Source organism: Pseudomonas sp. 10(2024) (genome assembly GCF_045164175.1).
GTDB lineage: Bacteria > Pseudomonadota > Gammaproteobacteria > Pseudomonadales > Pseudomonadaceae > Aquipseudomonas > Aquipseudomonas alloputida.
In genome coordinates, this window is record NZ_CP174006.1 from 5,001,311 (window position 1) to 5,116,653 (window position 115,343).

Here is a 115,343-nt window from a genome sequence, read left to right on the forward strand (position 1 = left end):
GCCAAGGGCTTCATCCGTGAGTGCCACGGTGACATCCACCTGGGCAATGCCACCTTGATCGATGGCAAGGTGGTGATCTTCGATTGCATCGAGTTCAACGAGCCTTTCCGACTGACCGACGTCTACGCCGACACCGCCTTCCTGGCCATGGACCTGGAAGACCGCGGCCTGAAGTGCCTGGCCCGACGCTTCATCAGCCAGTACCTGGAACTGACAGGGGACTACGAAGGCCTGGAACTGCTCAACTTCTACAAAGCCTACCGCGCGCTGGTGCGGGCCAAGGTCGCACTGTTCAGCATGCCGGCCGACGCTGATGGCGTTCAGCGTGCCACCACCCTGCGCACCTACCGCAACTACGCCAACCTGGCCGAAAGCTACAGCGCCATCCCGTCGCGCCTGCTGGCCATCACCCATGGCGTTTCGGCGGTGGGCAAAAGTCACGTGGCCATGCGCCTGGTCGAGGCCCTGGGTGCAGTGCGCGTGCGTTCGGACGTAGAGCGTAAGCGCCTGTTCGGCGAACAACCGCAGGCCGACGCCGGCCAGCTGAGTACCGGCATATACGACCAGGACGCCAGCGCAGCGACCTATCAGCGCCTGCACGAGGTAGCAGCGACCGTGCTGCGCGCCGGCTTCCCGGTGGTGCTGGACGCCACCTACCTCAAGCGTGAACAACGCCAGGCTGCGGCAGACGTTGCCAGCCAGACCGGCGTGCCGTTCCTCATCCTCGACTGCCACGCGCCAGAGGCGGTCATCGCCAGTTGGCTGGAGCAGCGCCAGGCCGAAAACAGCGACCCGTCGGATGCCACGCTGGAGGTGATCAAGGCCCAACAGGCCAGCCGTGAGGCGCTGGATGCGCAGGAGCTGGTGCACAGCACCCGCGTCGATACCCAGGCTGCCGGCAGCATGGATCAGGTGATCGAGCAGATTCGCCAGCGGTTGCCTGGCCTGTAAGTTCGTCACCTTCCTGTGCCTGCCCGCCAAGGGGCAGGCACAGGCCGCTCACCCCCCGATGGCAAAAAGCCGCATATTTCCCAACGCCCGCTACACTCCTCTCAGACCTGCTCGCGATTTATCCCCCCATTCCCGTTCAGCCATCGCAAGGAGGCTCGATGAACGATGAATTGCAGCATCTGAAGAACCTTGGCAAGACTTCTGCGCAGTGGCTGCATGCGGCCGGCATCCACAGTGCATCGGATTTGCGCCGCCTGGGCGCTGTGGGTGCGTACCAGGCCGTGAAGACACGAGGGTTCCGTGCATCGAAGGTGCTGTTGTATGCCATTGAAGGCGCCCTGCTGGACATGCACTGGAACGATTTGCCGCTCGAACGCAAGGAAGCACTCAACCAACAATTGGACGCGAAAAACCCTACGCAAAAAAAACCCAAATAATCGGGGTAAAGGGATTGACGGCTAAATGAGAATTGTTATGATTATCGCAACTGGTCGCGAGACTGGTTGGATAAGCTAAGAGCCCCTGGTTCGGACTCTCAGATTATCTCCTCATCAGGCTAATCACGGTTATTGACCCGGCAATTTGCCGGGTCTTTTTTTGCCTGTGCCTTTTCAGGATCAGCGCCGCAGCTGCGCACAATAATCCTGCTCCGGCATCGCTGCCGTGTACCACACATAATCAGCCTCGCCAGGCTCGATTCGCTCGCCCACCTCAGCCAGCAGCAATACCTTGCTCTCCCCCGATGCCCCCAGGTCAGCCAGATGCAAGGGTATGCCCAGGTCCTTGCGCACATGGTAAGCCCCGGCAAACAGCAGTGCCGGTTGCGGTGCCGCCTGCAAGCGCTCGGCCATGCGCCGGTCGCGCTGCTGCTGAACGGCCAGCATCGCCGGTAACTGGCTTTCCGGCAGCATCCCGCAATGCCCGGCGCGCACCTGCTCCAGCAAGGCAGCCTTTACCGCAGGTGCATTGGACTTTTCGCCCTGCACCGGAGCCGGCTGTCGATAGGCCTGACGCATCTCGGCAGGCGAAAGGTTGGCTGCCAGCAACGTCACCCGATGCTGCAAGGCTTCGGTGACAATCGGCCCGTACAACTGCCAATCCCAGCCCTCCTGCCAGGCCAGCGCCTTGGGCAAGTCTTCCGGCAAAGGCTGCCCCGCCAGCTTGTCTACCCGTGATTGCTGTTCGGGCTGCAGCATCTCCAGCAGCAGGCTGCCCTGCGTACGCTGGCCTTGCAGAGCGCGCAACAGCCACAGTTGCAGCGCGTGATGGTCAGGGTTGTCGTGCTTCTCGCCGACAAGTACTCGGGGTGCGTCCGCCAGGCGCTCCACCAGCGTTTCAGGGCTTATGACCTGCTCACTGGCCAGGTCGACAATCGTTCCCAGCTCGGCGTGCGTGCGACCTTCACTGCTCTGCCAGGCGGGCAACGGCGGCAGGCTGGCCTGACAGCCGCCTATCGCCAGTACCAGGCACAGCGAGAAACCGGACAGCAGCGGGTGTCGCATCGGCAGTTACTCCATGTCATCCACAATTTGAATGGCCTGCCCCGGGGGCGGACCTGTCGCGAGACAAGGTCGCTTCCACAAAGGCCGTGCACGGTTCGAGAATCAACGGGTGATGATCAGCGGATGCCCACGCTCGGGGTGCGCCTGCACCAGTACGTCGATACCGTACACCGCCTTCAGGCCCGCTGGGGTCAGTGCCGCTTCGGGCGTGGCAAACGCATGGCAGCGCCCCTGCTCCAGCAACAGGATACGGTCACAGTAACGCGCCGCCAGGTTCAGGTCATGCAGGATCACCAACACTGCAGCACCGCAGTCGGCGAAACGGCGTACGGCTTCCAGGGTGGTGTGCTGATGCAGCGGGTCGAGCATCGAGGTCGGTTCGTCGAGCAGCAACGTGCTGCCCTCCTCGCCCGGCCATAGCTGCGCCAGCACGCGGGCCAGGTGCACCCGTTGCCGCTCGCCACCGGAAAGCGCCAGGTAACTGCGCGCCACCAGGTGCCAGGCATCTGCCGCCCGCAACGCCGCTTCGACAATTTCCGCATCGCGCCGCTGACCGGTGCCATGAGGCATGCGCCCCATGCCCACCACTTCCTCCACCCGAAACGAGAAACCCAAACTGGACACCTGTGGCAACACTGCCAGGCGCCTTGCCCGTTCCTGCCCGGCCCAATCGGCCAGGGGGCGGCCCTGCAGCGTTACCCGCCCGCGGTCGGGCGCCAGTTCACCGCACAGCACACTCAGCAGGCTGCTCTTGCCGGCACCGTTTGGGCCAAGCACACCCACGACCTGCCCCGGAGGCAACTGCAGGTGAATGTCGTGCAGCACCTCATTGCTGCCCCTGCACAGATACAGGCCCTCAACTTGCAACATCAGCCGCGCCCTCGCATCAGCAGGAACAGGAAGAACGGCGCACCGATGAAGGCCGTGACGATACCAATCGGCAGCTCGGCAGGCGCCAGCAGCAGCCGCGCCGCCAGGTCGGCGAACAACATCAGCACACCGCCGGCCAGCAGCGAGGCTGGCAGCACCACACGGTGATCGGGCCCGGCCAGCAGGCGAACCAGGTGCGGCACTACCAGGCCAATGAAGCCGATCAACCCGGCTGCTGCCACTGCCGCCCCCACCCCCAGCGCCGTGCAGAACACCAATTCACGCTTGAGCCGCTCCACGTCAACGCCCAGGTGGCGCGCCTCCGACTCCCCCAGCAACAGGGCATTCAGTGCCTTGGCCCGGCGCGGCAACCACACCGCTACCCCTGTCGCCACCAGCAACAATGGCCACAGCCGCTCATAGCTGGCGCCATTGAGGCTGCCAAGGTTCCAGAACGTCAGCGTGCGCAAGGTGGCATCATCGGCCAGGTAAGAGAACAGCCCCACGGCCGCGCCACCTAGCGCGGTCATGGCCACGCCAGCCAATAGCATCGTGGCGACGTTGGTCTGGCCATCGCGGCGCCCCAGGCGGTAGACCAGCGCAGTTACCCCAAGCCCGCCGACAAAAGCGCAGAACGACAGCAGATAAGGCGCGAAAGCATCCGGCATGCCGCCAAACCAGGCGCCGCCGACAATGGCAACCGCTGCCCCCACTGCGGCGCCAGCGGCAACCCCTACCAGCCCGGGGTCGGCCAGCGGGTTGCGGAACAGCCCCTGCATGGCCACCCCGGACAGAGCCAGCACCGCGCCCACCGCCAACCCCAACAGGGTGCGCGGCAGGCGGATCTGACCAAGGATCATCTCGGCCTGCTGCAGGCCATCCTCGGAAACGGGCAGCCCCAACAGGCGCAGGCCAGCGCGCAGCGTATCGAACATCGGCAGGCTGACTGGCCCCAGCGCCAGTGACAGCCAGATTGCCAACAGGCACAGCAGGCTCAGGCCAATGAACAACGTACGTGACTGGACCCGTTGTTTCATTGTGCGAAGCTGGCCTGAGCAGCCGGGTAGAAGGTGGCTGCCAGCGACTGCAAGGTCGCCGGTAGCCGAGGCCCGAGCCCGCCGACCAGCAGCGTTGGGTCCAGTGAGACCAGGCGTTTCTCACGCACGGCCCGCGAGGCAGCCAGCGCAGGGTTTTCTTTCAACAGCGCCTGCAAGGCCTGCTCATCGGCCAGCGCCCGGTCGGAAAACACGATCACATCCGGGTCAAGCGCCGCCAACGCTTCGTTGGAGAAGTTCTTGTAACCTTGGTGCGCGGCCAGGTTACGCCCACCCGCCTGGCCCAGCAGCCAGTCACCGGCAGTGCCTTGCCCGGCGATCAGCGGCTTGGCCCCGGCATGGCCGACCAGCAGCAACACCCCAGGAGCCTGCTGCCCGGCCTGGGCCCGCTTGACGTTGGCATGCAACGCATCGAGCCTCTGGCGGTAGTCCGCTGCAAGCGCGGACGCTTGCTGCTCTGCACCGAGCAACTGCCCCAGGTGCCTGAGGTTTTCATCCACTGCCGACAGCTCGGCCTTGCTGGAGAACAACTCGACCCGCACGCCGGCCTTGCGGATTTGCGCCAGTACCGGTGGCGGCCCCATTTCCTCGGTGCCCACCAGCACATCCGGGCGCAGGCTGAGGATGCCTTCGGCCGACAGTTGCCGCTGATACCCCACACTGGGCAAGGCTTTCAACGAGGCCGGGTGCTGACTGGTAGTGTCCACACCGACCAGGCGCGCTTCACCTCCCAATGCGGTTATCCACTCGCTCAAGGCGCCACCCGCGCTGACCCAGCGTTGCGGCAGCTCGGCTGCCAAGGCTTGGGTAGAGAGCACAAGGCTTGCACACAGAGCGAGAAAAGCAGCTGGACGGCGCATCATCGGGTTCCTTCTGAAGACGGGCTACACGCCTTGTGGCGAGCGGCGGAACTGCGCACCATAGGCAGCCGGGCGCAGCGAATGCGATCAATTTGATAATTATTCGCATTGGAGCGTCAAGCCATCACGTGTTTCACGGGTCATCCTTGCCATGCACTTCCTTTGTACATCCCTCGGCCTCGCCGAGGGCCAAAGCCGCGCCTTCAGCGTAGACGGCCTCGAACTGTTCGGCGTGCGTCGCCAAGGCCAGGTGTACCTGTACCGCAACCGCTGCCCGCACCGGGACATCCCGCTGAACTGGGCAGAGGACGCGTTTCTGGATGACAGCGCCAGCCTCATCCACTGCGCCCATCACGGAGCCCTGTTCCTGATAGAAAGCGGCGAATGCGTGGCAGGCCCCTGTGAGGGTGAGCAGCTGCAGCCCCTGGGCTGCCACGAAGACAGCCAGGGCATCTGGTTCAAGGGGTAAGCAGCACCGGCAAGCGGCGATCGATGACGATACCCTCGGCGTCCAGCCGAGTGCCATAGGCCAGCACCTCCACCCCGTCCGCTACGGCAGCGCGCAGCGCCTGGGCGTAGGCCGTATCGATTTCTTCAGCCGGGCGCACAGCGTCGATACCGGTCAGGTTCACGCAATACAGCTGCACGGCCCGCACGCCCTGCCGGGCCAGCTTTGCCAGCTCGCGCAGGTGTTTCGCACCGCGTTGAGTCACCGCATCAGGGAAGGCCGCAACTGCAGTGTCGGGGTAGCCCAGCGTCACACTCTTGACCTCGACATAGGCCGGGGCACCCTCGAATTCCAGGCGAAAGTCGATACGGCTGCCTTCCTCGCCATAGGCCACTTCGCGCTTGAGTGCAGTGAAACCGGCCAGTTCAGTGATTGTACCGGCGCGCAGGGCCTCTTCGACCAACGCATTGGCCCGCCCGGTATTCACGCAGGCCAACCGCCCCTGGGGGGTTTCGCTGATTTCCCAGGTCCCTGGCAGCTTGCGCTTGGGGTCGTTGGAGCGGCTGAACCACACCTGCCCACCTTCACGCATGCAGTTGAGCATGGAGCCGGTATTCGGGCAGTGGATAGTCATCTGCTCGCCGCTGGCCAGTTCGATATCGGCCAGAAAGCGCTTGTAGCGACGCAACAGGCGCCCCTGCTCGAGTGAAGGAGAGAAACGCATCAGCCTTGCCAGCTCTGCAGGCCACGGGCAATACGCTGCACCGCTTCTTCCAGGCGCGGCAGGCTCTGGGTGTAAGCGAAGCGCACATGGTGCCCGGCCAGGTGGCGACCGAAGTCCAGGCCCGGCGTGAACGCCACGTGCTGGGTTTCCAGGAAGTGCCGGCAGAATGCGAACGCGTCCCCGCCAAAAGCGCTGATATCGGCATACAGGTAGAACGCACCTTGCGGCTCGACGGCAATGCGGAAGCCCAGTTCACGCAGGGCGGGCAGCAGGTAGTCGCGACGGCGGGCGAATTCGGCGCGGCGCTCCTCGAAAATGGCCAGCGCCTCGGGCTGGAAACAGGCCAGCGCGGCATGCTGGGCCATGCTCGGCGCACTGATGTACAGGTTCTGCGCCAGTTTCTCCAGGTCGGCGACCGCACCGGGCGGGGCCACCAGCCAGCCAAGGCGCCAACCGGTCATGCCGAAATACTTGGAAAAACTATTCAGGACGAATGCCGAGTCGTCGACTTCCAGCACGCTCGGCGCGTCCATGCCATAGGTGAGGCCGTGGTAGATCTCGTCCACCACCAGATGGCCATGCCGCTCGTGGGTGGTTCTGGCCAGGCAGGCCAACGCCTCGCGCCCCAGCACGGTACCGGTCGGGTTGGCCGGCGAAGCGACCAGGGCTCCGACGGTGTCCTTGTCCCAGTAGCGCTCAACCAGGTCGGCAGTCAGCTGATAGTTCACTTCCGGGCCCACCGGTACCAATTGGGCCCCGCCCTCGACCAGGCGCAGGAAGTGGCGATTGCACGGGTAACCCGGATCGGCCAGCAGCCAGTGCTTGCCCGGGTCCACCAGCAGGCTGCTGGCCAGCAGCAGCGCGCCGGAGCCACCGGGGGTAATAAGGATGCGTTCCGGGTCGATGTTCAGGCCATAGCGCTGCCCATAAAAACCGGCAATTGCCTCACGCAGGGCCGGCAGACCGCGTGCGGCGGTGTAGCGAGTGTGCCCGGCGGCCAGCGCGGCCTGGCCAGCCGCGACGATGGGTGCGGCCGTGGTGAAGTCCGGCTCGCCGATTTCCAGGTGGATCACGTCGTGCCCGGCCGCCTGCAGCTCGTTGGCCCGGGCCAGCAGCGCCATGACGTGGAAAGGTTCGATGGCGCGGCTGCGCGCACTGTAGGGTTGGGCCATGACCTTCTCTCAAATGGGTCTAAACTGGAGATTCTACCTCTGCACACCACCGAACGTACCGCTCAGGCCGGTGTCAACTAGCAGGATCGGGCGGGGTAGCGCACCCCCGATCTATCTGGTAAGTTCGGCGGCTCGCAGTCGCAGGGCCGGCGGTCGCCGGAGATGGAGCATCCTGCGCATTGGATCAGATGAGTGAGAGGCGGTCTATTCATGTCCACCCTAGAAAAGCAAAAAGCCAACCAGAATCTTTATGGGGTTGCACCCTATCAGGAGACCAAGGGTGAGGAGTACATGGGTGAGCCCATGCGCAAGCACTTCACCAAGATCCTCACTGGCTGGAAGCAAGAGCTGATGGTCGGCGTCGACAAGACCGTTGACCATATGAAAGAAGAAGCAGCCAACTTTGCAGATCCCGCAGACCGCGCATCCCAGGAAGAGGAATTCGCCCTCGAACTGCGCAACCGCGACCGCGAGCGCAAGTTGATCAAGAAAATCGATAAAACCCTGCAGAAGATTCAGGACGAAGAGTACGGCTGGTGCGAGTCGTGCGGCATCGAGATCGGCCTGCGCCGCCTGGAAGCCCGCCCTACCGCCGACCTGTGCTTCGACTGCAAGGAAATTGCCGAGAAAAAGGAAAAAACGGTCGGCAAAGGCTGATCTTTCTTCCACCTGAACGGGGCGCATCATGCGCCCCGTTTCATTTATATGCCCAGCCTGACCATGACCGACTCCAGCTACATCGGGCGCTTCGCCCCCACCCCCAGCGGCTTCCTGCACTTCGGCTCGCTGGTCGCCGCCCTCGCCTCCTGGCTCGATGCCCGCGCCGTCAACGGCCGCTGGCTGCTGCGCATGGAAGACACCGATCCGCCCCGGGAGATGCCCGGCGCCCGCGATGCCATCCTTCAGACGCTGGAACGTTACGGCCTGCACTGGGATGGCGAGGTGGTATTCCAGAGCCAGCGCCACGATGCCTATGCTGCCGTGGTAGACCGCCTGTTCAACATGGGCCTGGCGTACGCATGCACCTGCTCGCGCAAGCAGCTGGAAAGCTACAACGGCATCTACCCAGGCTTTTGCCGCAACGCCGGGCATGCCCGTGAAGGGGCAGCCATCCGCTTGCGGGTGCCGGAGCTGATCTACCGCTTTACCGACCGAGTGCAGGGTGAGTACCAGCAACACCTGGGGCGTGAGGTGGGCGACTTCGTCATCCAGCGTCGTGACGGGCTGTACGCCTATCAGCTGGCCGTGGTGCTGGACGATGCCTGGCAGGGTGTTACCGACATCGTGCGTGGTGCCGACCTGCTCGACAACACCCCGCGCCAGCTGTACCTGCAGGAACTGCTGGGCTTCTCACAGCCGCGTTACCTGCATATTCCGCTGATCGTGCAGCCGGATGGGCACAAGCTGGGCAAGTCTTACCGTTCGCCGCCACTGCAGGCGGAGCATGCTACCCCCCTGCTGCTGCGGGCATTGCGGGCGCTGGGGCAGGAGACAGACCCGGAACTGCTGTTGGCGACGCCAGCAGAGGTGCTGGCAGTCGCGCGCACGCAGTGGCGGCCGGAAGCGATCGCGCAGCGGACCACCGTGCCGGAGGCTGATTTGCGCTGAACCTTTACCGGCCTCTTCGCGGGCGCGCCCGCTCCCACAGGGTCCTCAATAAACCTAGAGGCAACGCTTTACCTGTAGGAGCGGGTTCACCCGCGAAGAGGCCGGCACATTCATTCCACCTCTCAAAAACAAAAGCCCAGTAAATTCAAACCCTTGGCGAACGCTGTGGATTCCCGCTAGCATCCCCCCTGCCATTTGCGCCAATAATAAGTTCAAGCCCGTAGCGCCCAACCATCGAGGCCAGCATGTACATCTATCGTTTGGTCCTGCTTCTGGTCGTGGGGATCTACCTGTTCTCCCCGGCCATCATGGACTGGTGGATCGAACCGACCGGAGCCTGGTACCGCCCCTACCTGCTCTGGCTGATCCTGATCGTCGTCACCTTCATCCTGCAGAGCCAACGAGATGCCGATGAGCTTTAGCCTGACCCAGATGATCCTGATCAGCGCCGGGTACCTCATGGTGCTTTTCGGCGTGGCCTGGATCAGCGAGCGCGGGCTGATCCCGCGTTCGATCATTCGCCACCCACTTACCTACACCCTGTCGCTGGGCGTTTACGCCAGTGCCTGGGCCTTCTATGGCTCGGTTGGCCTGGCCTACCAGTACGGCTACGGCTTCCTTGCCTGTTACCTGGGGGTGTCTGGCGCATTCCTGCTAGCGCCGGTGCTGCTCTACCCGATCCTCAAGATCACCCGCACCTACCAGCTGTCATCGCTGGCCGACCTGCTGGCCTTCCGCTTCCGCAGTACCTGGGCCGGAGCCTTGACCACCATCATCATGCTGATTGGCGTGCTGCCGTTGCTGGCCCTGCAGATCCAGGCAGTGGCCGACTCGATCAGCATACTTACCGGTGAACCGGTCAAGGCCCGGGTGGCCTTTGCCTTTTGCACGCTGATCATTCTGTTCACCATCTTCTTCGGCTCGCGGCACATCGCCACGCGCGAAAAACATGAGGGGTTGGTATTCGCCATCGCCTTCGAGTCGGTGATCAAGCTGCTGGCCCTGGGCGGTATCGGCCTGTATGCCTTGTATGGCGTATTCGGCGGCCCGCACGAGCTGGAAGTCTGGCTGCTGCAGAACCAGACCGCCCTCGCCGCCCTGCACACCCCACTGCAGGAAGGCCCATGGCGCACCCTGCTGCTGGTGTTCTTCGCCTCGGCCATCGTCATGCCGCACATGTACCACATGGCCTTTACCGAAAACCTCAACCCGCGCTCGCTGGTCAGCGCCAGCTGGGGCCTGCCGCTGTTCCTGCTGCTGATGAGTCTTGCCGTGCCGCTGGTGCTGTGGGCTGGCCTGCGCCTGGGCGCCAGCACCAACCCCGAGTACTTCACCTTGGGCCTGGGCATCGCCGCCAACAACCAGGCATTGGCACTGCTGGCCTACATTGGCGGCCTGTCGGCAGCCAGCGGCCTGATCATCGTCACCACCCTGGCGCTGTCGGGCATGGCCCTGAACCACCTGGTGCTGCCGCTTTACCAGCCGCCGGCCGAGGGCAACATCTACCGTTGGCTGAAGTGGACCCGCCGTGCACTGATCGTCGCCATCATCACCGCCGGCTTCATGTTCTACCTGAGCCAGAACTACCACCAGAGCCTGGCCAACCTGGGCATCGTCGCCTTCGTCGCCACCTTGCAGTTCCTGCCCGGAGTGCTGTCGGTACTCTACTGGCCAACCGCCAACCGCCGCGGTTTCATCGCCGGGCTGCTTGCCGGCACCCTGGTGTGGATGGTGACCATGCTGCTGCCGCTTCTCGGCAACTTGCAGGGCTTCTACATCCCGCTGCTGGACATGATCTATGTGCTGGACGATACCAGCTGGCACATGGCAGCCATCGCCTCGCTGGCGGCCAACGTGCTGCTGTTCACCCTGATCTCATTGTTCACCAACGCCAGCAACGAAGAAGTCAGCGCGGCAGAAGCCTGTGCCGTGGATAACGTGCGCCGCCCACAGCGCCGCGAGCTGCACGCCGCCTCGCCGCAGGAATTCGCCACCCAGCTGGCCAAGCCGCTGGGCGCCAAGGCCGCGCAAAAGGAAGTCGAGCAAGCGCTGCGCGACCTCTACCTGCCGTTCGACGAACGCCGCCCCTATGCCCTGCGCCGCCTGCGCGACCGCATCGAAGCCAACCTGTCCGGCCTGATGGGGCCGAGCGTGGCCCAGGACATGGTCGAGACTTTCCTGCCGTACAAGTCCGGTAACGAAAACTACGTGACCGAAGACATCCACTTCATCGAAAGCCGCCTGGAAGACTACCACTCGCGCCTGACCGGGTTGGCCGCCGAGCTCGATGCCTTGCGCCGCTACCATCGCCAGACCCTGCAGGAGTTGCCCATGGGCGTCTGCTCGCTGGCCAAGGACCAGGAAATCCTGATGTGGAACAAGGCCATGGAAGAGCTCACCGGCATCGCCGCCAAGCATGTGGTCGGCTCGCGCCTGGTCACCATCGACGAGCCTTGGCGCGGCCTGCTGCAAGGCTTCATCAACGTGCCCGACGAGCACCTGCACAAGCAGCGCCTGGCGCTGGACGGCCAGCCGCGCTGGCTGAACCTGCACAAGGCAGCCATCGACGAGCCACTGGCCCCCGGTAACAGCGGGCTGGTACTGCTGGTGGAAGACCTTACCGAAACCCAGGCACTGGAAGACAAGCTGGTGCACTCCGAGCGCCTGGCCAGCATCGGCCGCCTGGCCGCCGGCGTGGCCCACGAGATCGGCAACCCGATCACCGGCATCGCCTGCCTGGCGCAAAACCTGCGCGAGGAACGCGAAGACGATGGCGAAATCATCGAGTTGTCCAGCCAGATCCTTGACCAGACCAAGCGCGTATCGCGCATCGTCCAGTCGCTGATGAGCTTCGCCCATGCCGGCGGCAGCCACCAGAACAGCGAGGAGCCCGTGTGCCTGGCTGAAGTGGCACAAGATGCCATCGGTCTGCTGGCGTTGAACCGGCGCAATTTCGAAGTACAGTTCTTCAACCTTTGCGACCCGGACCATTGGGCCGAAGGTGACCCGCAGCGCCTGGCCCAGGTGCTGATCAACCTGCTCTCCAACGCCCGCGATGCCTCGCCGCCCGGCAGCGCCGTGCGCGTGCGCAGCGAGGTTAACGAGCACACCGTCGACCTGATCGTCGAAGACGAAGGCAGCGGGATTCCGAAGAACATCATGGACCGCCTGTTCGAACCCTTCTTCACCACCAAGGACCCGGGCGAAGGAACCGGACTGGGGCTCGCTCTGGTCTATTCCATCGTGGAAGAGCATTATGGGCAAATCACCATCGACAGCCCGGCCGATATCGAACGGCAACGTGGCACCCGGATCCGCGTGACCCTGCCCCGGCATGTCGTAGCGACGTCCCCTGAAATTCGAGACCGTCGAGAGAATTGAATCAATGCCGCACATTCTGATCGTCGAAGACGAAACCATCATCCGCTCGGCCCTGCGTCGCCTGCTTGAGCGGAACCAGTACCAGGTCAGCGAGGCCGGCTCGGTGCAGGAAGCCCAGGAACGCTTCAGCATTGCCACTTTCGACCTCATTGTCAGCGACCTGCGCCTGCCAGGCGCGCCCGGCACCGAGCTGATCAAGCTCGGCCAGGGCACCCCGGTGCTGATCATGACCAGTTACGCCAGCCTGCGCTCAGCGGTGGACTCGATGAAAATGGGCGCGGTGGACTACATCGCCAAGCCCTTCGACCACGACGAGATGCTGCAGGCAGTAGCGCGTATTCTGCGTGACCGGCAGAACGCCCCCGCTGCTGCACCGCCTGCCGAGCCACGCGCCAGCAATGGCAAGGCTACAGCGCCCGACAAAGGCAGCGCGGCAACGGCCAATGGCGAGATCGGCATCATCGGCTCGTGCCAGCCCATGCAGGACATGTACAGCAAGATCCGCAAGGTCGCGCCTACCGACTCCAATGTGCTGATCCAGGGCGAGTCGGGCACCGGTAAAGAGCTGGTGGCCCGCGCCCTGCACAACCTGTCTCGCCGGGCCAAGGCACCGATGATCTCGGTGAACTGCGCGGCCATCCCCGAAACGCTGATCGAATCCGAACTGTTCGGCCACGAAAAAGGCGCGTTCACCGGCGCCAGCGCCGGGCGCGCCGGCTTGGTGGAGGCCGCCGATGGCGGGACGCTGTTCCTCGATGAAATTGGCGAACTGCCGCTCGAAGCCCAGGCTCGCCTGCTGCGTGTGCTGCAGGAAGGCGAGATACGCCGGGTAGGTTCGGTGCAGTCGCAAAAGGTCGATGTGCGCCTGATCGCCGCGACCCACCGCGACCTGAAAAACCTGGCCAAGGCCGGCCAGTTCCGTGAAGACTTGTATTACCGACTGCACGTCATCGCCCTGAAGCTGCCGGCTCTGCGCGAGCGTGGCAGCGACGTCAACGAGATCGCCAACGTCTTCCTCGCCCGCCAGAGCGCTCGCATCGGCCGCGACGACCTGCACTTCTCGGCCGAGGCCGAGCAAGCCATTCGTCACTACAGCTGGCCCGGTAACGTGCGTGAACTGGAAAACGCCGTGGAGCGCGCGGTGATCCTCAGCGAGAGCGCAGAAATTTCCGCCGAGCTGCTGGGCATCGACATCGAGCTGAGCGACCTGGAAGAGGACGACATCCTCGACAATGCCCTGGTGGTGGCCAACGCGGGCAATGCCAGCCACGAGCCGACCGAAGACCTGTCGCTGGAAGACTACTTCCAGCACTTCGTGCTTGAACACCAGGACCACATGACCGAGACCGAATTGGCACGCAAGCTCGGCGTCAGCCGCAAGTGCCTGTGGGAACGCCGCCAGCGCCTGGGCATCCCACGGCGCAAGAGCAACGCTACCAGCGAATAACCCACCTGCGCACCGCACGCCGCAGCCTAAGCGGCGTCGGTGAGATCGAGCGCCGCCCGCGCGGCGCTTCGCGGCTAAAGCCGCTCCTACATTTGTTTCGGGCCAGTCCCTCCTGCGCCACACGCGCGCGACCGCCTTGTTGTACGACGCAATCTCGAGCCATGCGCCAAGGCGCTCGCGCGCAAATCCCACAGAAAAAATTGGCCCGAACAAATGTAGGAGCGGCTTTAGCCGCGAAGCGCCGCGCGGGCGGCGCTCGGTCTCACCGGCGCTGAACGTGTCACGGCGAACACCCCAGGTAACACCTCACCTCCCGTAAAAATCTGTTACCCAAGCTTTCCGCCGTAACAGTCCCCGAGGCGTACGGTAACGAAATTGCGACATTTTCGACCTGCCAAAAACTGCAGAACCCGCTCAACCCCTTGATTTTATTGAGTTTTGAAAAGTTGGCACGGCACCTGCTATATGTTTGGTACAAGAACAATAACAACCACTGCAACTCAGAATAAGAACAAGACGAAACGGCTCACGCACAATAAAAACAAGATGGCGGAGGCGCAGCTAACTGATTCTTTTGGAGAGGATGCGTGTTTGGGGCTTGCCCCACAACCAGGCAGAGAACAACAAAAACTGCACTAAAAGCAGCGCCTGAACTGGTTGGATCGACAGATCAACGTGTCATCAGCGGCCAAAGCAATCCGTTTGCTCTTTACCCCCGGTTTGGGGGTCGTCCACAAGTTTCGAGATTTGTGGGCAGGGCACTCAACAAAAACAAGAAGCCCAGCAAAAAAACAATAAGAGCACGCAACGACTTCTTGGGGAGCTTAGGCTCCCCTTGTCGTTTCTACCCTTCTGGCAGGCATCCTGCTACCCGCCTACACCATTCCCCGAGTAAATGCTAGAATCCCCGCCCATCATGCGGCCATTCTCCTATTCTTGGCCGAACATTCCTTCACACAGTGCATCCCATGCTGAAGAAGCTGTTCCAGTCTTTCCGCCCGCCCGTACCGGGCCCGCACCACAGGCGCACCACGCCCGAGGTGATCAACAAGAGCCAGCACTCGCTGCAGCGCCACCAGTTCAGCCGTCATGCGGTAAACATCGTGGAGCGGCTGCAAAGCGCCGGCTACCAGGCTTACCTGGTCGGTGGCTGTGTCCGCGACCTGATGCTGGGCATCACGCCCAAGGACTTCGACGTCGCCACCAGCGCCACCCCCGAACAGGTCCGTGCCGAGTTCCGCAACGCCCGCATCATTGGTCGTCGCTTCAAATTGGTCCATGTGCATTTCGGCCGTGAGATCATTGAAGTCGCCACCTTCCGCGCCCACCACTCCGAGGACGACCAGGGCGATGCCCACCGTTCGTCGCATAACGCCAGTGGCCGCATTCTGCGAGACAACGTGTACGGCACCCTGGAAGAGGACGCGCAACGCCGCGACTTCACCATCAACGCCCTGTACTACGATCCGGTCAGCGAGCGCATTCTCGATTACGCCAACGGTGTGCACGACGTGCGCAATCGCCTGCTGCGGCTGATCGGAGACCCGACCCACCGCTACCAGGAAGACCCGGTGCGCATGCTGCGCGCGGTGCGCTTTGCCGCCAAGCTCGACTTTGGCATCGAAAAGCACACTTACCTGCCGATTCGCGGCCTGGCCCCGATGCTGCGCGAGATTCCACCCGCGCGCCTGTTCGAGGAATGCCTCAAGCTGTTCCTCAGCGGCCAAGGTGCCATCGCCTTCGAAATGCTGGTTGACCTGGAGTTGTTCGAACCGCTGTTCCCGGCCAGTGCCCACGCGCTGGACGAGCGGCCGACCTACACCCACACGCTGATCAGCCAGGCATTGAACAACACCGACCTGCGCGTGAAGCAGGGCAAGCCGGTGACGCCAGCCTTCCTGTTTGCTGCTTTGCTCTGGCCAGCCCTGCCGGCCCGTGTGCTGCACCTGCAGAACCAGGGCGTGCCGCCGATCCCGGCCATGAACGGTGCGGCCCACGACCTGATCGCCGAGCAGTGCGCGCGCATTGCCATCCCCAAGCGTTTTACCCTGCCGATCCGCGAGATCTGGGACATGCAGGAGCGCCTGCCGCGCCGCAGCGGCAAGCGCGCCGACATGCTGCTGGACAACCCGCGTTTCCGCGCCGGTTACGACTTCCTGCTGCTGCGTGAAAGCGCCGGGGAAGAAACCGACGACCTGGGCCAGTGGTGGACCGATTACCAGGACGCAAACGACAGCGAGCGCCGCGAGATGATCCGCGAGCTTGGCAGCCGTGATGAAAGCGCCGGCCCGCGCAAGCGCAAGCGCAGCAGCAGCAAACGCAAGCGCAGTGGCGACGAGGCGTTCGAGTGACCATTCGCGCCTACGTAGGTCTGGGCAGCAACCTGGACGCACCTGCCGAGCAGCTGCGTAGCGCCTTTCAGGCGCTGGACCAGGTCGAAGCCACGCGCCTGGTAGCCGCCTCGGCCCTGTACACCAGCGATTCGCTGCTGCCCGGCCAACCGCGCTACACCAATGCTGTCGCCGCCCTGGATACCGCCCTGGCACCACTGGCATTGCTCGATGCGCTGCAGGCCATCGAAAACGACCAGGGCCGCGTGCGCAAAGAGCGCTGGGGCCCACGCACGCTGGACCTGGACATCCTGCTGTTCGGTGACCAGGTACTCGACCAGCCACGCCTGAAAGTGCCGCATTACCACATGCATGCCCGCCCGTTCGTGCTGTATCCGTTGGCCGAACTGGTACCGGGGGATTTCCGCCTGGCCGATGGCCGCGCCCTCGCGCAACTGCTCGACGAATGCCCGTTCGTCGGCCTGGAACGCCTGTAGACCGGGCGTTCCAGCCTGCATCGCCACCTCGGTAACGCCAGTAACACCCTGATCGTAACAATGCGGTAACAGGGTGATTGACTTCCCACACCTCGCTCACGACTATAGGCGTCCCGTGTGGCACCAAAGTGCCGCATACCCGTATTTAGGCCCGGACGGACCTGTGCCCGAACATCACGCGCGATGATGTGCCGCTCCGGAAGATGACTACACGCGTTGAATGCAGTCGTTTTTTACAGCGCCTGAACGAGGAATTTCCTACATGCCTGAAGTAACCCTTACCACCCTTAACGGCCTCAAGGCCAAGGGTGAAAAAATCACCATGCTGACCTGCTACGACGCGACCTTCGCCAAGGCCGCCAGCCAGGCCGGCGTTGAAGTGTTGCTGGTGGGCGACTCGCTGGGGATGGTCCTGCAGGGCCACGACAGCACCTTGCCGGTCACCACAGCGGAGATGGCCTACCACACCGCCAGCGTCAAACGCGGCAACGACGGCGCGCTGATCCTCACCGACCTGCCGTTCATGGCCCACGCCACCCCCGAGCAGGCCTTTGCCAACAGCGCCACACTGATGCAGGCCGGCGCCCACATGGTCAAGATCGAAGGCGCAGCCTGGCTGGCCGAAACCATCCGCTTGCTGGCCGAACGTGGTGTGCCGGTGTGCGCGCACATGGGCCTGACCCCGCAAACCGTCAACGTGTTGGGCGGCTACAAAGTGCAGGGCCGCCAGGAGGCCCAGGCCCGGCAGATGCGCGCCGACGCCATTGCCCTGGAACAGGCCGGTGCGGCCATGCTGCTGCTCGAGTGCGTACCCAGCGAACTGGCGGCGGAAATCACCAATGCCGTTGGCATCCCGGTAATCGGCATTGGCGCCGGCAGCGCCACCGATGGCCAGGTACTGGTACTGCACGACATGCTCGGCCTGTCGCTGAGCGGCCGGGTACCGAAGTTCGTGAAGAACTTCATGCAGGGCCAGCCGGATATCCATAGCGCCCTCGTCGCTTACGTCGAGGCGGTCAAGCAAGTCAGTTTCCCAGGCAGCGAACACGGGTTCAGTGCATGAATACAGTCAAGACCGTCCGCGAACTGCGCGCGGCAGTGGCCCGCGCGCGCGGTGAGGGCAAACGCATCGGTTTCGTGCCGACCATGGGCAACCTGCACAGCGGCCATGCGGCCTTGGTGGCCAAGGCTGCCCAGCGCGCCGATTTCGTGGTCGCCAGTATCTTCGTCAACCCGCTGCAGTTCGGCGCCAACGAAGACCTCGACAAATACCCACGCACCCTGGCAGCCGACCAGGAGCGCCTGGTGCAGGCCGGCTGCAACCTGCTGTTCGCGCCCACGGTGGAAGAGATGTACCCCGACGGCATGAGCGTGCAAACCCGCGTCAGCGTGCCCCAGCTTTCCGAAGGCCTGTGCGGCGCCAGCCGGCCTGGGCATTTCGAGGGTGTGGCCACCGTGGTGAACAAGCTGTTCAACATGGTCCAGCCAGACCTTGCCGTGTTCGGCGAGAAGGACTATCAGCAGTTGGCGGTGATCCGCGCCATGGTGCGCGACCTGAACATGCCGATCCAGATCATCGGCGAACCCACCGTGCGTGCCGAAGATGGCTTGGCGCTGTCGTCGCGCAATGGCTACCTCACGCCAGAGCAGCGTACTGCTGCGCCAGCGCTGTACCGCACACTGCAGCACATTGCAGCGGGCATCGGCCGTGGCCAGCGGGATTTTGCCGCGCTGGTCGCTGAAGGCCAGGCGCAACTGAGCGCAGCGGGTTTCCGTCCGGATTACCTGGAAGTACGCCATGCCGTAAGTTTGCGCCCGGCAGTGATCGATGATCGAGACCTGGTGGTGATTGCGGCGGCTTACCTGGGTAACACACGGTTGATCGACAATCTCTACCTGCATTTGGAAGAGAAGACCGCATAACGGTCTTGGGCTGCCTTGCAGCCCATTCGCGGGCAAGCCCGCTCCTGCGCGTTTATCTGTAGGGGCGGGCTTGCTTGCAATGCCCCACCAAAATCCCCCTGCCATACCCATTCCCAGCACGTGGCCTTTGCCTATAATGGTGCCAGCCTGAACCCGGCATCGACTGCCGTGTCCAAGCCCTCACCACGCACCAAGGGAACCCCGCGCAATGGCGTATTACCGTACACCCCACGATGTGACGGCCCTGCCCGCCTGGCAGGCGCTTCAGAAACACCGCGACGCCATGCAAAGCTTCAGCATGCGCGAAGCCTTCGCCGCCGATGCCAAGCGCTTCGACCAGTTTTCCCTCAGCGCTTGCGGCCTGTTCCTCGACTACTCGAAAAACCTGATCACCGAGCAAAGCCGCGATCTGCTGGTCAACCTGGCCAATGAAGTGGGCCTGCAGGACGCCATCAAGTCGATGTTCGGTGGTGAGATCATCAATGCCTCCGAAGGCCGCCCGGTGCTGCACACCGCCTTGCGCCGGCCTGTAGGTGACAAACTCAGTGTCAACGGCGTGAACGTCATGCCGGAAGTGCACAAGGTGCTCAACCAGATTACCGAACTGGTTGGTCGCATTCACGATGGCCTGTGGCGCGGCTACAGCGAAAAGCCGATCACCGACGTGGTCAACATTGGCATTGGCGGTTCGTTCCTCGGCCCCGAGCTGGTTTCCGAAGCGCTGCTACCCTACGCCCAGCGCGGCGTGCGCTGCCACTACCTGGCCAATATCGACGGCAGCGAGTTCCACGAGCTGTCGGCCAACCTGCGCGCCGAAACCACCCTGTTCATCGTCTCGTCGAAGTCGTTCAACACCCTCGAGACACTGAAAAACGCCATGGCCGCGCGGACCTGGTACCTGGCCCAAGGCGGCTCGGAAGCCGAGCTGTACCGCCATTTCATTGCCGTATCCAGCAACAAGGCCGCTGCTGTAGCGTTCGGTATCCGCGAAGAAAACATCTTCCCGATGTGGGACTGGGTAGGTGGGCGCTACTCGCTGTGGTCGGCCATCGGCCTGCCGATCGCCCTGGCCATCGGCACTGCCAACTTCAAGGAACTGCTGTCCGGTGCCTACACCATGGACCAGCACTTCCAGACCGCACCGTTCGACAAGAACATGCCGGTGCTACTGGCCCTGCTGGGCGTGTGGTATGGCAACTTCTGGGACGCGAACAGCCACGCGATCCTGCCGTACGACCACTACCTGCGCAACATCACCAAGCACCTGCAGCAGCTGGACATGGAATCCAACGGCAAGAGCGTGCTGCAAGACGGTACCCCGGTGAAGACCGACACCGGGCCGGTGATCTGGGGCGGCGTGGGCTGCAACGGCCAGCATGCCTACCACCAGTTGCTGCACCAGGGCACCCAGTTGATTCCGGCCGATTTCATCGTGCCGGTGGTGAGCTTCAACCCGGTGGCCGACCACCACCAGTGGCTGTACGCCAACTGCCTGTCGCAGAGCCAGGCGCTGATGCTGGGCAAAACCCGCGAGGAAGCCGAAGCCGAATTGCGCGCTAAAGGCCTCAACGAAGCAGACATCGAAAAGCTGGCCCCGCACAAGGTGATCCCGGGTAACCGCCCGAGCAACACGTTGGTGGTCGAGCGCATCAGCCCGCGGCGCCTGGGCGCGTTGGTGGCGATGTACGAGCACAAGGTGTTCGTACAGAGCGTTATCTGGGGTATCAACGCCTTCGATCAGTGGGGCGTCGAGCTGGGTAAGGAACTGGGCAAGGGCGTTTACCAGCGCTTGGTCGGCAGCCTGGAAGACAGCGCCGAAGACGGTTCCACCCAAGGCCTGATCAACTACTTCCGCGGCCGTCACCGCGGTTGATCCGAAGCTTGTGCCGGCCTCTTCGCGGGTAAACCCGCCTACCAGGCAACGCGTTACCTCGTAGGAGCGGGTTTACCCGCGAAGAGGCCGGCCCAGGTTGAACACCGCTCCCAGCTACACTGTCCTATCGAATAGCCGTTGCAGTCCATCGCCCCTTACAAGAGCAGGACCACCCGCCATGTTCGATATCCGCAAATACCCCCAGGCCCTGGCCGTCAGCCAGTCCGCCGCCCTCACCCCCGAAGACTACCGCCGCCTCTACCGCCAGTCGGTCGAAGACCCAGACACCTTCTGGGCCGAACAGGCCAAACGCCTGGACTGGATCAAACCGTGGTCAAGCGTGCAGCAATGCGACCTGCTTACCGGCAAGGCCCGCTGGTTCGACGGCGCGCAACTCAACGTCAGCTACAACTGCATCGACCGTCACCTGGCCCAGCGAGGCGAGCAAACGGCCCTGCAGTGGGAAGGCGACGATCCCAAGGACTCCAAGGCCATCACCTACCGCGAACTGCACCGTCAGGTCTGCCGCCTGGCCAATGCAATGAAAGCGCGCGGTGTGAAGAAAGGCGACCGGGTGTGCATCTACATGCCAATGATTCCCGAGGCCGCCTTCGCCATGCTCGCCTGCACCCGCATCGGCGCCATCCACTCGGTGGTGTTCGGCGGTTTCTCCCCCGATGCCTTGCGAGACCGCATTCTCGATGCCGACTGCCGCACCGTGATCACCGCCGATGAAGGCGTGCGTGGCGGCAAACGCATCCCGCTGAAACAGAACGTCGACAAGGCCCTGGCCAGCTGCCCAGCGGTCAGTAGCGTGTTGGTGGTGCGCCGCACTGGCGGCGATGTTGCCTGGACCGAGGGCCGCGACCTCTGGTATCACGAAGCGACGAAGGATGCCGGCGACGACTGCCCCCCAGAACCGATGGAGGCCGAAGACCCGTTGTTCATCCTCTACACCTCCGGCAGCACCGGCAAACCCAAAGGAGTGCTGCATACCACCGGCGGCTACCTGCTGCAGGCAACGATGACCTTCAAGGTGGTGTTCGATTATCGTGACGGCGAGGTGTTCTGGTGCACCGCCGATGTCGGCTGGGTGACCGGCCACAGCTACATCGTCTATGGCCCGCTGGCCAATGGTGCAATCTCGCTGATGTTCGAAGGCGTGCCCAACTACCCCGACACCTCGCGCTTCTGGCAGGTGGTGGACAAGCACCAGGTGAACATCTTCTACACCGCCCCGACCGCCCTGCGCGCACTGATGCGTGAGGGCTCCGCGCCACTGCAGAGCACCTCACGCAAAAGCCTGCGTCTGCTGGGCAGCGTCGGCGAGCCGATCAACCCGGAAGCCTGGGAATGGTACTTCGAGGAGGTCGGGCAAAAGCGCTGCCCGATTGTGGATACCTGGTGGCAGACCGAAACCGGCGGCATCATGCTCACCCCACTGCCCGGCACACAGTCACTCAAACCCGGCTGCGCCACCCAGCCGATGTTCGGCGTGCAACCGGTGCTGCTGGACGAAAAAGGCAAACTGATCGAAGGCCCCGGCGCCGGCGTGCTGGCGATCAAAGCCAGCTGGCCCGGGCAGATCCGCAGCGTCTACGGCGACCACCAACGGATGGTCGACACCTACTTCAAGCCCTTGCCCGGCTACTACTTCACTGGCGACGGTGCCCGTCGCGATGCCGATGGCGACTACTGGATCACCGGGCGCATCGACGATGTGATCAACGTGTCCGGGCACCGCATCGGCACCGCTGAAGTGGAAAGCGCACTGGTGCTGCATGACAGCGTGGCCGAAGCCGCGGTGGTCGGCTACCCCCACGACCTCAAGGGCCAAGGCGTCTACGCCTTCGTCACGACCATGAATGGCGTGACACCAGATGACACGCTCAAGGCCGAGCTGCTGGCCCTGGTCAGCAAGGAAATCGGCAGCTTCGCCAAGCCTGAGCTGATTCAGTGGGCGCCAGCGCTACCCAAGACGCGCTCAGGCAAGATCATGCGGCGTATACTGCGCAAAATCGCCTGCAATGAGCTGGAAAACCTGGGCGATACCTCGACCCTGGCCGACCCAAGCGTGGTACAGGGCCTGATCGACAAACGCCTCAACCAGTAACCGGCGGCCAGCAATCATGGCCGCCCTGCACAGCAGGTCGCCATGGAAGCCCTTCGTCGCCGCATCGAAACCCAGGTCATGAGCCTCACCGGGCTGGCCCTCGGCCAGCTCGACCTGGAATCGCCCAAGGGCGACCCCGGCCTGTTCGGCCCGCACAGCATCAGCTGGCGCGTCCATGGCGACTTCCCGAGCATGCTGGTCGGTGGCATCAGCGCGCTGATGCTGCAGTTGTTGCATCCCCTGGCCCTGGCCGGTGTGTGGGACCACTCCAACTTTCGTGAAGACCTGCTCGGCCGCTTGCGCCGCACCAGCCAGTTCATTTCCGGCACCACCTTCGGCGCCACGGGCGATGCCGAGTGGCTGATCGACAAAGTGCGCACCATTCACCTGCAGGTCACCGGCACGGCACCAGATGGCCGCCCCTATGCGGCCAGCGACCCGGATCTGTTGACCTGGGTGCATGTAGCGGAGGTCAGCCGTTTCCTCGCTGCCCACCTGCGTTACCGCAACCCACGCCTGCCACGCGCCGAGCAGGATGCCTATTACAACGAAATCGCCCTGATCGCCGAGCGCCTTGGCGCCCGTGACGTGCCGCGCTCGTGTCAGCAAGTTGAAGACTATCTGCAACACATACGCCCGCAGCTGCATTGTGATGCGCGCAGCCATGAGGTGATACGAATCCTGCTCGACGCCCCTGCCCCCAGCCGCCTGGCACAGCCGGTTGGCAAACTGATGCTGCACGCGGGTATCGACTTGCTGCCCGGCTGGGCCCAGGCCCTGCTCGGCCTGCAGCACGGGCCTCTGCAACAGCGCCTGATTCGCCTGGGCCTGCGACGCACCGCGCCGGTACTGCGCTGGGCAATGCGCGACGGCTCGGCACACCGGGCCAAACGGCGCATGGGCATTGATTGAGCGCAAAGGGTGGCCCCTGCGGAACTGATTTAACGTGCCATACTCCAAGCACTCCTGCTTAGACTGACGAAGCGACACATGTACAAAGGATTGACTCGCGCCGCTGGCGCAATCGTGGCCTTGGTAGCCCTGTATAGCCTGCTTGGCTTTCTCATTCTTCCTGGTGTCGCACTGCGCATTGCCAACCAGCAGTTGGCCCAATACGCCACCGTGCCGGCTCACCTCGAACGGATCGAACTCAACCCCTTCAGCCTTGAGCTGACGCTGTGGGGCCTGCAGATCGGCGAGCCGGGCAAGGAGCAGGTCGGCTTCGAGCGTCTTTACGCTAACGCCTCGCTCGACAGCCTGTGGACCAAAGCCCTGCATCTGGAAGCGGTGGAACTCGACAAGCCGCGCAACGAAGTGCTGTTCGCCAAGGACGGTACCCTCAACCTGACCGGGTTGTTCAAACTACCGGCCAGCGAAGCCAAACCCGAAGAGCCGCCCAGCGACCCGTTCCCGCTGCGTATTGGCAGCATCAAACTCGTCGACGGCTACCTGCACTTCGAAGACCTGCGCCCCAGCGAGCCGATCGAATTCCTCTACGACAACATGAATCTGGAGCTGAAAAACCTCAGCACCCTGCCCAACGACAATGCCGACATGACCTTGGTGGCCAGCGGCCCGCACGGCGGACGCATCGACTGGAAGGGCACCCTGAGCCTGTCGCCGATCGCCTCCGAAGGCACACTGAAGGTCACTGACGGCAAGATGAAGCTGTTCTGGCCCTACGTGCGCGATGCCGTGCCACTGGTGCTGGAAGACGGCGTGGTAAGCCTCGATACGCATTACAAGCTCAACCTCGCCAAACAGACCGAGCTGCTGCTGGATAACCTCTCCGTGCGCATCGCGCCATTCGCCATCAAGGCGCCGGATGGCCGACCGTTGGCACGTCTGGCCAGCCTGGAGGTTAGCGAAACCTCCATCGATCTGGTCAAGCAGCAGGTCACCGTGGGCAAGGTCCGCAGCGAAAAGCTCGAAACCTGGGCGGCGCTGGAAAAAGATGGCCAGCTCGACTGGCAGAAGCTGTTCGCCAGCCAACCCGCCAAGGCCACGCCGAAGGAAAAGGCCGAGCCGGCTGCCGCGGAACCTACGCCTGAAGAGAAAGCTGCCAAAGAGCCAAGCAAGCCTTGGCAAGTGCTGCTCAAGGACGTGCAGTTGCGCAACTACCTGGTGCATCTGGCAGATCGCAGCCAGAAGGAACCGGTAGCCTTGGACATTGGCCCTCTCAACGCCGACCTGCAAGGTTTCGACAGCCTCAACCAGTCGCCCTTCACCCTCAAACTCGATACCGGTGTGGGCAAGCAAGGCAAGCTGCAGGCCGCAGGCCAGGTCAACCTGGCACCGATATGGGCAAAGCTGGATGTGAGCACCCGCGACATCGACCTGCGTGTGGCCCAGGCCTACATCAGCCCGTTCATCCTGCTGGAGCTGCGCAGCGGCATGCTCTCCAGCGACCTCAAGGTCGACCTGAAGAACACCGCGCCGCTGGCCTTCAATGTGACCGGCAAGGCGCAGGTCAGCCAGTTGCACACCCTCGACACCATCAAGAGCCGAGACTTCGTCAAATGGCAGCAGGTGAACGTCGACGGCTTGTCCTACGTGCACGGCGATGCTCTGTCGATCGACAAGGTGACCCTGCTGCAGCCCTATGCACGCTTCATCATCAACGAAGACCGCACCACCAATGTCAATGACCTGCTGATCCCGCAACCGGCCGACGCCCCGGCGAGCAGCCAGCCCAAGCCGACCACGGCCAGCAACAACAAGCCGCTTGGCATCCATATCGGACAGATCGACATCAACGACGGCTCGGCCAACTTTGCCGACCTGTCGCTTACCCCCAACTTCGCCACGGCCATCCAGCAACTCAACGGCCAGATCGGCACCATCGACAACCGCAAGCCACAGCCGGCCAAGGTCGACGTCAAAGGCAAGGTAGACCGCTACGCACCGGTCACCATCAAGGGCGCACTCAACCCGTTCAACCCACTGGCCAGCCTGGACATTGCCACCAGCTTCAAGCGTGTCGAACTGACCACGCTGACGCCCTACTCCGGCAAGTTCGCCGGTTTCCGCATCCGCAAAGGGCGGCTGAACCTGGACCTGCACTACTTGATCACCAACGGCCAGCTCAAGGCCGAGAACAAGGTAGTAGTGGAGCAACTGCAGCTGGGCGAGAAAGTCGACAGCCCGGATGCGGTCGACCTGCCGATCCGCCTGGCGGTGGCATTGCTGAAGGATACCGAGGGCAAGATCTCGATCGAGCTGCCGGTGTCTGGCGACCTCAACAACCCGCAATTCAGCGTGATGCCGATTGTTTGGCAAACCCTGCGCAACCTGGTGCTGCGCGCGGCGCAGGCGCCATTCAAATTCATTGGCGGGCTGATCAGCGGCGGCAGCTCGGAAGACCTTGGCAACGTGGCGTTCGCCCCCGGCTCCAGCGAACTCAGCAGCGAGGCCCAGTCGTCCCTGGACAAGCTGGCATCCGCGCTGAAAGAGCGCCCGGAACTGCGCCTGGAAATCGAAGGCACCAGCGCCCAGGCCAGCGATGGCCCGCTGATTGCCCAACAGCGCCTTGAGCGTGAGTACCAGGCCACCTGGTACAAGATCCTGCAGCGACGGGGTGACAAGGTGCCGGCCAATGCCTCGATGCTGGTGGTGGACGACAGCGACAAGCCCGCGATGCTCGAAGGCATTTACCGCACCCGCCTGAAACAGCAGCCGCCAGCAGAATGGGAGCAACTGAGCCGTGACGAGCGTACCGCCAAGCTGCGCGCCGCGGTGATCAAGTCTTGGGCTGAGAGTACCGCCTTGCTGCGTACATTGGGCCAGGAGCGGGCCAGCAGCATCAAGGACTACCTCGTGGACAAGGGCAAGCTTGAAGATGACCGGGTGTACTTCATCGACACCAGCCTGGGGCAGCCTGAAAGCGATGGGCGGGTGATTACGCCGATGCATCTGGATGCCGAGTAATCCCCTCCGGCAGGCCTGGCCTCTTCGCAAGCACGCCCGCCCCCACAGGCCTGCGCAATACCTGTGGGAACGAGCGTGCCCGCGAAGAGGGCAGTACGGGCTTCAAACCAACCGTTGCCCCGACACCGCCGGGTGATACAGCGGTTGAACCTTGTTCCCGGCCGGGTCCAGCAGGTGGAAGCTGCGTGCGCCGTCACCATGGTTGAACGGCCGGTCGAGCAAGGTCACGCCATGAGCCTTGAAGTACTGGTACCAGGCTTCCAACTCCTCCACGCTGTCGACAATGAACCCGTAGTGATCCAGGGTCTGCAACCCGTTGGCCGCCCCTGCCCCACGCCCCAATGACAGGTTGTCGTTACCGCAGGTGAGGTACACCAGGTCCTCATTGGCGCGGTTCAGCACTTCCATGCCCAGCACATCGACGTAGAAACGCTCACATTCCTCAAGGTTGGGCACCAGCAGGGCGATATGGCGCAGGCCGTTCAGGCGGCCAGGACGGGCGGGCAATTCGGACATTGGCGAAGCTCCATTTTTGTATACAATTCATTATTGAATTTAAAACAAAAGGAGAGATTTGTGTATAGCCTGTTCATCAAGACCCGAGTGAAGCCTGGATGCGCCGAAGCTTTCCTCAGTGCAATCAAGGACAATGCTGCAGCCTCCGTGGCGAGTGAGCCAGGCTGCCTGGTGTTCGATGTGTCGCAGGACCGGGCCGACCCGGAGGTGATCTACCTGTACGAAATCTACCGCGATGATGCGGCGTATGACGCGCATACCCAGACCGCGCATTTTCGCGACAGCCGTCCATTGGTGGAGCCTCTGATCCTTGAGCAGGAATGCTTCGAAAGCGATGTGATCGCGCGCAACCCGGTGTATTGAGCGCAAGAAAAAGCCCTGGCACGGGCCAGGGCTTCGATGAAAGTGGCCAAATCCATTTGGCCGACGGGACATTCCTTATTCGGCTTTCAGGCCGTCAGACATTACGCTCTTGACGCCTTTGATGTTCTTGGTAATGCGCACCGCTTCTGCTTTCTGCGATTCGGTAACCTTCACATCAGAAGACAGCGAAACAACACCTTGGCTGGTCTCGACTTTGATGTCGCTGCCTGGGATGCCTTTTTCAGTCAGCAGATCAGCTTTGACCTTGGTAGTGATCCAAGTGTCGGAGCCTTCTTGCTTGGCGTTGTCGACGGTGTTGGCCGCCAACATGACTGGAGCCTGGGTTGGCTCAGCGGCGAATGCACCGTTAGCCATGGTCAGGGTCAGAGCGGTAGCAGTAGCGGCAGCAATGGCGAACTTCTTCATGTGGGTCACTCCTGTTTTTCGAAAGGTCTGCGCCGTATGTCCTGGCGTCAGGTATGAAGGTAGTTGCACGGGCTGTGCCAGCTTTGCTGCTTCTGTTATTTCCTTTTAAATCAATAAGTTAGCAAATATCTATCACTTCGGTGGTCGTGCATTTTGCAATCAGCGCGGTAAACCTGCATGCAAGATGCAAGTCCGCAAAAGGTTCCCGTCCCCATGAAAAAAGGGCCCCGAAGGGCCCTTTCTCTATAGCGTGACGGTCGCTTAGACGCCCGAGGCCTTGGCCGCAGCGACGTCCTTGATCGACAGCTTGATACGGCCGCGGTTGTCCACGTCCAGTACCAGCACTTCAACTTCCTGGCCTTCCTTGAGGATGTCGGTGACTTTCTCGACGCGAGCATCGCTCAGCATGGAGATGTGCACCAAACCGTCCTTGCCAGGCAGGATGTTGACGAAGGCGCCGAAGTCGACAATGCGCTCAACCTTGCCGACGTAGATCTTGCCGATCTCGGCCTCAGCGGTGATGCCCAGGATGCGCTGCTTGGCAGCATCCGCCGCTTCCTTGGTTTCGCCGAAGATCTTGATCGAGCCGTCGTCTTCGATGTCGATCGAAGCCTTGGTCTCTTCGCAGATGGCGCGAATGGTGGCGCCGCCTTTACCGATGACGTCGCGGATCTTGTCGGTGTCGATCTTCATCGCGATCATGGTCGGGGCGTTGGCCGACAGTTCGGTACGCGACTGGCCAATGACCTGGTTCATCTGGCCGAGGATGTTCAGGCGCGCTTCCAGGGCTTGGCCCAGGGCGATTTCCATGATCTCTTCGGTGATGCCGTTGATCTTGATGTCCATCTGTAGCGCGGTGACGCCCTTGGCGGTACCGGCTACCTTGAAGTCCATGTCGCCCAGGTGGTCTTCGTCACCCAGGATGTCAGTCAGGACTGCGAACTTCTCGCCTTCCTTGACCAGGCCCATGGCGATACCGGCAACCGGCGCCTTCATCGGCACACCGGCGTCCATCAGGGCCAGGGATGCACCGCAGACCGAAGCCATGGAACTGGAACCGTTGGATTCGGTGATTTCCGAAACCACGCGGATGGTGTACGGGAACACGTCAGCAGCAGGCAGCATGGCCTGAACCGAACGGCGGGCCAGACGGCCGTGGCCGATTTCGCGACGGCCGGCACCGCCCATGCGGCCACACTCACCTACCGAGAACGGTGGGAAGTTGTAGTGCAGCATGAAGGGGTCTTTCTTCTCGCCTTCGAGGGTGTCCAGCAGCTGGGCATCACGGGCAGTACCCAGGGTCGCAACGACCAGGGCCTGGGTTTCGCCACGGGTGAACAGTGCCGAACCGTGAGTTTTTGGCAGCACACCCACTTCGATGTTCAGCGGGCGTACAGTCTTGGTGTCGCGGCCGTCGATACGTGGCTTGCCGTTGACGATGTTTTCGCGAACGGTGCGGTATTCGATTTCGCCGAAGATCTCTTTTACTTCGGAAGCCGAAGGCTGGCCTTCTTCACCGGAGAACTTGGCAACCGCCTGGTCACGCAGCTCACCCAGACGCGCGTAGCGGTCGGCTTTGACGGTGATGGTGTAACCCTGCGAAACCGCTTCGCCGAACTCGGCGCGGATAGCATTGAACAGCTCGGTGTTGGCAACGGCAGGTTTCCAGTCCCAAGTCGGCTTGCCAGCTTCGGCAGCCAGCTCTTTGACAGCCTGGATAACAGCCTGGAATTCGTCGTGGGCGAACAGTACGGCACCCAGCATCTGGTCTTCGGTCAGCTCTTGAGCTTCCGATTCAACCATCAGTACAGCGTCGGAGGTACCGGCAACGACCATGTCCAGGCTCGAGGCAGCCAGTTGCTCGTAGGTCGGGTTCAGCAGGTAGCCAGTGCTTTCGTGGAAGGCAACGCGGGCAGCGCCGATCGGGCCTTCGAACGGAATGCCGGAAATGGCCAGGGCAGCCGAGGTACCGATCATCGCAGCGATGTCCGGGTCGGTCTTCTTGCTGGTGGAAACCACGGTGCAGACGACCTGCACTTCGTTCATGAAGCCTTCCGGGAACAGCGGACGGATCGGACGGTCGATCAGGCGCGAGGTCAGCGTCTCTTTCTCGGAAGGACGGCCTTCACGCTTGAAGAAGCCACCTGGGATCTTGCCAGCGGCGTAGGTCTTTTCCTGGTAGTGAACCGACAGCGGGAAGAAACCCTTGCCTGGATCAGCCTGTTTGGCGCCTACCACAGTCACCAGCACGGTGACGTCGTTGTCGACGGTAACCAGCACGGCGCCGGTTGCCTGACGGGCAATACGGCCCGTTTCGAGAGTGACGGTCGATTGACCGAACTGGAAAGTCTTGATTACCGGGTTCACGGTTTCCTACCTTTTTCAGTGGCTCTTGGGGGAACTGGTTTCTTGCGAATTCTTGGGCAGAACGGGGAATCGGCCCCATTGACCGTCCAGATACAACACGAGGCTGGGAGCCTGGCACCAAGCGGAAAAACCGCTCAGCATTGCCAGGCTGCCAACCTCGGAGATACGCGTGAAGTGCCCAACGGCAGCGCTGCAAAACAGCCCTGCCGAAGCCTGCGACACCCCACGCACACCACTGACCAGGCCGCTATTAGCGACGCAGGCCCAGGCGACCGATCAGGGCGCTGTAACGAGTGGTGTCTTTGCCCTTCAGGTAATCCAGCAGCTTACGACGCTGGTTGACCATACGGATCAGACCACGACGGGAGTGGTGGTCTTTGTCGTTGGCCTTGAAGTGGCCTTGCAGCTTGTTGATGTTGGCGGTCAGCAGAGCAACCTGCACTTCCGGGCTACCGGTATCGCCGGCGGCTTGCTGATATTCGGCAACGATCTGAGCTTTTTCTTCAACGCTGAGGGCCATGTGGCTTCTCCTGATAACGGATCCCGCATGCGGGGTCCAATAGGCCAGGGACAAATCCCTGTATTAATAAAAAAGGTGTGACCGTGCCTACTGACAGCCACCCTTGATGCCGTGGGGCTCGGCAACTGCCTGACCCCGCGGTTTCGGTCATTCCGACCGAATCAGCCGACGCGGCGCAATGCGCCCGTCTTCGCTCACTTCACCGATACCGATGAAGCGTGCATTGTGATCCTGTACCCGAACCATGCCAAATTGTGGCGCGTCCGGCGCGCGTACCGCCTGGCCATGCAGCCAGTAGAACGCACTGTGTTCCGACAGGCTGACCAACGGCCAGTCCTGCAGCCCGCTGTCCGATGGCATCAGGAAGCGGTCGAGCGCTTCGTTGCCACCTTCGGCATGGGCCTGTTCGAGTTCCTCGAGGGTGACCGTCTGTGCCAGCGCAAAGGGCCCTGCCTGGGTCCTGCGCAGCTCGGCGACATAGGCGCCGCAACCAAGGGCTTCACCGATATCCTCCACCAGCGTGCGGATATAGGTGCCTTTGCTGCATCCTACGCTCAGCCGTGCACGGGTGCCTTCGCACTCGAGCAACTCCAAGCGGTTAATAGTAACAGAACGCGCCTCGCGCTCCACTACCTCTCCTGCACGTGCCAGCTTGTACAACGGCTGGCCGTCACGCTTGAGCGCCGAGTACATAGGCGGTATCTGGCTGATCGGGCCGCGAAAACGTGGCAGCAGTGCCTCGATGTCGGCGCGACCAACGGTCACCTCGCGGGTCTGCAGCACCTCACCCTCGGCATCGCCGGTGTTGGTAGTCTGCCCCATCTGCATGACGGTTTCGTAGCCCTTGTCGGAATCCAGCAAGTACTGCGAAAACTTGGTCGCTTCACCGAAGCACAGCGGCAACACGCCGGTCGCCAGCGGGTCGAGGCTACCGGTATGGCCGGCCTTTTCCGCGTTCAGCAGCCAACGCACTTTCTGCAAGGCGGCATTGGAAGTGAAGCCCAGCGGCTTGTCGAGCAGGATGATGCCGCTGACATTGCGGCGGATACGTTTGACCTGGGCCACCGCTTACTCCTTGGTGTCCGACTCGTCGGCATCCTTGTGCAGGCGGTCTTCGGCCACTGCACGCTCGATCAGCGCCGACAGGTGCACACCACGGCTGACACTTTCATCGAAATGGAAGTGCAGCTGCGGCACGCTGCGCAGTTGCATCGAACGCCCCAGGTGCAGACGCAGGAAGCTGGCGGCGCTATTCAATGCCTTGAGCGACTGCTGCACGGCATCCGGGGTTTCCTCGCCCATGACAGTGATGAACACCTTGGCATGGCCCAGGTCACGGCTCACGTCCACGGCGGTGATAGTCACCAGACCGACACGCGGATCCTTGACTTCGCGACGGATCAGCTCGGCCAGCTCGCGCTGCATCTGATCGCCAATACGTTGGGTACGGCTATATTCTTTGGCCATTCTTGCTACCTGTAACTTAAAGCGGCAAACGCCCGGACAGACGAATGCCTGACCGGGCGCTACCTGAAGAGGTACCGCAAGCCGCCCTGTAGCAGGCGCTTGCGGCTCGCTCGCCCTTAAAGGGTACGAGCCACCTGGACTTTCTCGAAGACTTCGATCTTGTCGCCGACCTTGACGTCGTTGTAGCTCTTGACGCCAATACCGCACTCCATGCCCGAACGGACTTCGGAAGCATCGTCCTTGAAGCGACGCAGCGATTCCAGCTCGCCTTCGAAGATCACAACGTCATCACGCAGTACGCGAATCGGACGGTTGCGGTACACGGTACCCTCGATGACCATACAGCCAGCGATGGCGCCGAACTTCGGCGAACGGAACACGTCACGTACTTCGGCGACACCCAGGATGTTCTCGCGAACATCGCTGCCGAGCATGCCGGTCAGGGCCTTCTTGACGTCTTCGATGATGTCGTAGATCACGTTGTAATAACGCATATCCAGACCTTCCTGCTCGACGATCTTGCGCGCACCGGCATCGGCACGCACGTTGAAGCCGAACAGTACTGCATTCGAAGCCAGCGCCAGGTTGGCATCGCTCTCGGTGATACCACCGACGCCACCACCAATCACGCGCACTTGCACTTCGTCGTTGCCCAGGCCGCCGAGCGAACCCTGCAGCGCTTCCAGAGAACCACGCACATCGGTCTTGAGAACGATGTTGAGGGTTTTCTTCTCTTCCTGACCCATGGTCTCGAAGATGTTTTCCAGCTTGCCGGCGTGAGCACGGGCCAGCTTGACCTCGCGATACTTGCCTTGACGGAACAGGGCAACTTCACGGGCTTTCTTCTCGTCGGCAACCACGGACAGCTCGTCACCGGCTTCCGGAGTACCGTCCAGGCCGAGGATCTCGACCGGGATCGACGGGCCAGCTTCCTTCACAGGCTTGCCGTTCTCGTCGAGCATGGCGCGAACGCGGCCATAGTTGGAACCGCACAGGACCATGTCGCCCTGACGCAGGGTACCGTCCTGAACCAGGATGGTCGCCACCGGGCCACGGCCCTTGTCCAGGCGCGATTCGACGACCACACCACGACCTGGCGCGGTTGGGGTAGCGGTCAGTTCGAGGATCTCGGCCTGCAGCAGAACGGCTTCGAGCAGCTCGTCGACACCGGTACCCATCTTCGCCGAAACCTTGACGAACGGCGTGTCACCACCCCAGTCCTCAGAGGTAACGCCTTCGACGGACAGCTCGTTACGGATGCGATCGAGGTCAGCACCTGGCTTGTCGATCTTGTTCACCGCAACGACCAGCGGAACACCGGCTGCCTTGGCATGCTGAACGGCTTCGCGGGTTTGTGGCATCACACCGTCGTCCGCCGCCACCACCAGGATGACAATGTCGGTTGCCTTGGCACCACGGGCACGCATCTGGGTAAACGCAGCGTGACCTGGGGTATCGAGGAAGGTGACCATGCCGCGGTCGGTTTCCACGTGGTAGGCACCGATGTGCTGGGTGATACCACCGGCCTCGCCAGCGGCAACCTTGGCACGACGGATGTAGTCGAGCAGCGAGGTCTTACCATGGTCAACGTGACCCATGACGGTAACCACCGGCGCACGCGACTCGGTCTGGCCTTCGAACTTCAGCGATTCGGCCAGGGAGTCTTCCAGGGCGGTATCGCTGACCAGAGTGACCTTGTGGCCCAGCTCTTCGGCGATCAGCTGAGCGGTTTCCTGGTCGAGCACCTGGTTGATGGTAACCGGGGTCCCCATCTTGAACATGAACTTGACCACTTCAGCGCCCTTGACGGACATCTGGTTGGCCAGCTCGGAGACCGTGATGGTCTCGCCGATGGTCACGTCACGGATGACGGGGCCAGTCGGGTTCTGGAAGCCGTGCTGATTACGCTTTTTCAGCTTGCTCTTGCCACCACGACCACGACGAGCGCCATCGCTCTCTTCGTCGGTAGTGCGCGGAGCGGCACGCGGAGTCGGCGCCTTTTCCTTCTCCTTGACCTTGACCTTGATCGACACGCGAGGTGCCTCGCCACGACGACGGTCGTCATCACGGGTACGGCTTTCGTTGCGACGGGTCTCGTCTTTCTTGCGCTCGGCAGCACGGGCTGCGGCGTCTTCAGAGGCCGGGGCGTCTGCGACTACCGGGGCCGGAGCAGCGACCGGAGCAGCGGCAGGAGCCGGCTCTGGCTTGGCAGCAGGCGCAGGGGCGGCGGCTGCGGAGCCGGCGGCCTGACGGCGAGCCTGCTCTTCGTTGCGCTGGCGAACTTCGGCCTCGACCTTGTCGCGAGCGGCATTTTCAGCCGCGCGGCGCTCATCCAGCTCACGCTTCTGCTCAGCCTGGATTTCTTCAGGGCTGCGCTGAACGAAAACTTTCTTCTTGCGTACTTCTACGCTGATGCTCTTGCTACCGGCGACACGCAGGGTGCTGGTGGTTTTGCGCTGCAAGGTAATCTTGCGCGGCTCTTCCGCCTTGCTCTTGTGGCTGCTTTTCAAATGAGTCAGCAAGGTCTGCTTCTCATTGTCGGTCACTACCTGACCGGCGTCGGTGTGCGGCAGACCTGCCTCACGCATCTGCTGCAGCAGGCGCTCTACCGGTGCCTCGACCTCTTGGGCCAGTTCTTTCACCGTGACTTGCGTCATGCACTTCTCTCCTCAGGCCGCGCCTAATTACTCGAACCAGTGGGCTCGGGCGGCCATGATCAACTTGCCGGCACGCTCTTCGTCGATGCCGTCGATGTCGAGCAGATCGTCGATCGACTGCTCGGCCAGGTCTTCGCGGTTAACCACGCCGCGCACCGCCAGTTCAGCCGCCAGGTCTTTGTCCATGCCCTCAAGGGAGAGCAGGTCTTCGGCCGGGTGGGCGTCTGCCAGTTTTTCTTCGGTAGCGATGGCCTTGGTCAACAAACGGTCCTTGGCTCGAGCGCGGAGCTCATTGACGATGTCTTCGTCAAAGCCATCGATGTTGAGCATTTCTTCCAACGGTACGTAGGCAATTTCTTCAAGGCTGGTGAAGCCTTCGTCGACCAGCACTTGGGCCAGCTCCTCGTCGACTTCCAGTTCCTCGATGAAATTGCGCAGGATGTCACCGGTTTCGGCCTGTTGCTTGGCCTGGATGTCCTTCTCGGTCATCACGTTCAGGGTCCAGCCGGTCAACTGACTGGCCAGGCGAACGTTCTGACCGCCACGGCCAATGGCCTGGGCCAGGTTGTCCTCGGCGACGGCGATGTCCATGGCATGGGCATCTTCATCAACGATGATCGCCGCGACTTCAGCCGGCGACATGGCGTTGATGACGAACTGCGCCGGGTTATCGTCCCACAGGACGATATCCACACGCTCACCACCCAACTCCCCGGATACGGCCTGGACGCGCGAACCACGCATGCCGATACAGGCACCTTGCGGATCGATACGCTTGTCCTTGGAGCGGACGGCAATCTTGGCTCGCGAACCCGGATCACGGGAAGCAGCCATGACTTCGATGAGGCCCTCGGCAATTTCCGGCACTTCAATGCGGAAAAGCTCGATCAGCATCTGCGGCGCGGTGCGCGACAGAATCAGCTGTGGGCCACGGTTTTCGGTGCGAATTTCCTTGAGCAGCGCACGCAGGCGCACGCCAACACGGAAGGTTTCGCGCGGAATGATGTCTTCGCGAGCCAACAAGGCCTCGGCGTTGTTGCCCAGGTCAACGATGACGTTGTCGCGGGTAACCTTTTTCACGGTACCGGAGATGATCTCGCCAACGCGCTCACGGTAGGCATCGACCACCTGGGCACGCTCGGCCTCACGGACCTTCTGCACGATGACCTGCTTGGCGGTCTGGGCGGCAATACGACCGAACTCGATGGACTCGATCTTCTCTTCGATCACGTCACCAACCTTGGCTTCAGGGTGGGTGTCCTTGATCTTGTCCAGCCAGGTCTCGATCGCCGGATCATCAAGATCGGCTTCGTCGACCACGGTCCAGCGACGGAAAGTCTCGTAGCTACCGGTGTGGCGGTTGATTTCCACACGTAGGTCGACTTCGTCTTCAAAACGTTTTTTGGTTGCAGTGGCCAGGGCCACTTCCAGCGCTTCGAAAATGACGCCGGGCGGTACACCTTTTTCGTTGGATACCGATTCAACAACCAGCAGTACTTCTTTGCTCATCGTACGCCTCGCCTTGCGCAAGCCATTGGGCCCGGATAGTCCGCCGGGCCCGGCACGTCTCAGTCAAAACTGGGAATAATATTGGCCTTGTCGATCGAGTCGATCGGTAACAGGAACTCCTGGTTGTCCACTTGGACCACCACATCCTGCTCCTCCACACCGCGGAGAAGGCCCTGGAAGTTACGACGACCCTCGAAGGGTGAGCGCAGCTTGATCTTCACTTGTTCGCCGGCATGCGAGGCAAACTGTTCCAGCGTGAACAGTGGGCGATCCATGCCTGGAGAAGACACCTCGAGGGTGTACTCACTGCTGATTGGATCTTCCACATCGAGGATTGCGCTGGCCTGACGGCTGACTGCTTCGCAGTCGTCCACCAGAATACCGCCTTCCTTGTCGATGTAGATGCGCAGTACCGAATGCTTACCCTGGGAAACGTATTCGATCCCCCAGCACTGATAGCCCAGACCCTCGACAACCGGGGCCAACAAGGCCTGCAACTGTTCTAGCTTGCTCGACACCTGAACCCCCTCGTGCATGCTGTGCAAATAAAAAATGGGCGAAGCGCCCATCCCTGAAAGCGCCGTAGGACAACGACGCCGAAACTGTTCGGTTAGCAAAAAGCCCCTGAAAAGGGGCTCCGCTGAAGCTGGTTGCGGGGGCTGGATTTGAACCAACGACCTTCGGGTTATGAGCCCGACGAGCTACCAAGCTGCTCCACCCCGCGACAAAGCTGGGGCAAAAGTATAAGACCGAACCCTGTTGAGGGTCAAATCCAAACATTCACCTACAAGAAAGCCCGCTAAAGCGGGCTCTCAAGCTTTAATTGGTACCGAGAAGGGGACTCGAACCCCTACACCCTATGGGCACAACCACCTCAAGGTTGCGTGTCTACCAATTCCACCACCTCGGCAATACTACTACTTGAAACCCGTTACTTCTGCTCTTGAGCCGGAGGAGGTACATCACCCGTATTATTGGTGGTTTCGCTCTTCTGCTGTTGGAGCACCGGTACATCATCATTAACTGCCGGTTTTTGCGGCTCTTTCACTTCTAGCACTGCTGGATCTGGAAGACCTGCTTGGCTAAGCTGGTGAGCTTGTTGCTTCGCGAAGTATCCTAACCCAAGTGCTGTCAAAAAGAAAGTGGCAGCGAGTATAGCAGTTAATTTACTTAGGAACGTTGCAGAGCCTTGGCTCCCGAACACGGTGTTTGAGGCCCCCGCGCCGAAAGATGCACCTGCTTCAGCACCTTTACCCTGTTGCAACAGAACCAGCACTACAAGCGACAGCGCTGCCAACAGATGAAAAACAACGATGACTGTTTCCAGCATTTGTTCAGTTTCCTGCGGCGCGACAAATTGCACCGAATTCGTCTGCGTTCAGGGAAGCCCCACCAATGAGACCCCCATCGATATCCGGCATGCCGAACAGTTCGGCCGCATTGGCCGCCTTCACGCTGCCGCCGTATAGCAACTGCACCTTCGCAGCCACTTCAGCATCTTCTGCCGCCAACTGGCCGCGGATGGCGGCATGCACATCCTGGGCCTGCTGTGGCGTGGCCGTAAGGCCCGTACCGATGGCCCATACAGGCTCATAGGCAATTACTGCATCGGCAAAAGCCTTAACACCGAATGCTTCGATGATACTGCTTAGTTGACGCCCGACAACTTCGAGCGTCTTGCCAGCCTCGCGCTCCTCAAGGGTTTCCCCTATGCAAAGCACTGGCTTCAAGCCTTTGGCCTGGGCTGCTGCAAACTTGCGATTGAGCACTTCGTCGGTTTCACCAATAATCTGGCGACGCTCCGAATGGCCAATCAACACCAACTTGCAACCTGCTTCAACCAGCTGCTCGGGAGCAACTTCCCCGGTCAGCGCACCCTGTTCGGGTTGTACAGCAGAATTCTGTGCGCCGACAGTAATTTCTTTACCTGCCAGGCCATCAATCACCTGATTGATGAACAAGGCCGGTGGAAATACGGCGACTTCCACTCCGCTCGGCAAGGCGAGATTACTCAAGCCTTTGGTCAGCTCAGCGACGCTAGCGCGGGTACCGTGCATTTTCCAGTTACCAGCTACCATAGGGCGACGCATGCTTTACCTCGTCGGTCAAAGTGGGCGCAGATCTTACCCAACCAGATCTGCGCTGGCAAGCGCCTTCAGACACAAACTTCGCCGACCAGTTTGGCCAGCGCTTCAGCATGGGCCCGCACCTGGCTTTCGTCCTCGCCCTCAACCATGACCCGCACCAGCGGCTCGGTACCGGACTTGCGCAACAGCACACGACCCCGCCCCGCCAGCGCTTCGGTAACCTTGGCACTGGCTTCCTTGACGGCGGGGTGCTCCAGCGGGTCGACCTTGCTGGCGCCAAAGCGCACATTGATCAGCACCTGCGGGCACTTGCGCAGGGCCTGACGGGCCTGGGCCAGGGTTTCGCCCCGGCGCTTGAGCGCCATCAACACCTGCAGCGCGGCAATGATCGCGTCGCCCGTTGTGGTGTGGTTGCAGCACACGACGTGACCGGAGTTTTCACCGCCGACCAGCCATTCACGCTCCAACAGCTCGGCCATGACGTAACGGTCGCCGACCTTGGCCCGCACAAACGGGATGTCCAGGTCCTTGAGCGCCAGCTCCAGGCCCAGGTTACTCATCAGCGTGCCGACCACCCCGCCTTGCAGCTTGCCATGTTCCTGCAGGTCGCGAGCAATGATGAACAGCAGCTCGTCACCGTCGACGATGGCGCCCGTGTGGTCGACCATCAGCACGCGATCGCCGTCACCGTCAAAGGCAATGCCGAGATCGGCATGCCCGACCAGTACAGCGGCCTGCAGCGATTCGATGTGTGTCGAGCCGCAACCTTCGTTGATGTTCAGGCCGTCCGGTTGCGCATGCAGCACGGTCACGTCGGCACCCAGCTCACGGAATACGCTGGGCGCAACCTTGTAGGTAGCACCATGGGCGCAGTCGACCACCAGCTTGAGGCCGTCGAAGCTGGTGCTGCTCGGCACGCTGCTCTTGCAGAATTCGATGTAGCGGCCGGCGGCATCGTTGATACGCGAAACCTTGCCCAGCTTGCCCGACTCGACAACGGTCATCGGTTGGTCGAGCAGCTCTTCGATCATCAGCTCGACCTCGTCCGGCAGCTTGGTGCCCTGGCCCGAGAAGAACTTGATGCCGTTGTCATCGTGCGGGTTGTGCGAGGCACTGATGACGATGCCGGCTTCGGCGTGGAAGGTACGCGTGAGGTAAGCGATGGCCGGTGTCGGCATCGGCCCGAGCAGCATCACATCGGCACCTGCCGCGGAAAGCCCGGCTTCCAGTGCGGACTCGAACATGTAGCCGGAGATACGCGTGTCCTTGCCCACCAGCACGCGGCAATGGCCCTGCTTGCGGAAGGCCATGCCGGCCGCCCAGCCAAGCTTCAGCATGAAGTCAGGCGTGATCGGGTATTCGCCGACGCGGCCACGAATGCCGTCGGTACCAAAGTATTTTCTGCTCATAGGGACTCCAATGTTCTTATTCGGCGTTTTGCACCGCAGCGATCATGCGTACCACATCAACGGTTTCGGCCACGTCATGTACCCGAAGGATGCTCGCCCCTTTGGTCATGGCCAACGCCGCCAGCGCAAGGCTGCCGTACAAGCGCTCGCCGACCGGACGTTCCAGCGTCAGGCCGATCATGCTCTTTCGTGAAACGCCCACCAGCAGTGGGCGCCCAAGGCGATAGAGCGCTTCCATGTGCTTGAACAGGCTCAGATTGTGCGCCAGTGTCTTGGCGAAACCGAAGCCCGGGTCAAGGATGATTCTATCAGCGTCGATGCCTGCTGCTGCGCAGGCGGCCATCCGCTGTTCAAGATAACGGGCGACGTCGGCGGTCACGTCCTGGTACTGCGGATCGTCCTGCATGTTGCCTGGCTCGCCACGCATGTGCATGAGGCACACCGGCAGACCTGTATCCGCCGCAGCGTCCAGGGCGCCATCGCGCTCCAGGGCCCGCACGTCGTTGATCAGCCCGGCCCCCAGGCGCGCGGCTTCACGCATGACAGCAGGCGTGGAGGTATCGACCGAAATGACCACGTCGAGGCGACTGTTGATGGCCTCGACCATTGGCGCCACACGCTCCAGCTCCTCGGTCACCGAGACTGCACGCGCACCCGGGCGCGTGGACTCGCCACCGATATCGATCAGCGTTGCGCCGGCGGCAACCATCGCTTCGGCGTGGCGCAGGGCCTCGTCGCGCTGACTGAAGCGACCGCCATCGGAGAAGGAATCGGGGGTGATATTGAGAATACCCATGACATGGGTATGCGACAAATCAAGAACCCGGCTGCCGCAAGGCAACCGGGTGGGGTACTGCACTGAGCTCATAGATGCCCTTAGTGTTCAGCCGCTGGGCCGCCGATTGGCGATTCCGGACGCTCATCCTGGGCCGCAGGCGTGCCCGAGTGCTTGTCATCGTCCCAATCACGTGGCTCACGTGGTGTGCGCCCAGCCATGATGTCGTCAATCTGATCGGCATCGATGGTCTCGTACTTCATCAGCGCTTCGGTCATCGCCTCGAGCTTGTCGCGGTTGTCGATCAGCAACTGCTTGGCAGTGGCATAGCACTGATCGATGATGCTGCGCACCTCGGAGTCGATCAATTTGGCAGTCTCGCCGGACACGCTGGCATGCTGGCTACCGGCACTGCGGCCGAGGAACACCTCGCCCTCTTCCTCTGCATACATCAGCGGGCCGAGCTTCTCGGACAGGCCCCATTTGGTCACCATGTTACGAGCGAGCTGGCTGGCGCGCATGATGTCGTTGGACGCGCCAGTGGTCACGCCATCGAAGCCCAAGGTCATCTCCTCGGCGATACGGCCGCCATACAGCGAGCAGATCTGGCTGATCAGCGCACGCTTGGAGAGGCTGTAGCGGTCTTCTTCCGGCAGGAACATGGTCACACCCAAGGCACGACCACGCGGGATGATCGAAACCTTGTAGACCGGGTCGTGCTCAGGCACCAGGCGACCTACAATGGCGTGGCCAGCCTCGTGATAAGCCGTGTTTCTCTTTTCCTTTTCGGACATGACCATGGTCTTGCGCTCGGCGCCCATCATGATCTTGTCCTTGGCCAGCTCGAACTCTTTCATTTCGACCAGGCGCTTGTTGGAACGCGCGGCAAACAGCGAAGCCTCGTTGACCAGGTTGGCCAGGTCGGCGCCGGAGAAGCCTGGGGTACCCCGCGCGATGACCGCCGGGTTGACGTTCTCGCCGATCGGCACCTTGCGCATGTGCACCTTGAGGATCTGCTCGCGACCACGAATGTCCGGCAGGCCAACCACCACCTGGCGGTCGAAGCGGCCGGGGCGCAGCAGCGCAGGGTCGAGCACATCCGGACGGTTGGTGGCGGCGATGACGATGATGCCATCGTTCATCTCGAAGCCGTCCATCTCCACCAGCAACTGGTTGAGGGTTTGCTCACGCTCGTCGTGACCGCCGCCCATGCCGGCGCCACGATGGCGACCAACGGCGTCGATTTCGTCGATGAAGATGATGCACGGGGCATGCTTCTTGGCCTGTTCGAACATGTCGCGCACACGGCTGGCACCGACACCCACGAACATTTCCACGAAGTCCGAACCGGAAATGGTGAAGAACGGTACTTTCGCCTCGCCCGCGATGGCCTTGGCCAGCAGGGTCTTACCGGTACCGGGTGGGCCGACCATCAGCACACCGCGCGGGATACGGCCGCCCAGGCGCTGGAACTTGCCCGGATCACGCAGGAACTCGACCAGCTCGCCAACCTCTTCCTTGGCCTCGTCGCATCCCGCAACGTCAGCCAGCGTGGTCTTGACCTGGTCTTCGGACAGCAGGCGTGCCTTGCTCTTGCCGAAGCTCATCGGCCCGCCTTTGCCGCCCGCGCCCCCTTGCATCTGGCGCATGAAGAACATGAACACGGCAATGATCACCAGGATCGGGAAGCTTGCCACCAGCAACTGCGTCCAGATGCTCTGTTGCTCAGGCTGCTTGCCTTCGACGACCACGTGGTTGTCGACCAGATCGCCGATCAGGCCATTGTCGGTGATGGCCGGGCGCACAGTCTTGAAGTTGTCGCCATCGGTGCGCTTGCCAGTAATGATGTAGCCATCGACGGTCACACGCTCGACCTTGCCATCCTTGACCTGCTGGATGAAGTCGGAGTAGTTGAGGGTCTGCGGCTCGTTAGGGCTGGAGAAGTTGTTCATCACTGTCACCAGGACAGCTGCGATGATCAACCACAGGATCAGATTCTTTGCCATGTCGTTCAATTAGCTACCCTCTGAGGCCGGCGCACGACGCAGCCGTGCCTCGCATGATATTCATCGCCCTAACTTACTACATTACCTACGCAGCCGCAGGCACCGTCTGTAACCCTTTGTGAAAGCTAGACTACACGAAGTTCGGACGATCCTGACGCAGTGGCCGATTGGAATTAACTATCGACCACCCCGCTTCACACCTTTCATTACCCTTTGAAGCCCCTGCCCAACAGGTATTGCTCGCGGGAACGGTCCCGTGACGACGATGGCTTGCGCATTTGCACCTTGTCGAACTTGCTGCGCACGTCCTTCAGGTACACGTCAAAACCTTCGCCCTGAAAAATCTTGATCAGGAAGTCGCCCCCGGGCTTGAGTACGCGGGTCGCCAGATCGAGGGCCAGCTCGCAGAGGAACATGGCACGCGGAATGTCCACCGCGGGCGTACCACTCATATTGGGGGCCATGTCGGAAATCACAAGGTCTACATGCGAATCGCCCACCGCTTCGAGAATGCGCTGCAGCACTTCGTCGTGGGTGAAGTCACCCTGAATGAAGGTCACGTCGGCGATCGAGTCCATTTCCAGAATGTCGGAAGCGATCAGGCGACCCTGGCCACCAATCAGACGACTGGTCACCTGAGACCAGCCACCAGGGGCCGCGCCGAGGTCGATCACGCTCATGCCTGGGCGGATAAGGCGGTCCTTCTCCTGGATCTCCAGCAGTTTGTAGCTCGCACGCGAGCGATACCCATCCTTCTGCGCCTGCTTCACAAAAGGGTCGTTGAAATGCTCTCGCAGCCAGTTTGCGCTGCTTTTGGAACGTTGTACCACGGGGCACCTCGATGATATGCGTCGTGATTGACTGGGCGGAGCCGGTGGCCCTCGGGTAAAATGCCGGTCAATTTTACAGAATCAGACGGAAAGGGTCAGATTATGCCGCTCAATAACGAGCAGAAGAAGCAATACAAGTCCATTGGTCATGACCTGAAGCCGGTCCTGATCGTTGCTGGCAACGGTTTGAATGAAGGCGTGATCGCCGAACTGGAGCGCGCTCTGGTCGACCATGAGCTGATCAAGGTCGAAATTCGCTCGGAAGACCGCGAAGAACGCGCCGAGACCATCGCCGAGCTGTGCAAGGCCGGCCGTGCCGAGCTGGTGCAGACCATCGGCAAGAAAGCCCTGATCTACCGCAAGAACCCACAGCCGAACAAGCAGCTGTCCAACATCCACCGTTACAAGTAACGGTAGCTCCGATCAGTGGCGCGGTGAACGCGCCCTGACCGGTACCGGCTGGGCCACCAGCACGATGCCGGAAAAGCCCAGCACCAGGAAGCAGAACATCTGCCAGCGCTCGCCCACGGAAATACCGTAGCGCAAGGTGTAATACCCCACGCAGGCACCGAAGCCGAGCAACAGCATCTGGCCGCGGAACTGCCGCCACCAGGCCGCCAGGCCGTCCACCCTCGCCAGCACTGCCAGCTGGGTCAACAAGCCAAGCAACGCCACGCCGATCAACCAGCGGTCGATCTGCCCGGCGATATCCTGCACCAGCAGCGGGGCCAGGCCACTGACCTTGAGCGCAGGCACCAGCCCGACATGGAACACCCACAGGCCACCGACCCAGAAAACCTGGGCCAGTTGCCAGAGGATCCCCTCGAGGGACGGCGCCCGCAGGCGTCGGTCAGATGTGCTTGACTTCGACAATCTCGTACTCGACCGTGCCACTAGGCGTCTTGACGACGACAGTATCACCTTCTTCCTTGCCGATGATGGCACGGGCAATGGGTGCGCCGCTCGACAGCTTGCCCTGCTTCACGTCAGCTTCATCCTCGCCAACGATCTGGTAGGTCACCTCTTCATCGGTTTCGGTGTTGGCCAGTACCACGGTGGTACCGAAAATCACCTTGCCGGTGTGAGGGATGGTGGTCACATCGATGACCACCGAATTCTGCAGACGGCCTTCGATATCACGGATACGCGCTTCGACCATGCCCTGCTCCTCACGGGCGGCATGGTATTCGGCGTTTTCCTTGAGGTCACCCAGCTCACGCGCTTCACCAATGGCCTGACTCAGGCGCGGGCGCTCGGTCTTGCTCAGGAACAGGTGCTCTTCTTCCAGGGCGCGAGCGCCCTGGACGGTCATCGGGTATTTGGTAATGCTCATGCTTTCAGTCCTGCATGCAGATCCTGCAAGCGACGAACGGTCTTTTCCGGACCGAATTTCAGCGCTTCGCAGATGGCTTCACCAGCCGCAATGGTAGTGGTGCAGTAAATCTTGTGCTGCAGCGCATTGCGACGAATCGAGTAGGAGTCGGCGATCGACTGGCGACCTTCGGTGGTATTGATGATCAGCGACACTTCGTCGTTCTTGATCATGTCGACCACGTGCGGGCGACCTTCGGTCACTTTGTTCACACGGCGCACTTTCAGGCCAGCCGCCTCGATAACCTTGGCGGTGCCGGCAGTGGCAACCACTTCGAAGCCCAGGGCGATCAGGTCGCGGGCAACGCCGGCCACTTGAGGCTTGTCGTCGTCGCGCACGCTGATGAACGCGGTACCGCCAGTCGGCAGCACTTCGCTGGCACCCATCTGGGCTTTGGCGAAGGCTTCACCGAAGCTGTCACCGACACCCATGACTTCACCGGTCGATTTCATCTCAGGGCCGAGGATCGGGTCAACCCCTGGGAACTTGGCGAACGGGAAGACGGCTTCCTTCACGCTGTAGAAGTTCGGGATGATTTCCTGGGTGAAGCCCAGCTCTTTCAGGGTTTTACCCGCCATGACACGGGCTGCGATCATCGCCAGGGACGTGCCGATGCACTTGGACACGAACGGTACGGTACGCGAGGCACGCGGGTTGACTTCGATCACGTAGATCTTGTCGCCCTGCAGGGCCAGCTGCACGTTCATCAGGCCGACTACGCCCAGCTCCAGCGCCATTTTCTTGACCTGAACGCGGACTTCGTCCTGCACTTCCTTGCTCAGCGAGTAAGGTGGCAGCGAGCACGCCGAGTCGCCGGAGTGTACGCCAGCCTGCTCGATGTGCTGCATGATCGCGCCGATGACCACGTCGGTGCCGTCGCACACCGCATCCACGTCCATCTCGATGGCGCAGTTGAGGAAGTGGTCGAGCAGTACCGGGCTGTCGTTCGACACTTGTACCGCTTCACGCAGGTAGCGCTTGAGCTCGTCCAGCTCGTAGACGATCTCCATGGCACGGCCGCCCAGCACGTAGGACGGACGCACGACCAGCGGGTAGCCGATGCTGCCGGCAGCACGGATGGCTTCTTCTTCGCTGCGCACGGTGGCGTTTGGCGGCTGCAGCAGGCTCAGGCGCTGAACCATCTGCTGGAAGCGCTCGCGGTCTTCGGCGCGGTCGATGGCGTCAGGGCTGGTACCGATGATCGGCACGCCAGCTTCTTCCAGAGCACGGGCCAGCTTCAGCGGGGTCTGGCCGCCGTAGTGAACGATCACGCCCTTCGGCTTCTCGACGCGGCAGACTTCCAGCACGTCTTCCAGGGTCAACGGCTCGAAGTACAGGCGGTCGGAAGTGTCGTAGTCGGTGGAGACGGTTTCCGGGTTGCAGTTGACCATGATGGTCTCGTAACCGTCTTCACGCAGCGCCAGGGCGGCGTGTACGCAGCAGTAGTCGAACTCGATACCTTGGCCGATACGGTTCGGGCCGCCACCCAGGATCATGATCTTGTCGCGGGTCGACGGATTGGCCTCGCACTCTTCCTCGTAGGTGGAGTACAGGTAGGCGGTGTCGGTGGCGAACTCGGCGGCGCAGGTGTCGACGCGCTTGTACACCGGGAACACTTCCAGCTTGTGGCGGTGGCGACGCAGGTTCTTGTCGGTGATACCCAGCAGTACTGCCAGGCGCTGGTCCGAGAAGCCCTTGCGCTTGAGGCGCAGCATGTAGTCCTTGTCGATTGCCGACAGGGCCAAGGTCTTGACCTTCTCTTCTTCCTTGATCAGGTCTTCCATCTGCACCAGGAACCACATGTCGATGCCGGTCAGATTGAAGATTTCTTCGCAGGTCATGCCCGAACGCATGGCGTCAGCCACGTACCAGATACGCTCTGCACCCGGCACGGTCAGTTCGCGCTTGAGGATGCTGGCGGCTTCCGGGCTGGCCAGGTCGACTTTCGGGTCGAGGCCGCAGGCGCCGACTTCCAGGCCGCGCAGGGCTTTCTGCAGGGATTCCTGGAAAGTACGGCCGATGGCCATGACTTCACCCACGGATTTCATCTGGGTGGTCAGGCGGGCGTCGGCTTTCGGGAATTTCTCGAAGGCGAAGCGTGGCAGCTTGGTGACGACGTAGTCGATCGACGGCTCGAAGGACGCCGGGGTGCGACCGCCGGTGATGTCGTTCTGCAGCTCGTCGAGGGTATAACCAATGGCCAGCTTGGCGGCGATCTTGGCGATCGGGAAGCCGGTGGCCTTGGAAGCCAGGGCGGACGAACGCGACACGCGCGGGTTCATCTCGATGACGACCATGCGGCCGGTGTTCGGGCAAATGCCGAACTGGACGTTGGAACCGCCGGTTTCCACACCGATTTCACGCAGCACCGCCAGCGAGGCGTTGCGCATGATCTGGTATTCCTTGTCGGTCAGGGTCTGTGCCGGGGCAACAGTGATCGAGTCACCGGTGTGCACACCCATCGGGTCGAAGTTTTCGATCGAGCAGACGATGATGCAGTTGTCCTTCTTGTCGCGGACCACCTCCATCTCGTATTCCTTCCAGCCGATCAGCGATTCGTCGATCAGCAGCTCTTTGGTCGGCGACAGGTCCAGACCACGGGTGCAGATTTCTTCGAACTCTTCACGGTTGTAAGCGATACCGCCGCCGGTGCCGCCCATGGTGAACGACGGGCGAATGATGCACGGGAAGCCGAGCTTCTCGAGGACCGCATTGGCCTCTTCCATGCTGTGGGCGATACCGGAGCGCGGGCACTCCAGGCCGATGTCCTTCATGGCCTTGTCGAAGCGCGAACGGTCTTCGGCCTTGTCGATGGTGTCAGCGTTGGCACCGATCATCTCCACGCCGAACTTCTCCAGAACGCCGTGGCGCTCCAGGTCCAGGGCGCAGTTCAGGGCGGTCTGGCCACCCATGGTCGGCAGCACGGCGTCCGGGCGCTCTTTCTCGATGATCTTGGCCACCGATTGCCACTTGATCGGCTCGATGTAGGTGGCGTCGGCCATGGCCGGGTCGGTCATGATGGTGGCTGGGTTGGAGTTCACCAGGATGACGCGGAAACCTTCCTCGCGCAGGGCTTTACAGGCCTGGGCGCCGGAGTAGTCGAATTCGCAGGCCTGGCCGATCACGATCGGGCCAGCGCCGAGAATCAGGATGCTTTTGATGTCTGTACGTTTTGGCATGGTGGTCACTCAAATCCGGGGTCAGTCGGCAAGCCGCTTTGAACAATCTGGGTCAGGCGCTGCCGGGCGCGGCGTGTGCCGGCCCGGGGCCTTGAAGCAGGATGCTCAGCGGCGCTTGGCCATGGCATCGGTGAAACGATCGAACAGAGGCGCGACGTCGGTCGGGCCCGGGCTCGCTTCAGGGTGGCCCTGGAAGCTGAACGCGCTCTTGTCGGTACGCTCGATACCCTGCAGGGTGCCGTCGAACAGCGACTTGTGAATGGCGCGAACGTTACCCGGCAGGGTCGCCTCGTCAACGGCGAAGCCGTGGTTCTGGCTGGTGATCATGACCACACCGGTATCCAGGTCCTGGACCGGGTGGTTGGCACCGTGGTGGCCGTGGCCCATTTTCACGGTCTTGGCGCCGGAAGCCAGGGCCAGCAGCTGGTGGCCGAGGCAGATGCCGAATACCGGAATCTCGGTTTCGAGGATTTCCTTGATCGCCTGGATCGCGTAGTCGCACGGCTCGGGGTCACCAGGGCCGTTGGACAGGAACACGCCGTCCGGGTTGAGTGCCAGCACTTCGCTGGCCGGGGTCTGGGCTGGTACCACGGTCACGCGGCAGCCGCGGGCCACCAGCATGCGCAGGATGTTCAGCTTGACGCCATAGTCGAAGGCAACCACGTGGTACGGCAGGTCGGCAGCGTCGATGGTCGGGTGGCTGTCGGTTTTCAGCTCCCACACACTGGAGCGCCACTCGTAACGTTCCTTGGTGGAGACGACCTTGGCCAGGTCCATGCCCTTCAGGCCCGGGAAGCCGCGGGCAGCAGCGATGGCAGCTTCTTCGCTGATGTTGTCACCCGCCAGAATGCAGCCGTTCTGGGCGCCCTTTTCACGCAGGATACGGGTCAGGCGACGGGTGTCGATGCCGGCGATGGCGACGACGTTGTTGGCCTTGAGGTACTCAGGCAGCGACTGGGTGTTACGCCAGTTGCTGGCCAGCAGCGGCAGGTCACGGATGACCAGGCCAGCGGACCAGACGCGGTTCGACTCGGCGTCTTCCGGGGTAGTACCGGTGTTGCCGATGTGCGGGTAGGTCAGGGTAACGATTTGCTGCGCGTAGGAAGGGTCTGTAAGGATTTCCTGGTAGCCGGTCATAGCGGTGTTGAATACCACCTCACCAACGGTCTGACCGTCGGCACCGATGGCTTCACCGCGGAAAATACTGCCGTCGGCAAGGGCGAGTATGGCTGGCTTTGTCAAGAAGACCTCCCGTAAATCAAGCATGAAAGGGCGATCGCAGGTTGCAAAAAAGCGGAGTGACGTATGGACACGTCACCCCGCTTTCATGTGCTGAATTCAATTCGCTGCGCGCTTTTAGTGGACACACTAAAGCTGTAGCTTACAGAAAAGTGTGTTTTCGGTCTACCGTGGATGTGTCTCTAAAACACATCAATGCGACAGACTGACATCTGTGTTGGCTTCTACGCGGGCTGGTGCGCTTCCACAGGGATCGCACCCGCCCAAGAGCAACGCCGCACCTGTGGGAGCGGGCAAGCCCGCGAAGAAGCCCACACCACACTCACGGCTTAACGCAGCTCAAGCACATCCTGCATGTCGTACAGCCCCGGCTCGCGCCCATCCAGCCACAGCGCCGCACGCACGGCACCCTTGGCGAAGGTCATGCGGCTGGAGGCCTTGTGGGTGATTTCCAGGCGCTCGCCTTCGGCAGCGAACAACACGGTGTGATCGCCCACCACATCGCCGGCACGCACGGTGGCGAAACCGATGGTTTTGCGATCACGCGCGCCGGTTTGCCCTTCACGGCCATACACGGCCACTTCCTGCAGATCACGGCCCAGCGCATTGGCAACCACTTCACCCATGCGCAGTGCAGTACCCGACGGCGCATCGACCTTGTGCCGGTGGTGCGCCTCGATGATTTCGATATCGACATCATCGCCCAGCACCCGCGCAGCCATATCCAGCAGCTTGAGGCTAAGGTTGACACCCACGCTGAAGTTGGCGGCGAACACGATTGGAATGTCCTTGCCGGCCTCCGCCAACAACTGCTTCTCTTCGACTGTAAAACCGGTCGTGCCGATGATCATCGCCTTGCCATGCTTGCGGCAGAACGCGAGGTTTTTCAGGGTCACCGAGGGGTGAGTGAAATCGATCAGCACATCGAACTCGTCAGCAACCTTGGCCAGGTCGTCGGACAACAGCACGCCAATTCGGCCAAGTGCCGCCAGTTCTCCGGCATCAGCCCCGACCAACGAGCTGTCAGGGCGATCGATCGCCGCAGTCAGCCCCGCGCCCGGGGTTTGTTGCACGGCTTCGATGAGGGTTTTGCCCATCCGCCCCGCCGCGCCCATCACTGCAATACGTCGCATAACCTGTTCCTTGTCAGAGATCGCCAAAGAAGCGCTTCACACCATCGAACCAGCCGCTGGCCTTGGGCGAGTGGGAACTGTCACCTTCCAGCGAATCACGCAGCTCTTCGAGCAGCTCGCGCTGACGGCGACTGAGATTGACCGGGGTTTCTACGGCCACACGGCACAGCAGGTCACCCGCACCACCGCCACGCACCGGGGCAACGCCCTTGCCACGCAGACGGAACTGCTTGCCGGTCTGGGTGCCTTCCGGAATCTTCAGCTTCACGCGACCATCCAGGGTCGGCACTTCCAGCTCGCCACCCAAGGCAGCATCGGTGTAGCTGATCGGCACTTCACAGTACAAATGCTTGCCGTCGCGCTGGAAAATCTCGTGCTCACGCACGCTGATCACCACGTACAGGTCGCCAGTCGGGCCACCATGAGTACCGGCCTCGCCCTCACCCGACAGACGAATGCGGTCGCCGGTATCGACACCTGCCGGCACTTTGACCGACAGCGTCTTGTATTCCTCGACACGACCTTCACCATGGCACGAAGTGCACGGGTCGGTGATGATCTTGCCTTGGCCATGGCAGCGCGGGCAGGTCTGCTGCACCGAGAAGAAGCCTTGCTGCATGCGCACCTGGCCGATGCCGCCACAGGTCGGGCAGGTCGACGGGGTCGAACCCTTCTTGGCACCGGAACCGTCGCAAGGCTTGCAGTTGACCAGGGTGGGCACGCGGATACTGACCGTGGTGCCACGCACCGCTTCTTCCAGGTTCAGCTCCAGGGTGTAGCGCAGGTCGCTGCCGCGCTGGGCACCGCCTCGACCGCCACCGCGACCACCGCCGCCGAAGAAGTCGCTGAACACATCGCCGAAGATGTCGGAGAAGTTGGCACCACCAAAGCCGGCACCACCGCCACCCATGCTTGGGTCGACACCTGCATGGCCATACTGGTCGAAGGCCGCACGCTTGCTAGCGTCCGACAGCACTTCGTAGGCCTCGTTGGCCTCCTTGAACTTGTCTTCCGATTCTTTATCGCCCGGGTTGCGGTCCGGGTGGTACTTCATCGCCAAACGGCGGTAAGCCTTCTTGAGGTCCGCTTCAGTGGCGCCGCGCTCGACACCCAGGACCTCATAATAATCACGCTTGGACATAGGTCATTTGCACCTTGTTGGGCGTGTGGCATCTGCGCCACGCCATCAGCACCCGCGTGCGGCCCTCAAGAGCCGCTGACAGATGCTGTAAAAATTCTCGAATTCCAGATACGCCAACGCGGGAGCAAGCCCCCGCGCGGCGACATCCTACCAGCTCACCGGCAAACGACGGTGAACCGGCCGACAACATGCAGGGATTACTGCTTGTTGTTGTCTTTCACTTCTTCGAACTCGGCGTCAACCACGTCATCGTGCTTGGCTTCCGGCTCGGCCTGCTGCGCGCCACCCTGAGGCTGTTCAGCCGACTGCTCGGCGTACATCTTCTGGGCAACCGGGGCAGAGACCTTGGACAGCTCTTCAACCTTGGCGTCGATGGCAGCCTTGTCGTCGCCTTTGACAGCGGCTTCCAGGGCAACAACGGCGGCCTCGATGGCGGTTTTCTCTTCAGCGGTAACCTTGTCACCTGCGTCAGCGACCATCTTGCGGGTCGAGTGTACCAGCGCGTCACCCTGGTTACGGGCAGCAGCCAGCTCTTCGAACTTGCGGTCTTCCTCGGCGTTGGCCTCGGCGTCACGCACCATGCGCTCGATCTCTTCGTCCGACAGGCCGGAGTTGGCCTTGATCACGATCGACTGAGTCTTGCCGGTGGCCTTGTCTTTCGCACCTACGTGCAGGATGCCGTTGGCGTCGATGTCGAAGGTCACTTCGATTTGCGGCACGCCGCGCGGTGCTGGCGGAATGTCAGCCAGGTCGAACTTGCCCAGCGACTTGTTCTGCGCAGCCTGCTTACGCTCACCTTGCAGCACGTGAATGGTCACGGCGCTCTGGTTGTCGTCGGCAGTCGAGAACACCTGCGACTTCTTGGTCGGGATGGTGGTGTTCTTCTCGATCAGCGCGGTCATCACGCCGCCCATGGTTTCGATACCCAGGGTCAGCGGGCTTACGTCCAGCAGCAGGACGTCTTTCACGTCACCGGCCAGTACCGCACCCTGGATGGCAGCGCCCATGGCAACCGCTTCGTCCGGGTTGACGTCCTTGCGCGCTTCTTTACCGAAGAAGTCGGCCACTTCTTTCTGCACCAGCGGCATGCGGGTCTGACCACCGACCAGGATCACGTCGTCGATCTTGCTGGCGTCGATGCCGGCGTCTTTCAGGGCGATGCGGCAAGGCTCGATGGTACGCTTGACCAGGTCTTCGACCAGCGACTCCAGCTTGGCGCGGGAGATCTTCACGTTCAGGTGCTTAGGACCGGTGGCATCTGCAGTGATGTACGGCAGGTTGACGTCGGTCGACTGAGCGGACGACAGCTCGATCTTGGCTTTTTCTGCGGCTTCTTTCAGACGCTGCAGGGCCAGAGGATCGTTCTTCAGGTCCATGCCCGACTCTTTCTTGAACTCGTCGACAAGGTAGTCGATCAGGCGCATGTCGAAGTCTTCGCCACCCAGGAAGGTGTCGCCGTTGGTAGCCAGTACTTCGAACTGGTGTTCACCGTCGACTTCGGCGATTTCGATGACCGAAACGTCGAAGGTACCACCACCCAGGTCATAAACGATGACGGTGTGGTCGCCCTTGGCCTTGTCCATACCGTAAGCCAGTGCAGCGGCAGTCGGCTCGTTGATGATGCGTTTTACGTCCAGGCCAGCGATGCGGCCGGCGTCTTTGGTCGCCTGACGCTGGCTGTCGTTGAAGTAGGCCGGAACGGTGATGACCGCTTCGGTGACTGGCTCGCCGAGGTAGTCTTCGGCGGTCTTCTTCATTTTCTTCAGGACTTCGGCGCTGATCTGCGGCGGAGCCATTTCCTTGCCAGCAGCCTCGACCCAGGCGTCACCGTTGTTCGCCTTGACGATCTTGTACGGCACCAGCTTGATGTCTTTCTGCACGACATCTTCTTCGAAGCGGCGGCCAATCAGGCGCTTCACTGCAAACAGGGTGTTGTGCGGGTTGGTGACTGCCTGGCGCTTGGCCGACTGGCCGACCAGGATTTCGCCATCGTTGGCGTAGGCCACGATCGAAGGGGTAGTACGCGCACCTTCGGCGTTTTCGATGACTTTGACGTTACCGTTTTCCAGAATGGAGACGCACGAGTTGGTGGTCCCCAGGTCGATACCGATGATTTTACCCATGTTAACTCTCCCGAAACTTGAATTTGGTAGCAGCGACTACTTTGGCCAACTGCGGTAATACTTGAAGGCTTGACACCTAGATGGGGATGCCCCGAAGGATTTCAAGCCTTTTCATTGATCGAGGGTTGCGCCGCGCTCGGCGCCTTGCTGACCACCACCATGGCGGGGCGCAGCAGGCGGCCGTTCAGCAGGTAACCCTTCTGGAACACGTTCAACACGCTGTTTGGCTCGACCTCGGCGTTTTCCTGCATGGCCATGGCCTGGTGGTGCTCAGGGTTGAACGGCTGGCCGTGCGGGTCGACGGCTTCAAGGTTGTAGCGCTTGAGGGTGTCCTGGAACATCTTCAGGGTCAGCTCGACACCCTCGCGGATCTGCTTGACGTGCTCATCGTCGGCACTGGAGTGAGCCAGGGCCAGTTCCAGGCTGTCGATCACCGGCAGCAAGTCGCTGGAGAACTTCTCCAGGGCGAACTTGTGGGCTTTCTCCACATCCTGCTCGGCACGACGGCGTACGTTCTGCAGGTCGGCAACGGCGCGCAGCGCCTGGTCCTTGGCTGCGGCCAGCTGTTCCTCGAGCTCCAGAACACGGGTATCAGCTGCATTGCCTGCACCGGTTTCTTCCACGTTAAGGTCTTTCTCGTTCAGCTGCTCATCAGCCATGGGGTCTCTCCTGCGCAATTTTGTGGACTGCGAGCCAGGCTCGCCTTGGATGTCGGCTATATGGGGCCGGAAAAACCAGGTTCAAGGGGCAAGGTGGTTTTCAAGGCTGCAACAGAATCTGCGAAGGGGCATTGGCAGGCCCGAAAAAAGTACTGTATAAATAACCAGACCTGATTTCCGGGAGCCGACCCCATGCTGGTGCACCTGTCCATTCACAACTACGCCATCGTCGAGCACCTCGACCTCGAAATCGCCCGTGGCATGTCCGTCATCACTGGCGAGACCGGCGCCGGCAAATCGATCATGCTCGACGCCCTCGGCCTTGCCCTGGGCGACCGTGCCGACAGCGGCGTGGTGCGCCCCGGCACCGACAAGGCGGACATCCTGGCCACCTTCGACCTGGTGGACATTCCCGAAGCGCACGCCTGGCTGGCCGAGCGCGACCTGGACAACGAAGGCCTGTGCATCTTGCGCCGGGTGATTACCGCCGAAGGCCGCAGCCGCGGTTACATCAACGGCACGCCCTGCCCCCTCGGCGACCTCAAGGCGCTGGGCGAACTGCTGATCGATATCCACAGCCAGCACGAGCACCAGTCCCTGCTCAAGACCGACACCCACCGTCGCCTGCTTGACGAGTATGCCGGCGCCGTCGACCTGGCCCGCCAGGTACAGCTTGCAGCCAAGCGCTGGAACCAGACCCGCCTGGAGCTGGAGCGCCTGTCCAACTCGGGCGACGAGCAGCGCGCCCGCCACCAGTTGCTCAGTTACCAGCTGGAAGAACTGGACAACCTCGGCCTGGGCGAGCACGAACTGGAGCAGCTGGAACAGGAACACAAGAACCTGACCAGCGCCGAAGCGCTGTTCGGCATCTGCCGCCAGGTCATCGACCAGTGCAGCGAAAGCGATTCGGGCAATGTGCTCAGCGCCCTCACCTCCAGCCTCAACCGCCTGGGTGCCGCCACCAACTCGCCCAAGGCGCTGAGCGAAGCGGCCAACCTGATCGCCAGCGCGCAGATTCAGGTCGAGGAAGCCGTGGGCGAACTCAACCGCTTCCTCGACAACTTCGACGCCGACCCGATGCGCCTGCAAGCCTTGGAAGAGCGCCTGGACACCATCTACACCCTGGCGCGCAAACACCGGGTGCACCCCACCGAACTGCCCCACCTGCAACAGCAACTGATGGAGGAGCTGGAAGGCCTTAACGCCAGTGACGAGTCGATCGAGCGGCTGGGCGAAGAGCTTGCCGCCTACGCCCAGCACTATAAAGAGAAGGCACGCGAACTCAGCGGCCTGCGCCAGCAAGCGGCGCAGCAGCTGGCGGGCGCGGTGGAGCAGGAAATCCAGCGCCTGGGCATGCCTGGCGGGCGCTTCTGCATCGAACTGACAGCGAACGAAGGCACCGAACTGTCACCCCATGGCCTGGAGCAGATCGAACTGCTGGTCAGCGCCAACCCTGGCCAGCCGCTCAAGGCCCTGGCGAAGGTGGCGTCGGGTGGCGAACTGTCGCGTATCAGCCTGGCGATCCAGGTCATTACCGCGCAGACCTCGCGCATTCCTACCCTGGTGTTCGACGAAGTCGACGTGGGCATTGGCGGGCCAACGGCAGAAATCGTCGGCCAACTGCTGCGGCGCCTGGGCGAGCGCGGCCAGGTACTGACCGTGACCCACCTGCCGCAGGTGGCGGCGCAGGGGCATCACCATTTGTTCGTGCACAAGGTGCGCAACAGCGACACCACCCACACCGCCGTGGCTAGCCTTGGCAAGCGTGAGCGCGTGGAAGAAGTGGCGCGGATGCTCGGCGGGATCGACCTGACCAAGGAGTCCCTGGCCCATGCACGCAAGATGGTGGTGAGCGGCAAGGCCTGAGCCTTGCTTTTCCAGGACGATTCGCGGGCACGTCCGCTCCCACAGGGTGATCACAGGATCTGAAACCTGAGGTGTACCTGTGGGAGCGGGCGCGCCCGCGAAGAGGCCGGCACGGACAACAAATCTTTTAGCCCCAGAAAGCACAAAGGCGACCCGAAGGTCGCCTTTGCTATCCATAACGAAAAATCGTTACTTCTTCTTACGCACGTACAGGACCAGATTGTGGTCCACCAGCTCGAAGCCATGCTCGGCCACGATTTCGCGCTGGCGCTTCTCGATTTCGGCATCCATGAATTCGATGACTTCACTGGTATCCACGTTCACCATGTGGTCGTGGTGACCGCCATCGGCCAGTTCGAATACTGCATGACCGCCGTCGAAGTTGTGGCGAACCACCAGACCCGCCGCCTCGAACTGGGTCAGCACGCGATAGACGGTGGCCAGGCCTACATCCTCGCCAGCCTCCATCAGCGCCTTGTAGACATCCTCTGCACTCATGTGACGCTGCTCGGTAGAGTCGAGCATCTCCCACAGGGTGATCACAGGATCTGAAACCTGAGGTGTACCTGTGGGAGCGGGCGCGCCCGCGAAGAGGCCGGCACGGACAACAAATCTTTTAGCCCCAGAAAGCACAAAGGCGACCCGAAGGTCGCCTTTGCTATCCATAACGAAAAATCGTTACTTCTTCTTACGCACGTACAGGACCAGATTGTGGTCCACCAGCTCGAAGCCATGCTCGGCCACGATTTCGCGCTGGCGCTTCTCGATTTCGGCATCCATGAATTCGATGACTTCACTGGTATCCACGTTCACCATGTGGTCGTGGTGACCGCCATCGGCCAGTTCGAATACTGCATGACCGCCGTCGAAGTTGTGGCGAACCACCAGACCCGCCGCCTCGAACTGGGTCAGCACGCGATAGACGGTGGCCAGGCCTACATCCTCGCCAGCCTCCATCAGCGCCTTGTAGACATCCTCTGCACTCATGTGACGCTGCTCGGTAGAGTCGAGCATCTGAAGGATCTTGACTCGAGGCAGGGTCACCTTGAGACCGGCTTTGCGCAATTCGCTATTTTCAACCATGGTCAGCTTTCTCGCCGATGCTGCTTCGCAGCTTCTCTTAATACGGGTATGATCGGGGTTTACGTTGTCCAGCCAAGATAGTGGAAGTCGCCCACCGATGCAAAACACCAAGCTCTTGCTAACCAGCCTCACCCTAGTGGGACTGCTCGCACTCGCCGGTTGCTCGTTTCCCGGGGTTTACAAAATCGACATCCAGCAGGGCAATGTCGTCACGCAAGACATGATAGACCAATTACGCCCGGGAATGACCCGCCGGCAAGTAAGGTTTATCATGGGCAACCCGCTTATTCAGGACACCTTCAACACCAATCGTTGGGATTACCTGTACAGCCTGCAGCCTGGTGGCGGTAAGCGCCAGCAAGAACGCATGAGTGTATTTTTCAACGAAAGCGATCAACTGGTCAGCCTGTCTGGCGACTTCATGCCAGGCGTAAGCCGCGATCAGGAAATCCTCGGCGGCAGCAGCGATACCACCGTCAGCCCGGCCACCGAGCCAGGCCAGACCGAGCAGCCGGCAGCGCAACCTGAAGAAAAACCGGCCAAGCCTGGTTCGACCGAAGAGTCCATCCAGCGCGAGATCGACACCATCGAGACCACCCCGGTCCCGACCCCGGCACCGCTGGAAACCCGCTAAGCGGGAACAGCAGATGCAAAAAAGCCCGGACCTGGTCCGGGCTTTTTGTTTGTGCCGTCAGGCATTCAATTGCTTGGCACGCTGGCAGAACGCATCGACCAGTGTGTTAGCCGCCTGATTGAACAGCGGGCCCAACGTGGCGCGCACAATCGGCCCAGCATAATCGAAGGACAGGTCCAGGCTGATCTTGCAGGCTTTTTCACCCAGCGCCTTGAACACCCAAACACCATGCAGCTGGGTGAACGGCCCTTCTTCGAGGTTCATCTCGATGGACTGCCCCGGCACCAGCACGTTACGCGTCACGAAGTGCTGGCTCATGCCCCCCTTGGCCACTTCGAGCTTGGCACGCATGTGTGTATCGCTGGTTTCGATCACCGTCGAGGCCGAGCACCACGGCAAAAATTCAGGGTAGCTGGCCACATCGTTGACCAGATCGTAAAGCGCCTGGGCGGGGTATGGCAGCAGGGCGGAGCGTTGAATATGGGTAGTCATCCAGGCGTCACTTCCAAGGCTGGGTGGCGGCGCTTCGCAGCGTGCCGAAAACAGGTTCTGTGCGTATGACAGGGTTTGTATTGTCCGGTATTCATTCCAGTGGCTCAAGCACACCGAAATCCCATAGCGGACGACGCGCGGACTTGCCTATAATGCCGCCCCTATGGCTAAGCAAAAAAAACATCCGACCGGGACCATCGCGCAAAACAAGAAAGCGCGACACGATTACTTCATCGAACACAAGTTCGAGGCCGGGCTGGTCCTGTCCGGCTGGGAAGTAAAAAGCCTGCGAGCCGGCAAGGCGCACCTGACTGACAGCTACGTGCTGCTCAAGGACGGTGAGGCCTGGCTGTTCGGCAGCCACATCACCCCGCTGACCACGGCCAGCACCCACGTCATCGCCGACCCTACACGCACCCGCAAGCTGCTGCTGAACAAGCGCGAGCTCGAGCGCGTGGAAGCGGCCGTGGCGCAAAAAGGCTACACCTGTGTGGCTTTGGCGCTGTACTGGAGCAAGCACCTGATCAAGTGCGAAATCGCACTGGGCAAGGGCAAGAAGGAATTCGACAAGCGCGACACCATGCGCGAACGCGATTCCAACCGCGAGCTGCAGCGGGCTGTGCGGAACAAGGGCAAGGAAGAGTAACCAGCCTGCCTGGCCACTGTGGGAGCGGCCTTGTGTCGCGAAAGGGCTGCGAAGCAGCCCCAGCAATCTGCGCATCGACGCCGATCCTGGGGTCGCTCTGCGACCCTTTCGCGACGCAAGGCCGCTCCCACAGGGCCCGCGTTACAGCTCAAAGAGCGTGCCCTCAGCGCCCGCTGCGCCGCTCTGCCCGCGCCACCCGCTGCGCTTCTTCGTGCGCCTCATGCAGCACCTCCTGCACATACAAAATGTGCCGGCTGGACACCTCTCGCGCATCCTCCGCCCTGCCCTCGACAATCGCCAGGTACAGTTCCCGGTGCTGGCTGATCAGCATGTCCCGGGTTTCGGTGCGCTGCTGGTACATGCCGCCGATGTTGGTCACCACGTTACGCTTGAGCAGGTCGAACAACCCCCGGATGGTGTGCAGCAACACCGCGTTATGGCTGGCCTCGGCGATCGCCAGGTGGAAGCGCGCATCAGCCGCGCCCTCTTCCGCACGGGTCACCTCGTCGACCCTGGCATAGCAGTCCTGCAGCGCATCGAAGGCCGCCTTCAACCGTGCCCGGTCCGGCTCGGTGGCACGCTGGGCAGCGTAATAGGCGCAGGACGCCTCCAGGGTATGGCGAAACTCGAGCAGGTCACGCTGCGCTTCGGCACTGTGCTCGAGCAACTGCAGCAACGGGTCGCTGAAGGTGGACCCCAACGACTCCGCCACAAAATTGCCCCCGCCCTGACGGCTGACCAGCAGCCCCTTGGCCACCAGCTTCTGGATCGCCTCACGCAGTGACGGGCGGGACACACCAAACTGCTCGGCCAGGACGCGCTCGGCCGGCAGCCGCTGCCCCGAGGTCAGCGTGCCTTCCAGAATCATCCCTTCCAGCCGATCGACAATGTCGTCGGACAGGCGCCGTTGGCGTACCTGATCAAAAACCATCACATGCTCTCCACAAACCCCCGGCAAATTTCAGGGGGTGCCTATTCTCGCCGATCCAGGCCACGCAAACACCCATCAAGCCGCGATTTTCCCAGCACATCAGATGCCCGCTCATCGGTACGCGACCAAAGTTTTGCACAGGACAAATTGACACACCCACGGCAGCGCTTTTAACCTAGCGCCCAGCCATTGTAAATTGGTCTTACCAATTATCCAATGCCAGTGCCTGACCAACAACAATTAGGGGCCACCCCATATGCAAACCTGGCAACAACTCTATAGCCCGCTTGGTAGTCTCGGCCTGTCCGCACTGGCGGCGGTCATCCCTATCGTGTTCTTCTTCCTGGCCCTCGCCGTGTTCCGCCTCAAGGGCCACGTAGCGGGCAGCATCACCCTCGCGCTGTCGATCCTGGTGGCGATCTTCGCCTTCCAGATGCCTGTCGACATGGCCCTCGCCGCCGCGGGTTACGGCTTCCTCTATGGCCTCTGGCCAATTGCCTGGATCATCGTTGCCGCGGTGTTCCTGTACAAACTCACGGTCAAGAGCGGCCAGTTCGAAGTGATCCGCAGCTCGGTGCTGTCGATTACCGACGACCAGCGCCTGCAAGTGCTGCTGATCGGCTTCTGCTTCGGCGCCTTCCTCGAAGGTGCGGCAGGCTTTGGCGCACCGGTGGCCATCACGGCCGCACTGCTGGTGGGCCTGGGCTTCAACCCGCTGTACGCTGCCGGCTTGTGCCTGATCGCCAACACCGCGCCAGTGGCCTTCGGCGCCCTGGGCATCCCGATCATCGTGGCCGGCCAGGTCACCGGTATCGACGCCTTCCACATCGGCGCCATGACCGGCCGCCAGCTGCCGCTGCTGTCGCTGTTCGTGCCGTTCTGGCTGGTGTTCATGATGGACGGCCTGCGTGGCGTGAAGGAAACCTGGCCTGCCGCCCTGGTCGCCGGCCTGAGCTTTGCCGTCACCCAGTACTTCACCTCGAACTTCATCGGCCCGGAACTGCCAGACATCACCTCGGCACTGGCCAGCCTGATCTGCCTTACCCTGTTCCTGAAAGTCTGGCAGCCCAAGCGTGCGTTCAGCGAGGCCAAAGGCAGTGTCGGCGCAGCCGTTGTGCAGCCAAGCGGCAGCCAGCCTAGCCCGTACAGCTTTGCCGAGATCTTCAAGGCCTGGTCGCCGTTCCTGATCCTCACCGTGCTGGTCACCATCTGGACCCTGAAGCCGTTCAAGGCGGCTTTCGCTCCGGGCGGCGCGATGTACAACTTCGTGTTCAACTTCGCCATCCCGCACCTCGACCAGCTGGTGATCAAGACCGCACCGATCGTTGCCGCGCCGACCGCCATGCCGGCGGTGTTCAAGCTGGACCCGATCTCCGCCACCGGCACCGCGATCTTCCTCTCGGCGCTGATCTCGATGGCGGTGCTGAAGATCAACTTCAAAACTGGTCTTACCACTTTCAAAGAAACCTTCTGGGAACTGCGCTGGCCGATTCTGTCGATCGGCATGGTGTTGGCCTTCGCCTTCGTCACCAACTACTCGGGCATGTCCTCGACCATGGCCCTGGTGCTGGCCGGTACCGGCGCCGCGTTCCCGTTCTTCTCGCCGTTCCTCGGCTGGCTGGGCGTGTTCCTGACCGGCTCGGACACCTCGTCCAACGCCCTGTTCAGCTCGCTGCAGGCCACCACCGCGCACCAGATCGGGGTCAACGACACCCTGCTGGTGGCGGCCAACACCAGCGGCGGCGTAACCGGCAAGATGATCTCGCCGCAATCGATCGCCGTGGCCTGCGCCGCTACCGGCCTGGTCGGCAAGGAATCCGACCTGTTCCGCTTCACCGTCAAGCACAGCCTGTTCTTCGCCACCATCGTCGGCCTGATCACCCTGGTCCAGGCTTACTGGCTGACCGGCATGCTGGTTCATCACTAAAGTGAAAGGGGCCGGGCGCCGTCGCGCGCCCGGCACTCCCACAAGCAACGCTGCGAGAATCCATGATCATTTCTGCCTCTACCGACTATCGCGCCGCGGCCCAACGCAAGCTGCCCCCCTTCCTGTTCCACTACGCTGACGGCGGCGCCTACGCCGAGCACACCCTGCGCCACAACGTCTCGGACCTGGCCGGCATCGCCCTGCGCCAGCGCGTGCTGAACAACATGTCCGAGCTCAGCCTGGAAACCAAGCTGTTCGACGAAACCCTGAGCATGCCGGTGGCCCTGGCCCCGGTCGGCCTCACCGGCATGTACGCCCGCCGTGGCGAAGTGCAGGCCGCACGCGCGGCGGCCGCCCATGGCATCCCGTTCACCATGTCGACTGTGTCGGTGTGCCCGATCGAAGAAGTGGCGCCCGCCATCAACCGGCCAATGTGGTTCCAGCTGTATGTGCTCAAGGACCGCGGCTTCATGCGTAATGCCCTGGAGCGGGCCAAGGCCGCCGGCGTCAAGACCCTGGTGTTCACCGTGGACATGCCCGTACCCGGTGCCCGCTACCGCGACGCCCACTCTGGCATGAGCGGCAAGAACGGCCCGCTGCGCCGCGTGCTGCAAGCCATGACCCACCCCGAGTGGGCATGGGACGTGGGCGTGATGGGCCGCCCGCATGACCTGGGCAACATCTCCAAATACCGTGGCAACCCCACCGGCCTTGCCGACTACATCGGCTGGCTGGGCAACAACTTCGACCCGTCCATTTCCTGGAAAGACCTGGAGTGGATCCGCGAGTTCTGGGACGGCCCGATGATCATCAAGGGCATTCTCGATGCCGATGACGCCCGCGATGCGGTCAAGTTCGGTGCCGACGGTATCGTGGTGTCCAACCACGGCGGCCGCCAGCTCGACGGCGTGCTGTCCAGCGCCCGCGCCCTGCCGGCGATTGCCGACGCGGTCAAAGGCGACCTGAAGATTCTGGCCGACTCGGGCATTCGCAGTGGCCTGGACGTGGTGCGCATGATTGCCCTGGGTGCCGACACCGTACTGATCGGCCGCGCCTTCCTCTACGCCCTTGCCGTGCATGGCCAGGCCGGCGTGAAAAACCTGCTTGAGCTGTTCGAAAAGGAAATGCGCGTGGCCATGGTGCTGACCGGTGCCAAGTCGATCAGCGAGATCACCCGCGACTCGCTGGTACGCGAACTGGGCGCCTGAACGCCTGCAAGAACCACCGCCTGAATGACCCGGGGCATGTAGCGCACAGACGCCACAGCCCCGCGAGGAGACTGCATGAGCCTGCCCGCCGCGTTCCTGCGTGATGCCGAGCGCCTGATCCCCGCCGAACGCCGCTTCGACGACCCCACCTCCACCCTGGCCTTCGGCACCGACGCCAGCTTCTACCGCTTGATCCCCAAGCTGGTGGTGCGCGTCGAGTCCGAGGACGAAGTGGTCGGCCTGATCAAACTGGCCCAGCGCGAGCGGGTGCCGGTCACCTTCCGTGCTGCCGGCACCAGCCTGTCTGGCCAGGCCATCAGCGACTCGGTGCTGATCGTGCTTGGCGATAACTGGAACGGCCGCGAAATCCGTCGCCAGGGCGAGCAGATTCGCCTGCAACCCGGCGTGATCGGCGCCCAGGCCAACGCCTGGCTGGCCCCCTTCGGGCGCAAGATCGGCCCCGACCCGGCCTCGATCAACGCCTGCAAGATCGGCGGCATCGTCGCCAACAACGCCAGTGGCATGTGCTGCGGCACCGCTCAGAACACCTACCACACCCTAGCGGGCCTGCGCCTGGTGCTGGCCGACGGCACCCGCCTGGACAGCGAAGACCCGGCCAGCGTCGCCGCCTTCGAAAGCAGCCACGCCGAACTGCTGGAAGCACTGGCCCGCCTGGGCCGCGAAACCCGCGCCAACACCGCGCTGGCCGAGCGCATCCGGCACAAATACCGGCTGAAGAACACCACCGGCCTGTCACTGAACGCACTGGTGGACTACGACCAGCCGCTGGACATCCTGCAGCACCTGCTGGTCGGCTCGGAAGGCACCCTCGGCTTCATCAGCGCCGTCACGTACGACACCGTGCCCGACCACCCGCACAAGGCCAGCGCCCTGCTGGTGTTCCCCAGCGTCGAAAGCTGCTGCCGCGCGGTACCCGTGCTCAAGCAGCAGCCGGTCTCGGCCGTGGAACTGCTCGACCGCCGCAGCCTGCGCTCGGTGCAGAACATGCCCGGCATGCCGCTGTGGGTAAAAGGCCTGTCGGACAATGCCTGCGCCCTGCTGATCGAATCCCGCGCCGCCAGCCAGAGCCTGCTGCACGAGCAACTGCAGCAGATCATGGCCTCGATCGCCGACTTCCCGCTGGAACAGCAGGTGGACTTCAGCGAAGACCCGGCCGTGTACAACCAGCTGTGGAAAATCCGCAAGGACACCTTCCCCGCCGTCGGTGCCGTGCGCCAGACCGGCACCACGGTCATCATCGAAGACGTGACCTTCCCCGTCGAGCAACTGGCCGAAGGCGTCAACCGCCTGATCCAGCTGTTCGACAAGCATCACTATGACGAAGCGATCATTTTCGGCCACGCGCTGGAAGGCAACCTGCACTTCGTCTTTACCCAAGGTTTCAACAGCGCCGAAGAAGTCGCCCGTTACCAGGCGTTCATGGACGACGTGGCGCAGCTGGTGGCGGTGGAGTTTGGCGGCTCGCTCAAGGCCGAACACGGCACCGGGCGCAACATGGCGCCCTTCGTGGAGCTGGAGTGGGGGCACGACGCCTACCAGCTGATGTGGAAGCTCAAGCGCCTGCTCGACCCCAACGGCATCCTCAACCCCGACGTGGTGTTGAGCGACGACCCGGATATCCACCTGAAAAACCTCAAGCCGCTGCCTGCCGCCGACGAAATCGTCGACAAGTGCATCGAGTGCGGCTTCTGCGAACCGGTGTGCCCGTCCAAGGGCCTGACCCTCAGCCCGCGCCAGCGCATCGTCATGTGGCGTGACATCCAGGCCAAGCAGCGCGCCGGCATCGATACCCGCGCACTTATGCAAAGCTACCAGTACCAGGGTATCGACACCTGCGCCGCTACCGGCCTGTGCGCCCAGCGCTGCCCGGTCGGCATCAACACCGGCGAGCTGGTGAAGAAACTGCGCAGCCAGGCCGCCGACCACGCTAAAACCGCCGACTGGCTGGCCGAGCATTTCCACACCGCCCTAAGCGGTGCGCGCCTGACCCTGACCGCCGCCAACACCGCACGCAAGCTGCTAGGCGCCCCGCGCCTGGGCCGCCTGAGCGCTTCGCTGAGCAAAGCCAGCAAAGGCCGCCTGCCCCAATGGACCCCGGCCATGCCGCAACCGCTGCGCCCCCTGGCCTTCGGCGCCACCAGCAACGACGCCCGCCCCCGCGTGGTGTACCTGGCCGCCTGCGTTTCCCGGGTCATGGGCCCGGCCTATGCCGACCGCGAGCAAAGCTCGCTGCTGGACAAAACCCGCGCCCTGCTGGAAAAGGCCGGTTACCAGGTGGTGTTCCCCGACAACGCCGACAGCCTGTGCTGCGGCCAACCGTTCGCCTCCAAGGGCTACCCCGAGCAGGCCGAACACAAGCGCCAGGAGCTGATCACCGCCCTGCTGCACGCCAGCCGCGGCGGCCTCGACCCGATCTATTGCGACACCAGCCCCTGCACCCTGCGCCTGGTGCAGGACCTGGGCGAAACCCGGCTGGACCTGTACGACCCGGTGCGCTTCATCCGCACTCACTTGCTCGAACGACTGGAGTTCACCCCCCAGGACGAACCGGTAGCCGTGCACGTGACCTGTAGCACCCAGCACCTGGGCGAAAGCCAGGCCTTGATCGACCTGGCGCGGCGTTGCAGCAAACAGGTGGTGATCCCGGAAGGCATCCATTGCTGCGGGTTTGCCGGTGACAAAGGCTTTACCACCCCCGAGTTGAACGCCCACTCGCTGCGCAGCCTGAAGGACGCCGTGCAGTATTGCAGCGAAGGTATTTCCACCAGCCGCACCTGCGAGATAGGCCTGTCGAGCCACAGCGGCATCGACTACCACGGCCTGGTCTACCTGGTAGACCGCGTCACCCGGCCACGCAGCCTCTAACGCGTTGATATAGGTGGGGAGCGCTGTGTAGGAGCGGGTTTACCCGCGAAGAGGCCGGCCCTGCTGGCCAATCCCCACCCGCCGTTCACCGTCGCAGCCACCACCGCATTCGCGGGTAAACCCGCTCCTACGCAGATTGGTGGTGCCCACACATCGGTGGTCATACACAGCCCCCCCGTAGGAGCGGGTTTACCCGCGAAGAGGCCGGCCCTGCTGGCCAATTTCTACCCATCGTCCACCGTCGCAGCCACCACCGCATTCGCGGGTAAACCCGCCCCTACACCAATTGGTGGTGCCCACACATCGGTGGTTATACACAGCCCGCCGTATCCGCGGGTTCACCCGCGAACACCGGCAACGCCGGTGCCATCCCCCCCTCAATATCGCCCCGCCACCATCCCGATGGAACCCCCGCCAATCCCCCGCAGTCCACCTTACAGGCCCACCTTCCAGAGGCCCCAGAGGAGACACCCATGAAAGGTACCGCACTTTCGGCCCTGTTCGCGGCCGCCACCCTGCTGGCTTCGCCGGTGTTCGCCGCCGATGACCTCTGCACCGCCAACCTGCAAAAGATCGACGACAGCATGGCCACCGCCGGCGCCACCTCCGAGGGCCTGGACAAAGCCATCACCGAGCACGTCGACAAAGCCAAGGCCGCCCAGGCCTCGGGCGACACCAAGGAATGCATTGCCATTACCAGCAAAGTCCTGGAACGCCTGGAAAAAACCGAGAAAGGCAGCAGCAGTAGCGGCGGCGGCGCGTGAGCCCAAAAGCGGGCGACTGGACCGGCTGTCGACGTCGCCCGCGCAATGGCGTATACTCCGTCCTACGCGCCGCAAGGTGCGTTAGCCAAGAGCTAGTGCGGGGCCGATTAGGATTCGACGCCGGTAGCGAAACTCTAGGTGCATGCCGAGTTGGTAACAGAACTCGTAAATCCACTGTTGCAACTTCTATAGTTGCCAATGACGAAACCTACGGCGAGGAATCCTACGCTCTCGCAGCGTAAGTGACCTTTGCTTCTGGTAGCTTCGGCTCCAGCAATCACTAGGGGATGCCTGTAAACCCGAAATGATTGTCATACAGAACAGGATCGTCGCGTAGCACGTTGTGGGCGAAGTGACTAAAACTTACACAACTCATCCAAAGCACCCTGCCCGTCGGGCGGCTGCGGATTAAATCAGTAGACACGGCTAAGCATGTAGTACCGACAGCGGAGTACTGGCGGACGGGGGTTCAAATCCCCCCGGCTCCACCAAATGATCAAACAAAGACGTCCACGGACGTCTTTTTTTGTGCCTGGAAGTCAGTGAAATCAAGGGTTTACTGATCTTTTGAGGGCCACAACGGTTTTTTGAGTTCCAGCCATCTCGGTATTCCCCGTGGTATTCCAGCCTACCTGAGGCTAATCTTGGGAATACCAAAAGGTGTCATGGAGCATCTCCCATGTGCGCTCAAACAGCTCGTCTCTCCGACCGCCAGCTCAAGACGGTCAAGCCCAAAGACAAGGACTACGTCCTCACGGATGGCGACGGCCTGCAGCTTCGCGTCCGGGTCAACCGCTCGATGCAGTGGAATTTCAACTACAGGCATCCGGTCACCAAGAATCGCATCAACATGGCGCTCGGCTCCTATCCCGAGGTCTCGCTGGCGCAAGCTCGGCGGAAAGCGGTTGAGGCTAGGGAAATACTTGCACAGGGGATCGATCCCAAAGCTCAGCGCAATGATCTCGCGCAGGCCAAGCTAGCCGTGACGGAACATACGTTCGAGAAAGTAGCTACCGCCTGGTTCGAGTTGAAAAAGGACTCGGTCACGCCGGCCTATGCCGAGGACATCTGGCGCTCACTCACTCTGCACGTTTTCCCGAGCATGAAATCGACCCCGATCTCGGAAGTCAGCGCACCGATGGTGATAAAGATCCTTCGCCCTATCGAAGCCAAAGGCAGCTTGGAAACGGTGAAGCGGCTTAGCCAGCGCCTCAACGAGATCATGACCTACGGGGTCAATTCGGGAATGATTTTCGCGAACCCGCTCAGCGGGATTCGGGCGGTATTCAAGAAGCCGAAGAAAGAAAACATGGCGGCGCTACCACCCGAGGAGCTTCCTGAACTCATGCTGGAAATAGCGAACGCCAGTATCAAGCGCACGACCCGCTGTCTGATCGAATGGCAGTTGCACACCATGACTCGCCCAGCCGAGGCGGCCACTACTCGTTGGGCAGACATCGATTTTGAAAGGCGTGTCTGGACCATTCCGCCGGAGCGGATGAAGAAGCGCCGCCCGCACAGCATCCCGTTGAGCGATCAAGCCATGTCATTGCTGGAGATACTGAAGGCCCACAGTGGCCATCGGGAATACGTCTTCCCGGCAGACCGAAACCCTCGTACTCATGCCAATAGCCAGACCGCCAACATGGCGTTGAAACGCATGGGCTTCCAGGACCGCTTGGTCAGCCACGGTATGCGCTCGATGGCCAGCACCATATTGAATGAACATGGGTGGGACCCGGAGCTCATCGAAGTTGCGTTGGCGCACGTCGACAAGGATGAGGTGCGCAGTGCCTACAACCGAGCCGACTACATCGAGCGACGGCGGCCGATGATGGCTTGGTGGAGCGAGTACATTCTGAAGGCGTCGACGGGCAATCTCTCGGCCAGCGCGATGAATGTGGCCAGGGATCGGAACGTAGTACCCATCCGATAGGGCGGCGACAACGGCGACAGACCGCGTGCCATCTACATCCTTGCCGTCTGAGCGGATGGCGACAGTCGCCAACTCGCCTCGAGTTTGGCTTCTCCGGCTAAGCCCCTGAGCATTGGGAGGCTTCGCATCCCCATGCTCACGGGCTAACACTAGAAAAGCGACAAACGGCCACTTTGCCACTGACACCCACCAACTTCCAAAGCACGCCAAAGAAGGAATCTGGCGCATTTCCATGTGCCCTTCACCAATTGACCCATGCCGCGGTGACCGATAGAACGAAGGTTCAAAGCGCTGCCTTAGGCAGCACCCCAGATGACCAGAGCCTTCAAGGTCATGCCGCTAACCCGGTGGTTCATCCCAAAGTGCGATTCGCGCCCGGAGGCTCGCACGGTCATTCGCCAGAATGATGGACGCCCTCTAAACAATCAGCCTAGTGCGGCTGCCCGCTAACCCTTTAGCCCTGCAGCAACGAACCTGCTCGGCCAACGTTTTGCGCCAACCGTTCGCCCGTCTCTTTTTCCAGAAAAGAGACGGGCGCGCCTACCACTGCTGCAGCCCTCATCGCACATGGCTTTGCGGCAACTCCCCTCGTGACAATCGGCGTGACAAACGCCGATATCACCAGCAACAGCGCTGTAGATGATGGTGCCGCAGACCAGGGAATGGACTGTACCTGACTGACAGTCAGGCATGCCCCGGTCATCGCATTGCTGCTTGCTCGTGGCTCAGGATCTCGCGGCGCTGGTCTCGTCAGCCAGTGCAGCCTCCACCCGCCCACCGGTAACGGTGCTCAGGAGGCCAGATAATGAGATGCCCTTGCTCCCGGTCGTAAGGAGCCGCCAGTCCCGCGTCAGTGGACACCCTCACAGGTCGCAGGGGCCTTGATCCCTGATAACACTCAGCATTCTTGGCGGGATGACGTGAGGGAGAGATCGGTAATTTATGGAGGACGTCTATGCAACTGCGTGAAGTACAAGGGCCACCACGCCCCTTGTTGGAACAGCAGATTACGCCCCTACCTTACCCGGTCGCGGCGCTGGGCGATCTATTGGGGCCTGCCGTGGAACGCATGGCCGATGTGATCGGCGTACCCTGCGCCATGGCCGCGCAATCTGTTCTGGCCACGGCAGCTTTGGCGAGCCAGGCGCACGGCAATGTTCACCTCGACGGCCGAATCTATCCATTGTCGCTGTACTTGCTGACGGTGGCTTGCTCGGGCGATCGCAAAAGCGCGGTGGACCATATTGCGCTGCAGGCCGTATGCGACTGGGAAAGACAGCAGTGGATCGCCTATGGCGAACAGCTCAAGGCGCACCGAGCGGCAATGAGCCTCACCGCGAAGTCACCAACCTCGAAAAAGTCAGCACAGCTAGCGCTGGACGCCCAACCTGAACCTGTCCAACCAAGACTGCTCACTGCTGAGCCGACCATTGAGGGCCTGGTCAAAAGCCTGTGCCACGGCTTGCCCAGCATGGGGCTGTTCAGCGATGAGGGCGGGCAGTTTTTGGGCGGTAGCACCATGAGCAAGGACAACATGATCAAGGCGATCACTCACTTGTCGACGCTGTGGGACGGTAGCCCGATTGATCGATCGCGCGCGATGACTGGAGAAAGTCTGCGTGCCTATGATCGCCGCCTCAGCATGCACTTGATGCTTCAACCCCGCCTGGCAGACCGCTTGCTGCAGGACGCTGATATCAAAGACCAGGGCATCCTGGGGCGCTGTCTGATCAGTTGGCCGGAGCGTCTGGTTGGACAACGACTGTACAAATCCATCGACCTGAACCGAGATCCAAAGGTGCAGCTGTACCAGCAGCGCATTGCCGCGCTCATGCAGAAGCCTTGGTCACGACTTAAAGACGGCGGCCTCAACCCTGTAACCCTGGAGTTAAGTCCCCGCGCCCGTGAAGCATGGATTGCCATTCACGACACCATTGAATGCGAGTCAGGGGAATTCGGCGAACTGGTCAACGTGCAAGCTGCTGCGGGCAAAGCCGCCGCGAACGTTCTACGCATGGCTGGTGTGATGGCGGTGGTTGAAGAATCGACTGTCTTGGAAGAAATGCACATTCAGCGCGCCTCTACGCTGATGGATTACTACCTGGCCGAGAACCAACGACTGACCGAACAGGAGCCTCTGAATAAGCTTCGCGCAGAGGCCGACTGCCTGCTGCGCTGGTTGATAAAGAAGAACTGGCCACCGTTTCGCCTCCGCGACATCACACGCAACGGCCCTCGCTTTGCCCGTAAAAGCACGCGGCACACCTTCGAGTTATTGCTGCAGTTGGTTACCCATAACTGGCTAAACAATGCCGGAGACATATTCGAGGTGCGCCATGTTCCGCCTCAATGACGCCGTGCGCCGCTACCAGGCGCAACATCGCTCGTCGTCCGAGTTACGGAGTGTCGCCGCCACCGTCACCGCTTTTTCGCCACCTGCCAAGTGCGATGCGACAGGGGTTGTCGCCAGTGTCGCCGCTGTCGCCAGTATAACATCTGAGCCCATCGACCTCGCTCAGCTCATCGAGCAGTTGCAAGAAGAAGGGGCTCTGCTGCAACACAGCGAAAATGCCCTTTTCATCCGCCCAGCACACTGGGGGCAGTTGGAGAGCATCGGCCATCACTGGAAAAGACTGCTACTGCACCTACAAACCAACGATCAAGGTGAAGACAATGGCACTGGTCGGTCGACGTGACGGTCGCAACTTTGGCTATGGTCGCCAGCTGAGCTACGCCGGTCGGCGGGCACTGGAAGATCTGTTTGCCGGCGGCCATTTCGCCACAGTCAGAGCACACAGCGATCGCTGGCAAGCCTTCGTACGCTGGTGCCGCTCAGAGGATGGCCCTCGCTACAACGATGCTCGGCAGATCGATCGACAGACACTAAGTGACTACGCCGCTTACCTGCGCCAGCAGATCCAGCAAGGCGAACTGTGCATCACCACCGCGCAGAACCGCCTGAGCAGCGTCAACCGCACCCTCGCTGCGATGCGCGGTGATCAGGCCGTGAGAATCATCAGCCCGAGCCAGGCGTTGGGACAGCAGCGCTCCACAGTCCGCACGCGTGCGCCGGATGGCCAAGACCAACAACAAGTGCAGCGATTGCTGCAGGTGCTGGTTGAACAAAAGCACGAGCGGGTGGCCGCAATTGTCATGTTGGCCCGAACTACCGGTATGCGCCTGCGCGAAGCGATCCTAGCGGACCTGCCGCGCTTGCACCGAGAAGCCAAACACTTGGGCCGCATCAATATCCAGGACGGTACCAAAGGCGGCCGCTCAGGGGCATCAGCGCCACGCTGGATCATCGCCACTGAACAAGTTAACGCGGCGCTCCAACTAGCGCGCGAAGCGTCGCCGGTCGACAGCCGCAACTTGCTGCACCGAACCGAAACCTACGCCGCGTTCATACAACGGACGGTGCTCCCCGCTCGCGAAATTCTGCATAAGCACGGGATAAAGGGCTTTCATGAACTACGCTCGGCCTACGCTTGCGAACGTTACGAGCAACTCACCAGCCGTACTGCGCCAATCAATGATGGTCACGGCGATCGCATCGACCGCGACCTTGATCATTGGGCGCGTCAGCAGATCAGCGTTGAGCTTGGGCACTTCCGGATTGATGTGGTTTCGGCCTACATTGGTGGCAGATCATGAGCAAACCCTTTGATATGACGCTGTTTCTCAGCGGTGTGCTGGCCGGATCGAAGAGCACCCAGCAACGACATTTACGGCAAGCCAGAATCATGCAAGCAGCCATCCAATGGCGCTGGCACCTGGACAATCCTTGGACCTGGAAGCTGAAACATGTCCGCTGGTTTCTAACCAAGCATGTGCAAGACCATTCAGATGCCAGCCAGTATTACTATCGACTCACCGCGTCATTGATCTGGAGGCGGATGCACGAGATAAGCAAAGATCAAATACATGCGCTATTCCCTAGATAGATCCTCGATTAATCGGGCTGAAGCCGGATCATAGCTCACATAGGTAATCGTCCCATCCAAAATTCGCTGCACTGCTTCATCGATAATATGAATTGGTACAAGGAACCATTCCTTGGGTTTAACTGGATGCCCAAACCGGTCTTCGATAGTCAAATCAAGCTGGGCAGCACCAAAGAGACGATGAAAAATATTTTCCAATCGCACCCGACTGACATTATGAAGTTTGTAAGTAGCCACCACCTCTACGTCAGCCAGCAAATAGGTTGTATCTTTTGCAGCGCCCCTGATACGGGCCTCGACTTTTCCACCTGTCACACCAATTTTATGAATTAACTCACGATGTTCAACAACAAACGGGTGGCTGGATCGACTACGCAGCACATAAATGCAACCTGATTCAATGTCATCAGATTCCGTTACACCACCAAAAAGTGGACCGGCATCTAGCTTTATAATACGGGAACCCGTACGCCCTTCAGTATCCTTATATAGAGCTCTCTGTAGTGAGCGTAACAATAGATCGCTTTCGGTACCATTGGAGTAGATAACACGCAAACGGCCATTAGTCTCTGCATTCGGCGTCCGGTATGTGTCACCCACCTCGGCCACATAAGTGATCAACCCCCCAAGAACAAAGAAGTCGCCTGCTTCGATGCTGGCATTTTTCCCGAATGGCCTAGTAACCCAAGCATTTTTCTTCAGGCCTGCCGTGACTTCATCAAATAGTGGCTTAAAACGCTCGAAATCATTACATTGTTTCCGGCCAGCTATTTCCTCTGCCACCTTCACCTCTGCATGAGAGCGCACGTGGCGAAGAACGGTGATATCACTTTCTTCTGTGGGATTATTTTCGATACCCAACTCGGTCAGCAAAGCATCTCCGTCAAGCTCATCTATATCAACAGAGGTCGTCACTGCAGACAACAAACCAGGGGAATCCATCTCACCCAGAAGTAACCGCGCATCAGGTAACTTCCTTAGCTGATCTAGACGCACCGCATACAACCGCTCAAAAATATCCCGATCGTCACCATGCATTGGACTCCTGCCATATGCTTGGTAAAATCGCAGGATATCCTCAAAGCCTGCTATGATTCGTTCTTCTTGCGGAACGTGGCTACTGCGTTTTGGCGGAGTAGCGTCAACCCCTAATGCGTCTAGCAGCTCATCATCATTCAGACTAGCCATTACTGGATTCTCCCAACTCAATTGCTTTAGCTTGAGCACGGTGGCGAGCAAAGGCTGCTACACCTTCAGCCATCCGTTTCTCCCAGGCATCTGCAGAGTTTATGTCGGGAAGGCGGCCTCGCTCGTTTTTAAACTGTAAAGCTCGTCTAGCCAACTCGCGCGCATCTTCAACGGGAATATTTACTTTCTTAGCTGCAATGCTTGATTGAACTTGACGCAGCGATTTCTCATCCATTGCTTTTGCTAGGATCGAATAGGCGGCTTCGAAGGGATTGATACGATCAATAAGATCGATATCTAGATCACGCACGTTAACAAACTTTCGCACGCCATCTAACAACGACGTATTCCCCTGAAGCCCACTGCCTCCGTCGGCATCCGCCTGCGCCAAAGCTAACTTAGCTTGTTGAGTGATAGTCATCGCTGCCACTGCATGCTGCCGGATAGCCTCTTGATCAGCCTCGCTTAATTCTGGATAGCGTTCACGCACGATCTTACCCATGCGCACTTGAGTTAATTCTTCAGGCAAAGTGTTATCTGTATCAAACAAGCCTCGTTCAAGTACCGTTTTGTCCTGCAAGAAACTGGTAACGACTTCATTTAAGTCCTCCCTGCAAATGCGCGTCGCCTCTGCACTTTCCGGCGTGACCAGACCATTGACTTCCACGTGGATCTGACCGGTACTCTTGTTCACCCCGATATTATGTTGCCCCTCTACATAGCCGCCATCTCCATATTCAAAGCCCTCTTTCGGGCCAGTATCTTTTGGAGTGAATTCATAGCGAGGAGAGAGCACTTGCTCCATTAGAAGACTAGCAGAAATCGCCTTGAGCATATCGTTTACCGCCTCAGCCACCAAGGTTTGATCGGCAGTCGGCTCAGCAATTAGGTTGGTAAATTTTGCTCGTTCTTTGCCATCAGCGTCTCGAGTAGCTCTGCCAATAATTTGCACAATTTCAGTCAGACTACTGCGATAACCAATCGTCAGTGCGTGCTCACACCATATCCAGTCGAATCCTTCCTTCGCCATGCCCAGCGCGATGATGATGTCCACGTGATCACGGTTGTTCTTTTGCAGAGGGTCCTTAAGAGCACTTAAAACGCGAGACCGCTCAGCAGTATCAGTATCGTCAACCAAGTCAGCCACTTTTAGCATGCGACCATCTGTAGCTTCGACTAAGTGAAATCCAGTTTTAGGATCAACTCCTCTCCATTCTCCTAGCGCACCCATTATCTCATTGACTTCTCGCACCTTATCATTGAGACTTTCGCGCGCATTAGGACTCGGTATATGAACTATTGTCTTCAAGCTCGGATTCAAAACTTTCGCCACAGCGTCAACATAAGGCCCGGTGTAAAAAAAGTAACCTATATCCAGAGATTTTAACCAGCGATATCCATTGAGTTGTTCGTAATAGGTATAAGTAACGGTCTCAAACTTCGCTTCATCAGCAGGGGCCAGTACAGCTTCGCTGTCCCCTCGGAAATAAGAGCCTGTCATCGCAACCACATGTATATTATCGCGCACCATGAGAGCGCCCAATTGACTACCCAGCTTATTATCAGGATTACTGGAAACATGGTGAAATTCGTCGATTGCAATCAGGCGACCGTCAAATATTTCTACTCCCAACTCATCAACGGCAGAACGAAACGTTGCATGCGTGCATACCAATATCTTGTCAGCGCAATCTAGAAATTTACGAACGGCGCCCACCTTAGACTTAGCCACTCGCGCTTCATCAACACCAGGTGCGTTACAAAGATTCCACTGCGGAGCCACCTCCCAATCCCAATAGAAGCCGTACTGGCTTAGAGGTTCATCCGCGAAACTGCTACCAATGGAGCGCTCGGGCACTACAATTATGGCCTGCTTCAGTCCTTGGTTATGCAGCTTGTCCAGCGCAATGAACATTAAAGCTCGAGACTTCCCTGAGGCTGGCGGCGACTTTATTAACAAGAACTGCTCGCCACGCTTGGCGTAGGCACGCTCTTGCATGGAACGCATGCCAAGTACATTAGCCTTGTTAGATGCACCAGTATGTTCCGTATTGATGGACACCGACGGCACGACATAGGTATTAGTTGGATTGCTAGCTGAATCATTCATGCTTACTTTGCCTTCTTCACTTTCATTGCAGGCTTGGCCTTGGCAGATGCCGCAACCACCTTGGCGTAAAGATCGAATAGTTTTTCCAAACGTTCTGTGTCGTTCCTAAAGCGTCTACCAATGTAGATGCGTTCCAGCACTTCATCGTTGCGCTCATGTGCATAACGAAGATTGTCCGGCATAGCATCCGGCTCGTAAAGATCGGCAATTGTTTTAGGGAAATGCGCTTCACGCGCCAGGATAATATCTTTGGCGCATGCTTCAAGATCAAGCTTATTTTGAGTGGTAAGTAATGGTAAAGGAAAGGTATTCCAACCTAGAGTATTGGAGTAGCGGTAATCCTCCTTAATCCGCCCACATACAGTTGCGATCCAAACCAAATGCAGTCGAGATGAAAAAATCGCCACATTCCACAATGGAGCATCATACAGAGCTGAGGCGCTATCAGCGACGATATCCCCCCTGTTACCCAAAGCAAAAGGAAGATAGTTCCTTAGCTCAGAGCTGTGCCTTGGAATTACCACAGGGAGTTCATTACCTTTCTGCCTGATCTCGCCGAAAGCATAAGGCGTCTCTGCTAACTTTCGAGTCGCTTGTTTATCGCTTTCGGAACGCATCTTCGCGACTCCAGCTAACCGTTGTTTGATACCCTCAACCTTAGAGGTATCACATGCATCCTGTTTGTCCATCCATAGGCAATAACGGTAATCACCATTAATAGAGTCCTCAGAGCCTATAAAACGGCGAACAATTTTTTTACGCTCCTGATCAGACAAGCCTAGCCCGCCTATATCATTTCTGACCAAAAGTAGATTACCACCATCGGTAGGTGCGTTTCCTTTCGTCATTATACTCAAATCGCCAAAAGGCTCTGGCCTCTTAACAACAATGACATTTTGTGCTGGAACAAGGTAGGCATTGATATTTTCGACATCTTTTACGGAATGGACGTCACCTTCACCAATCGTGAAAATTTGACGAACTTTCCCAGGGCGACGTGAAAGCCCGACAATCACAACAGTCACCCCAGCATTTTTAGCAGCCAGATTCGACCATTTAAAAGAGGTGTGCGCAAATGATATCTGATGCCCCGTATCGAAAATCAACGGCCACAAAACAGGCACTTGCTGCCCTTGACAGACAGAGTTAGTAGCAACGAATGCGAAAGAAGAATTAGTATACTTCCCATATTCGGCTGCTTTCATAAACCAAGCTGAAACATAGTCAAGCGTACCAAATGTATTAGTGTATTTATCAAACACCAACTTTAAATCAGCTTTCCGCGCTTCAGCTTCGCGCTTTAAGCGCTCCCTCACTTCTTTAGTAGCGCCCTTTGGCGCTTTGACAGTAGCCCCCATATACGGTGGATTACCACATATGTAGGTCTCACCATGTTCGTGCACAAACTCTATTTCAGTTTGATCCAATGGCGTGCTGAACAAATCATCTGCTACTAGCTTCACGCCTGTCCCGTAGGCGTCCATCAGCTCTAACCAATCTACACGCAAAGCATTAGCACAAATTATCCAGTTTTCTTTTGCCAGAGGCAGAAATTCTGCCAATGCTTCTCGCTGCCCCCTATACAATTCATCACACTGAAACTCTGCAATTATCAAAGCCAATCGAGCAATTTCAGCAGGAAATTCATGTAGCTCTATACCACGAAAATTTGTCAGTGGAATTTCACTTCTAAGATCCCGCTCACCACGGCGCTCGTTAATTTCAGATTCAATCTCACGCAATCGCTTATAGGCAATCACCAGAAAATTACCTGATCCACACGCCGGATCGAAAACTCGAATTCGCGCAATGCGCCTGCGCAGTGCCAATAGCTTTCGCTTGTCATCTCCTGCAAGATCTAGTTGAGACCGTAAATCGTCCAAAAATAACGGATTCAGCACTTTCAAGATATTAGGCACGTTGGTGTAGTGCATACCTAATGCGCCGCGCTCTTCGTCATCGGCCACGGCCTGAATCATGCTGCCAAAGATATCCGGATTGATCTTTCGCCAATTCAATCTACCCGCATGCATGAGGTAAGTACGCGCAATACGGGTAAAACGAGGTACCTCTGTGCTCCCGGAAAACAAAGCGCCGTTAACATAAGGGAAATCGGTGACGTAGCTGGGTAACCGCGGTTCAGCACCGGCCCGATCACCGACTTTTATATCCATTACGCGAAACACTTCTGACATAACCGAGTGCACGTTGCCACCATCACGCTCAGCCATTCGGTCTATGGTCTGCGTGAATAGCCCGTCTCTGAAAATACCCGTATCTTCGGCAAAGAAACAGAATATCAGTCGTGCCATAAAGTGATTCATGTCGGTACGGCGTTCGCCTTTTGCCCACTCTGGGTTCTCGCGCAGTAACTCAACGTAAAGCTTATTTAAACGCCCCGTGGCCCTAATGTCGATGGGGTTGTCCTTAATCTCCTTGATCGTAGAGATCCCGGCTAACGTCAAGAAAAAGCCAAAATGGTCCGGAAAATCGGAGTAGGCGCAGGCAATAGTTTCACCTGTAGTCAGGTCCTCCGCCTCAAGAGTCTGCCCATCTGTTACCATCAAAATTTTAATTTTTGCTTTCGACTGAAGGGTCGCTGGGCTAACTCTCAGCTTGGTCAGTGTATCCCCTACCTGTCCACTCTCACTAACAGCTAAATGAATGTGGTTGCGCATTAATACGCCCCCATCTACATCAGAAGAATTGTTATTGCCAGCACGCAAACGCCGCAAGGCGGTTTCCTTGTGGCCGAAAGCGGCAAGGAACTGGTACGGAAACTCAGCCTTATCAAAGGGTTGCTCTGCTAGGTCAGAGATAGCCTGTTCGATTTCTACAGCGTTCATGGGGCATTCGTACCTATGTAAATTTTTCCGCTTACGCTCGACATGGGCTTGCTTAAGCCTCATTGTCCAAGGGATAACGTTGAGTTCCCAGGGGGGGGTTAATCGTTCGGGCTACCTGCCCCGTTTTTAGGGTCACACATGAACCGTTCCATCTCCGATTGTTCGTACATCAGGCCTTGGTATCCGCTCCACAGCAAAAATGCGGCGGATAAGGGGGGCAAATGGCGATATCCGACCCACTTGGTAGTAAATCAGCCTAAGGGGCTTGATCCTACCAGTGATAATTCGCCCAGCGTCATCATTACTTTACGACGCCTGAGGCTTCCAACCTGGTACGCGCTGCTCAAGCCATTTGAACGCCCAACCTGCAACAATTTTATGAGGATTCGATGGCCCAGACACCAAGCCACCGTCATACGCCGTCGACCTCCCCGTACCTAAATAGCCCGAGAAATCAGAAAGGCTGTGCTATTTTTCAGATTTTGCACATTTGCTCTGCTCGGTAACCTACCGCCAGCGTGCCGCTTCCACCCCTTGGAGCAGCAACGGATCTTTCAGCCGAAGTCGGTACTCCGGACCACGCAGCCGATGCTCCCGGCAGTGGCGCCACGCAGGCGCAGTACACCAGCGCTCATGCAGTAGTCAATCTCAGTGGTCTCCGGTCGCGGTTGATCCGGGTGGCCAACCTCGATCATATACGAGCCCGCCCACACTACCGCCCAACGATCCATCCTCTACTCAAATTATCATCCAACATCATTTTGCCACTAAAGGTTATCGTCTACCCGTCGATACCCAACAAGGTGCGAAGCATTCTTACGCCCATGGCGCTCCTCAATCTCGACCTTCGCGCCGGCCAACCGCTGTGCAGGCGCTGACGCGACGCGGCGCGGCAACCAAGACAGGGATCAGTCACCATCATGAGTCATCCTTACAGCACGATCGTACGCACACCAAAAGCGGCCGTGGCTTACCTGGCCGTCGACCTGCGGGCCATCTCCCCCGACACTCAAGCCAACCTCTCCAAATGGCTCGGGGAGTTCGCCGTGCAGTGGGCATACAAAACGCCGCTGCAACGCCCCGCAACCCTCTGGATGAAAGATAACTGGGCTACAGGCGCGGGCAGCAACTCCGAGCTTCACCTTGCCGGCAGCAGCAAACTCCCTCATGGGTTCCTGCACCAGCTGGCCGATCATCTAAGCCAGTGGCTCGAGACACCGCTGAAAATCAAGGGCCATGTCACCGTCGAGGCCAACGATGATTGGCATCCGATTTGTCACTGGCAGGATGGCAAAGCCTGGACCTGGAATGACCTCCACCATTGGCAGGACCGAGATCAGAGCCCAGCAGCACACGATCCTTCATCGCTCGCCATCGACCAGGACGGCTACTTCGGGCATAGAGCGCCAAAACACTACAGCGCACAGCAACTCAACACCCGAGCATTCAATACGGCGCGCGAGTCTGGCGACAAGGAGGATCTGGGCGAGTACTTGCATGAGCAGCGCTACATCCTGCGCGATGCCGCGGCATATGAGAACGGCAATACGCCTTTGCATCTGGCGGCGGCAGCGGGCGACATTGAGGCCTGCGAAGCACTACTGCGCTACGTACCGGACGACGTGCTCAACGAGCGGCAGCAGACGCCTCTCATATATCTGGCCGATATCCGCGGCAAACATCCCCACGGCGCCGTCGTTTCCCGCCTGCAATCAACGGTGGATTTAACCGATGCCAAAGGTCGGACTGCGCTGATGTATGCGGCGCGCGCCACTCATGTGCGCAGCCGTCTGGGCCATCTCACGTTAGTGAAGGCGCTTCTCAGCGCCGGCGCAGAGGTCACCACCATTGACGCTGATGGCCTTACGGCACTCGGCTGGGCAAAGAAGGACCTGTCGCTGGCCAAGCCAGATGCCAACTCAGAGGTCATCGATTACCTCGAGCGCCGTCACTACCAGATCGAGATGGAGCGGTTCTTCCGCACCCATTTCAAGCATCATTTCGATAGCAAAGGCGTGATGCACATCGAGCCACTCAACAGCGCTTCTTTACACTCCGCGCTCAACCCAGCACAGGTTTTGATCGATGGCATCGAATGACTCTCTGCGTAGCAGAATCCGTCCGCATTTTCTGGAAGGGCTGGATGAGGCACTCGCCAGCAATACCGAACCTGCCAAAGCAGAATTTCGTTGCATGAGCCCACGTTTCACCCTGGAGCGTGACGTCGTGATGTCGAGCGCGCTCCAGCAACAGTTGGCGGAGGCTGTCGCCAAGATCGAGCACTACCAGACCATCTACGTCGAGTGGGGTTTTGCCGCGGTAGACCCAGCTGGCAAAGGCACGATCCTGAACTTCTATGGCCCGCCAGGTACCGGCAAAACACTCACGGCAGAAGCATTCGCCGGTAGTTTGAGCAAGAAGATCATGCTGGTGAGCATCGCCGACCTGGAGAGCAAGTTCATGGGTGATACATCCAAGAATATCGCTGCCGTTTTTCGCAGTGCTCAAGCTGAAAATGCAGTTCTGTTCTTCGATGAAGCAGACACGCTGCTGGGCAAGCGGCTCAGTTCGGTTACCCAGGGTATCGACAACGAAGTCAATGCCATGCGCTCTACCCTGCTGATCGAGCTGGAGAGGCACGAAGGCATCGTCATTTTTGCCACCAACTTCGTTAAAAACTACGACTCGGCGTTTGTCAGCCGCATCTCTCAGCACGTGGGCTTCGAGCTGCCGGGTGAGCTTGAGCGGCGAGCCATCTGGGCGAAACTTCTGGTGCCCGGCATTCCACTTACCGACGATCTTGACCTGCTGTTGAGCACAGCTGCGCAGGCCTCGCAGGGGTTGTCCGGGCGCGAGATTCGCACCTGCATGCGCTTGGCATTGGCCAAAGCAGTGAGCGTCCCTGTTAAGCCAGCACTGGCGCTCGCTCATCTGCAGGAGGCTATTGACCAGGTGGTCACTGCCCTCTCGCATCTGCACTCAAATAACAGCAAAACCAACACACCAACATTGGAAGCCGCTCGCAAATTACTGGGCGTCAGCTAAGGAGCAAGTTATGGGTCTTTGGGATCGGGTCAAGTCGAAAGCCTCCAGCTTCATCAACACGGTAAAAGAGAAGGCAGTCGCTGCCGTCAATTGGCTGGCCGACAAGGCGGAAACCTTCGTCGGAGACGTGAAGCAAATATGGAAAACGGTCAAGCCCTACATCACCCACACCCGGGTTGCGCTGACTGTGCTGGCTAAGTATGCCCCGTGGCCCATCGTAAGTGCGATGGCACTCAGCCTGGAGAAAGCGCTCGGGTTCCTTGAAAACCTGGACAAACATCCATTGATGGAAAAGCTGCAAAAGGCCATTGACTGGATCATCAAATACGCTCGAGAAATCCGCGAGAAAGTGCTCAACGATATCGAAATCAAAGAAGCCGAAGCTCGCGCCCGCACCTTCAAGGAAGCAATCGATAAAGTCCCGTCTGCTGAGTTGGCAGCCATCAGAGTGGCTGAATTGATCAACAGCTACTTGTTGACCAAGGCCAAGATCCTGCGCGTGGTCGAGAACGAGCAGTTCAAGGACTTCAACCACTACCTGCGTGTGCGCGCAGCGCAGAAGCTGCTGAAGTTCTACGAAAAACGCATGACGTCGATCGAGCATATGAGTGATGTGGATGCAGACATACTCGCGCTTATGGAAATCTCTACTGGCCTATTGGAAGAGAACCCGACCCTGACGCTTGAGCAAACCGAGACCCTGAACGAACTGACCACGCTGCACTTCGGCAAACCTGTCGTTCCCTTCGTGTTCGAAGAAATGACCGTGGCATGGAACATGGATCTGCAGCAGCTGCAGGAACAGTGGAAGCAGCTCAACCACAACCATTCCCGTGAGAAGGTGCTGGCGAAACGGATGGCAATGGCTAGCCGCAGTGAGGCGCTGACCGCCGAAGAACAGGTGGTACTCAATGACTTGGAACGCAACCTTGGCCGCGACAGCCAGCGCCTCGACCAGCTCGATGTGAGCATTCGTGAGAAGCGCGCTTATGTGTACGCCTCTGAAGGCTTCTTGCAACTGCTGGAAAAAGACGAGCAGCAGCTGATTGACGATGGGCAGGAATACCTCGCGGATCGCAGCGAGGAAGTCGGCGAACTGATTTCCCGTTGCGCTCAACAGGACGTGAAGTGGGTCGACCTGAGCGATGAAGAGCAGGCTTTGCTGATCGACTTCGGGAACATCTTCGAGAATGACTGCCAAGCACGTACCGAGTCGTTCAAAGAAATCGAGGTCAGCGCGTGAACAGCGAAATCATGAGCTTCTTGCTCCCTCAACCCGATCTGCTACAGATGAGCTTCTTCGCTTTTATCTGGGGCCTGACCATTCTCACAGGCCTGATGGTGGCGCTGCAGGCAAAGCCCAATGGGTGGGAAAAGAAGTGGCGTGGCGGGAGTCTGGAGTCCTCTGCACTGCAAGCGGATCATGGTTCCGTCCATGATCTGAGCGAGACAGTAGCCACGGCCGCCGAAAAAATCGCGGGCATCATGCCCGGGATGCTTCTCGTGGTCGGCCTTCTGGGGACGTTCCTGGGCCTGGGGATGGCGCTAGACCATGCCTCTACCATTCTTCAGAAAAGCGGCAATGCTTCCGTCGGCGCGATGGGCGGCGCAATGCAAGACCTGACCGCCATGATGCAGGGGTTGGGCACCAAGTTCAAAACCTCTACCTGGGGCATCATGGCCTTCATACTGTTGAAGGTATGGGAGCTGGCTTTAGGCTACGAGAGCCGTCGTTTGGCGTGGTGTATTGCCAAAGTCAAAGATCAGCTCGCGATATCCCAAGAGAAACGTGAAGCGGCAAGAAAGGCACATGATGTTTTCCTGCACAAATGCATGGCCAATACCGCCAAGTACTTGAGTGACGCCATGGGCAAACAGGCGGATGCCATGAAAGTGCAATGGCATCAACAACTCGAGCTTCAGCAACGCAATGAAAGCGAGAAAAATAAGTTGCTGGTGTCGGGATTCGAGGGTTTGAACACCAACATTGCTGGGGTGACGCAAAGCATCACCGCATTGATGCAAAACAACGCTGACAACCAGCAATCGGTTGCCACCGAAGTTGCCAACGCTGCCGAGCGAACCGAGCGTGCAATTATCGAAGCAGCCAACAGCAATCGCAGCGAGTTGCAGTCAGGCTTCGAGGGTATAAATGCCAGCCTGGCTGGCGTAACCCGAGGCATCGTAGCACTGTCCCAAGGTCAGGCAGATGGTTTGCAGGCTGTTGCCGATCAGCTGGCGAATGCTGGCGAACGCACAGAGCGTGCACTGATCGAGTCTGCCGACAGCAACCATGCCCATCTCGAAGCGGGCTTCAACAGTTTGAACACGGGGCTCGCCAGCGTTGCTCAAAGCATAGCGGTATTGCAGCAAGGGCAGGCTGACGCTCAGCAAGCGGCTGCCAACAACGTGGCCAATTCTGCCGAGCGCACCGAGCGTGCGCTGAGCCAGCTTGCTGACGACAACCGCAGTACTTTGCAGTCCGGCTTCGAGGCGCTAAACGGCGGCATCAGCGATGTAGTCCGAGGCGTCACGGGGCTGCTAGATGGCCAAGCCAAGAGCGAGCAGATGGCTCAGCAAGAGCAGGCAATCAGCCAGGAGATCGCGGACGCCTGCAAACGGAGCGAGCAGGCGTTGACCGAGTTTACCGGCAGCAGCCGCGACAACCTGCACGCCCTTCAAGTAGCAGCACAGACTATGGGCGAGGCCGGCATCAAGGTATCGAGCTCTGCCTCTGAGCTGCAGGCAGTGGTGGATAACCTGAACGTGCGCATGACCGAAGTCATGGAAAGCGTGAAGGCCGATTTGAACAGCACCCTGACCAACATGAATGGGGACTTCAGCCGCAACCTGAACACCATGGGCGAGCAACTGGAAATCGCGACCGGCAACCTTTCACAGGTGATGGAGGCGGTCAAAGTAGACCTGGGTTCGACCATTCGCACCATGAACGACGACTTCGGCAACAACCTGCTGACCATGACCAGCAGTCTGGACGTAGCGACCCAGAATATTTCCAAGGCCATCGGCAACATGTCGACTTCGGTCAACGCTGCCATGGCAAACGTCGCCGAGAACATGGAGGCCACGGCCGAGGCCCAGAAGCGGACAACCTTGGAGTTCGAAATGGTCAGCGACAACCTCAATACCAACATTGTCGAGATCCAAGAGGTCGTGAAGATGCTGGCCAAGGACATCGTTCATGGCCTCAAGGCAGTTTCCGAAAGCGGGCAACGCATGGTGTCGCTGGACAAACGCTATGACAAAGTTTCGGAGATGCTCATCAAAGTTCCGGACTCCCTGGATGCTCTGGCCACTGTCGCAGCCCGGCCACCGCTGGACCTGTCTCCACTGCAGCAGTCCCTGCAGCAACTGACAGATGTTGCTCACAACATCAATGAAGTCGTATCGGCCAGAAAAGCCGTGGGGGCCTGAGTGCAGTCATGAAGGAGAAACCGAGCGAATGGGTGTCGATCTCTGACCTGATGGCAGGTGTGATGGCTGTGGTGATGTTGCTGCTGGTTGTATCAGTACTGCAAAACCAGTTTGCCGAACTGAAGCGCCAGGAGGAGAAGAACCAACAAGCAGTGAGCGAACAGGAAAAGGTAACCGGGCTTCTGAAGGAAATGAAAGCCGCACTAGACGAGCATGACGATACCAGTCTCGTTTCCTTCGACCTGGCCGGCAACAAGATGACTTTGGGTGACAAGATGTTCGCCCGTGGCAGCGCCTGCTTGACCGAAGAAGCGCAACGGCAACTGCGGTTGGTCAGCCCGCGCATCGCCAGGTTTTTCGAGAGTTCAAGCCAGGCCCAGGTACTTGTTGAAGGGCATACCGATAATATCCAGGTGTCGCGACCTGTGACGGATTTCGCTAAGTTCTGCACGGTTTACGATGACAACTTCACCTTGTCTGCAGCGCGCGCGCGTGAGGCGCGCAAGTTGCTCATCGAGGCACTGGAGGCCACCCAAGCCAAACGTGTCATCGTGGCAGGTTACGGCGACTCACAACCGTTACCCAATCTGGACCCAGCAGATGAGCATAACCGTCGGGTAGAGGTGCAGTTCATCAACCGCGCAGACTCGACAACGCGCATCTGAACAACCGAGCGGGTACTGCCCGCTCGGGCTATGGGCAGTCGGATCGATCCACCGACACGCCCAATCCCCCCACACTAAGGACTCCAAAATGGGTATCACCTACCGAACGGATGACGACCTGGCATTCCTGCAGTATTGCCGCGAAGACGACATCCGCAACCTGGCGACCTATCTCATGTTCGACAAGGACGGAGAGAAGCGCAGGGCCAGTGAAATTGCCAATGAGCCGGCATTCCTGGCGCTTCGAGGTCAGCCAGACCAATGGCGTCGCTGCTGGCAGTTGGTCGCTGGCGAGCTGCAACATTTTGGTGGTGACTCCATCATCAACCTGTTCCGGCGCCAAGGCGTGCTCTACAAAGAAATTCTTTGCGACGTCTGTGACAAGACAGACGTCAAGTACGACGGCAAGGCCAGCGCATACGCCATCGAGAACCAGCTGATCGAGCGCCTTGTAGAAAAGTGCTGGGAACAGATGTCGGATGAGCAACGACGCAAGGCTGCCGACGAAATGAACATGACCGGCGCGCTCGGAGCCATACCTTTGGTGGCGATCGTCAACGCCATTCGCGCCGGCGGCCTCGGCTCGCTTCAGTGGTCTTCATGGCTTGCCAAGTCTGCCAGTGCCTATTTCACCAGTTCGCTCGGTGCGACCCTTGGTGGCGCGGCCGCGTTGGTAGGCGGGCGCGCAGTAGCAGCGATCGCCGGCCCCCTGGCAGCCATTGCCGTGACCATTCCGCTGCTGAGCGGTACGGCTTATCGCGTCACGATTCCAGCCGTCATCCAAATCGCTTTCATGCGTCGCCAGTATGAGAAAGAGGATCTTTTCTAATGCAAGCAACAGCTGAACTTCTGCAAAAAATCTGGGTGCTCGATGAAGCCGCCTTTTCGAAGAAACTTATCGATGCACTCGCGGCAGGCAAAGCGGTAATTCATGATGGCGTGGCTTACTACGCCGAAGGTAGCGGCATGACCGGGATCATTCAGCACCTGCCGTTCAAGGAAACCGTGTTCACCTCCGCCGAGGAAGCGCTCAAAGCCGCCCAGATGACGACGATCATGGCGACTGCGGCATCCACATGCGTAATACTCGGTGCGCTGATCATCCAGACCAAATACCTGGCGGCCAAGCTGGACAAAATTCAGCATACCGTCGACGAGATCGCCAAAGAGTTGCATGGCCAGAACATCATTTACTACATGGACAAGGTAACCGATTACATCGGCAATATCGAAGTCGCCCGGACCTTGCTAAAGGACCGCAACTTGGTCAGTGAAATCAAGGACATCGCTCACCCGCTGCTGGCCTCCGCTGCGGCAAAACGCAACCACGCACTGTCGTTCGTCGACAACATCCTGGCACTGGCGCAAAACAGCAACGAGCTCACCAACAAGCATTACGAGCTTGTGGTCAATTTTGCTCACATGATGCTTGAGATCATGCCCCTGGGTATCCATACCGAATACCTGCTGACAGCCCGTATCGGTAAACCGATGCTTGCCCAGCTGGTGTTGCAGGATGGTGCTGATCGATACCAGGGTGCGATGCAACAATACAAAGGCTTCCTGAATGCACAGCACCGCGAACGGGTGCGCGGCAACATCGGTGACAAGGGCGCCACGCTTCAACGTATCGAAAACAAGGCGCGCCAACTCATTCAATCGCAAGAGAACAAGCTTTTGCTGACCTTGCCCAATGGGCGGATGGCGGTCCTCGAGGCGGCCTGACAGCTTCGCTTGCAGCCGTCCTGACGCTTTCCCCTGGCTCGGTCAGCAATCTCTTTCTGACCGAGCCTCAGAACGGCCTACTCGGCAGCCCCAGGAAGGGCCCTTGCTTTCAGAACAAAAATGGAAGATTCAACGACAAGCTCCACGACCCCTGAAATCCCCTCTAACTCCCATCAACCTGCCCAAAACCACTCCAACCGTCGCTGGACTCCAAAGCTCATTGGCTTGGTAACCGGTGTAGGCGTATCCCTCACGGTATACTTGGTGGGTTCCTATGTCGTGACGCAGTTTCTGCCCTTGCACTACCTCGCGGTCATCACCCTGTTGGTACTACCGCTATTGCTCATCCGAGCCTGGAGGGTCTGGGTTCGATCGGCATTTTCAAGCTCCTTGGTCCCTGCCCAAACTCATTACCAGCAATACGCTCAACTACCGGGATAGGCGTGTTCAATCTGCTGATCAAACTCCCCCCCAACCCCGCAATACTCCCGAGGAACGCGCTCGATACCTTCGGCCACCTGAGCAATCACCTGCCGCAGCTCAAGCCGCTCAAGCCAACGGCCAGGAATAGCGCCAGTACCATACTGCCCCCCAGCAAGTTTCCGACGACCAGCCCTGTACTGCTACTGTCACAACTGTGATTCACCGCCGCAGTTACCCCTTCTTCAAGTGACCGAGCTGTCAGCGCACACCACAGCCCAATCGCCAGCACCTGCTCGGCACCCCAACCACCAGCAAAATCGTCAATGCGCTGCGGCGTAGGTGTGTCCCCCTCCTAAAAGAAGAACAGAACGCGCTCGATCAGGCTGCGTGTTTCCTCCATACCCAGCACTTGCCCATAGCTGGCCAAACTTTGAGTCACGGCGTGTTCCACGCTGCCTTGCCTATCGACAACACGCTGAAGAATGTCAGCGAACAACCCAGCCGCCAGGTAACCTGTCGGGTGCCCGTGCGTCAGTCGCCCGGACTGCGATGCGTAGTCAAATGCATGGGCGAAGAATGCACAGGGTGCAACACGTACCAAGGCACCGCAGCCCTTGCTGCCACTGACCTTGAGCGCACTCGTGCAGGTTATGTCTGGCGCACGACGCGACCAGAGCTCCATTTGCCTGATCAGCCAGCCATCTGGGGCGACCGGTGTTAGCGAGGGGTAATCCTGGGTCGTCAGCCAGCGCAGCAGCGCGTGATGAACAATGCTGGGCACATGACACACCTGTCGTGAACTGCCTAGCACATAAGCCCGCAGCAAGCCTTCTGCGGTAAATAGCATCATCTGGGTAGCGTCGCTGATCGCACCGGTGACGCCAAACGCCGGGGCAAAATCAATGATGCCCTGCGGCCGAACCTGGCCTCGATCACAGGCCACTCAAGCAACTCCACGGGAGAGCCCAGCGCATCTCCAACGCCCCCCCAGCAGGCAGGCGCTGATCCGTTCAATTCTGTTCATATCGTCCCTTAACACCCTTCTCCAGAAGCCAGGTCCTGCAAAATCACCAGCTTGCGCTGCAGCTGCGCAACATGTTCCCGCTCTGCGCGCAACGCCGACCGCAGCTCGCGGTTTTCCATTTCCCAAATCTGCAGCCAGCGCAGGTCCCTCTGGCAGTGCTCGACCTTTTTCCCAAGCTCACCAAGCTTCAAAGCCTGCTGAATCAGCACCAGCAGGATGATCCCCATCGCTACCAAGGCCCCTGTCGCAACCACATCCGGCATAGTCATGCTCATATCCTTTGCTGCCCCCGATGTATTCCGAAGACAAATCGAAGATATGTAATGAAAATCTACACGTCTAGAATGTAGACTTATACAGGTAAAGTAATCGCGCACATGGAGAGGGTATGAAACGCAAGCAATCCATTGAGCAGGTACGCTGGGACCTGGCACTTCGCTATCGTCTGATCGAGACCGTTGCCTGGTGGGAAGGCCGGCTGACCACGGGCCACCTGATGCAGAGCTTTGGCATCAGCCGCCAGCAAGCGTCTAAGGACATCAACACTTACATCAGCGAGCATGCGTCAAGAAACTTGACATATGACAAGCGGATCAAAGGCTACGTACCTACGTCGCACTTCAAACCACGCTTCATCGACCTCAGCGCCAGCGCCTACCTCGATATGCTTGCCCAGAACAATGAACGAGCGCCGCATATCGAAGGGCTGAAGCTGGCCTATGCGCATACATTGATGTTGCAAGTTCCCGATCGCAGCATTCAACCTGAGGTGCTTCGGCCCCTTTTGCGGGCTTGTCGGGAAGGGTTGCGACTAGAGGTCGAATACGTTTCGCTGGCCAACCCCGAGCCTGAGATTCGCTTGATCGAACCGCACACTCTTATTCATACCGGCATGCGCTGGCACGTTCGGGCCTACTGTGAGAAAAACAGCGCTTATCGCGACTTCGTGCTCAGCCGCATGCGCGGCAAGCCAGACCTACTGGACGGCAATGGCAACGGCATCGAAGGCGATACAGTATGGAACACTGAGGTATCGGTGATCCTGGAGCCTGACCCGCGGCTCGATGCCGCGCAGAAGGCGATCATAGAGGGTGACTACGGTATGCTGAATGGCCGGCTGGAGATACCGAGCCGGCAAGCGTTGGTCAAGTATGTGCTGCAACGCTATCAAATCGACCCCAAGAATCTGGACCCTAAGCCAGAAGCACAGCAGGTCGTGATCGCCAACTTGAACGCGCTGAAACCTTGGCTCTACGACTGATTCAACGCGCTCATTGCATCCCATAACCACGAAAACTGCACTCAAGGAAGAAACACACGCTCATGACAGCTATATCTACCCCCGCAACCATCCCGCAAAGCCCATCCCCCGCTTCACCACCCGACACCTCCGCCTCCAGTAGCCCCCGGCAAGCACTATTCAAACTCCTCGCCGATATCAAATGGTGGCTGCCGGTAGTTTCAACGCTTATCTCAATCTCACTCCTCACCAAGTACCTCTGGGTAATCCATCACCCCGAGTTGATCCTGAGTTCGTTAGGTAACCCTTCAAACCTCGTCGCCTGGTTATTCTTCAGCCTGCTGATACTCGCGTCACTGCTGCTCATCGTGTCGGTGCCGTCTTTGGTCTTCACATTGAGCATGTCTGTATGCACCGTTGACAGAGAGCTGGAAAAGAGGCTCGCCTTACGTTTTGGCCTCATCGTAGGCGGGGGCTACCTACTGCTATCGATCAACCTGCTGGGGGCCCTCTTTGATCACACCATGGCCCCAGGCTACTTCTTCCCTATTGTCGTAGTCGCTGCCGCTTGTGCCGTGATAGTTCTGCTTCGCCGCGATGCGCCCCTGCACAACAAAGTACTGGAGCTGCCGCCTGGTCCCCGCAAACCCTCGCATCGCAAACTCTATTACACAGCCCTCGTTGGCTGGCTAGGTACGCTGCTAGCGTTTACTTCGGTGAGTGGCGTCATGCCCGCCCAGCTAGCCATCATGACGTGGCGAGGCGGAGAGAGCGACGAAGAGGCATTCGGGGCTATCGCTCTCTGCTTATTAATAATGTGCCTCTACCTAGCGCCAGTCCTCTTCTTTTATCTGGCAGATGGCAACGCGATGCAGCGCACCGGCCGAGCCGCACTCGTGCTGCTCGGGTGCATCTTCGTCAACGCCATGCTGTTGCCGGCCCTCTTGGACCTGTGGGTCTATTCCGCCGCCAATCTGATCAAAATCAGGGACAATACCGAGCTGAGCTATGTCTTGAACGAAAAGGATTATCCGAAGGAGGTATTCAGTAGCGCCCCGTGGCAACTGGAGAGCTACGAGGGGCCGAATGGTTTGTACAGCGTCAGGGCGTTTCGTCAGTTCCGCTTCGGCGATACGTTGTTGATCTGTCCCGCTAACTACCGAAATATCGCTTTGAAAGAGATCGACAGCTACGCACATCGCTGTATTGCGTTGTCCGAGGCCAAGGTTCATGTAGCCGCTCCTGTATTAAGCAAGGATGCCGCGACGGTAGCCAAGCCGAACTGATCCTGCCCCCATGCCTACCCACGTTCCGGTGTTGGTTGAATACCGGAACGCAAGATATAAATCTGTCCCCTTTTATCGCGGCAGACAAACAGTTCGAGCGAACGAGTGCCCATGGCCGTATCTGGTTCTCCACCTGGTTGCTGTCGATGTGCACAACCCTATCGTCCAGGTACCTGGTTCATTCCGCCTGGAATAGAGACTGCTCATCTTATATCTTCCAGGGGGGCGCCCTGTGTGTTGGAGGCATAAAGTCCTGCAAGCACCGAGGCCCCCCTGGGCCTTTTCATCGCAACGCGATGCTCTTGGGGAATTTGGGTTTTCAAAGCGTCATTGATTATGCGTGAGGATTGACCATGGATGGGCAGGAAAGGCCGGTTATTAAGGCTTATGGCTTTGTTGAAGCAGTGACTTACCCTGACCCTAAGGAGAGTAACCGGGGGCGCGTGAATTTAGTTTTGGATAGCCTTCGAGTCGAGGCACTCCAGAAGGGTGTGAGTGTCAGGGACACGGCTGATGATCTTTTGATAGTTCGGATCCTTTCAACCATCAATCGTTTAGAATCGCGCTTCCCAGGGAGCAATTGGGAAGAGGGAAGCTGGATCGAGTTCAAGCTCCAAGACAGTCCAGGAGATCCTCCAGCTTGGTACCTCTCCGCTGATGGTGACTACGGCGGAAAGGTTGTTCGCACGAACATCACCGACGCTGTCCGCATAGGAGGAGGGCCGTTTGCGGCGAGTAGACTTGAACAAAAGCTGGTCGAGTTTTGCCAAGCTCCTGATGCGAAACACGTCCAACAGCTTTCAAGTTGGCGTCCTCAACGAAACGCGAGCGGTCCGTTTGTGAGGGTAGTTGACGTCGGTCAGGCTAGCTTTTCAGCCATCCATTTCAGCAAAAACATCACATCTCCAATCATGGGGTACTTTGACGTAGGAGAGCCGCTGTTCTTTCATCACAAGACATTCCCCAGCGTGTTTCTCGAACATAAAAGGGTGCCTCAATCGGGATTTGTCGTCCTGTCTCACTGGGACTTTGACCACTATTCGTTAGCCGTCAGCAAAATTCCGGAGCTTCGGAACCTCGCGTGGTATGCGCCTGATCAACCAGTCGGGCCAAATGCGGCCCGGCTCCAGGCCCTTCTGGGTACCAACCTGACTCTGCTTTCTGCTCCGTTCTTTAGCATCAGGAGTGGAATAGAGCTATGGAAAGGTACAGGCGCTCGCAGCAATCGAAATGACAGTGGATATGCAATGAGGATAATCAGGGCTGGAGGACCCGTTCTACTCTCGGGTGATCTACCTTACTCCCTATTGCCCCTTGGCATTGGAACTCAGTTTTCTGCAATTGCGATAACCCATCACGGAGGTGCCTTCACTGGGCCACCTCCCATCCCTATGTCTCAAGGAGCCCTGGCAGCCGTTTCTTACGGTATACCAAATCGCTATCATCATCCCAACACTGCGGCCATTGGGCTACATCAAAGCGCAGGCTGGTCGATCCAGCCGACCAACACCTCAGCAAGGAAGCGTGGAGACATCTGGCTCTGACATTGCTCACGCGAAAGCATCTGTTTAGCACCACGCATTTACGCGCTCGTACCTACTATTCTTGTCGGGCGTGTATGCTCATGACTCCAGTTTTCGAAATATTCCTTCGGCCAATAAAAAGTTGCGTATCGCTGATCTAGAAACTTACTTAGCTGTCCCCTGGTCGTTTTGCAGAAAATTCCAAGCCTAGCTCTTTAATTTTACCCAGAACTGCTTTTGGCATTTCCTCAAGAGGAGGGGACGTCCATTCTTGAAACGCCTGCATATAGGCGTTATTTTTATTTTTTTGATGTTTGTTCAGTTAGATCCAAAACCTCTGTTTGTGCCTTACCCTTTTGTCCTGGTAGCATTCCTTCAACAAATGAAAAACTTAGTAGTTTTGATTTTTTCCAGTCAACAATTTTGACTTTTGATCCGAAAGGCACTGTGAAATTAAAAACGAAATTATCGAACGCAATATTGCAAATCATGTGCGGGTATTTTTTCTTATCATGTGGTACCAAGCCGCAAGGCCTTAATGAAATACGTGCTGCAGCGCTACCACATCGCCCCTCGCAACCAGACTCGAAGCCCAGCATATCGTGGTCAAAAAACTCTGGGAACAGCACCCTTAGCTGATGAACGACTGGCCCAGACAGGCCAAGGGCGCCCCGGGCGGCCGATTTTTTTATAGATTCGATCCCGGTTCGTTTATGGCGCGTAGCTCCAACAGCACCGTCCATCGGAATCTAGGCCACGCAGCGTTCCAACTGGTATTCCAAGCACGTTAACCAAACACTTTTTTACTAGCCAAAACACATAGATACCGAGTTGATTCAAATTACCCCGGCACCTCCAGTCCGAACACGCCGACCTACTGGCATCAAAGACTCTTCCAACGTAACCACTGCACTTAGCGTTTTCTGGCACGGCCGCCATTAGCAAAGTGCGTAACTATCCCACCCGCCCCCTAAACGCATCGTACGCCGCTAACGGCAAGCTGATCCCCTCACGAACCGCACGAACATAAGCTTGCTCTTTACCCTTCCCCGGCAAGTAAACCCCCAAGGCTTCAAGCCGAGCCATCTGCTCATCCAACCGTGCAGCAAAGCACTCATCCAGCAACCTGGGAGCAATACCAATCACCAGCATCCCAGCCCCAGGCGATTCGCTCCCAGCACGAAAATCGCCTGCATCCAGCGACCAATTGGCCCCCGTCACCCCCGCCGCAAGCACCTCAACCATCAACGCAATATTAGCCCCACGACCGCCCCCAAACGCCAGCAACGTCCCATGCATAGCCTCCCGCGCGCTTCGCGTTTCATTGCCTTGAGCATCAACCGCCCAGCCTGCCGGTATCGCCTCCCCCGCTTCAGCAGCCCGCAACAGGTTCACGTAGGCCGTGGCGCTGCTGGCTTGGTCAATCGCCAGTAACCGCCCCGTCTCACTGGCGGCGGCAAATGCGATGGGGTTGGTGGAGTACAGCGGCCGGCTCTGGCCGGCCACGGTGAGCAGCGGTGAGCCATTGGTGAACGCCAACGCGACCAACCCCTCCCGCGCCAGGCGACGGGTGTAATAGCCCAACTCGCCGCAGGTGAACGCGTTGAACTGCGCAAACAGGGCGATACCCAGTTGATGCGCATTGCTGCACAGCGCTGGGAAGGCGCGATCGAACCCCAGTTGCGCGATGCCTCGGGCCGCGTCGCAGCGGATCATGGCCGGCGCGACCTGGGTCACGATGGGCTCGGCAGCCGTGGCGATTCGGCCGGTGGCAAAGCCGCTGAGGTAGTCAGGCAAATGGCCGAAACCGACTTCGTGTTGGCCATGGGCCTGGGCTGATACGGTGGCGGTTGCAAGCGCCGTGGCCACGGCGTAGCTGGTGCCGTGGGCCAGGCAGAGCTGGCGCGCGAAGGTGGTGGCATCGGCCAGCGACAGGCGCTTTTCGGGTTTGTCGTCGTCCATGGGGGCTTTGGTGCTCTCGGGTTGAAGGTGTGCCGCAGCCAGCGAACCTGCAAGGGCGGCGGTAGCCGCGAATGAACGATAACGCGTCATTTCTGAGAGCTCGCGGTGCGTTCATTCGCGGCTAAAGCCGCGCCTACGGGATTTGATTGTCTTTACTGAATCATCCTGGGCTCACCCACTTTTGCAGCCTCGCGGTCCAGGCCAAACGAGGCGAGGATTTCTGCGATTTCGCCCGAGGCGTGCAAGGCCTGGATGTTCTTGCCCAGTGCCTCGCCCAGGGCGGCGTTGGCCTTGGTGTACGGGAAGGCGCTCTGCCCGGGCTCAAGCGTGGCCTTGACCCGTTGATCGGGCTCGGACACCTTGATGCTCTTGCCGGGGTAGCCGCCCTTCTGCTGCGAAGAAACGGCCACCGCGAAGCTGTCCGCGCCAACCTGGATGCGCCTGGACGCCAGGTCCTGGGCCATGGCCACGGGGTTCGGGTAGAGCACCAGGTTATCGCCAAAGGCTTTCTTCAAATCGTCCACCCACAGGTAGCCCTGCACGGTGCCGATACGCTTGCCATCCAGTTCGGAAATCTTCGTGTAACCCTCATCCGAAATGATGCCCATCACGTCCAGGTACAACGGTGCCGACAAGCCCAACGCCTTGCTGCGCTCTGCCGTGCGATACCAATCGCCGATGCCGACATCGGCGCGCTTTGCCACCACTGCCTGGACGACGGCTGCCGTGTCCACCACCATGGTTTTGACTTTCAGGCATTCGCGCTCGGCGATGCGCTTGATGATCTCGCCGTCCACGCCGCTCAACTGGTTGTTCGGCCCCGGTATCGAGTAAGGCGGGAAGACATACGCCGCCACGGTCAGCACACCCGGGGTGATGGTTTCAAACTGGTTCGCGGGGGTGCATTCGGCCAAGGCGTACGGGGCGCCGGCCAAGGTCGAGCACAAGAACATCCAACGGGTAAAACGCTTGAATGAGCGAGTCATGACGTCACCTTTGCAATAAGAGAGCAGCAGCCGAAATCGGCGCGAGTGGATTTGTTGTTATGGCTGGCTGGGGGCCAGTCTTTTTTCCAGCGCTGCCACACCCAGGGTCGCCGGGGCGCAGACAGCGGCATACATCAAACCGGCCAGTATCAGCACCGGCATGTACTCGAACGTGGAAGAGCCAATGGAGGACGCCCGGCTGACAATTTCTGGCAGGGCGATGGTGAAACACAGCGACGAGGCCTGGAACATCATGATCGAGAACCCCAGCAGCGATGGCAGCGCCACCCGCAAGGCCTGAGGCAGGATCACAAAGCGCAGCGCGTCGAACCGGTTGAGGCCGATCACTTCGGCGGCCTCGGTTTGCCCTGCGGCTACCGATTCGATGCCACCGCGAATGATTTCACTGGTGTAGGCGGCCGTGCAGTACGCCATGGCCAGCGCAGCGGCCCAGAATGAGGTCAGGGTGAGGTTGACGCTGGGCAGGCCAAAGTAGAAATACTGCAGCAGGATCAACGCCGGTGCGCCACGCCCCAGTTCCACCACAACCAGGGAGGGGTAACGCAACCAGCGGCTCGGCGACGAAACGCCCAGTGCCAGCAACAGCCCCAGCACAACGCCCAGGCCCAGGCTCACGGCCGTGACCTGCATCGACAGCACAAAGCCCTTCCACAACTCCGGCAACCATTGCGCCCACATCGTCAGCAGTTCGCTCATCGGGCAATCCTCTGTTTCAACGTGGCCGACAGCCAACGAGAGAACAAGGCCACTGGCACGCTGAGCACCAGGTACACCACCGCCGCCGCGCTGTAGACGCTCAGGCCCTGAAAGGTTTGCTGTGAAACCTGGTAAGCCTGAAAGCTGATTTCACCAACGCCAATCGTCGAGGCCACGGCCGAATCCTTGAGCAGGCCAATGGCGTAGGTGGCTGAGGTGGGAATGGCGATACGCACCAATTGCGGCAACACCACATCGAAAAACCGTTGCGGCGCCGACAGGTTAAGCACATAGGCGGCTTCGAACTGGCCGGCGGGAATGGCCGCGAACGCACCGCGGTACACCTCGGCCATGTGCGCCGCCGTGATCAGCCCCAGGCCAACCACCGCTGCGGTAAATGGCGACAGGCTGATATAGCCGCCACCGATGCCGAAGAAGATGAAGAACAGCCAGACAATCGGAGGGATTGAGCGCAGGGTCAGCACCAGCATGGCAGCCAGAATGCTCAGCATCTTGAACCTGGACATGCGCAGGGCACAGATGGGAAACCCCAGCACTACGCCGACACAGAATGCGAGCACGGTAACGGCAATGGTCCAGGGTATGCCATTCAACAGCATCATCAGGATGTCTTTCATCAGCGATTCCTCACTGCCTGAAGGAACTGAATCACCCGTTCATGCTCGGGCTCGCGCATCACTCGCTGGCTCGGCCCGTGTTCGATGATGCGCCCGTCAGCCATGACCACCACCCGGTCGGACACGGTTTCGGCGAAGTGCATCTCGTGAGTCACGACAATCATCGACATACCTTCGCCGGCCAGCTCTTTCATCACCGCCAGCACCTCCAGGCCCAGCTCGGGGTCCAGCGCCGAGGTCGGCTCATCGAACAGCATCAGCTCAGGGTCCAGTGCCAGGGCGCGGGCGATGGCGATCCGTTGCTGCTGGCCACCGGAGCAGCGCGCCGGATAATGCTGGGCCTTGTCAGCCAGCCCAACGCGTTCGAGCAGTTGCAAGGAGCGGGCGTCGGCTTCTTTGGCGCTGCGGCCCAAGGTGCGGATTTGCGCCAGGCTGACGTTGCGCAGCACCGTCAGGTGCGGGAACAGGTTGAACGACTGGAACACCATGCCAATGCGCCGGCGCAACTTCAGCAGCTCTGTACGGGGCAACGCCTTGCCAGCTTCGATGTGCACGCCATCCATACTGACCCGCCCCTTGGTTGGCGGCTCCAGTTGGTTGATGCAGCGCAGCAAGGTACTTTTGCCCGACCCACTGGGGCCGATAATGGCCACCACCTCGCCCTTGTTCATTTCAAAACACACGTCGTGCAAGACGGGGTAAGGGCCAAACTGTTTATGAATGCCCTCCAGGCGCAAGAACGGTTCGGCGCTGGCCACCGGGCGCGGCGCCAAGGTGGGTGCGGTTTCGATCACGGTCATACTGCTCATGGTTTCGCTCCAGCTATCGATCGCCGTCGACCAAGGGTGTGCGCGAGAGTTTGATCGGCCCGTTGGCGCTGATCAGCACCTGCTCTTCGAGCTTCACCCCTTCCCCACCGCCTTGCTCACCGATGTAACTTTCCACCGACACCACCATGTTTTCCTCGAACAGGCCGTCGTACCCCCACTCGGCAAAATCCACCGCGTAGGCGACGCTGGGGTACTCGTCCACCAGCCCGACACCGTGCAGCATCATCATGTAGCGGTTGTGCTCGAAGCGCTGGGGCACCGGCCAGCAGCGCTCGGCGAACTCGCGAAAGGACAGGCCCGGGTGCAGCAGTTCGACGTTGTGGTTGATCTGCTGTGAGGCGATTTCCAGCAAGTCGCGTTGGGCCATGGTCGGCGCCTTGCCGGGGCAGATGAAGCTGCGCGAGATGTCTGAAAGGTAACCGCCGGGCCCGACCATGTCGGTGTCGAAACAGACCATCTCACCGGCCTTGATGACCTTGTCGGTGGCGTCCTGAAACCACGGATTGGTGCGCGGCCCGGAGCTGAGCAGGCGGCTTTCGGCCCACTCTCCGCCGTGCGCGACGTTGGTGCCGTGCATGATGCTCCACAGCTGGTTTTCAGTAACCCCCGGCACCAGGCTTGTGCGCATCCGGGCAATGGCCAGGTCGCACACGCCCATGGACACCCGGTGGCTGGCCACTTCTTCAGCCGATTTGATCAAGCGTGCCTGCTCCATCAATGGCTGCGCATCGAACAGCTCAATGCCCTGGTGTGTCAGGCGCTGCGCGCCCCATGGGTCGCAGCGGTCCACCGCCAAGCGGCGATTGCCGCCACCGTGGTGGGCCATCAGGTCCGCCACCTCCTGTGCCCAGCGCTCGGCTTTTTCCTGCACGCGGGGGCCGGCCAGAAAATACAGCCAGGGAATCGCCGGGCGAATTTCATCGATGGTTTCAACGTGCTCGCTGTTGTGCCGGCTGCTGGTGAACTCGAACAGCACCACTGGGCCGTCGGTGGCCACGAACACATAGCGGCTGGGCGAATGCATCACCCACAAACCAAGGTTATTGGTGTCGGTGGCATAGCGAATATTGATCGGATCGGCCAACAGAATGCCGGCGTAATCCTGGGCGCGCAGTTGCTCGCGAATGCGCTCCAGGCGGTAATGGCGCAAGGCTTTGCGATCGATGGCGGCATACGCATCGAGTAACGCCGTGTCGACCGGCGCGATGGCATGTTCAGTGACCTTGGCATCGCTGCGAAAGCGCAGGTCCCGTTCGGTTAACGCCGTGAGCAGCTCAATGGAATCAGAACCCGTTTGCATGCAACAACCTCCGCTGAGTCAGACCAACTTTCGGGGCAGTAACTAAAAGGTTTCTAAATCTGGTGACGGCTGTCTTTATTGTTGTGGGCGACGCAGGGCGGCTAGAGGTCCTTGACCAGCCGTAGGGCATCGTAGATGGCCGCATGGGTATTGCGCGACGCCACTGCATCACCAATGCGGAACAGCTGGAAGCGCCCTTCGGGGTTGCTGACAACGGTTTGCGGCTTGCCGACAATCAGGTCCATGTACTCCACGGCACCTTCGTTGCTGGCCAGGGGTTTGAGGTCGAAATACAGCTCGTCCAACGGCCGGGTGCCGTGGTTGACCACCACCTGATCCACCAGGCGCGTTTTGGTCAGGTCGCTGTAATCGGTGCCGATCGTGGCCAGCAATTGGTCGCCTTGTTTCTCCACAGCCTTGAGCCGGTAAGTGACGGTGAAGGTGGTGTCCAGTTGCTGTAACGCGCGCATGTAGGGCACCAGGTTCATGCCCATGACTTCTGGCGCGAACGAGCGGTCGGGGGTCATGATTTCGGTCTTGGCGCCCCTGCGGGCTATGAATTCGGCGGCTTGCAGGCCGGCGTGGTCGCCCGCATCGTCGTACACCAGCACGTTGCGCCCAGGCTTCACATCGCCGGAAATGATGTCCCAGCTTGAAACCAGGAACTGATTGCCGTGCTCCAGCACTTCGGTGTGCGGCATGCCCCCGGTCGCCACGATCACCACGTCGGCGTTTTCATCGAGCACAATCGCGGTGTCTGCCCAGGTGTTGAAGTGGAACCTCACGCCAAGGCGCTCGCATTGCGCCATGCGCCAATCGATGATGCTGATCATTTCCTTGCGCCGCTCGGACTGCGCGGTCAGGCGAATCTGCCCGCCGGGTTTGTCCGCCAGCTCGTACACCACCACCTCGTGGCCGCGCTCGCCTGCCACACGCGCCGCCTCCAGGCCACCAGGGCCGGCGCCGACAATCACCACTTTGCGCTTCTGCACAGCCTTGGGTATTTCATGAGGCATGGTGGTTTCACGCCCGGTCGCGGCGTTGTGGATGCAGTAGGCGGCGCCTGCGTTGTAAATGCGGTCCAGGCAATAGTTGGCGCCTACGCAAGGGCGGATATCGTCTTCACGGCCTTCGATGATCTTGCGCACGATGTGCGGGTCGGTCATGTGCGCGCGGGTCATGCCGACCATGTCCACCAACCCCGAGGCAATGGCATGACGCGCCGTGGCCACGTCGGGAATTTTTGCTGCATGGAAGGTCGGGAAGCCGGTCAGTGTCTTGATCTCGCCGGCAAAGTCCAGGTGCGGGGCATTGCGCATGCCCTGGATCGGGATGATGTCGGTCAGCCCGGCGTCGGTGGCGATGTTGCCGCGAATCACATTGAGGAAGTCGATCATGCCACTGTCTTTCAACAGTTGAGAGATCTGCAAGCCCTCCTCTTTTTGCAAGCCACCGGCGAGCACTTCGTCCCCGGTGTAGCGAATGCCGACAATAAATTCCGGGCCCACGCGTTTGCGAATGGCCGTGAGCACATCGAAGGTGAAGCGCAGGCGGTTTTGCAGCGAGCCGCCGTACGGCCCTTCCAGTTCGTTGGTCAGTGGCGACCAGAACTGGTCCATCAAGTGGCCGTAGGCTTGCAGCTCGATGCCATCCAGGCCGGCGGCCTTCATGCGTTCGGCGGCATCGGCATAATCGCGAATGATGCGGTCGATGTCCCACTGTTCAAGCTGCTTGGGGAAGGCGCGGTGTGCGGGTTCCTGATTGTGGGAGGGCGACACCACCGGTAGCCAGTCGCCTTTGTCCCAGCGGGTACGCCGGCCCAGGTGAGTGAGCTGGATCATCACCGCGGCACCATGTTCGTGGCACTCGTCGGTCAGGTCTTTCATCCAGCCGACCACTTCGTCCTTGTAGGCCAGAATGTTGTTGAACACAGGCGGGCTGTCACGGGAGATCGCGGCGGAGCCTGCGGTCATGGTCATGGCTACGCCGGCTTTGGCACGTTCAACGTGGTAGGCACGGTAGAGTTTTTTCGGCATCCCGTCTTCCGGGTAGGCCGGTTCGTGGGAAGTGGTGATGATGCGGTTGCGCAGGGTCAAATGCTTGAGGCGATAAGGCTGAAGTAGCGGATCGTTTTTCATATCGGTCTCGCAAACAGGTCATCAGGCACGCCGACAATATGCCCCTGTGTACACAGGTGTCAATACTCTTGACGATGGTGTACAGTTGCCACAAAGCGCACATTGAAAAGGGAAGAAATGCCCATGAAAGGAACCACCTCAAAGGCGGAAGCAGCAGGCCGAGGCTCACTGGAAGGCTGGCTTAATGCGGCCTATGAAAGCCTGACCGAGTCAGGTGTGGATGCCGTGCGAGTGATGCCGCTGGCCAAGAAACTGAATTTGTCGCGCACCAGCTTCTACTGGTTTTTCGAAGACCGCGATGCCTTGCTCGTGGCCTTGATCGAGCAATGGAAAAACAAGAACACCTTCAACCTGGTGACCAAATCCCAGGCCTATGCCGAGTCCATCACCGAGGCGATTCTCAACGTCTTCGACTGCTGGCTGAACAGCGAATTGTTCGACTCGCAATTCGAGTTCGCCATGCGCAGTTGGGCGCTGCAGTCGCCGGAGGTGGCGCAGGAAATCGGCCAGGCAGACGCGCAACGCGTCGAGGCATTGCGGCAGATGTTCGACCGTTTCGGCTTTGAACACGATGCTGCGATTACCCGCGCCCGGTCCATCTACCTGACGCAAATCGGCTACATCAGCATGAAAACCCGGGAGCCTCTGGCCCAGCGCATGCGCTACATTCCCGAGTACCTGAAGATATTCACCGGCAGGGAGCCGGAAGCCCGTGAGCTGGAGCGCTTTTATCAGCGCAACGGTTTTAGCGGGGCCGATTTGAAGGTCTAAAAACACCGACTCACAAGTGAGTCTCTTTGAAGATACGGGGGTTCATTGCAAGCGTCAGGATCTTGCGCACCTGTGGCCACGGGTTCACCCGCGAACAGGGGCGCAACCCGTGCCATCCCCTGGCTGCCTTACCAGCTATAACTAACCTTCGCCGTCACCTCACGCCCCGGGTTGTAGTAATTCGCCGTCCCCGACCCCACCACATGCTGCTCGTCAAACAGGTTGCTCACATTCAGTGCCAGGTCGGTCCCTTTGGCGATCTTGTAGTTCAGCGCCGCATCAAACAACGTGGTCCCATCGCTCTTCTTGGTATTGGCAGCGTCCATGTAGTACGCCCCCACATACCGCGCGCCCAGGCCGACGCTCACGTCAGTGCCAGGTATGTCGTAGTAGCTCCACAACGATGCGGTGTGTTTGGGCGCCGTGGTGAACTCATTGCCCTTCAAGGAAGAGCCGTCATACAGCGACCCGCGCAGCACTTCGGACTCCATGTAGGAGTAAGCACCAATCACGCTGATGTCTTGCGTGACTTGTGCCTTGGCTTCCAGGTCAAGGCCCCGCACGCGTGACTCGCCCACCGTCTGCTGCTCGATGATGCCGCTTGGCAACACCACGGCAATGGTGACGTTCTCCTGGGTCAGGTCGTAAACAGCGGCGGAGAAGAGTGCGTCCATGCCCATGGGCGAGTACTTGATGCCCACTTCGTATTGCTTGCCGGTCTGCGGGGTAACGCCTACTTGCGGGGGCGAGACGGACTCCACCATGCTCACGTAGGTCGACACTTCATCGTTGACGATATAGGTCAGTGCCGCGCGGTAGGAGGTTTCGGAGAAGTTGTCCTTTTCCGTCTGCTCACCACCGATGTATTCCTTGCTCGACAGGTCCATCGAGTCATTGCGCACGCCTGCGGTCGCGATGACGCGGTCAAAGAACGACAGGTTCTGCTGCAGGAAAACCGCCTTGGTGGTGGCGTCATTCTTTTTGCGGGTATAGGGCGTGATGCCGCCGGGCACGCCAGTGAATACCGGGTTGGCGATGTCGATGGAGGGCGCCAGGCCGTAGACCGAGCTCTGCTTGGTCGTCGAGTCGAGGTACTCGACGCCCACCAGCGTGCTGCTGTCGATGTGCTCGAACTGGGCATCGTACTGCAGCATCAAGTTGCCATTGAGCTGGTCGGCATCGCTGTCGGTGCCGAAGACATAGCGTGGAATGGTGGTGCCAACACGCGAGGCGTTGTCGCTCAGGTAGACATAGCCGAAGTCATCGGTCAGCTCGCTGTAGCGCAGGTTGCTGCGCAGGGTGAAGCCGTTGTCGAAGTCGTGGGTAATGTTGCCGCTGAGGCTGGTGCGCTCGACATCGTGGAAGTTGTAGCCGGGCTCGCCGTAGAAGTCGCTGCGGTCGTATTCCTTGTCCAGCGGGTAGCCACCGCTGTTCGGCGAGCTGTTGGTCTTCAGGTAATCCAGCACCACCGTGGCCGAGGTGAAGTCGGTCGGCGCCCAGGTCAGGCCGCCCATGACGAAGCGGTTGTCGTCCTGCGAATGGTCGTACTCGCGGTCGCTGTTCTGCATCTTGGCCGTGAAGCGGCCGGCCAGGGTTTGTTCGTCGTTCAGCGCATCGCCTACATCGATCCCGGTTTCGGCATGGTCATAGGAGCCATAGGTCACGTAGCCTTGGCCAAACTTCTCGAAGCGCGGTTGCTTGGTCACGAAGTTCACGGAGCCACCCGGGTCTGCCGGGCCGAACAGGGTGGAGTTGGCACCCCGCAAAATTTCGATACGCTCGTAGGCGTAAGGGTCTTCGCGCACACCGCGCATCGAGCTGAGGGTCAGGCCGTCTCGGTAGGTGGTGGCCTGGAAGCCGCGGATCAGGAAGTAGTCGTTGCGGTCGTCCGAACCGTAGTAGTCGCTGACCACGCCGGGGGTGTACTGCAGCGCCTCTTCGGTGGTGCTGACGCTGCGCTGCTGCATTTCCTTGTTGGTCACCACCGACACGGACGCGGGCGTGTTGAGGATGCTGGTCGCCACCTTGCCCCCAACCCACAGCTCCTTGGCAACCACCGAGTTGGCGTCATCGTCGGCGCTGGCCTTGACCTTGGCATTGATGATGACAGGCGCCAGGCGGTAGTCCTCGGTCGCGCCCAGCTCCAGCGGGCCGGCAGGCTTTGCCTGGGGGATGACCAGGTAGGCGTTCGGGCCCTGCTGCTCTACCTGCAAGTCGGTACCCTGCAATAGCGTCGACAGTGCTGCCGATGGCGCCAGGCTGCCCTGCACGCCTTGGGTCGTGCGATTTGCCACGCTCTGCGCATCGAAGGATAGGCTGATACCTGCCTGACGGGCAAAGCGGTCCAGCGCCGGCGCCAATGGGCCGCCAGGGATATTCCACTGCTGCATCTGGGTGTTCTGATCAGCGCCCGAGGTTTGCGCCAGCGACGGCAATGCATAGCTGCTCACTACCAAACCCAGAATTGCTGCGTGCAAGGCACGATTCAATGGATGGCGCTGTGGTACCGGTGTCGAACTCATTCTCTAGCTCCGTGGAGGGTCGGCAACTGGCCTGTATTCCGGCCTTATCCACAGGCCGAACGAGAATGAGAAATCACCTCATTTATTTTTCGCTGCTGCGCAATGCCATCGTGCTATCACGTCAATTTCGGTAAAGTCCGCAGCCCCATGGAACCTTGGAGCAACTAGAAATGGACTTCTTCGCAGTTATCAGCCAGAACGCGGGCACCCTGAGCTGGTTCGTCCCGCTCGTCATACTCCTGATGGTACTCAAGCAGCCCACGACCAAGGGGTATCTTGGCGAGCTGCTGGTGCGCTACTTCGTTTGGCTGAAGCTGGACGAGCAGGTCTATCGCAGCCTGCACAACATCACTCTGGATACCCCGGACGGCACCACTCAGATTGATCATGTGTTCATCTCGGTGTACGGCATTTTCGTGCTGGAAACAAAAAACATGAGCGGCTGGATCTTCGGCAGTGAAAAGCAGGCGCAGTGGACGCAGAAACTCTACAAGCGCACTTTCAAGTTCCAGAACCCATTGCGGCAGAACTACAAGCACCTCAAGGCGCTGGAGGCAACGTTGGGCGTTGACGCCAAGCACCTGCATTCGGTCATCACCTTCGTGGGTGACAGCACGTTCAAGACCGCAATGCCGGCCAACGTCACCCAAGGCAGCAAATTCATTCGCTACATGAAGTCGTACGATGAAGCGGTTTTCAGCGAGGCCGAAGTCGATGCCATGTTAGAAGCCCTGCAGGCAGGACGCCGCGCGCCGACGCTTGCCACCCATCGCGAGCATGTGCAAAACCTCAAGCGCCGCAGCGACCCGACAGCCGAGCGGCAATGCCCGAAATGCGGCAGCGCCCTGCTGGTTCGGAGCTACAAGTCGGGCACCAAGGCCGGCCAGCAATTCTGGGGCTGCTCGGCATTTCCCAAATGCCGAATCATGCAAAGTCTCTGAGGCAGCCTTTCACGCCGTAGGGTCAGCCCCGCCCTCCTCCTGACCGAGGCCTCCCTTCTCCCGCCTCACGTAAACCCTGCGCACCAGCCGCTGGTTACGCGCCGCGAGCCGCTCCCGAATGAGCAAAGTCTGTGGCCTATCAGCGGCCACCATCCCACTGCGCAAGCCACGCCAATCAAGGCATCCAATTGAATGATCAGGCGCGAACCACCTGCTGCGCAGTGGCTATTTGCCAACATTGCGCTCTTGTAATTCACGTGTCAAAAAGTTGATACGCCAGCATTTTTGATACAGAATTAAAAAAAGGATGCAGTTTAGCGTATTTCAGTATGCTTTAACCGAGTGCAGGGAATGGACGAATACACAACCGCCGGTGCGCACATACCGCCCATCGACTCGCTGGACCTCACGGCACACGGTGTCCTTGGTCATTTCGCGAAATCGTCGCGCAATGCCCAATTGGTGAGGTTTCTGGTGAGCATGGACCGTCTGGACCGCTGGACGGTGGACTTCGAAGAGGATGCCTCGACGCATCAGTTCGAGATCCAGTTGCTGATGCAGGAGCTGCAGTCGTTCGTCGAGGCCTATGCACGCGCCCTGCATCAGGTTCCACAGGCATTTGCCGAGTTGCTGGCCCACCTCACCTCTTCGCGCTGCATGTACCTAACTCGTTATGTCGCGCAACACAACGACGCGTTTAGCGGTGCGCTGGCGCCGCTGCTGGCTGGCGACCTGTCGCAACTCGCTGACCTCACGGTATTTCGCCGCCGGCTGGATGCCTTCAGCAAAGCTCACCTGCTTAGCAAGATTTTCTCTGCCGAGCGGCTGCGCGAGATTTCACAGATCATGGAGAGTTACGCAGATGTATGACGGACGACTGAACCCTGTCGCTGTGGCGGTGGGCAAATCTGTGGGCAAGCGCGCGGTGATGGGTGGTGTGCTGGGTGCCTGGCTATTGCTGGCCGGGCCGGCATTCGCCGCCACCAGCAGCCTGGGCTCCTCGTCGAGTACGCTGCTCTCGGAGCAAAGCTCCGTGGTGGCCGAGGCCATCAAGGCCGATGCGCAGGACTGCGCCGACGGCACCAAGCAGGGGACGATCGGTGCCTCCATCAACGACGCGTTGAGAATCCATACTGAACTGGCTGCCGCAACGCCCAATGTCGAGTCGCTATTCAGCGCCACCGCGGATTGCTTTGGGGGCCTGGGCAGCCTGTTCGATCTCTCCGGCTCGATCCCGAGCCTGGGCTCCATTTTCGCGGCAGCCCAGCAAGCGGTATTGAAATACGCGCAGAAGAAGGTCTGTACGGCGATACAGCAGGTTTCATCGATGGTCACCACCCCCATCAACCAGGCGATCGGCAAGGTCAGCAGCGGCACTTCACTGGCGGACCTGAACGGGCTGACCAATGGCTTGGTCAGCAAGGGCATGAGTACACTCGACCCGGAACTGGGTAGCAGTTACCACAGCACACCCGCCGGCTACGAGGCCACCTACACCGTCGACGTCAACCCGTTCAACTACATACAGACTGACTTCGGCGGCGGCGCCAGCACTGGTAACGGTACTGGTACCACCACCAGCAGTGCAGCCACCACCCGCACCGTGGCGCCCGCAGCGAGCAACTCATCTTCGAGAACTTCGAGCAATACCAGCCGTTCGTCGTCCGGGTCAGCCAGCGGGTCGTCCGGCTCGGCTGCAGGCCTGTTCAACTAAGGGGGCTGACGATGAAGAAAGTCGCGGCAGTTCTGGCCGTTGGCCTAGGCCTGGGCGCTACGGCGCTTCCGGCCCAAGCACTGACCTGGGCTTCGGTGCTGACATTCATCAGCACCATGCAGAGCGAGATGAGTGCCTGGTCGGTGACCGTCAAGCAGACCGCGTTGTCCGCCAACGTGATCTCGCAAATGGATAACGATTCGAAAAAGCAGCTTGCCAACGCAGTTGGCGCCATCGAGATGTCCGACCGGGCGATGGCGGCCGTGACCTCGTTCGACTCCGCGGTGGGGCAACCGGTCACCAGCAAGTGCATTGCCCAGCAGCAGGGCAAGCTGATGGTCGAAGCGGTGTCACAGCGTGACAAGGACGCAGCGCGGCTGATGGCGACCTATTCCTCGCAACGGGTGGGCTCCAGGGCAGTGGCCGACCGTGAGACCCTGGCCATGCACCGCGACAACTACTGCAGCGTGTCCGAAGCCAGGCAGGGCATGTGCACGCTCAACGCCAACGGTATGCAGGGCTGGGATGTGGACTACGCCGGGCCGTTCAGCGAAATGACCCTCGCCCCGGAAGGCGAGACCGCAGCGTATGCGTACACCGCCATGATCACGGATCAACGTGCGGAAGCGTACATCGACTGCACCACGGTCGCCTGCAATGCTGCCCAGTCGCAGCAACTCGCCGCCTCGGCCATGACCGCGATGGCTGCCAACTCTCTCGTAGGGCAGGTGACGGACCGTCGCGTGCCAATGCTCACAGGGCAGTGATATGAATTTTCGGCTCAAGCTAGCCAGCATTGTCGTGGGTTCGACAATGCTCTCGGGTGTTTCCTACGGGGCGCTTTACGGTTTCGGCCCTGCCGAGATGTGGACCGCTGAGCAGATCAGCGCGCTGTCAGCATCCGTGGGCACCAACATCACCACGTTCGGCACGACCTTCGGTAACCAGATGACCATAAAGTTCGAGCAGATCATCTCGGCCGTGGCCGTAGCCACCAAGCAGGAAGCACTGTCAGCGAGTGTGGTCGCGGACAACAGCAGGCAAACCGCCGAGCAACTGATCAATGCCAGCCGCGCGCAGCAACAGAACGCGGCCGCGACCAAGGCCTACCTCGACTTCAACGCAGCGACCGGCCAAGGTTTCGACCCTTGCGGCACCGTGATCAAGAACAAGTCGATGGACATCGCATTCACCAGCATGGCAGCCAAGGCCAAGGCAGCTGTCGGTGAGCTGGATGCCTCTCCAGGTCGGCTGGTGGCTTCCACAGGCAAGGCGATGCAGCAACGCCTGCAAGAGCACCGCGACAAGTTCTGTACCGCCGCAGAGGCAGACGCCGGGCTGTGCACGCTCAGTACGCTACCCGGTGGTGACACCAACGCCGCCCTGCTGTTCGAAGCCGCGGATGCTGACTCGCTGGCCACCGAAGCGCGTACCGCCTACATCCAGCACGTGATCGGTCCCCCGGACGAAGCCTTGGTCAAGGCCGCTGGCGCTACGCCCGCCGGCGAAACCTACATGGTGCAGAAAAACCGCAAGGACTCGATGTTGTCTGTACCGGCCTACAGCCTGTCGATGATCAATGCCGCCAACACCCGCAGCACGGAGTTCGGCGGCAAGTCCCCCAATGAAGTGCTCAAGCTGCGCGTGAACCAGTACTTCGGTGGCAAGGAAGCGCAGCAATGGTCGGGCAACCTGGCCCGCCAGACCCAGCGCGGGTTGCTGGTGGAGGCTGCCAAGATGGGTGGCCTCGAAGTCTGGATTCATCAGCAGCAGTACGAGCAGAACCAACGACTGCTCGCTAACCTGGCAACGCTGGTAATCGCCTCCTCTGACGGCTTGGACGCCCCTTTGGAAGCGCGCTACCAGAAAGTGTTGTCTGAAACAGCAGCGCAGTCGGTACAGTGAGGTGCCCATGAAAAAGGATTTCGACGCAGCGCGTGAAGCGCGCAAATGGAAGGTCTCGCTGGGTGCTTCGCTTGTGCTGACCTCTACGCTGGCTTGGGCCTATTGCCCACCCCAGTATCAGGAAAATACCGTAGCGCCGGCATTCACTGCGGCCACCCAAACACTCAACGGCCTGGTGTCCGGGGTAGATGCTTCGCTGTCGGCCCTGCTTGAAACCGAGAGCCAGCGCCTGACCTCGGCCATCGCGATCCTGACCAAGCAGAAAGCCCTGGCGGCAAACCAGATCGCGGAAGCTGGGCACAATGCTGCCCAGCAAACGGCGACGGGGCTGAAGGTGCTGGCCCAGACCCAGCGGGTCAAGCAGTCACGCTTCGACTACGGTGGCGAATTCGGCCAAGGCTTTTCGCCTTGCTCGGTCTATGCGACACGAACGCTGATCAGTGCCCGCGATGCCGACATGGGCACCGAAGTGCGCCAGCGGGTCAAGTCCGAGATCGTGGCTGCACCAGGCACCTACGCCGAGCCCATCAGCGCCCAGGCTGCACTGGTCAAGGCGCGCAAGCAGTTCTGCACCCAGGACCAGGCAGATTCAGGCTTGTGCGAATCGGTCGGCTCGCTGCCGGGCGCCGACCTGACCGTGGCCACCCTGTTCGAACCCGTCATGGAAAACGAACCGCTGTACCAGGCGAAAGTCGGGTTCGTCAATAACGTAGCCGGCCTGCCGGACGGCCCGGTGCCAGCATCGGCAGGCAAATCCGCAGCCACCGAAGATTACGCGCTTTCCAAGGCCCGCAAGGATGCGCTGGTATCGCCGGCACTGGCCAGCCTGAAAGCAATCCAGCTCGACTATTCCGGCGTGGAAGGCACGGAAACAGGCACCGACCTGCCACTGGCCGTGCACTTTCGCAACGAGGTCAAACGCTATTCGGGCAATACGCCTCAATATGACAGCTGGGCCCGGGTCATGGCCGCACAGAACGAGCGAGGGGCGCTGATCGAGATCTTGAAGATCAAGGCGCTGGACCTGGCCATACTGGAAAAACAATATCGCCAGTACGAAAGCATGGAGGCCCAACTCGCTTCGCTGGTGTCCATGTCGGTAACTGCCGCGGGTGCGCAAACCCAGACCACCCGGGCAGCGGAAAATGCCGCCAGGCAGAACGTACAGCAGAGCGTGCAGTGACGGAGCGCAAGGGATGAACAGAACGATCTTGCGCGGCCTCGCCGGCCTGAGCCTGCTGGCGTGTGCCCACGGCGCCATTGCGGACACCTGCATGGTGTCCCCCACCGACAAGGAAATTGTTTCCGGTCGTTTCGGCAAGTTCCGGGGTGGCGGCGCGGCCAACCATGGTTCGGCCAACCAGAAGGCGCACATGCACGATGGCCTGGACTTTTCCACCAGCGGTACATCGCAACCGGTATACGCCACCACCGAGGGCAAGATCACTTTCGCCGGCTCTCGCGGATCTGCGGGTAATACGATACTGATCCAGCGGGCCAATGGCGATATCGTCGCCTACTACCACCTCAGCGGTTTTGCCAACGGCATCAAGAAGGGCGTCACGGTCAAGCCGGGGCAGCAGCTTGGCCTGTCAGGCAACACCCCCAGCACGTCCATGACGAAACACTTGCATTTTACCTACGGCACCACGAAAAAAGACGAGGCCAGGGCCAAGGCGTTCAGGGAAAATGCTCATCGAGGGCCGTTCAACCCGGCGCAGTTGCCCTCCCCTTTGGTCAAACCGCAGGTTGACATTGGCTGGAAGACTGACCCGGCCCCCTATTTCTGCCAAACTTACGCCATCCAGGATGGTCACCCCGAGCATTACCCAATCCTCGGCAAAGACACCAAGGCGCAGCACCAGATCCTTTTCGGTAATGTACCTTCGGGCGGGGTTGCGCCAGACTCCACGGCTGAGCCTGTCCAGGTGGCAGCAGCCAACGCCGATGCAGCGCTGGCCGAAGCGGATGGCAAGACGCCTGCGATGTACTTGTCCGACGCTGATGGCTATGGTGCCTTGCCCACCGCTCCGATCGGTGGCTACGACACCATGTCGGTTTCAGAAATGCTGGCGACTGAAGCCAGCCGGCGCTTCAGCGATGCCGAGTGGAACAACAGTATCACCCATGTTTCCAGCCGAGCCCTGTGGGTCGACTACAACCGGGCGGTCGGTGTCGGTAATTATTTGTCGGAAGCGATTTATCGCAAGAAGGAAAAAGTTGAAGCATTGCTTGCCGTTTACGCGTCGCAGAAATTGGCAGGTCAACGGATGCAGACCGACAGGGCCCAGCAGCGAGCCCAGAGAGGAGCTGTTTCCAGATCCATTGAATAACGCGGCGCCCACGAAAGGTAAACACAGATGGAACCCAAAGAACTCGATAAGCCTGATCAAGCCTTCGCTGATTCTGCTGCCGGGCAAACAGCCCAGCCAGGGCGGAGTTATGCAGGCATCCTGGTCCATCATGGCGCAGCACCCTATCAAAACGACCCTGCCAAGCAGGGTAGCTACTACGTAACCCTGCAAACACCTGCCGGTCCACAGACCCTTTGGGGGGCAGGCCTTGAACAGGCCATGCGCGAAACCGCACCCGCCGTCGGCAAACCCGTGCAACTGGATTACCAAGGTGGCGCCGAAGCCGGCAGCGAACAGTCGACACAAGGTCGCTGGAGCGTGCATTCGATCGATACGGCTGCCCTGCAGGCCCACAATAGCGGCCAGCAAACAAACGCCAGGCCGTCGCCAGGCGCCGCGCCAGATATCGACCCAAGCGTATTTGACGCCATCATGAAGGTTGCCGGGGAGGTGAAACCCAAAGGACCGTCCCTCGACCCTGATGAAGTACGCCGCATCAACGCAGCCCTTCTCGACAACGCGAGCAACGCTGCAGAGCCACCGAAACCCGCAGAACCGGCAGAACAGGAGCCACAGCACCCGCGGGACACCAACGGTGCCGAATCACTGCTCAGGGGCGGCGCCCAACTGGTGGGGGGCGTAGCCTCGCTCACCGGCGCCGCCATGCAAGGTATCGGCAAGGGCGCGAGTGCCCTGGCCTCTGCCCTGCGTGGGGATGGGCAAGTTCAGGATGCACAGGTGCCCTCAGCGCAATCGGCCACTGCGGAAAAACACAGCGCGGCGGTTGAGCCCGGCTCGGCCGAAGAAATGACCGGACGCGTGCAGGTGTTGCCGCGCCTTTCCGAGTACCGGGTAGATCAGGTTGAAAAGGCCGCGACCAACTACGAAAAAGCCCACTCGGCCTTCTGGAACGCTGGGAGCCTGCCTCAGGTGCGCGAGCAGATCGAAACCCGCGCCGAGCAAACCGGCCTGAGCGTTCCCGAAGTGATCGAGAAGATGAAACCCGACGGCGAATACACCGACCTGCACGAAAGCTTCGTCCAGGCCGTAGGTGAGTCCCCCGACGCCCAGAACAGCAAAAAAGCCATGGACAAGGCCCTCACCGGCTGGGCCCGGCAGTACGGGCGCGCCCAGGAAGAATTGCTGAACCCGGAAACCCAGGACAACCCGCACTACGACAAGCTGAAGAACCGGCTGGAAAGCTCCAGCGAGAGCATGCACCGCAATGCGGGCAGCATGCCGGCTTTCGCGGGCGAAACGCAGTCGCATCTGGAGCGCCTGAGGGAAGTGATGCAGCGTATTGGCGAACGCCTGAAGGAAATGGTGCAAGGCATCGTCAGCCTGGTTCGCGGTAAGCCTTCGGGCCCTTCACAGGGCGATGACTTCACCCCTTGAGACAGCCCCCAGCTCAGCCGATTCCCAGAGGGAGCCATGAAGGCGCACGTAATCATCCACGCAAGGAGAATGGAATGACCGAGTACAGCAACTGGAAAGAAATCACCGCCACGCCGGAAGCCCACCTGGAGTTCCTGCGGGTGATCGACGGCAAGCTGGAAGAAGGCCTGGGTGGCCGGAACCTGTATGAAAAACTGTCCAAGGAAATCACGGTGGAAGGCAAGGCCTTCAGCCAGGCCTTCCACCTGAACAAACTGGAAGCCAGCTCGAACGGTTGGGACACCGACGAGACGCCCGACCCGGTGAAGCTCGAGATCGTCGAGTTGACTTCAAGGATCAAGGAGGCTGACCCAGGCTACGACCTGGCCCACTTCATGGTCGGCTATGAGTACATGATCAGCGAGATGAAAGAGCGCGGCGTGGAAGTGAATGCCGGGCTGGACCACAGCGACCCTGTACCAAAGAACCGCAGCGGCTCGGACTACGAGCCGGGCATGTGACGCCGGGAGGCACCTGTGAAAGCGACCATTTCACTCATGCTGGCCTTCGGTATGTCGGCTCTGGCGAGTGCTGCCCAGGCCCAGGAAGCCCCCGTGGCCGAGGAGCAATGGCAGGAGCTACCGCGCAATACCACCATCTACGTGCCGGTGCCCAAGCAGGTCACGCCGGTTGCAGCTTATCGTTCGTGCTCGAACCGCTACGAAGGTGAGCGCTGCGATTTCTCCACCCCTCGCCAAGGAGTGGTCGAAGGCACATGCCAGGCACCGGAAATGCGGCAGCCGCCCGCCTATGGCTACGAGATGCAGCAATACCCCGCCCAGGTGCGCACGGCCTTGGTTTGCATGCCCGTCGAGGGCCCGGCTGCTGGCGGCCCGGACAACCCGGGCCACGAGTCGCTCCAACCGCCTTCGACAGCCCCACAAGCGCAACAGCCAGCCCCCTAGCCCAAGGGTGCTGAGCTCTGCAACTTCGGACTCGCTCGCCGTCGGTTTAGCCTTGGCGCGCTTGGCCGCGCCGGCGACCTGAGGCAATTGCTGGTACGTCAGGTCCAAGCTGCTGCCGCCCCTGGTGGCTGGATGTTTACCAGGCCAACACTCACACCGTCGGGTCGGGCGCGTCATCCTGCGGCGTTGCTGACGACTGCGCCATCTTCGCCATCTGTCCGTGCATCAGCTGAATCAGTTCGCGCAGGCGCTCTGCTTCGGCCCTGAGCTGAACGGTTTCTTCAAAATACTGGCGCACATACCCACGCAAGGGCTCCAGCTTCTCGTTGGCTTGCGCCACACCGGCATCCCAGCCTTCAGCATAGCCATGGGAGCGCCCTTTCCTGAAGCCCTCCTTGCGGCCCTGCCCCAAGCCTTCCTGGTAGCCCGCCTGATAACCCTCCTGCAGCCCTTCCTGCCGCCCTTGGTCGCGGCCTACATGGAGGTTGGCAATGGCCTGCTGGACAGAGCCGTTGTAACCGCCATCCAGACTCATGTTGCCCTTGCGTGCAGCCCAGTTATCGTCCATTTCGCCATCTCCCCGGATCGGCGCTTCCCGGAGCATGCGCCGCTAGATTGTGGTCAATGCCAAACCCGATACTGTCGGCCGGGTTCAACGCGTAGTCTTTACCTCGCTCCCAGCTGCTTGCTGGGCTTCGGCCTGAGGCAAGGCAAAACTGGCCAGCCGATGCAGCGCAACCGCTACCCAATCGCCACCGAAACGCTTGTCCTCCAGCACCGACTTTAGCGCCAGGATCGGCACACAGTGCCTTGCCAGGCCTTGGACATAAAAAGCAGCCGTCCATTCGGGCAGCAAGTGTTTTATATCTTCGTGGGTTTCCACGCTGAACACCAACGCAAGAATACCAGGCAGGGTCTTGACCTCCCGGCTGGGCAGCGC

General features: G+C 60.1%; 98 protein-coding genes, 2 tRNA genes, 1 other RNA gene and 3 pseudogenes (2 of these 104 running past the window's edge). 52 read left to right on the forward strand and 52 right to left on the reverse strand.

Going from position 1 to position 115,343, the window contains the following annotated elements:
- Together ACI7M0_RS22655 and ACI7M0_RS22660 are read left to right on the forward strand one after the other, a co-directional pair.
- A protein-coding gene (locus ACI7M0_RS22655) for a bifunctional aminoglycoside phosphotransferase/ATP-binding protein (RefSeq protein ID WP_064491450.1) crosses the window boundary here: on the forward strand, positions 1-951 show its 3' portion. 612 nt of this gene lie to the left of the window's left edge; 951 of the gene's 1,563 nt are visible here — the last part of the coding sequence; its start codon lies off the left edge, out of view; its stop codon occupies positions 949-951.
- A gap of 158 nt (positions 952-1,109) precedes the next feature.
- Positions 1,110-1,388 carry a TfoX/Sxy family protein gene (locus ACI7M0_RS22660; RefSeq protein WP_010955337.1) on the forward strand — a complete coding sequence of 93 codons (279 nt, stop codon included), beginning with the start codon at positions 1,110-1,112 and terminating at the stop codon, positions 1,386-1,388.
- A 180-nt stretch (positions 1,389-1,568) separates the two neighbouring features.
- On the opposite strand, the gene ACI7M0_RS22665 is transcribed toward ACI7M0_RS22660, so the two are convergent.
- The 4 genes from ACI7M0_RS22665 to ACI7M0_RS22680 all read right to left on the reverse strand — a co-directional run bounded on the left by ACI7M0_RS22665 (position 1,569) and on the right by ACI7M0_RS22680 (position 5,241).
- The gene (locus tag ACI7M0_RS22665) at positions 1,569-2,453 is read right to left on the reverse strand and encodes a ChaN family lipoprotein (RefSeq protein ID WP_129932217.1); all 885 of its coding nucleotides are present in this window, start codon (positions 2,451-2,453) and stop codon (positions 1,569-1,571) included.
- Positions 2,454-2,555: 102 nt separating this feature from the next.
- Positions 2,556-3,323, reverse strand: coding sequence for a heme ABC transporter ATP-binding protein (locus tag ACI7M0_RS22670; RefSeq protein WP_129932216.1), 768 nt, complete (start codon positions 3,321-3,323; stop codon positions 2,556-2,558).
- A complete protein-coding gene (locus tag ACI7M0_RS22675; protein WP_162490572.1) occupies positions 3,323-4,306 on the reverse strand; it encodes an iron ABC transporter permease in 984 nt (327 codons plus the stop codon). Before ACI7M0_RS22675 ends, ACI7M0_RS22670 begins: the two co-directional genes overlap by 1 nt.
- A gap of 50 nt (positions 4,307-4,356) precedes the next feature.
- Positions 4,357-5,241 carry a hemin ABC transporter substrate-binding protein gene (locus ACI7M0_RS22680; protein WP_129932214.1) on the reverse strand — a complete coding sequence of 295 codons (885 nt, stop codon included), beginning with the start codon at positions 5,239-5,241 and terminating at the stop codon, positions 4,357-4,359.
- A gap of 148 nt (positions 5,242-5,389) precedes the next feature.
- Here ACI7M0_RS22680 and ACI7M0_RS22685 point away from each other — a divergent pair, with 148 nt between their 5' ends.
- A complete protein-coding gene (locus ACI7M0_RS22685) occupies positions 5,390-5,707 on the forward strand; it encodes a Rieske (2Fe-2S) protein (protein ID WP_014592391.1) in 318 nt (105 codons plus the stop codon).
- On the opposite strand, the gene sfsA is transcribed toward ACI7M0_RS22685, so the two are convergent.
- Together sfsA and ACI7M0_RS22695 are read right to left on the reverse strand one after the other, a co-directional pair.
- Positions 5,697-6,410, reverse strand: a complete 714-nt coding sequence (gene sfsA / locus ACI7M0_RS22690; RefSeq protein WP_004575787.1) for a DNA/RNA nuclease SfsA — start codon at positions 6,408-6,410, stop codon at positions 5,697-5,699. The two genes, ACI7M0_RS22685 and sfsA, sit on opposite strands and share 11 nt — an antisense overlap.
- The gene (locus ACI7M0_RS22695; protein ID WP_129932213.1) at positions 6,410-7,582 is read right to left on the reverse strand and encodes a pyridoxal phosphate-dependent aminotransferase; all 1,173 of its coding nucleotides are present in this window, start codon (positions 7,580-7,582) and stop codon (positions 6,410-6,412) included. Before ACI7M0_RS22695 ends, sfsA begins: the two co-directional genes overlap by 1 nt.
- Before the next feature lie 210 nt (positions 7,583-7,792).
- Here ACI7M0_RS22695 and dksA point away from each other — a divergent pair, with 210 nt between their 5' ends.
- The 13 genes from dksA to ACI7M0_RS22760 all read left to right on the forward strand — a co-directional run bounded on the left by dksA (position 7,793) and on the right by ACI7M0_RS22760 (position 26,681).
- On the forward strand, positions 7,793-8,239 hold the full coding sequence (dksA, locus tag ACI7M0_RS22700; protein WP_003250009.1) for an RNA polymerase-binding protein DksA: 447 nt from the start codon (positions 7,793-7,795) through the stop codon (positions 8,237-8,239).
- Positions 8,240-8,302: 63 nt separating this feature from the next.
- Positions 8,303-9,190, forward strand: a complete 888-nt coding sequence (gluQRS, locus tag ACI7M0_RS22705) for a tRNA glutamyl-Q(34) synthetase GluQRS (protein ID WP_033730627.1) — start codon at positions 8,303-8,305, stop codon at positions 9,188-9,190.
- Positions 9,191-9,435: 245 nt separating this feature from the next.
- Entirely contained in the window at positions 9,436-9,612 is a 177-nt protein-coding gene (locus ACI7M0_RS22710; protein ID WP_003250005.1) for a hypothetical protein, read from the forward strand.
- The gene (locus ACI7M0_RS22715) at positions 9,596-12,571 is read left to right on the forward strand and encodes a sensor histidine kinase (RefSeq protein WP_165366975.1); all 2,976 of its coding nucleotides are present in this window, start codon (positions 9,596-9,598) and stop codon (positions 12,569-12,571) included. The genes ACI7M0_RS22710 and ACI7M0_RS22715 overlap by 17 nt, the downstream gene beginning before the upstream one ends.
- Before the next feature lie 4 nt (positions 12,572-12,575).
- The gene (locus ACI7M0_RS22720; protein ID WP_003249998.1) at positions 12,576-14,018 is read left to right on the forward strand and encodes a sigma-54 dependent transcriptional regulator; all 1,443 of its coding nucleotides are present in this window, start codon (positions 12,576-12,578) and stop codon (positions 14,016-14,018) included.
- A 968-nt stretch (positions 14,019-14,986) separates the two neighbouring features.
- Entirely contained in the window at positions 14,987-16,369 is a 1,383-nt protein-coding gene (locus ACI7M0_RS22725) for a polynucleotide adenylyltransferase PcnB (protein WP_020191715.1), read from the forward strand.
- Positions 16,366-16,845 carry a 2-amino-4-hydroxy-6-hydroxymethyldihydropteridine diphosphokinase gene (folK, locus tag ACI7M0_RS22730; protein ID WP_104887044.1) on the forward strand — a complete coding sequence of 160 codons (480 nt, stop codon included), beginning with the start codon at positions 16,366-16,368 and terminating at the stop codon, positions 16,843-16,845. Before ACI7M0_RS22725 ends, folK begins: the two co-directional genes overlap by 4 nt.
- Positions 16,846-17,107: 262 nt before the next feature.
- On the forward strand, positions 17,108-17,908 hold the full coding sequence (gene panB / locus ACI7M0_RS22735; RefSeq protein WP_003249992.1) for a 3-methyl-2-oxobutanoate hydroxymethyltransferase: 801 nt from the start codon (positions 17,108-17,110) through the stop codon (positions 17,906-17,908).
- Positions 17,905-18,768 (forward strand): pantoate--beta-alanine ligase, encoded by an 864-nt coding sequence (gene panC / locus ACI7M0_RS22740; RefSeq protein WP_104962583.1) that lies wholly within the window; start codon positions 17,905-17,907, stop codon positions 18,766-18,768. The genes panB and panC overlap by 4 nt, the downstream gene beginning before the upstream one ends.
- A 208-nt stretch (positions 18,769-18,976) precedes the next feature.
- Entirely contained in the window at positions 18,977-20,641 is a 1,665-nt protein-coding gene (gene pgi, locus ACI7M0_RS22745) for a glucose-6-phosphate isomerase (protein ID WP_104887043.1), read from the forward strand.
- Between the two features lie 178 nt (positions 20,642-20,819).
- Positions 20,820-22,754 (forward strand): acetate--CoA ligase, encoded by a 1,935-nt coding sequence (gene acs / locus ACI7M0_RS22750; RefSeq protein ID WP_129932212.1) that lies wholly within the window; start codon positions 20,820-20,822, stop codon positions 22,752-22,754.
- A gap of 42 nt (positions 22,755-22,796) precedes the next feature.
- The gene (locus ACI7M0_RS22755) at positions 22,797-23,666 is read left to right on the forward strand and encodes an oxygenase MpaB family protein (RefSeq protein WP_010955352.1); all 870 of its coding nucleotides are present in this window, start codon (positions 22,797-22,799) and stop codon (positions 23,664-23,666) included.
- Positions 23,667-23,744: 78 nt separating this feature from the next.
- Positions 23,745-26,681, forward strand: a complete 2,937-nt coding sequence (locus ACI7M0_RS22760) for a DUF748 domain-containing protein (protein WP_129932211.1) — start codon at positions 23,745-23,747, stop codon at positions 26,679-26,681.
- A 102-nt stretch (positions 26,682-26,783) separates the two neighbouring features.
- Here ACI7M0_RS22760 and ACI7M0_RS22765 read toward each other — a convergent pair whose 3' ends face one another.
- Positions 26,784-27,197 (reverse strand): VOC family protein, encoded by a 414-nt coding sequence (locus ACI7M0_RS22765; RefSeq protein ID WP_010955354.1) that lies wholly within the window; start codon positions 27,195-27,197, stop codon positions 26,784-26,786.
- A gap of 60 nt (positions 27,198-27,257) precedes the next feature.
- On the opposite strand from ACI7M0_RS22765, the gene ACI7M0_RS22770 reads away from it, so the two are divergent.
- Positions 27,258-27,560, forward strand: a complete 303-nt coding sequence (locus tag ACI7M0_RS22770) for a putative quinol monooxygenase (RefSeq protein WP_064493342.1) — start codon at positions 27,258-27,260, stop codon at positions 27,558-27,560.
- Positions 27,561-27,635: 75 nt separating this feature from the next.
- Here the strand turns inward: ACI7M0_RS22770 and ACI7M0_RS22775 are convergent, their stop codons facing one another.
- From ACI7M0_RS22775 to rlmE, 16 genes are all read right to left on the reverse strand, one after another.
- Positions 27,636-27,986: a BON domain-containing protein gene (locus tag ACI7M0_RS22775; RefSeq protein WP_003249976.1), complete on the reverse strand. Its 351-nt coding sequence runs from the start codon at positions 27,984-27,986 to the stop codon at positions 27,636-27,638.
- A 261-nt stretch (positions 27,987-28,247) separates the two neighbouring features.
- The gene (gene pnp, locus ACI7M0_RS22780; protein WP_129932210.1) at positions 28,248-30,353 is read right to left on the reverse strand and encodes a polyribonucleotide nucleotidyltransferase; all 2,106 of its coding nucleotides are present in this window, start codon (positions 30,351-30,353) and stop codon (positions 28,248-28,250) included.
- Between the two features lie 250 nt (positions 30,354-30,603).
- The gene (gene rpsO / locus ACI7M0_RS22785) at positions 30,604-30,873 is read right to left on the reverse strand and encodes a 30S ribosomal protein S15 (RefSeq protein ID WP_003249971.1); all 270 of its coding nucleotides are present in this window, start codon (positions 30,871-30,873) and stop codon (positions 30,604-30,606) included.
- Positions 30,874-31,020: 147 nt separating this feature from the next.
- Positions 31,021-31,938 carry a tRNA pseudouridine(55) synthase TruB gene (gene truB, locus ACI7M0_RS22790; protein WP_104962587.1) on the reverse strand — a complete coding sequence of 306 codons (918 nt, stop codon included), beginning with the start codon at positions 31,936-31,938 and terminating at the stop codon, positions 31,021-31,023.
- Between the two features lie 3 nt (positions 31,939-31,941).
- Positions 31,942-32,340 carry a 30S ribosome-binding factor RbfA gene (rbfA, locus tag ACI7M0_RS22795; RefSeq protein ID WP_003249967.1) on the reverse strand — a complete coding sequence of 133 codons (399 nt, stop codon included), beginning with the start codon at positions 32,338-32,340 and terminating at the stop codon, positions 31,942-31,944.
- Between the two features lie 116 nt (positions 32,341-32,456).
- Positions 32,457-34,997 carry a translation initiation factor IF-2 gene (infB, locus tag ACI7M0_RS22800; RefSeq protein ID WP_003249965.1) on the reverse strand — a complete coding sequence of 847 codons (2,541 nt, stop codon included), beginning with the start codon at positions 34,995-34,997 and terminating at the stop codon, positions 32,457-32,459.
- A gap of 27 nt (positions 34,998-35,024) precedes the next feature.
- The gene (gene nusA / locus ACI7M0_RS22805; protein WP_003249963.1) at positions 35,025-36,506 is read right to left on the reverse strand and encodes a transcription termination factor NusA; all 1,482 of its coding nucleotides are present in this window, start codon (positions 36,504-36,506) and stop codon (positions 35,025-35,027) included.
- Positions 36,507-36,565: 59 nt separating this feature from the next.
- Complete coding sequence (rimP, locus tag ACI7M0_RS22810) at positions 36,566-37,024, reverse strand: ribosome maturation factor RimP (RefSeq protein WP_003249960.1); 459 nt, start codon at positions 37,022-37,024, stop codon at positions 36,566-36,568.
- Between the two features lie 129 nt (positions 37,025-37,153).
- Positions 37,154-37,230: transfer RNA gene (locus ACI7M0_RS22815), tRNA-Met, on the reverse strand.
- A 100-nt stretch (positions 37,231-37,330) separates the two neighbouring features.
- A tRNA-Leu gene (locus ACI7M0_RS22820) sits at positions 37,331-37,416 on the reverse strand.
- A gap of 21 nt (positions 37,417-37,437) precedes the next feature.
- Positions 37,438-37,836 (reverse strand): preprotein translocase subunit SecG, encoded by a 399-nt coding sequence (gene secG, locus ACI7M0_RS22825; RefSeq protein WP_020193781.1) that lies wholly within the window; start codon positions 37,834-37,836, stop codon positions 37,438-37,440.
- 4 nt (positions 37,837-37,840) lie between these two features.
- Positions 37,841-38,596: a triose-phosphate isomerase gene (gene tpiA / locus ACI7M0_RS22830; protein ID WP_003249956.1), complete on the reverse strand. Its 756-nt coding sequence runs from the start codon at positions 38,594-38,596 to the stop codon at positions 37,841-37,843.
- Positions 38,597-38,661: 65 nt separating this feature from the next.
- Positions 38,662-40,002, reverse strand: a complete 1,341-nt coding sequence (gene glmM, locus ACI7M0_RS22835; protein ID WP_014592408.1) for a phosphoglucosamine mutase — start codon at positions 40,000-40,002, stop codon at positions 38,662-38,664.
- 16 nt (positions 40,003-40,018) lie between these two features.
- Positions 40,019-40,870 (reverse strand): dihydropteroate synthase, encoded by an 852-nt coding sequence (folP, locus tag ACI7M0_RS22840; RefSeq protein ID WP_129932209.1) that lies wholly within the window; start codon positions 40,868-40,870, stop codon positions 40,019-40,021.
- A gap of 8 nt (positions 40,871-40,878) precedes the next feature.
- Positions 40,879-42,783, reverse strand: coding sequence for an ATP-dependent zinc metalloprotease FtsH (gene ftsH / locus ACI7M0_RS22845; protein ID WP_012053749.1), 1,905 nt, complete (start codon positions 42,781-42,783; stop codon positions 40,879-40,881).
- A 206-nt stretch (positions 42,784-42,989) separates the two neighbouring features.
- Positions 42,990-43,613, reverse strand: coding sequence for a 23S rRNA (uridine(2552)-2'-O)-methyltransferase RlmE (rlmE, locus tag ACI7M0_RS22850; RefSeq protein ID WP_003249947.1), 624 nt, complete (start codon positions 43,611-43,613; stop codon positions 42,990-42,992).
- A gap of 102 nt (positions 43,614-43,715) precedes the next feature.
- On the opposite strand from rlmE, the gene yhbY reads away from it, so the two are divergent.
- Positions 43,716-44,024, forward strand: a complete 309-nt coding sequence (gene yhbY, locus ACI7M0_RS22855) for a ribosome assembly RNA-binding protein YhbY (RefSeq protein ID WP_003249945.1) — start codon at positions 43,716-43,718, stop codon at positions 44,022-44,024.
- A gap of 12 nt (positions 44,025-44,036) precedes the next feature.
- Here the strand turns inward: yhbY and ACI7M0_RS22860 are convergent, their stop codons facing one another.
- The 8 genes from ACI7M0_RS22860 to grpE form a co-directional block, all read right to left on the reverse strand.
- Complete coding sequence (locus ACI7M0_RS22860; RefSeq protein ID WP_012053750.1) at positions 44,037-44,486, reverse strand: hypothetical protein; 450 nt, start codon at positions 44,484-44,486, stop codon at positions 44,037-44,039.
- Positions 44,464-44,940, reverse strand: a complete 477-nt coding sequence (gene greA, locus ACI7M0_RS22865; RefSeq protein WP_024717413.1) for a transcription elongation factor GreA — start codon at positions 44,938-44,940, stop codon at positions 44,464-44,466. Before greA ends, ACI7M0_RS22860 begins: the two co-directional genes overlap by 23 nt.
- A 2-nt stretch (positions 44,941-44,942) precedes the next feature.
- On the reverse strand, positions 44,943-48,164 hold the full coding sequence (carB, locus tag ACI7M0_RS22870) for a carbamoyl-phosphate synthase large subunit (RefSeq protein WP_010955363.1): 3,222 nt from the start codon (positions 48,162-48,164) through the stop codon (positions 44,943-44,945).
- 105 nt (positions 48,165-48,269) lie between these two features.
- The gene (gene carA / locus ACI7M0_RS22875; protein WP_003249935.1) at positions 48,270-49,406 is read right to left on the reverse strand and encodes a glutamine-hydrolyzing carbamoyl-phosphate synthase small subunit; all 1,137 of its coding nucleotides are present in this window, start codon (positions 49,404-49,406) and stop codon (positions 48,270-48,272) included.
- 326 nt (positions 49,407-49,732) lie between these two features.
- Positions 49,733-50,536, reverse strand: a complete 804-nt coding sequence (dapB, locus tag ACI7M0_RS22880; RefSeq protein WP_003249933.1) for a 4-hydroxy-tetrahydrodipicolinate reductase — start codon at positions 50,534-50,536, stop codon at positions 49,733-49,735.
- Positions 50,537-50,549: 13 nt separating this feature from the next.
- Positions 50,550-51,677: a molecular chaperone DnaJ gene (dnaJ, locus tag ACI7M0_RS22885; RefSeq protein WP_020193785.1), complete on the reverse strand. Its 1,128-nt coding sequence runs from the start codon at positions 51,675-51,677 to the stop codon at positions 50,550-50,552.
- Positions 51,678-51,874: 197 nt separating this feature from the next.
- Positions 51,875-53,800, reverse strand: coding sequence for a molecular chaperone DnaK (dnaK, locus tag ACI7M0_RS22890; RefSeq protein WP_010955366.1), 1,926 nt, complete (start codon positions 53,798-53,800; stop codon positions 51,875-51,877).
- A gap of 101 nt (positions 53,801-53,901) precedes the next feature.
- Entirely contained in the window at positions 53,902-54,459 is a 558-nt protein-coding gene (gene grpE / locus ACI7M0_RS22895) for a nucleotide exchange factor GrpE (protein ID WP_010955367.1), read from the reverse strand.
- Positions 54,460-54,651: 192 nt separating this feature from the next.
- On the opposite strand from grpE, the gene recN reads away from it, so the two are divergent.
- A complete protein-coding gene (recN, locus tag ACI7M0_RS22900) occupies positions 54,652-56,325 on the forward strand; it encodes a DNA repair protein RecN (RefSeq protein WP_064493339.1) in 1,674 nt (557 codons plus the stop codon).
- Between the two features lie 189 nt (positions 56,326-56,514).
- Here the strand turns inward: recN and ACI7M0_RS22905 are convergent.
- Together ACI7M0_RS22905 and fur are read right to left on the reverse strand one after the other, a co-directional pair.
- Positions 56,515-56,853, reverse strand: a pseudogene (locus ACI7M0_RS22905) (transcriptional repressor); the annotation flags it as partial.
- A gap of 150 nt (positions 56,854-57,003) precedes the next feature.
- Positions 57,004-57,408, reverse strand: a complete 405-nt coding sequence (gene fur, locus ACI7M0_RS22910) for a ferric iron uptake transcriptional regulator (RefSeq protein ID WP_003249922.1) — start codon at positions 57,406-57,408, stop codon at positions 57,004-57,006.
- A 97-nt stretch (positions 57,409-57,505) separates the two neighbouring features.
- Between fur and ACI7M0_RS22915 the strand changes: the two genes are divergently transcribed.
- Positions 57,506-58,042 (forward strand): outer membrane protein assembly factor BamE, encoded by a 537-nt coding sequence (locus ACI7M0_RS22915; RefSeq protein WP_010955369.1) that lies wholly within the window; start codon positions 57,506-57,508, stop codon positions 58,040-58,042.
- A gap of 57 nt (positions 58,043-58,099) precedes the next feature.
- On the opposite strand, the gene ACI7M0_RS22920 is transcribed toward ACI7M0_RS22915, so the two are convergent.
- Positions 58,100-58,534: a type II toxin-antitoxin system RatA family toxin gene (locus ACI7M0_RS22920; RefSeq protein ID WP_014592414.1), complete on the reverse strand. Its 435-nt coding sequence runs from the start codon at positions 58,532-58,534 to the stop codon at positions 58,100-58,102.
- Positions 58,535-58,697: 163 nt separating this feature from the next.
- Between ACI7M0_RS22920 and smpB the strand changes: the two genes are divergently transcribed.
- Complete coding sequence (gene smpB, locus ACI7M0_RS22925; protein WP_003249914.1) at positions 58,698-59,180, forward strand: SsrA-binding protein SmpB; 483 nt, start codon at positions 58,698-58,700, stop codon at positions 59,178-59,180.
- Between the two features lie 163 nt (positions 59,181-59,343).
- Here smpB and ACI7M0_RS22930 read toward each other — a convergent pair whose 3' ends face one another.
- Positions 59,344-60,111, reverse strand: coding sequence for an FCD domain-containing protein (locus tag ACI7M0_RS22930; RefSeq protein WP_010955371.1), 768 nt, complete (start codon positions 60,109-60,111; stop codon positions 59,344-59,346).
- 256 nt (positions 60,112-60,367) lie between these two features.
- Here ACI7M0_RS22930 and ACI7M0_RS22935 point away from each other — a divergent pair, with 256 nt between their 5' ends.
- The 10 genes from ACI7M0_RS22935 (at position 60,368) to ACI7M0_RS22980 (ending at position 72,776) form a co-directional block, all read left to right on the forward strand.
- A complete protein-coding gene (locus ACI7M0_RS22935; protein WP_129932207.1) occupies positions 60,368-62,038 on the forward strand; it encodes a lactate permease LctP family transporter in 1,671 nt (556 codons plus the stop codon).
- 62 nt (positions 62,039-62,100) lie between these two features.
- Positions 62,101-63,246 (forward strand): FMN-dependent L-lactate dehydrogenase LldD, encoded by a 1,146-nt coding sequence (gene lldD / locus ACI7M0_RS22940; protein WP_003249907.1) that lies wholly within the window; start codon positions 62,101-62,103, stop codon positions 63,244-63,246.
- A gap of 75 nt (positions 63,247-63,321) precedes the next feature.
- Positions 63,322-66,132 carry an FAD-binding and (Fe-S)-binding domain-containing protein gene (locus tag ACI7M0_RS22945; protein ID WP_129932206.1) on the forward strand — a complete coding sequence of 937 codons (2,811 nt, stop codon included), beginning with the start codon at positions 63,322-63,324 and terminating at the stop codon, positions 66,130-66,132.
- A 473-nt stretch (positions 66,133-66,605) separates the two neighbouring features.
- Positions 66,606-66,896 carry a hypothetical protein gene (locus ACI7M0_RS22950; RefSeq protein WP_104962591.1) on the forward strand — a complete coding sequence of 97 codons (291 nt, stop codon included), beginning with the start codon at positions 66,606-66,608 and terminating at the stop codon, positions 66,894-66,896.
- 99 nt (positions 66,897-66,995) lie between these two features.
- Positions 66,996-67,387, forward strand: a transfer-messenger RNA (tmRNA) gene (gene ssrA / locus ACI7M0_RS22955).
- A 188-nt stretch (positions 67,388-67,575) separates the two neighbouring features.
- Positions 67,576-68,832 carry an integrase domain-containing protein gene (locus ACI7M0_RS22960; RefSeq protein ID WP_129932600.1) on the forward strand — a complete coding sequence of 419 codons (1,257 nt, stop codon included), beginning with the start codon at positions 67,576-67,578 and terminating at the stop codon, positions 68,830-68,832.
- Between the two features lie 955 nt (positions 68,833-69,787).
- On the forward strand, positions 69,788-71,185 hold the full coding sequence (locus ACI7M0_RS22965) for a YfjI family protein (protein ID WP_129932601.1): 1,398 nt from the start codon (positions 69,788-69,790) through the stop codon (positions 71,183-71,185).
- Positions 71,169-71,528, forward strand: a complete 360-nt coding sequence (locus ACI7M0_RS22970; protein WP_129932602.1) for a hypothetical protein — start codon at positions 71,169-71,171, stop codon at positions 71,526-71,528. Before ACI7M0_RS22965 ends, ACI7M0_RS22970 begins: the two co-directional genes overlap by 17 nt.
- Positions 71,506-72,486, forward strand: coding sequence for an integrase domain-containing protein (locus ACI7M0_RS22975; protein WP_129932603.1), 981 nt, complete (start codon positions 71,506-71,508; stop codon positions 72,484-72,486). The genes ACI7M0_RS22970 and ACI7M0_RS22975 overlap by 23 nt, the downstream gene beginning before the upstream one ends.
- On the forward strand, positions 72,483-72,776 hold the full coding sequence (locus tag ACI7M0_RS22980) for a hypothetical protein (RefSeq protein WP_129932604.1): 294 nt from the start codon (positions 72,483-72,485) through the stop codon (positions 72,774-72,776). The genes ACI7M0_RS22975 and ACI7M0_RS22980 overlap by 4 nt, the downstream gene beginning before the upstream one ends.
- Here the strand turns inward: ACI7M0_RS22980 and ACI7M0_RS22985 are convergent.
- Genes ACI7M0_RS22985 through ACI7M0_RS22995 form a run of 3 tightly spaced genes read right to left on the reverse strand, consistent with a single transcriptional unit; the run spans position 72,762 to position 78,920 of the window.
- Positions 72,762-73,964, reverse strand: a complete 1,203-nt coding sequence (locus ACI7M0_RS22985) for a GIY-YIG nuclease family protein (RefSeq protein ID WP_129932631.1) — start codon at positions 73,962-73,964, stop codon at positions 72,762-72,764. The genes ACI7M0_RS22980 and ACI7M0_RS22985 overlap by 15 nt on opposite strands.
- Complete coding sequence (locus ACI7M0_RS22990; RefSeq protein WP_129932605.1) at positions 73,957-76,074, reverse strand: DEAD/DEAH box helicase; 2,118 nt, start codon at positions 76,072-76,074, stop codon at positions 73,957-73,959. The genes ACI7M0_RS22985 and ACI7M0_RS22990 overlap by 8 nt, the downstream gene beginning before the upstream one ends.
- A gap of 2 nt (positions 76,075-76,076) precedes the next feature.
- Positions 76,077-78,920: a DNA methyltransferase gene (locus tag ACI7M0_RS22995; RefSeq protein ID WP_129932606.1), complete on the reverse strand. Its 2,844-nt coding sequence runs from the start codon at positions 78,918-78,920 to the stop codon at positions 76,077-76,079.
- A gap of 920 nt (positions 78,921-79,840) precedes the next feature.
- Here ACI7M0_RS22995 and ACI7M0_RS23000 point away from each other — a divergent pair.
- From ACI7M0_RS23000 to ACI7M0_RS23030, 7 genes are all read left to right on the forward strand, one after another.
- Positions 79,841-81,019 (forward strand): ankyrin repeat domain-containing protein, encoded by a 1,179-nt coding sequence (locus ACI7M0_RS23000; protein WP_129932607.1) that lies wholly within the window; start codon positions 79,841-79,843, stop codon positions 81,017-81,019.
- Complete coding sequence (locus ACI7M0_RS23005) at positions 81,006-81,965, forward strand: ATP-binding protein (RefSeq protein WP_129932608.1); 960 nt, start codon at positions 81,006-81,008, stop codon at positions 81,963-81,965. Before ACI7M0_RS23000 ends, ACI7M0_RS23005 begins: the two co-directional genes overlap by 14 nt.
- Before the next feature lie 10 nt (positions 81,966-81,975).
- The gene (locus ACI7M0_RS23010; RefSeq protein ID WP_129932609.1) at positions 81,976-83,208 is read left to right on the forward strand and encodes a hypothetical protein; all 1,233 of its coding nucleotides are present in this window, start codon (positions 81,976-81,978) and stop codon (positions 83,206-83,208) included.
- Positions 83,205-85,400 (forward strand): hypothetical protein, encoded by a 2,196-nt coding sequence (locus ACI7M0_RS23015; protein WP_129932610.1) that lies wholly within the window; start codon positions 83,205-83,207, stop codon positions 85,398-85,400. Before ACI7M0_RS23010 ends, ACI7M0_RS23015 begins: the two co-directional genes overlap by 4 nt.
- Positions 85,401-85,408: 8 nt before the next feature.
- The gene (locus tag ACI7M0_RS23020) at positions 85,409-86,065 is read left to right on the forward strand and encodes an OmpA family protein (RefSeq protein ID WP_129932611.1); all 657 of its coding nucleotides are present in this window, start codon (positions 85,409-85,411) and stop codon (positions 86,063-86,065) included.
- 88 nt (positions 86,066-86,153) lie between these two features.
- Complete coding sequence (locus tag ACI7M0_RS23025; protein ID WP_129932612.1) at positions 86,154-86,894, forward strand: DUF3944 domain-containing protein; 741 nt, start codon at positions 86,154-86,156, stop codon at positions 86,892-86,894.
- Entirely contained in the window at positions 86,894-87,790 is an 897-nt protein-coding gene (locus tag ACI7M0_RS23030) for a hypothetical protein (protein ID WP_129932613.1), read from the forward strand. The genes ACI7M0_RS23025 and ACI7M0_RS23030 overlap by 1 nt, the downstream gene beginning before the upstream one ends.
- 526 nt (positions 87,791-88,316) lie before the next feature.
- Here ACI7M0_RS23030 and ACI7M0_RS23035 read toward each other — a convergent pair.
- Together ACI7M0_RS23035 and ACI7M0_RS23040 are read right to left on the reverse strand one after the other, a co-directional pair.
- Positions 88,317-89,063, reverse strand: a pseudogene (locus ACI7M0_RS23035) (ADP-ribosylglycohydrolase family protein).
- A 182-nt stretch (positions 89,064-89,245) separates the two neighbouring features.
- Positions 89,246-89,506, reverse strand: coding sequence for a hypothetical protein (locus ACI7M0_RS23040; protein WP_129932614.1), 261 nt, complete (start codon positions 89,504-89,506; stop codon positions 89,246-89,248).
- 119 nt (positions 89,507-89,625) lie between these two features.
- Between ACI7M0_RS23040 and ACI7M0_RS23045 the strand changes: the two genes are divergently transcribed.
- Positions 89,626-90,498 carry a YafY family protein gene (locus ACI7M0_RS23045; protein ID WP_129932615.1) on the forward strand — a complete coding sequence of 291 codons (873 nt, stop codon included), beginning with the start codon at positions 89,626-89,628 and terminating at the stop codon, positions 90,496-90,498.
- 62 nt (positions 90,499-90,560) lie between these two features.
- Complete coding sequence (locus ACI7M0_RS23050) at positions 90,561-91,763, forward strand: hypothetical protein (RefSeq protein WP_129932616.1); 1,203 nt, start codon at positions 90,561-90,563, stop codon at positions 91,761-91,763.
- Between the two features lie 79 nt (positions 91,764-91,842).
- Here the strand turns inward: ACI7M0_RS23050 and ACI7M0_RS23055 are convergent.
- A pseudogene (locus ACI7M0_RS23055) lies at positions 91,843-91,941 on the reverse strand (transposase); the annotation flags it as partial.
- 175 nt (positions 91,942-92,116) lie between these two features.
- Here ACI7M0_RS23055 and ACI7M0_RS23060 point away from each other — a divergent pair.
- Positions 92,117-93,307, forward strand: coding sequence for a hypothetical protein (locus ACI7M0_RS23060; protein ID WP_129932617.1), 1,191 nt, complete (start codon positions 92,117-92,119; stop codon positions 93,305-93,307).
- A gap of 278 nt (positions 93,308-93,585) precedes the next feature.
- On the opposite strand, the gene ACI7M0_RS23065 is transcribed toward ACI7M0_RS23060, so the two are convergent.
- The 8 genes from ACI7M0_RS23065 to ACI7M0_RS23100 form a co-directional block, all read right to left on the reverse strand.
- Positions 93,586-94,029, reverse strand: coding sequence for a hypothetical protein (locus ACI7M0_RS23065; protein ID WP_129932618.1), 444 nt, complete (start codon positions 94,027-94,029; stop codon positions 93,586-93,588).
- A gap of 211 nt (positions 94,030-94,240) precedes the next feature.
- Positions 94,241-95,248: an Ldh family oxidoreductase gene (locus tag ACI7M0_RS23070; RefSeq protein WP_129932632.1), complete on the reverse strand. Its 1,008-nt coding sequence runs from the start codon at positions 95,246-95,248 to the stop codon at positions 94,241-94,243.
- Between the two features lie 152 nt (positions 95,249-95,400).
- The gene (locus ACI7M0_RS23075; RefSeq protein ID WP_004576158.1) at positions 95,401-96,234 is read right to left on the reverse strand and encodes an ABC transporter substrate-binding protein; all 834 of its coding nucleotides are present in this window, start codon (positions 96,232-96,234) and stop codon (positions 95,401-95,403) included.
- A gap of 57 nt (positions 96,235-96,291) precedes the next feature.
- Positions 96,292-96,951 (reverse strand): amino acid ABC transporter permease, encoded by a 660-nt coding sequence (locus tag ACI7M0_RS23080; RefSeq protein ID WP_019752558.1) that lies wholly within the window; start codon positions 96,949-96,951, stop codon positions 96,292-96,294.
- Positions 96,948-97,589, reverse strand: a complete 642-nt coding sequence (locus ACI7M0_RS23085; RefSeq protein WP_129932619.1) for an amino acid ABC transporter permease — start codon at positions 97,587-97,589, stop codon at positions 96,948-96,950. Before ACI7M0_RS23085 ends, ACI7M0_RS23080 begins: the two co-directional genes overlap by 4 nt.
- Complete coding sequence (locus ACI7M0_RS23090; RefSeq protein ID WP_004576155.1) at positions 97,589-98,398, reverse strand: amino acid ABC transporter ATP-binding protein; 810 nt, start codon at positions 98,396-98,398, stop codon at positions 97,589-97,591. The genes ACI7M0_RS23085 and ACI7M0_RS23090 overlap by 1 nt, the downstream gene beginning before the upstream one ends.
- A 13-nt stretch (positions 98,399-98,411) precedes the next feature.
- Positions 98,412-99,719 carry a Xaa-Pro peptidase family protein gene (locus ACI7M0_RS23095; RefSeq protein WP_129932620.1) on the reverse strand — a complete coding sequence of 436 codons (1,308 nt, stop codon included), beginning with the start codon at positions 99,717-99,719 and terminating at the stop codon, positions 98,412-98,414.
- Positions 99,720-99,820: 101 nt separating this feature from the next.
- Positions 99,821-101,857, reverse strand: a complete 2,037-nt coding sequence (locus tag ACI7M0_RS23100; RefSeq protein ID WP_129932621.1) for an NADH:flavin oxidoreductase — start codon at positions 101,855-101,857, stop codon at positions 99,821-99,823.
- A gap of 123 nt (positions 101,858-101,980) precedes the next feature.
- On the opposite strand from ACI7M0_RS23100, the gene ACI7M0_RS23105 reads away from it, so the two are divergent.
- A complete protein-coding gene (locus ACI7M0_RS23105) occupies positions 101,981-102,628 on the forward strand; it encodes a TetR/AcrR family transcriptional regulator (protein WP_129932622.1) in 648 nt (215 codons plus the stop codon).
- A gap of 128 nt (positions 102,629-102,756) precedes the next feature.
- On the opposite strand, the gene ACI7M0_RS23110 is transcribed toward ACI7M0_RS23105, so the two are convergent.
- The gene (locus tag ACI7M0_RS23110) at positions 102,757-105,150 is read right to left on the reverse strand and encodes a TonB-dependent siderophore receptor (RefSeq protein WP_104887033.1); all 2,394 of its coding nucleotides are present in this window, start codon (positions 105,148-105,150) and stop codon (positions 102,757-102,759) included.
- Positions 105,151-105,320: 170 nt separating this feature from the next.
- Between ACI7M0_RS23110 and ACI7M0_RS23115 the strand changes: the two genes are divergently transcribed.
- From ACI7M0_RS23115 to ACI7M0_RS23160, 10 genes are all read left to right on the forward strand, one after another.
- The gene (locus tag ACI7M0_RS23115; RefSeq protein WP_129932623.1) at positions 105,321-106,091 is read left to right on the forward strand and encodes a nuclease-related domain-containing protein; all 771 of its coding nucleotides are present in this window, start codon (positions 105,321-105,323) and stop codon (positions 106,089-106,091) included.
- A 351-nt stretch (positions 106,092-106,442) separates the two neighbouring features.
- The gene (locus ACI7M0_RS23120; RefSeq protein ID WP_129932624.1) at positions 106,443-106,961 is read left to right on the forward strand and encodes a type IV secretion protein IcmW; all 519 of its coding nucleotides are present in this window, start codon (positions 106,443-106,445) and stop codon (positions 106,959-106,961) included.
- A complete protein-coding gene (locus tag ACI7M0_RS23125; RefSeq protein ID WP_019438943.1) occupies positions 106,954-107,805 on the forward strand; it encodes a hypothetical protein in 852 nt (283 codons plus the stop codon). The genes ACI7M0_RS23120 and ACI7M0_RS23125 overlap by 8 nt, the downstream gene beginning before the upstream one ends.
- Before the next feature lie 11 nt (positions 107,806-107,816).
- Positions 107,817-108,572 (forward strand): hypothetical protein, encoded by a 756-nt coding sequence (locus ACI7M0_RS23130; RefSeq protein ID WP_014592436.1) that lies wholly within the window; start codon positions 107,817-107,819, stop codon positions 108,570-108,572.
- 1 nt (position 108,573) lies between these two features.
- Positions 108,574-109,710 carry a hypothetical protein gene (locus ACI7M0_RS23135; protein ID WP_129932625.1) on the forward strand — a complete coding sequence of 379 codons (1,137 nt, stop codon included), beginning with the start codon at positions 108,574-108,576 and terminating at the stop codon, positions 109,708-109,710.
- 7 nt (positions 109,711-109,717) lie between these two features.
- On the forward strand, positions 109,718-110,893 hold the full coding sequence (locus tag ACI7M0_RS23140; protein ID WP_014592438.1) for a hypothetical protein: 1,176 nt from the start codon (positions 109,718-109,720) through the stop codon (positions 110,891-110,893).
- Between the two features lie 13 nt (positions 110,894-110,906).
- Positions 110,907-112,043, forward strand: coding sequence for a M23 family metallopeptidase (locus ACI7M0_RS23145; RefSeq protein ID WP_014592439.1), 1,137 nt, complete (start codon positions 110,907-110,909; stop codon positions 112,041-112,043).
- A 27-nt stretch (positions 112,044-112,070) separates the two neighbouring features.
- Positions 112,071-113,459 (forward strand): hypothetical protein, encoded by a 1,389-nt coding sequence (locus ACI7M0_RS23150; RefSeq protein WP_129932626.1) that lies wholly within the window; start codon positions 112,071-112,073, stop codon positions 113,457-113,459.
- Between the two features lie 74 nt (positions 113,460-113,533).
- Positions 113,534-113,959, forward strand: a complete 426-nt coding sequence (locus tag ACI7M0_RS23155) for a hypothetical protein (RefSeq protein WP_014592441.1) — start codon at positions 113,534-113,536, stop codon at positions 113,957-113,959.
- 15 nt (positions 113,960-113,974) lie between these two features.
- On the forward strand, positions 113,975-114,403 hold the full coding sequence (locus ACI7M0_RS23160; RefSeq protein ID WP_064490863.1) for a hypothetical protein: 429 nt from the start codon (positions 113,975-113,977) through the stop codon (positions 114,401-114,403).
- A gap of 151 nt (positions 114,404-114,554) precedes the next feature.
- On the opposite strand, the gene ACI7M0_RS23165 is transcribed toward ACI7M0_RS23160, so the two are convergent.
- Together ACI7M0_RS23165 and ACI7M0_RS23170 are read right to left on the reverse strand one after the other, a co-directional pair.
- Positions 114,555-114,971 carry a hypothetical protein gene (locus tag ACI7M0_RS23165; protein ID WP_064490862.1) on the reverse strand — a complete coding sequence of 139 codons (417 nt, stop codon included), beginning with the start codon at positions 114,969-114,971 and terminating at the stop codon, positions 114,555-114,557.
- A gap of 84 nt (positions 114,972-115,055) precedes the next feature.
- On the reverse strand, positions 115,056-115,343 hold the 3' portion of the coding sequence (locus ACI7M0_RS23170; RefSeq protein ID WP_019438941.1) for a hypothetical protein. Its footprint extends 324 nt past the window's final position; 288 of the gene's 612 nt are visible here — the last part of the coding sequence; its start codon lies off the right edge, out of view; its stop codon occupies positions 115,056-115,058.

Coding starts and splice junctions, on each gene's coding strand:
- dnaK (WP_010955366.1), bottom strand. CDS start 53,800: ATGGGTAAAATCATCGGTATCGACCTGGGGACCACCAACTCGTGCGTC.
- ACI7M0_RS23040 (WP_129932614.1), bottom strand. CDS start 89,506: ATGACTATGCCGGATGTGGTTGCGACAGGGGCCTTGGTAGCGATGGGG.
- secG (WP_020193781.1), bottom strand. CDS start 37,836: ATGCTGGAAACAGTCATCGTTGTTTTTCATCTGTTGGCAGCGCTGTCG.
- ACI7M0_RS23005 (WP_129932608.1), top strand. CDS start 81,006: ATGGCATCGAATGACTCTCTGCGTAGCAGAATCCGTCCGCATTTTCTG.
- ACI7M0_RS22930 (WP_010955371.1), bottom strand. CDS start 60,111: ATGGTTTTTGATCAGGTACGCCAACGGCGCCTGTCCGACGACATTGTC.
- ACI7M0_RS23025 (WP_129932612.1), top strand. CDS start 86,154: ATGGGTATCACCTACCGAACGGATGACGACCTGGCATTCCTGCAGTAT.
- ACI7M0_RS23010 (WP_129932609.1), top strand. CDS start 81,976: ATGGGTCTTTGGGATCGGGTCAAGTCGAAAGCCTCCAGCTTCATCAAC.
- fur (WP_003249922.1), bottom strand. CDS start 57,408: ATGGTTGAAAATAGCGAATTGCGCAAAGCCGGTCTCAAGGTGACCCTG.
- smpB (WP_003249914.1), top strand. CDS start 58,698: ATGGCTAAGCAAAAAAAACATCCGACCGGGACCATCGCGCAAAACAAG.
- ACI7M0_RS22715 (WP_165366975.1), top strand. CDS start 9,596: ATGCCGATGAGCTTTAGCCTGACCCAGATGATCCTGATCAGCGCCGGG.
- dksA (WP_003250009.1), top strand. CDS start 7,793: ATGTCCACCCTAGAAAAGCAAAAAGCCAACCAGAATCTTTATGGGGTT.
- ACI7M0_RS23050 (WP_129932616.1), top strand. CDS start 90,561: ATGACAGCTATATCTACCCCCGCAACCATCCCGCAAAGCCCATCCCCC.
- glmM (WP_014592408.1), bottom strand. CDS start 40,002: ATGAGCAGAAAATACTTTGGTACCGACGGCATTCGTGGCCGCGTCGGC.
- ACI7M0_RS22710 (WP_003250005.1), top strand. CDS start 9,436: ATGTACATCTATCGTTTGGTCCTGCTTCTGGTCGTGGGGATCTACCTG.
- grpE (WP_010955367.1), bottom strand. CDS start 54,459: ATGGCTGATGAGCAGCTGAACGAGAAAGACCTTAACGTGGAAGAAACC.
- ACI7M0_RS23130 (WP_014592436.1), top strand. CDS start 107,817: ATGAAGAAAGTCGCGGCAGTTCTGGCCGTTGGCCTAGGCCTGGGCGCT.
- ACI7M0_RS22980 (WP_129932604.1), top strand. CDS start 72,483: ATGAGCAAACCCTTTGATATGACGCTGTTTCTCAGCGGTGTGCTGGCC.
- panC (WP_104962583.1), top strand. CDS start 17,905: ATGAATACAGTCAAGACCGTCCGCGAACTGCGCGCGGCAGTGGCCCGC.
- ACI7M0_RS22695 (WP_129932213.1), bottom strand. CDS start 7,582: ATGGCCCAACCCTACAGTGCGCGCAGCCGCGCCATCGAACCTTTCCAC.
- folP (WP_129932209.1), bottom strand. CDS start 40,870: ATGAGCTCAGTGCAGTACCCCACCCGGTTGCCTTGCGGCAGCCGGGTT.
- ACI7M0_RS22670 (WP_129932216.1), bottom strand. CDS start 3,323: ATGTTGCAAGTTGAGGGCCTGTATCTGTGCAGGGGCAGCAATGAGGTG.
- rbfA (WP_003249967.1), bottom strand. CDS start 32,340: ATGGCCAAAGAATATAGCCGTACCCAACGTATTGGCGATCAGATGCAG.
- ACI7M0_RS23020 (WP_129932611.1), top strand. CDS start 85,409: ATGAAGGAGAAACCGAGCGAATGGGTGTCGATCTCTGACCTGATGGCA.
- ACI7M0_RS22995 (WP_129932606.1), bottom strand. CDS start 78,920: ATGAACGCTGTAGAAATCGAACAGGCTATCTCTGACCTAGCAGAGCAA.
- ACI7M0_RS23120 (WP_129932624.1), top strand. CDS start 106,443: ATGGACGAATACACAACCGCCGGTGCGCACATACCGCCCATCGACTCG.
- ACI7M0_RS22725 (WP_020191715.1), top strand. CDS start 14,987: ATGCTGAAGAAGCTGTTCCAGTCTTTCCGCCCGCCCGTACCGGGCCCG.
- ACI7M0_RS22660 (WP_010955337.1), top strand. CDS start 1,110: ATGAACGATGAATTGCAGCATCTGAAGAACCTTGGCAAGACTTCTGCG.
- gluQRS (WP_033730627.1), top strand. CDS start 8,303: ATGACCGACTCCAGCTACATCGGGCGCTTCGCCCCCACCCCCAGCGGC.
- ACI7M0_RS22990 (WP_129932605.1), bottom strand. CDS start 76,074: ATGAATGATTCAGCTAGCAATCCAACTAATACCTATGTCGTGCCGTCG.
- ACI7M0_RS22935 (WP_129932207.1), top strand. CDS start 60,368: ATGCAAACCTGGCAACAACTCTATAGCCCGCTTGGTAGTCTCGGCCTG.
- ACI7M0_RS22720 (WP_003249998.1), top strand. CDS start 12,576: ATGCCGCACATTCTGATCGTCGAAGACGAAACCATCATCCGCTCGGCC.
- ACI7M0_RS23115 (WP_129932623.1), top strand. CDS start 105,321: ATGGACTTCTTCGCAGTTATCAGCCAGAACGCGGGCACCCTGAGCTGG.
- ACI7M0_RS23105 (WP_129932622.1), top strand. CDS start 101,981: ATGAAAGGAACCACCTCAAAGGCGGAAGCAGCAGGCCGAGGCTCACTG.
- ACI7M0_RS23155 (WP_014592441.1), top strand. CDS start 113,534: ATGACCGAGTACAGCAACTGGAAAGAAATCACCGCCACGCCGGAAGCC.
- ACI7M0_RS22775 (WP_003249976.1), bottom strand. CDS start 27,986: ATGAAGAAGTTCGCCATTGCTGCCGCTACTGCTACCGCTCTGACCCTG.
- ACI7M0_RS22920 (WP_014592414.1), bottom strand. CDS start 58,534: ATGACTACCCATATTCAACGCTCCGCCCTGCTGCCATACCCCGCCCAG.
- ACI7M0_RS22960 (WP_129932600.1), top strand. CDS start 67,576: ATGTGCGCTCAAACAGCTCGTCTCTCCGACCGCCAGCTCAAGACGGTC.
- ACI7M0_RS22975 (WP_129932603.1), top strand. CDS start 71,506: ATGGCACTGGTCGGTCGACGTGACGGTCGCAACTTTGGCTATGGTCGC.
- dnaJ (WP_020193785.1), bottom strand. CDS start 51,677: ATGTCCAAGCGTGATTATTATGAGGTCCTGGGTGTCGAGCGCGGCGCC.
- ACI7M0_RS22760 (WP_129932211.1), top strand. CDS start 23,745: ATGTACAAAGGATTGACTCGCGCCGCTGGCGCAATCGTGGCCTTGGTA.
- ACI7M0_RS22945 (WP_129932206.1), top strand. CDS start 63,322: ATGAGCCTGCCCGCCGCGTTCCTGCGTGATGCCGAGCGCCTGATCCCC.
- ACI7M0_RS23110 (WP_104887033.1), bottom strand. CDS start 105,150: ATGAGTTCGACACCGGTACCACAGCGCCATCCATTGAATCGTGCCTTG.
- ACI7M0_RS22965 (WP_129932601.1), top strand. CDS start 69,788: ATGCAACTGCGTGAAGTACAAGGGCCACCACGCCCCTTGTTGGAACAG.
- lldD (WP_003249907.1), top strand. CDS start 62,101: ATGATCATTTCTGCCTCTACCGACTATCGCGCCGCGGCCCAACGCAAG.
- yhbY (WP_003249945.1), top strand. CDS start 43,716: ATGCCGCTCAATAACGAGCAGAAGAAGCAATACAAGTCCATTGGTCAT.
- panB (WP_003249992.1), top strand. CDS start 17,108: ATGCCTGAAGTAACCCTTACCACCCTTAACGGCCTCAAGGCCAAGGGT.
- ACI7M0_RS23140 (WP_014592438.1), top strand. CDS start 109,718: ATGAAAAAGGATTTCGACGCAGCGCGTGAAGCGCGCAAATGGAAGGTC.
- ACI7M0_RS23070 (WP_129932632.1), bottom strand. CDS start 95,248: ATGGACGACGACAAACCCGAAAAGCGCCTGTCGCTGGCCGATGCCACC.
- ACI7M0_RS22755 (WP_010955352.1), top strand. CDS start 22,797: ATGGAAGCCCTTCGTCGCCGCATCGAAACCCAGGTCATGAGCCTCACC.
- ACI7M0_RS22915 (WP_010955369.1), top strand. CDS start 57,506: ATGCAAAACACCAAGCTCTTGCTAACCAGCCTCACCCTAGTGGGACTG.
- ACI7M0_RS23030 (WP_129932613.1), top strand. CDS start 86,894: ATGCAAGCAACAGCTGAACTTCTGCAAAAAATCTGGGTGCTCGATGAA.
- ftsH (WP_012053749.1), bottom strand. CDS start 42,783: ATGGCAAAGAATCTGATCCTGTGGTTGATCATCGCAGCTGTCCTGGTG.
- ACI7M0_RS22685 (WP_014592391.1), top strand. CDS start 5,390: ATGCACTTCCTTTGTACATCCCTCGGCCTCGCCGAGGGCCAAAGCCGC.
- ACI7M0_RS22765 (WP_010955354.1), bottom strand. CDS start 27,197: ATGTCCGAATTGCCCGCCCGTCCTGGCCGCCTGAACGGCCTGCGCCAT.
- ACI7M0_RS22680 (WP_129932214.1), bottom strand. CDS start 5,241: ATGATGCGCCGTCCAGCTGCTTTTCTCGCTCTGTGTGCAAGCCTTGTG.
- rpsO (WP_003249971.1), bottom strand. CDS start 30,873: ATGGCCCTCAGCGTTGAAGAAAAAGCTCAGATCGTTGCCGAATATCAG.
- ACI7M0_RS23095 (WP_129932620.1), bottom strand. CDS start 99,719: ATGCAAACGGGTTCTGATTCCATTGAGCTGCTCACGGCGTTAACCGAA.
- ACI7M0_RS23145 (WP_014592439.1), top strand. CDS start 110,907: ATGAACAGAACGATCTTGCGCGGCCTCGCCGGCCTGAGCCTGCTGGCG.
- infB (WP_003249965.1), bottom strand. CDS start 34,997: ATGACGCAAGTCACGGTGAAAGAACTGGCCCAAGAGGTCGAGGCACCG.
- tpiA (WP_003249956.1), bottom strand. CDS start 38,596: ATGCGTCGCCCTATGGTAGCTGGTAACTGGAAAATGCACGGTACCCGC.
- ACI7M0_RS23150 (WP_129932626.1), top strand. CDS start 112,071: ATGGAACCCAAAGAACTCGATAAGCCTGATCAAGCCTTCGCTGATTCT.
- pgi (WP_104887043.1), top strand. CDS start 18,977: ATGGCGTATTACCGTACACCCCACGATGTGACGGCCCTGCCCGCCTGG.
- ACI7M0_RS23090 (WP_004576155.1), bottom strand. CDS start 98,398: ATGAGCAGTATGACCGTGATCGAAACCGCACCCACCTTGGCGCCGCGC.
- ACI7M0_RS23060 (WP_129932617.1), top strand. CDS start 92,117: ATGGATGGGCAGGAAAGGCCGGTTATTAAGGCTTATGGCTTTGTTGAA.
- acs (WP_129932212.1), top strand. CDS start 20,820: ATGTTCGATATCCGCAAATACCCCCAGGCCCTGGCCGTCAGCCAGTCC.
- ACI7M0_RS23125 (WP_019438943.1), top strand. CDS start 106,954: ATGTATGACGGACGACTGAACCCTGTCGCTGTGGCGGTGGGCAAATCT.
- ACI7M0_RS22665 (WP_129932217.1), bottom strand. CDS start 2,453: ATGCGACACCCGCTGCTGTCCGGTTTCTCGCTGTGCCTGGTACTGGCG.
- ACI7M0_RS22970 (WP_129932602.1), top strand. CDS start 71,169: ATGTTCCGCCTCAATGACGCCGTGCGCCGCTACCAGGCGCAACATCGC.
- ACI7M0_RS23000 (WP_129932607.1), top strand. CDS start 79,841: ATGAGTCATCCTTACAGCACGATCGTACGCACACCAAAAGCGGCCGTG.
- dapB (WP_003249933.1), bottom strand. CDS start 50,536: ATGCGACGTATTGCAGTGATGGGCGCGGCGGGGCGGATGGGCAAAACC.
- recN (WP_064493339.1), top strand. CDS start 54,652: ATGCTGGTGCACCTGTCCATTCACAACTACGCCATCGTCGAGCACCTC.
- ACI7M0_RS23080 (WP_019752558.1), bottom strand. CDS start 96,951: ATGAGCGAACTGCTGACGATGTGGGCGCAATGGTTGCCGGAGTTGTGG.
- ACI7M0_RS22985 (WP_129932631.1), bottom strand. CDS start 73,964: ATGGCTAGTCTGAATGATGATGAGCTGCTAGACGCATTAGGGGTTGAC.
- ACI7M0_RS23085 (WP_129932619.1), bottom strand. CDS start 97,589: ATGAAAGACATCCTGATGATGCTGTTGAATGGCATACCCTGGACCATT.
- ACI7M0_RS23045 (WP_129932615.1), top strand. CDS start 89,626: ATGAAACGCAAGCAATCCATTGAGCAGGTACGCTGGGACCTGGCACTT.
- sfsA (WP_004575787.1), bottom strand. CDS start 6,410: ATGCGTTTCTCTCCTTCACTCGAGCAGGGGCGCCTGTTGCGTCGCTAC.
- ACI7M0_RS23065 (WP_129932618.1), bottom strand. CDS start 94,029: ATGGACGGTGCTGTTGGAGCTACGCGCCATAAACGAACCGGGATCGAA.
- ACI7M0_RS23100 (WP_129932621.1), bottom strand. CDS start 101,857: ATGAAAAACGATCCGCTACTTCAGCCTTATCGCCTCAAGCATTTGACC.
- nusA (WP_003249963.1), bottom strand. CDS start 36,506: ATGAGCAAAGAAGTACTGCTGGTTGTTGAATCGGTATCCAACGAAAAA.
- carB (WP_010955363.1), bottom strand. CDS start 48,164: ATGCCAAAACGTACAGACATCAAAAGCATCCTGATTCTCGGCGCTGGC.
- ACI7M0_RS23075 (WP_004576158.1), bottom strand. CDS start 96,234: ATGACTCGCTCATTCAAGCGTTTTACCCGTTGGATGTTCTTGTGCTCG.
- ACI7M0_RS23165 (WP_064490862.1), bottom strand. CDS start 114,971: ATGGACGATAACTGGGCTGCACGCAAGGGCAACATGAGTCTGGATGGC.
- ACI7M0_RS23135 (WP_129932625.1), top strand. CDS start 108,574: ATGAATTTTCGGCTCAAGCTAGCCAGCATTGTCGTGGGTTCGACAATG.
- ACI7M0_RS22950 (WP_104962591.1), top strand. CDS start 66,606: ATGAAAGGTACCGCACTTTCGGCCCTGTTCGCGGCCGCCACCCTGCTG.